The organism is Amycolatopsis orientalis, assembly GCF_000943515.2.
Lineage (GTDB): Bacteria > Actinomycetota > Actinomycetes > Mycobacteriales > Pseudonocardiaceae > Amycolatopsis > Amycolatopsis orientalis.
In genome coordinates this window covers 3,935,288-4,050,630 of sequence record NZ_CP016174.1, presented here as the reverse complement: position 1 = coordinate 4,050,630, position 115,343 = coordinate 3,935,288, and the positions used below count along the sequence as shown (strand labels likewise).

Here is a 115,343-nt window from a genome sequence, read left to right as displayed (position 1 = left end):
CAGCCCGTGCGCGGCCGCGGCCTTGTTCAGCTGGTCCTGGACGACACCGGGTTCGACGACAGCGGTGCGCGCGACGGGATCGAGGTCGACGATCCGGTTCATGTGCCGCGAAAGGTCGAGCACCAGACCGGGGCCGACGGTCTGCCCGGCGAGACTGGTGCCCGCCCCGCGCGGGACGACCGGAACGCCGAATTCCGCCGCGGTGGCGACGGCCGCGGCGACGTCGTCGTGATCGAGGGGGAACACGACGCCGCGCGGCATGATCGAATACATGCTGGCGTCACGGGAAAACAGGTGGCGCGTGTAGTCGTCGAAGGCGACTTCACCCTTGATCCGCGCGTGCAGCGCGTCTTCGAGCGGGCTGGTGCGGGTCGGTTCGGCGGTCATCGGCGGGCCTCAGTCGTTCTGCAGGTGCTCGAGCGCGTCCTGCAGACCGCGGGGATCGGCGGGGACGCCGGCGAGCGTGAGTCCCATTTGGACCCCGGCGAGGGTGCCGGCGAGGGTGAGGTCGTTGAAGGCGCCGAGATGCCCGATCCGGAAGATCTTCCCGGCGAGTTTGCCCAGGCCAGCGCCCAGGGACATGTCGAACCGGTCGAGGATGATCGCGCGGACCTTGTCGGCGTCGACGCCTTCGGGCACCAGGACCGCGGTCAGCGCACCGGAATGCTCACGCTCGTCCTGGCAGAGGACCTCCAGCCCCCAGCCGCGCACGGCGGCCCGCGTGGCGGCGGCGTGCCGGGCGTGGCGCGCGAAGACGTTCTCGAGGCCCTCTTCGTAGAGCAGGCGCAAGGCTTCCCGCAGGCCGTACATGAGGTTGGTGTTGGGCGTGTAAGGGAAGAAGCCGCGTTCGTTCGCGGCGAGCATCGGACCCCAGTCCCAGAAGATCTTCGGCAGGGCGGCGGTCTTGGCGGCGTCGAGGGCCTTGTCGCTGATCGCGTTGAAACTCATGCCCGGCGGGAGCATGAGGCCCTTCTGTGAGCCCGCGACGGTGACGTCGACGCCCCATTCGTCGTGCCGGTAGTCGATCGAACCCAGCGACGAGATGGTGTCGACGAGCAGCAGCGCGGGATGCCCGGCGACGTCGATCGCGGCGCGGATCTCCGGGATCCGGCTGGTGATCCCGGTGGAGGTCTCGTTGTGGACCACGCAAACGGCCTTGATCCGGTGCGCGGGGTCGGCGGTGAGTTTGTCGGCGACCACCTCGGGATTCGCGCCGTGCCGCCAATCCCCCGGAACGAAGTCGACCTGGAGCCCGAGACCCCGTGCCATCTCCTGCCACAGCGTGGCGAAGTGCCCGGTCTCGAAGGCCAGGACGGTGTCGCCGGGGCTGAGGGTGTTGGTGAGGGCCGCCTCCCACGCGCCGGTGCCGGTGGCGGGGTAGATGACCACTGGATTCGTGGTGCCGAAGACGGGTTTGATGTCGCGCAGCAGACGGCTGCTCAGCTCTTGGAACTCGGGGCCGCGGTGGTCGATGGTGGCCGCCGACATCGCCCGGAGCACCACGTCCGGGACGTTCGTCGGGCCCGGGATCTGCAGGAAGTGACGTCCGGCCGCGTATGTCATGTGCGCCTCCACGCTCGGCTCCGAGATGTTCCACAGAGCGAAACCTTGGTCTCGCTGCTTGAAAGGTATACCGTGTACCGAACCTCGTCGAGGGGGTATCCGGAACAAACTTCGACCCGACTCCCTGAATGTGTCAGCGCCGACCGCAGAGGATTCCGATGTCCATACAACTCGTCACAGTCGTGGCGCTCGCCCTCGTTTTCCTGATCGCGACCGTGCTTCCCGTCCACATGGGAGCACTGGCGTTCGTCGCCGCCTTCGTGATCGGCACGGCGTTCGCCGGGGAAAGCACCGACGACATCGTCTCGGGCTTCCCCGGCGATCTCTTCGTCATCCTGGTCGGGGTGACGTTGCTGTTCGCGATAGCCAAGGGCAACGGCACCGTCGACCGGCTCGTGCATCTGGTGGTGCGCGCCGTCGGCGGACGGATCGCCCTGATCCCGTGGGTGATGTTCGTGGTCACCGCGGCACTGACCGCGGTCGGCGCGGTGGTACCGGCGGCGGTGGCGATCATCGCCCCGATCGGGATGGGCTTCGCCCGCCGCTACCGGATCAACCCGATACTGATGGGCCTGCTGATCATCAACGGCGCCAGCGCGGGCGGCTTCTCCCCCATCAGCATCTTCGGCAGCATCGTCAACGGCGTCGTCGCCCGCGACAACCTGCCGAGCGATCCGGGACTGCTGTTCGCGTCTTCGTTCGTCTTCAACCTGCTGCTGTGTGTCGTGGTGTTCTTCCTCTTCGGCGGCCGTGAACTGATCCGCCGGTCTTCGACCACCACGTCCGAGGTCGTCGCCGTGACCGCCCAGCCCGCGACGGCGCTCGCGCTGAGCGGTTCGCCGGCCGGCGCGGCCAGGAGCGGCGGCACCGGACCCGAAGAGCCGGCGCCCGCGGCCTCCGGCGACGGAATCGAAGAACGGCTTCCGCTCAACCGCGACCACGTGTTCACCCTGATCGGGCTGGCCGCGCTCGCGATCGGCGCGCTGGTGTTCAAACTCGACGTCGGATTCACCGCGCTGACCGTGGCGACGGTGCTGTCGCTGGTCTCGCCGGGATCGGCGAAAGCGGCCGTCAGCGAGGTCGCGTGGCCGACGGTGCTGCTGATCTGCGGGATCGTCACCTTCGTGTCGCTGATGGAGCGGGTCGGCACGATCGACTGGCTGGGCAACCTGGTCACCCGCATCGGTTCACCCCTGCTGGCCGCGATCCTGATCTGCGCGATCGGCGCGGTGGTGTCGGCGTTCGCCTCGACGACGGGGATCCTCGGCGCGCTCATCCCGCTGGCGGTGCCGTTCCTGCTGGCGGGCGAGGTGGGCGCGGTCAGCATGATCATCGCGCTGGCGATCTCGTCGTCGGTCGTCGACTCGTCGCCGTTCTCGACCAGCGGCGCGCTGGTCGTCGCCAACGCGCCCGCCGGACAGAACGACCATGTGTTCCGGGGCTTGATGATCTGGGGCTTCAGCATGTGCGCGGTCGCACCCGTCACGACCTGGCTGCTGTTCATCCTGCCCGGCTGGGGCTGACCCCTCGGAACGCGCCCCTCAGCGCCGTGCCCGGCGTTCCTTCAGCCACCGCTCGGATTCGGGACTGCCGCCGTCGAGCCGATCGACCACCTCGTCGAGGAAACTGCCGTGACCGTGCTCTGCCAGCGCCTTCAGCACCGCCTCGGGATCGCCGCCCTCGATGATCGTGAGCAGTTCGCGGTGACGGTCGACGTTCTGCATCAACGACTCGCCGTCACGGCGGGCACTGCGATTGAGCGCCATGCACAGCTGCATCTGCAGGGAGAGGGCGCGATACGCCTCGGTGACGCGTTCATGACCGGCCAGCGCGACGATCGACTGGTGGAAGTCGTACTTCCGTTGCGTGAAAACACCTTCGTCCCCGTCGAGGGCCGCCTGCTCGAAGGCGGCCAACGCGTCCCGGCAGGCCTGCAACCGCTCGGGCGAGCGGACCGGAACCCCGATCCGGACGGCGAAGGCTTCGAGTTCTTCGCGCAAAGTGATGATCTCGTAGACGTCATGGCGGGTCAGCGGGCGCACGATGACCCCGCGTCGCGGATGGGGAACGACGAGCCCTTCGAAGGCCAGGACCTGCAACGCCTCGCGCAACGGCGGACGGGACACCCCGAGCCGCTCGGTGAGCTTGGCCTCGACCAGCCGCGTACCGGGCGGAAGCTCGCCGGAAAGGATCATCGCGCGCAGCGCCTGGGTGGCCAGATCGGCCATACTCGGCGGCGCGACGATCCGGCCGTCGGACTGCGTGATGGTCATCGAGACTCCCTCCCTTTCTGTATACGGTATATCAGCCTCTTCCCCTGTGTGAGCGGCGGGTGACTTTTCGCTCACCTGCCTTCGCCGATCTCCAGGCATCGTCGTCGATGTGGCTGGCGAGCCCATCGGGGGCGGGGGTTAGGCGTGTTACGCCGGGTTCTTCGAGGCGGGTCGAGGTACTGGGCGGGATGAACTCAGGTAGGCCGTCGACTGCCATGCGGACCTCCCGGTCGCGGGTGTGCAGGGGGTCGTCGTTGGACTGGGTGACGAGCCGTGTGAGCCTTGGGCATGGCGAGGTGCCCGTCGCCGGTGTGGCTGGCGCACATCTCGGGGGGTGCAGGGGTCAGGCGGCGGCGCGATGCAGGGTGTTGCGCCGGGTTCTTCGCAGCGGGTCGAGGCATTGGGGTGGGATGATCTCGGGGAGGCCGTCGACTGCCATGCGGACTTCCCGGTCGCGGTGGCGGGCGAGTCGCCTGAGCCTCGAGCATCTGCGGTGGGTCGTCTGTCTGTGGGCATGCCGAGAGGCCCGTCGCCGGTGTGGCTGGCGCGGGCTCCTCGGGTGATGCGGGGGTTAGGCGGCGCGGTGGAGGGTGTTGCGCCGGGTTCGTCGGAGCGGGTCCAGGTACTGGGGTGGAATGAACTCGGGTAGCCCGTCGGCTGCCATGCGGACTTGCCAGTCGCCGTGGTGGATCAGCCGGTGGTGGAAGCCGCACAGCAGGGTCAGGTTCCGCAGGTCGGTGGGTCCGCCGTCTGCCCAGTGCTCAATGTGGTGGGCGTGGCAGTTCTTCGGGGGCCGATGACAGCCCGGGAAGGCGCAACCCCGGTCCCGGATGTTCAACGCCCGTCGCTGGCCAGGCGTGACGAACCGTCTCAGACGCCCCACATCCAGCGGCTCACCAGCCGCGTTCAACACCACCGGCAGCATCAGGCAGTCGCAGGCCGCCATCCGGGCCTCGCGAGCGGTCATCGTCCCGACGTAGTCCACACACGCGGTGCCGAGGCCGGTCTTCAACTCGTCGAGCCCGATCGTGACATGCACCAGCGTCCGGTAACCGGAAGTGCCCGGCTGGTCCGGGCAGGCGATCGCGAGGTCGACCAGGTCGACCCAGGCGTCGCCGAGGCGTTCGGGTTTCGTCCGCAGATCGGCTTGGCCGAATTCGTCGACCGGGCGGGGTGCAGCGTAGGCCTCCAGGGCGGCGGCGGTGCGGGCACCGGCTTCGTCGTCGAGGAGGCCGTTCAGTTTCCAGAACCCGTCCTTGCGGCGCTCCAACGTCAACTCGCGACGCGGCTGCTTCGGCTCAGGCTCCTTCGGCTCGGCACCATCCGGATCCAGCCAGCCGAGGATGTTCTGTTCGGCTTTCGCCAGCTGCCGGGGACCGGCGTGGCGGGCCAGCTCGGCCAGGGTCTTCTCCGCGCTCTCCCGGTCCTCCACCGATGTATCCAGCGGCAGGCTCGCCAGGAAGTCCAGAATCTGCTGGATTCGTTCGTCCCCGACCGCCCCCTCCGCGGCCGCGGTCGCAGTAGCGGGCGCGGAGGGCGGAAGCTCGGTCCCATCCAAACCACGGGTCGGGTTCAATGCGATCGCCCGATTCACCACAGGTCGCGCTTCACCGAACGACAATCCCGCCACATCAGCGAACCACTTGGCCGTCGACCCATACCCGTACAAGTCTTTCGCGCCCCGAGACTCGATCTCCGCCAAATACTGTCCCAGTCCGGCGGTGGCGACCCTGATCACCTGCAGGAACTGTTGCACGCCATGGGCAAGCTCCAGCTTGCCGGCGCGCCACAACTCCTGCGGCAACTCGGGAAGGATCGTCTCGGACACCCCACGATAATACCAAAGAAATTCGAACACGTGTTCGTTTTAATACTAGTGGGTGAAGCGGAAGTCAACACACCGTTCGAGCCAGCCAAGAATTTGTTGAAGACTTCGGTGTTTTTGAAGTAGCCCAAGGTCTCACGAGACAGTCACTGAGTTCGTCAGCGACACTAGACCAGCCGACTACTTGCCAAAGCTCGCATTTAGTCGACCAAAAGCGATGACCACCCCTGCGCCGGCTACCTCGATCGCACGCCGTGACGTAAACCACTTGGACTTTCCGTCCAACGCTTATACAGTCGGTCTTGTGAGCAACGAGCATCCGTATCCCCCGGCCTTCCGCAGCGGCGATCTGGTCTCCGTGTCCGGACGGCTCGGGGTGACCGAGACGGGCGAACTGGCGCCGGGCGGTTTCGACGCCGAATGCCCGCGAGCCTTCGCCAACCTCGACGCCGCCCTGCGCTCGGTGGGCGCGAGCCGGGCCGATGTGGTGAAGGTCGTCGTCTACCTGACCGACATCACCGACCGGGACGGTCTCAACCGCGTCTACGAAGAGTTCTTCGCCGAGCCCCGGCCCGCGCGCACCTGTGTCGGAGTGGCGTCCCTGCCCTACGGCGGCGTCGTCGAGGTCGAAGCGCTGGCCCGAGTACGCGATGTCTGAGCAGGACGCGATCCTCGACGCGCTCGCCCCGGTCGCCGACGGAATCGCGGCGACGCTCGGCTCGTTCTGCGAGGTCGTCGTGCACGATTTCCGCCGTCCGGAGAAGTCGGTGGTGGCGATCGCCGGATCGGTCACCGATCGCAGTGTCGGCGGCTCGATGAGCAAGATCGGCATGGGCCTGCTCGCCCGCGGTGACGAGGCCGAGGACCAGCTGAACTACGTCACCCGGACAGCGTCCGGCAAGCTCGTGAAGTCCTCGACCATGCTGCTGCGCGACAGCGCCGGCTCGGTGTTCGGCGCGCTGTGCGTGAATCTCGACATCACCGCGCTGGGCCAGCTCAAGACCCTGGTCGGCGAACTCGCCGATGTCGGCACCACCACCGAAACACCGACCACCACCTTCGGCGACGACGTCGACGCGGTGGTGGACGCGATCGTGGACGAACACCAGCTCCGGCTGAACAAACCGTGGGCCGCGCTCAGCCGTGAAGAGCGGCTCGACCTGTTCCGCAGCCTGCACGCGCGCGGCGTCTTCGCCGTCCGGCGGGCGGTGCCTCAGGTGGCGGCGCGGATCGGGATCTCCCGCGCCTCCGCTTACAACTATCTGTCCGAAATCCGTGATCAAGGAGCATCATGACCGCCCCCGTGACCATCGACGACATCCGCGACGCCGCCGCCCGCCTGGCCGGTGTCGCCCACCGGACCCCGGTCGTGCGCTCCCGGACCCTCGACGACCTCGTCGGCGCCGAGGTCTTCATCAAGTGCGAGAACCTCCAGCGCGTCGGGGCCTTCAAGTTCCGCGGCGCGTACAACGCCGCCTCCCGGCTCTCGCCGGAACAGCTCGCCAAGGGCATCGCCGCCTATTCTTCGGGCAACCACGCCCAGGCCGTCGCGCTCGCGGCACGGGAACTCGGGAGCAGCGCGGTCATCCTGATCCCGGAGGACACCCCGCAGTCCAAAAAGGACGCCACGGCGGGTTACGGCGCCGAGATCGTCACCTACGACCGGTACACCGGCGACCGCGTCGCGATCGGCGAGGCGCTGGCGGCCGATCGCGGCCTGGCGCTCATCCCGCCGTACGAGCACCCGCACGTGATCGCCGGGCAGGGCACCGCGGCGCTGGAACTGCTGGAGGACACCGACTCCCTCGACACGCTGGTCGTCCCGGTCGGTGGCGGCGGCCTCATCGCGGGCAGTTCGACCGCCGCGAAGGCCCTGCGGCCCGGTATCCGTGTCGTCGGCGTCGAGCCCGCCGAGGGTGACGACACCAAGCGCTCGCTGGACGCGGACGAACGCGTCTCGATCCCGGTCCCCCGGACGATCGCCGACGGCCAGGCCGCTTCGATCCCCGGCGAGCTGACCTTCTCGATCAACCGGAAGCTGGTCGACGACATCGCGCTGGTCAGCGACGACCAGGTCCGGGACGCGATGCGGTTCGCGTTCGAACGTCTCAAGCTCGTCATCGAGCCCAGCGGGGCGACCGGGCTGGCCGCGCTGCTCAGCGGTCAGATGCCCGCCTCGGGGCGGATCGGCGTGATCATCAGTGGCGGGAACGTCAGCCCGGAACGCTTCGCCGAACTGATCGCCCACTGACCACGCGTTCAGTCCTCTGAATGCGGAACACGGCGCACCCACCACCCGCGTTTAGTCCTCTAGATGCCGAGAGCGCCGGCCAGCACCGGCCACGAGTTACGCAAAGCCCGCTGCCAGTAGGGCCAGCTGTGCGTGCCGGGGCCGTAGTAGTCGACGGTCGCCGGGATTCCCTTGAGCTTCAACCGATCCGTGAAGCTCACCGAGGTGCCCAGCGCCGAGGGTTCGAAGATGTCGGACTGACCGGGCGGATCGAGTGGCCCGGTCTGGCCGTTGCCGCAGGAGATGTAGAGCGCGGTGCCACGAAGGTCGTCGATGTGGTCGAAGGGGTTGTTCGCCGACCAGAGCGGCCGCATCCCCCAGCTGTCGCCCCAGAGTTCGAGGTAGTTGAAGATCCCCGCGCGAGCGAGGATGCCTTGGATGAACAGCGGGGTTCCCTGGTAAAGCGTGTTCGGGACACCGCTGTAGGAGGCGGCCGCGCCGAACATCCCCTTGTGCTTGTACGCGTAGGCGAGCGCGCCGTACCCGCCGATCGACAGTCCGGCGATCGCCCGGCGGGTGCCGGCGCGGTACCCGCGTTCGACGATCTGCCGCACCTCCAGGGTGTGGAAGGTGTCCCAGTCCGGAGTGCTCTTGAGACCGAAGTTCCACCACTTCGTGTACATCCCGGCGGGCCCGCCGGTCGGCATCACGACGAGCGCGTCCTTGTCCGCGGTGAACGCCTTGACGTCGGTGAACTGGTCCCACGAGCGGTAGTCGACCGGTTCGCAGCAGCCGTGCAGCAGGTACAGCGTGGGCCAGGTCCGCGCCGGTTGCGCGGCCCAGCCGGCGGGGACCAGCAAGCGGACCATGCCGGTGGTGCCGAGCGCGGGCGAGCTGATCTTGAGATCGACCGTCCGGGCGTCCAGCCAGGTCTCCTCGACCACCTTCGCGCCGTCGTCGGCGGTGACCGGCGTGGGCGCGGCGCTCGCCGGGATCGACGTGCCGAGCAAGGCGACCATGGACAACACCAGCAGGCCCCACCGCCGCGTTCGGTTCATCACTTCTCCTTGCTCACAAAGGGATGTTTCCGTGTTTCTTGGCCGGGAGGGTCTGCCGCTTGGTCCGCAGCGCGCGCAGTGCCCTCGCGACGTGCAGGCGGGTCTGCGACGGCACGATGACCTGGTCGACGTAACCGCGTTCAGCGGCGACGTAAGGATTCGAGTGCCGTTTCCGGTAGGCCTCGGTGAGCCTCGCCTGTTCGGCCGACCGCTGTTCCGGCGGCAGCGCGGCCAGTTCACGCCGGTGCAGCACCCGCACCGCTCCCTCGGCGCCCATCACCGCGATCTCCGCGGTCGGCCAGGCCAGGTTGACGTCCGCGCCGAGATGCTTCGACCCCATCACCGCGTAGCCGCCGCCGTAGGCCTTGCGGATCACCACGGTCACCTTCGGCACGGTCGCCTCGGCGTAGGCGTAGATCAGCTTGGCGCCGCGGCGGATGATCCCCAGCCGCTCCTGCTCCGCGCCGGGCAGGTAGCCGGGGACGTCGGCGAGGGTGAGCAGCGGGATGTTGAAGGCGTCGCAGAAGCGCACGAACCGCGCGGCCTTCTCGGAGGCGTCGATGTCGATGACACCGGCCTGATGCCACGGCTGGTTGGCCACGACGCCGACCGTGCGGCCCTGCACCCGGCCGAACGCGCAGATCATGTTGGCCGCGAATCCACTGTGGACCTCGGTGAACTCGCCGTCGTCGACGAGGCGGACGATCACCTCGGTCATGTCGTAGGCCTGGTTCAGCGCGTCGGGCACCAGCCGGTCGAGTTCGAGATCGGCGGCGGTCGGCTCGGCGCCGGTCTCGTCGGCGTACTCCGGGGCGGCGTCGAGATTGTTCGACGGCAGGTAGCCGAGCAGGGTCCGCACCCAGTCGATCGCGTCGTGTTCGTCGACGGCCCGGTGATGGGCGTTGCCGGACACGGCGCTGTGCATCGCGGCACCGCCGAGTTGCTGCGCGGTGACGCGCTCGCCGCTGACGGCGTGGACGACGTCCGGCCCGGTGACGAACATATGCGCGGTCTCGTCGACCATGACGGTGAAATCGGTGATCGCGGGCGAGTAGACCGCCCCACCGGCACAAGGACCCATGATGAGCGAGATCTGCGGGATGACACCGGACGCCAGCGCGTTACGCCTGCCGAGTTCGGCGTAGTACGCCAGTGAGACGACACCTTCCTGGATGCGGGCGCCGCCGGAGTCGTTGATCCCGACGACCGGGCAGCCCAGCGTCATGGCCAGGTCCATCACCTTGAGGACCTTCTCACCGAAGACCTCGCCCATGCTGCCGCCGAACACGGTGAAGTCCTGGGAGAACACGCAGATCTGCCTGCCGTCGACGGTGCCGTGGCCGGTCACCACGCCGTCGCCATAGGGCCGGTTCGCGTCCATCCCGAACTCGGCGCACCGGTGCCGGGCGAACTGGTCGAGTTCGACGAAGGAACCCTCGTCCAGCAACAGGTCGATCCGTTCGCGCGCGGTCAGCTTGCCCTTGGCGTGCTGCCGGTCGACGGCCCGCTTCTCCGCGATCCGGACGGCTTCGTCCTGGCGGGCGGCCAGGTCGGCGATCCGGAACGCCGTCGTCGGCGCGAACGGGACGTCGGTCATGGCCGCACCGTCTTCGACGCCGCGAGCCTGCTCGCGAGTGCCGCCGCGACCACCTCGACCTGCGGCGGGTCGATCATCGACAGGTGATCGCCCGGGATCCGGACGACGTGGAGGTCCGGGCAGTAGGCGTCCCAGCCGAGGGTTTCGTCGGTGCGCAGGTAACGCGGGTCGAGGGTGGTGGTCAGCGGATGGGGATCCTGGGCGCGCAGCAGCAGCACCGGACCGGCATACGGTTTCGGGACATAGCGTTCGGCGACCCGCGCGTCCACATAGGACTCGTACTGATGCCGCAGCACCCCTTGGCCCATCCCCGGCACTCGCGCGGCCAGTCTGCCGATCACCAGCCTGATTTGCTCCTCCTCCCCGAGGGGGAGAAGGTCCTCGCGCGGGATGTCCAGCGGGACGCCGTAGGTCCGTTCGACATGCTCGGCGAACCGGGCGAACCGGTCCAGCAGGATTTCGTGCACCGGTTTCCCGGCCGCGGGCAACGGCAGGATGCTGTCGATCAGGAACACGAGGTCGACGCGCTCCCCCGCCGCGGTCAGCCGCCGGGCCGTTTCATAGGCGAGGCAGCCGCCGAACGACCAGCCACCCAGCCGGTACGGGCCGTGTGGCTGGATCTCCCGGATCAGTTCGAGATAGCAGTCGGCCTTGCCCTCGACGGTGTCCTCTTCGTCGATCCGTTCGAGCCCGTACACGGATCCGCCGTCGGGCAGAAGGCGGACGAGTCCGTCGTAGACACTCGTCGGCCCGCCCGCCGGGTGGAAGAGGAACACCGGATCCGTGCCGCCTTCGCGCAACGGCCGGACCGGGCAGTCCCCGCGCCCTTCGATCGCGACCCGCAGCAGATCCGCCATCGCCGCGATCGTCGGCGTGGCGAAGAGCCGGTCGACGTCGGGGACGGCGCCGAGCTGACCGGCGAACGCCGCCCGCAACCGTTTTGCGCCTTCGGGATCTCCACCCGCGGCGAAGAAATCGTCATGGACGCCGGGTTCCGCGCCGCCCAGTTCCGCCCGCCACTGCCGGGCGACCCAGCGTTCGGCCGGATCACGCGGCCCGACCACGACGACCGATCCGGCGGAGCGCGGGCCTCCCCCGCCGAATCCGGCCTGTTCGGCGAGGTGGTCGGCGAGTTCGCCCAGGCTGGCGCCCCGCAACAGCAGCGGAATCGGCAGCGGCAGGCCGAAATCCCGTTCCACCACGCCCCGGGCGCGCATGGCGGTGAGTGAGTCCAGGCCCAGGCGGGTGAGCGGGACGTGCCTGTCGATCTCGTCCTCGGCGATCCCGAGCATCCCGGCGACGAGCCCGGAGAGGTAGTCGGCCAGCATCTCCCGCGCGGCTTCCGGCAGCGCGGCCCGCAATGCCTCCAGGCCGTCCCAAGTGGACGGTGCGGTATCCGGTTCTTCGCCCGGTACCAGGATTCCGAAGAACGGTCGTTCGACCAGCCGCGGGAACAGGGCCAGCACGGTCCCGGCGTCGACGCGGGCGATCCCGGTCGCCGCCCGGTCGCGGGTCAGCACGGCGTCCAGCGCCGCCAGCGCCTCCTCCGTGCCGAGCGGTTCGAGCACCGGATTGCGGCTGCCGACGGCCGCTCCCGCCTCACCCCAGGCTCCCCAGCCGACGGTCGCCGCCGTCAGCCCGGCGGCCCGGCGCCACGCGACGAGCGCGTCCACCCAGGCGTTCGCGGTGGCGTACGCGGTCTGCCCCGGCGAGCCGAACAACGCGGCAGCCGACGAGTACGCCAGCCACCAGTCGAGGTCGTGTCCGGCGGTCGCCTCGTGCAACCGCCACGCTCCCAGCGCTTTCGCCCGCCAGACGGCGTCGATCGCGCCGGTGCCGACGGTGACGGCGGCGCCGTCGGCCAGCACTCCGGCCGCGTGCAGGACACCGCGCAACGGCAGACCGCCTTCCGTGGCCGCCGCGACCAAGGCCTCGGCCGTCCCCGGCTCGGCGATGTCGCCGGTCACCACGCGGACGTCGGCACCCAGACGGCGCAGGGACGCCAGCGCGGATTCGGTCTCCGGGCCCGCGCCGCGGCGGCCGGACAGGATCAGCCGGGTCGCGCCGCGCGTCGCCAGCCAGTCCGCCGCGACCAGGCCGAGGCCGCCGAGCCCGCCCGTGATCACGTAAGCGCCTTCGCGGACAACGGTTTCACGGCCGGGTTCGCCGAGCTCCGGCCGGGCGAGCCGCCGCGTGTACCGGACGCCCTCGCGCCAGGCGATCTCGTCGTCCGGCGCGTCCGCGCGGATCTCCGCCACCAGCTTGCCGACCCACAGCCCGGCCGGATCCGGTTCGGCGTCGAAGTCGACCTGGCTCGCGCGCAGTTCGGGATGTTCGAAGGCGAGGACCCGGATCAGCCCGCGCAGGCAGGCCTGCCCGGGGTCACCGCGCTCGCCGGGTTCGACGACCGACGCGCCCGCGCTGACCAGCCACAACCGTGGGGCGGTCGCCTGCTCGGCCAGTTCGGCGATGACGGAGGAGAGCGCGGCGATCGTCCCTCCGGCCCGCATCGGATCGGGCTCGCCCGTCGCGGCGACGCACGCGAGCACACCCGTCACCTCACGGGACCGCAGGAGTTCCGCCAGTGCCGCGCGATCGCCGAGCCGGGCCGTCTCCAGCCCGTCCCCGGTCTCGGCGAGCCGCTCGCGTAACGACGTCAGCCACGGCAGGTCCCGGTGTTCGTCGTCGTACAACACGACCCAGCGATGCTCGCCCGGTTCGGTCGCGGGCAGGTCGGCCTGCCGCCAGACGGTCTCGAACAGCAGGTCCTCCAGCGGAACCGGCAGGGCCGACCGCTGGAACCGGCGGCAGTAGACGTCGCGGAACTCGACCAGGACGACGTCGTCGGCGTCCACGAGCTGGACCCCGCCGACCAGGCCGTCACCGGCCGGATCGAGCGAACCGAGCACCGCGTCGACGCGGACGCCGCGCCGTGGCTCACCGGCCACGACGACCTCGCCCACGGTGAGCGGCAAGAACACGCCGTCGGCCTCGCGCAGCGTGTCCCCGGCGGCCGCGGCCAGCGCGTGGAGGCAGGCGTCGGCGATCACCGGATGCAGGACGAACGCCGGATGGTCGGCGGGCAGGGTGATCGACGCCGAAGCGCGGCCCGGCGCGGCCAGGACGTCGCGCAGCCCGCGGAAGGCGGGACCGTAGCTCTGCCCCATCCCGGCGAGCACCTGGTAAAGGTCGACCGGCCGGGCATCCGCGCCGACCGCGCCGAACGGCACCACCGTGGTGTCGCCGTCGTGGACGCGGGCGGTGGCGTGCCGGATCCAGCCGCCGTGCGCGGACCGCGCGTAGACGTCCACTTCGGACGGTCCGGGGCCGGTGCCGAGACTGGTCGTCACCTCGGTGTGCGCGGCGAGCGGGAGCACCCGGTGCAGTTCGAGGCCACCGACGCGCAGTTGCCCGCCGGGCCGCAGGACCGCCTTCGCCGCGGCGAGCGCCAGTTCCAGGAAACCGGTGGCGGGGAACAGCGGGACACCCATCGCCGCGTGGTCGGCCAGCCACGGCAGCGCCGCGGTCCCGACGTCCGCGCGCCACAGATGGCCACCGCCGGTCGGCTGTTCGATGTGGACACCCAGCAGCGGATGCGCGCCGCCGGTTCCGGAGCGGGCGGCCGGACGCCGGGGCCAGAACCGCCGGTGCCGCCAGCGCGGGCCGGGCAGGGCGACCGGGACCGGCCGGGGACCGCGCGCGTCGAGCACGCCGGGCAGCCCGAGGGTGTGGAGGCGGGCGAGGGTGGTCAGGAACGCCGTCCGCTCGTCGGTCTTGCGGCTCGCCGACGGCAGCGCGAGTGCCCCGGTGCTCTGCTCGATCGCGGCCAGCGCGACCGGATGCGGGGAGATCTCGACGAACACGCCGTGGCCGTCGGCGGTCGCCGCCGCCAGCGCCTGGCTGAACCGCACCGGGCGGCGCAGATTCGCCGCCCAGTAGTCGACGTCGAAGCGCGGTGTCCACTGTGGATCATCGAGAACACTGCTGTAAAAAGGGATCTCGGCGGGTTTGGCCGAGAGGCCGGCGAGGTCCGCGCGAAACCGGCCGAGGACGGCGTCGACGGCTTCCGAATGCCCGGCGCCGCCGACCGGCAGTCTCTTGGCCAGCCTGCCGAGGCTCTCGACGTGCGAGACCAGTGCCTCCACCTGATCCGCGCCACCGCTGACGGTGCACTGGACCGGCGACGCGTAGACCGCGACGGTGATCCCGGGGAATTCCGCTTCCAGCTCGGCCAGTTCGGCGGGTGACAGTTCGACGACGGCCATCGCGCCGTCGCCCGCCGCGTCGACCTCGGCGAGCAGCCGCGCCCGCGTGGCCATCACGCGCAGGCCGTCCGCGACGTCCAGCGCCCCGGCGACGACGGCGGCCGCGACCTCACCCATCGAATGGCCGAGTACCGCCGCCGGGACGACACCGTGCGCCCGCCAGAGCCCGGCCAGGGCGAGGTGCGTGCCGAACAACGCCAGTTGCGTCGCGCCGAGGTCCGGCAGGTCGCGCTCACCCGAGAACATCTCGAGCAAGGAGAACCCGGCTTCGGCCTGGAACACCGGATCGAGCGCCTCGGCCTCCGCGCGGAACGCGGGTTCGGTGCGCAGCAGGAGACGGCCCATCCCGGGCCATTGGGAGCCGTAGCCGGAGAAGACGAACACGACACCGGGTGCCTGCGCGGCCTCGCCGGTGACGACGCCGACGCTCTCGCGTCCGGCGGCCAGTTCTCTCAGCGCGACGGCGACCCGTTCGCGCTCCTCGGCGACCACCGCGCCGCGGACCGGCAGGGGATCCCGGCCCCGCGCCAGGGTCGCGGCGACGACGTCCAGCGGAACCGCGCGCCGGGCGGGATCGTCGAGCCACTCCGCCAGATCGGCGGCCCGCGCCTGGAGCACCTCGCGCGACTTGGCCGACAGCGCGAAGACCCGCGGGCCTTCGGCTTCCTTCCCGCGGGCGGGGAACGACGCGGCAGGCCACTCTTCGAGGACGACATGGGCGTTGGTCCCGCCGAACCCGAAGGCGGAGACCCCGGCACGCGCGACACCGGAGTACCGCGGCCAGTCCGTCACCGCGTCGACCACGCGCAGGCCGAGACCGGCGAAGTCGATGTACGGGTTGGGCTCGCGATAGTGCGGGGTCGGCGGCAACCGCCGGTGCACCATCGCGAGGACGACCTTGATCAGCCCGGCGATCCCGGCCGCGCCTTCGAGATGCCCCAGATTGCCCTTCACCGAGCCGATCAGCAGCGGGCGGTCCGGTTCGCGGCCGACGCCCAGCACCTCGCCGAGCGCACCGGCCTCGATCGGATCCCCCAGCGCGGTGCCGGTCCCGTGCGCCTCGACGTAGTCCACAGAGGACGGTTCGACCCCCGCCGCGGCGTACGCGTCACGCAGCAGCGCGGCCTGCGCGGCCGGGCTGGGTGCCACGAGACCGTTGGACCGGCCGTCGGAGTTCACCGCGCTGCCGCGGATCACCGCGAGCACGCGGTCCCCCGCCCGGCGGGCGGCCTTCAGCGGTTTGAGCACGACCACGCCGCAGCCCTCGCCACGGGCGATACCGTCGGCGGCGGCGTCGAACGGCTTGCAGTGGCCGTCGGGGGCCAGCACCCCCGCACGCTGGAAGGTCGCGGTGACGGCGGGCGAAAGCATCAGGTTCACCCCGGCGGCCAGCGCCGTCCCGCATTCACCCCGCCGCAGGCTCTGCACCGCCTGATGCACCGCCACCAGCGACGACGAGCAGGCGGTGTCGAGGGTGAGGCTGGGCCCGCGCAGGTCGAACAGGTACGAGAGCCGGTTGGCGGCAATACTGGTCGCGGCACCGGTGGCGGACCACACGTCGACGGCGGTGGGGTCGGACATCGTCAAGTGGCCGTACTCGCCGGCCGAGAGGCCGACGAACACCCCGGTCCGGCTTCCCCGCAAGGTGGACGGCGGGATCCCGGCGTCTTCGAGCGCCGCCCAGGCGACTTCGAGCAGCATCCGCTGCTGGGGGTCCATCGTTTCGGCCTCGCCCGGGGTGATGCCGAAGAACTCGGCGTCGAAGCCGGCGATTTCGCCGAGGAACCCGCCTCGGCCGGGCAGCCCGTCGACGCCGCCGCCGAACGCCTCCCAGCGGTCTTCCGGGACGTCACGGATACCGTCGTGCCCGGCGTCCAGGAAGCGCCAGTACCGCTCCGCGGACTCGGCCCCTCCCGGCAGGCGGCAGCCGACGCCGACGATCGCGATCGGCTCCTCCTCGCGGCTTTCCGCCGTTACGACGGCTTCCGGCTCCACTGTGGACAGTTGGGCGACGAGGGCGTTGATCGTCGGGCTCTGCCAGACCAGGGTCGGTGCGAGCGGCCGGCCGAGGTACCGGCCCAGATCCGCGGCCAGCGCCATCGACTCCCGCGAGGAAAGCCCGTTCTCGTGTACCGGGCGGTCCGGATCGACCTGGTCCCCGGGCAGCCCGGTCCGTTCCGCCACCCGCGCGATCAGCCAGGCGCGGAGCTCCGCGGTCACCCGGGCCGCCGCGCGGTCAGCGATCCGTCCACATAGGACCTCCGGCAGAGGACCCGGCTGATCTTGCCGCTGGAGGTCCGCGGGACCTGGCCCGGGGCGAGGAAGACGACGTCGTGCAGGCGCAGGCCGTGTGCGGCCGAGACCGCTCTCCGGACCTCCGCGGTCGCCACGGCGACGTCGGCCTCGGTCCCCTTGGCCCGTTCCAGGACCACGACCGCCGCCTCGCCGTCCGCCCGCTCGATCGCGAAAGCGGCGGCGGAATGAGGCCGGACCGCGGGATGCGTCTCCACGGTCTGCTCGATGTCCTGCGGGTAGTGGTTGCGGCCGTCGACGATGACGAGGTCTTTCAGCCTGCCGGTCACGAACAGCTCGCCGTCGTAGCGCACGCCGAGGTCCCCGGTCGCCAGCCAGCCCGCGCCGGTGTCCGGGTCGACCGGCGAGAGACCGAAGACGCCGGCCGAGGCACCGGGCCGTCCCCAGTAGCCCACGCCGACGTTCGGCCCGCTCACCTGGATCTCGCCGACCTCGCCCGGCCCCGCGAGGGCCCCGGTGACCGGATCGGCGATACGGATCCGCTGACCGGCGGGAAAACCGCAGGAGACGAGCGTGGTCTGCGCGGCGCCGGGCCCGGCCGGTAGCGCGAACCCGGCGGCGAGCCGGTCGCGGTCGAAGGTCACCTGCCGCGGCGCCTTGCCCGCCTCGGTGACGGAGACGAGCACGGTGGCCTCGGCCAGTCCGTAGGAGGAGCGGTGCACCTCGGGCCGCAGCCCGCATTCGGCGAAGGTGTCGTGGAACTTCGCGATGGTCTCCGGCAGCACCGGCTCGCTCCCGTTGATCAGCGAGACGACGCGGCTCAGTTCCAGGTAGCTCTTTTCGGCCTCGGTCACACGGGAAGCGCTGTAGGCGTAAGCGAAATTGGGTGCCGCGCTGATCGCGCCGGGACTGGCCGTGAGTGCGCGCAACCAGCGCGACGGGCGTTCCAGGAAGGCGAGCGGGTCCATCAGCACCGAGGCCGCGCCGGCGGCCATCGGCGCGCCGATCCCCAGGATCAGGCCCATGTCGTGGAAGAGCGGCAGCCAGCTGACCGTGGACGTCGTCCCGGTTTCGATGCCGTAGCAGTCGCAGGCCTGGCGGGCGTTGGTGAGCGCGTTGCGGTGGGTCAGCATCACGCCCGCCGGGGTCCGGGTCGAACCGGAGGTGTACTGCAGGTACGCCAGTCCGTTCGGTTCCGGTCGCGGCCAGGAACGGTCACCGGCCGCGACCGGGGCAGGGGTGTCGACGGCGAGCACCGCGGGGCGCTCGATCTCCGCCGAGGCGAGGAACCCGGCGACGCCGTCGATCTCGGCCGCGGTCGTGAGCACGACCCGCGGCGCGCAGTCGGCGAGCACGGCGGCCAGCCTGCCCGCGTGCCCGGGGAGGTCCGGGGCGAACAGCGGGACGGCGACCAGCCCGGCCCGGATCGCGCCGAGGAAGGCGACGACGTAGTCGGCGGATTGCCGGGCCAGGATCGCGGCCCGCTCCCCCGGGGCGGCGAAATCGGCCAGCCGCGTGGCGAGGGTGCCGACCCGGTCGTCGAGTTCGCGCCACGACAGGGTGACCGCCCGGCCGTCCGCGCCGGCACGGTGGTCGAGGTAGGTCACGGCGACCTCGTCGCCGAGCCGCCGGGCCCAGTACCCGAGCAGGGTCGCGAACGACTCCCCGCCATCTGCGTCGTCCGGCCCATGGGCGGCGACGACCGTTTCCGAAATGGTTTCCATGGCCCCTCGTTTGACGACGTGAGCGGGAGCTGGTGAATGCGGAACGGCACCGTTGCCGAAAGCGGATTCCATTCCGGAGACCGTTCTTTATCTGCCGGAACTGTATGGATCGGCCGGGAAGAGTGTCAATGAAAGAAGTGCGAAACGCTGACGGCGATGGGGCCATGCTCACGGGGAAGCGAGAATGGGGTTGTCCCGCTTGTCACTTCCGGACGGACTTCGGCCCGCGGCCGGCGGTGGCCCCTTGGTCACCTCGTGAGTGGTAACGACGGTCAGAACCGTCATTACCACTCACGAGTCGCCGATTCAGAGCCAGCCCTGGCGGGACGCCTGCGCTCCCAGCTGGAATCGCGTCTGCGCGCCCAGCAGTTGCTGCAGACGGCTGATCCGCCGGAGCACCGTGCGTTCGCTGATGCCGAGTTCGCGGGCGATCGCCTCGTCGGTCAGTCCCCCGCTGAGCAAGGCGAGCAGCCGCCGGGTGGCCAGCGTCGGCTCTTGTGCCGCTTCCGCGTCGTCAGGTCCGCCCGCGCGGACCGGGACGGCCATCCGCCAGAACGAGCCGAACAACTCGATCAGCGCGCTCAGCAGCATCGACGGGTGGATCAGCAACGCCAGCACGTCCCCGGCGTCGGAGTTCGGGACGGCGATCAGCGCGCGAGCGCTGTCGGCGATGACGAGCTTCAAGGGCAACCCGGGGAACACCCTGGCCTGCTCCCCGAGGGCGATACTCGACTGCACCTGCGCGAATCCGTCGCCGTCCTGGAGCACGGACGAGTCGTAGACGACGCGGTAGCCGATACCCCGCGCCATCGAACCCGGCTGCGCCGTGCTCACCTCGGTTTTCGGGCTCATGTACGTTCCGGGGTCCAGCGCGACGATGTCCACCGTCGCCTGCGTCTGCATCGCTTCGAACGTGGCGATCACCTCGTCCCGGCTCCGCAGGACCTCGACGAAGTCCGCGTCCCGGCCGGTCCGCAGGGAGTAGGCGGCACCGAGCACTTCGGCCGCTTCCCGCGCCCGGACGGCGGCGGCCTCGTGCAAGGCGGCGAACGCCGACAGCGCCGCGCGAGGCGGGCACACCTCGACTCCGCCCGCGCCAGCCCGCACCAGGCCGAAGCGCTCCAGTTCGGCCAGCTCGGCACCGGGTGTGGTCGGGCGCCCGTCCAGCAGGGCCCGGTACAGCTGCTCGGCCTCCACCGACAGGCCCCGCGACTCGGCGAGCATGACGCTTCTCCTCCCCCACTCCGCACAGCCGCCTTGACATCGATGTCAGGCGCGGCGGTCGCGCTGTTTCCGCTCACTGTTCTTGAGGGGGAAGGCCCTGGATTCGTGCGGCTGAATCGGTAACGAAACGATCACAGATCCGGCACCCGGACGAGGTTCCCGCGGGAACCTCGTCCGGGAACCCGGGATCAGCTGTTGACGGGCATCCCCTTCTCGTCGGCCGCCGCGGTGGCGGTTCCTTCGAGGAGTTCGCGCACGATCTCGTTCGCCTTGCGCACCTCGGGGGTGATCATCTTGATCTTGATCTTGCCGTCGTGCCCGAGGTGACCGCCGACCTCGACCGTCTTGTCCTCACCGGGCAGCGGCAGCCCCTGGCAGCCGGTGAACTTCTTCTTCGGCGTGAGGCCGGTCTGGAAGTAGGCCACGATCGGGTCGTCGACGCAGTCGGTGTTGTACGGGAAGATCCCGTGGCTTCCTTCGTTGTCGACGCTGATCATCTTCGCGCCCGGCAGGCTGTTCGCGGTGGCGAGCGCGCCCTCGTACGGCGTGGCCGCGTCCAGTTCGGTCTGCGCGATCAGCAGCTTCGGGAAGGTCTTCGCGTCGGGGGCGGGTTTGGCGTTGGTGGTCGGCCAGAACGCGCACAGCGGCGCGCCCGAGAGAGCCATGATCGGCGCGATGAACGGCGCGTTCACGGTCAGGTCGGCCTGCCAGTAAGTCCAGTAGTGCAGGTTCTGGTTCCACTGGCCGTCCTGGCAACGGATCGCCTCGAACGCCGCGTCCCAGGTCTCGACCTCGGCCCCGCCCTGATAAGAAGCCTTGCGCTCGACCGAATCCTTCTTCGCGATGGCCTCCAGCGCGTTGCCCTTCGCCTTGACGAGGAACGCCTTGTTCGCGTCGGTCAGGCCCGGGGTGGTCAGCGCCTGCGCGACGACCTTCTCCAGCTTCTCCGCGTCGGTCCCGGTGGGCGCCGGTCCCTTGGCGAGCGCGGCCACCATCGACGCGGCCGACGGGTACTGCGTGGTGTCGTACATCGCCGGGATGATGAACCAGGCGGCGTAGAGCATGCCCGCGAATTCGCGGGTGCCGCCCGCCTTCTCCCAGTTGCGGCGGATCTCCAGCGGGTCGGTGCCCGTGTGGTACTTCGCGTCGTTGCGCGCCATGTAGGGCAGCAGGGCCTCCTGGAACTGGCGGTCCCGGCTGCGCGGCTGCAGATCCCAGGTCTTCTCCAGCGTCGTCCGGCTCGCGTCGGTCGAGGAGTCGAGCAGGAAGCGGTGCGCCTTGCCCGGGAACGTGGTGGCGTACCAGGTGCCCAGCCACGTGCCGTAGGAGTAACCGATGTAGCTGGTCTTCTTCTCCCCGAGGATGACCCGGATGAAGTCCATGTCGTACGCGGTCTGCTCGGTGGTGATGAACTTCGTCAGCGGGTTCTTCAAGCAGCCGTCGACCTTCGCGCGGTTGATCACGTTCTGATCCGTGCTGTCCGGGACGGTGTAGCTGCACGTCAGCGGCGTGCTCTGGCCGACGCCACGCGGGTCGAAGCCGACGAAGTCGTACTGTCCGGCCAGCACCGGGCTGCGCCTCGCCATCGCGGCACCCCACGGCAGTCCTTCACCGCCGGGGCCGCCCGGGTTGACCAGCGCGATGCCCTGCCTGCCGGTACCGGGATAGGCCGTCGCGGTCTTGGAGACGCGGATGCCGATCGTGTTGCCGTCCTGCGGGTCGTGCCAGTCGCGCGGGACCTGGATGGTCGCGCAGGCCAGGCCCTTGACCTTCTTAAGTTCGGCTTCCGTCGCGGGCGCGACCGAGGGGAACGAGCACTCACCCCACGCCACGGCCTGCGTGGTCAGCGCACCGGCGAGCGCCGCGGTGTCCGGGTCGGCCTTGGCGGCGGGTGCCGCACCCGCGGCCGGAGCCAGTACCAGGCCCGAGGCCAGGAAGGCGCCGGCGACCACGGCCACCGTGCCTCTCCGCGTCTTTCTCGTACTACTGATCACCATGATCCCTTTCGACAGGAGCCCCCGACGTCCGTACGAGAAGTAAAGACAGCTGATCAGCGTTCCTACACGGCCCGTCGATGGCGGATACCCGACATGGCGGGATCTCGACAACCACGGACGCGGCTACGGATGCAGACCGGGCCCGTGGTCGGGATCCGGCGACGGCGCGATCGGCGTCGGGCTGAGCGACGCTTCGTCCTCGCCCTCCTCCAAGAGGGTCGCCGCGGCACCGACCACGTTCAGATCCGGCTCACCGACGACGTCCTCGTCCTTGTCGGCGTAGTCCACGCGGGCGAGCACACTGCGCATCGCCTCGACACGCGCCCGTTTCTTGTCGTTGCTCTTGACCACCGTCCACGGCGCGATCTCCGTGTCGGTGGCGCGGAACATCTTCACCTTCGCCTCGGTGTAGGCATCCCAGCGGTCGAGCGACTTGACGTCGTTGGCGCTCAGCTTCCATTGGCGCACCGGGTCGACCTGCCGGATGAGGAACCGGGTCCGCTGCTCGGATTTCGACACGGAGAACCACAGTTTGACGAGGACGATCCCGTCGTCGACGAGCATCCGCTCGAACAGCGGCGCCTGCCGCATGAAGCGTTCGTACTGTTCGTCCGTGCAGTACCCCATCACCGGTTCGACGCCGGCGCGGTTGTACCAGGACCGGTCGAACAGCACGATCTCGCCCTCGGTGGGCAGATGGTTCACGTAACGCTGGAAATACCACTCGCCCCGCTCGCGTTCGGTGGGCTTGCCCAGCGCCACCACTCTCGCGCCACGCGGGTCGAGGTGTTCGGTGAACCGCTTGATGGTGCTGCCCTTGCCCGCCGCGTCCCGGCCTTCGAACAGGATGACCATGCGGCCACCGGTGTCCTTGATCCAGTACTGCAGTTTCAGCAGTTCGATCTGCAGCAACCGCTTCACCACGTCGTATTCGGCGCGGGGCATGCGCGTCGAGTACGGATAGTTCTCGCGCCAGGTGTCGATGGGGGAACCGTCCGGGCGGAGCAGGACCGGGTCGTCGGCGTCGTCGGCGTCGTCGTAGTCGACGACGAGACGCTGGTCCCGCAATTCGGGGAAGTGCGCGGCGAGATCAGCCGATGGATCGGGCACAGGCGCGGAATACCCGTGATGATCGTTCGGCAAACGCCGGTGCCGCCCTTCATCCACCGCGCAGATGATCACGCAGTGTCCGCGCCACGCGGGCCATCAGCACTTCGGCCTCGGGCTGGATCGCCGCGGACACGCGTGACTCGGTGAGCGCGGCGATCGCGAAGATCCCGCCGTCGGCGTGTTCGACGACACCGACCTCGTGACGCAGGTTCAGTACCGTACCGGTCTTCGACGACCATTTCGTGGCGTCGGAGACGAAGTCGGGGCTCAAGCGTTGACGCAACAGGTTGAGTCCCATCAGTTCGCGCACCCGCGCCGCCACGGATTCGTCCACTTTGGAGGGTGTCCACAGCGCTTCCAGCAGACCGGCGAACGCGCGGGCGGAACCGGAACTCGCGCGGGTGATGTCGAGCTGGGGGACGGGATGTCCTTGCCCGGCGGTACCCGCGTTGATCGCGAGCGCGTGCGCGAGGTGGACGTCCTGGGGGCCGAAGCGTTCTGCGGGCGTGTCGCTGAGGTCCGACACCGGATGCCGCGCGGAAATCCCCGGCACACCCCATTCCCGCGTCATCCTCGTGACTTCTGCGGGCGGTGTCAGCGAGAAGAGCGTGTCGGCCGCGGTCTCATCACTGATGGCCATGGCGAGGTAGAGCAGGTCGTCGATCGACACCCTGGCCGGATGCCGGAACCGGGTCAGCCCGGTCGGCCCCGGCGTGGTGGCCCGGCCGGGCTGGACCTCGATCGGCGCCGAACCGTCCAGTTCGCCCCGCCGGATCCGTTCCAAGGTCGCCGCGGCGAGCGGGATCTTCACCAAGGAGGCGCTCGGGAACTCGAGGTCGGGATCGATGCCGATCTCGTATCCGGTCCGCAGGTCCCGTACCAGGAACGAGCCCCGCAGGCCGCCGTCGGCCAGTTCCGCGCGCAACCGCGCGAGCAGCGACTCGGTGTTCATGTGGTCTCCTCCGCGCCGAGACACCGGGCGATGTCCGGCCACAAGCGTGCACGGAGCCGCTGCGCGTCCTCGCCGAGCCCCGCCGTGACCTCGTAGCCGCGGACGAGCCGGAGTTCGCCGATGGGCCGCCAGGCCAAACCGAGTTCGGTGGCCTGAGCCGTCGAACACAGCAGCAGATCGGCCGAACCGAACACGGCCGCAGCGGCCCCGGTGAGCGAGTCGGCGACGGCGACCTGCGCCGGCCGCAGGCCCACCGAATCGCGGACGCGGAACAGGCGGTCGCGGAGATGCGGGACGTCGTCCTCGGGCTGGATCCAGACCCGGCGAAGCGCACGGCCGGACCGGCCCACCCGCAACGTTTCCAGGTGCAGCGAACCCGTCCGCGACCCGCCTGTGCCGGCCAGGCCCAGTTCGACCTTCCAGGTGCCCTCTTCCCCGGGGACGGCCGTGAGAGCCGCGCGGACCTCCTGGGTCCGCACGAGTTCGGCTCGTTCCCGCGGCGGGGCCTGCCGGAACTCCAGGAAGACGTCCAGTGCCCGCGCCGCCGCGTCGAGTTCGGCGAGTTCGCGGATGGGGCAGATCTCCGGTATCGCGAGCCGCGTCGGCCGCAGTTTGGCGCGCTGCGCGTCGTGCTCCATGGCGTCGGCCAGGGTCACCAGGCGTTTCGCCGACGGCAGCATGTCCCGGCCGAAGGGGGTGAGCCGCGCGCGCCGGGTGGTGCGGTCGAACAGCCGCTCGCCGAAATGCCGTTCCAGCGCGGCGATCCGGCGGCTCGCCACCGGCTGGGGAATGCGGGCGAGCGCGGCTCCCGCGGTGAAGCTCCCGGCCTCACTCACGCTCACGAACGCCCGGCAGCCGCCGATCAGGTCCACGACCACATACTATGCCCGATTCGCATGGAATAGCTCATTCGTGTCTTGGACAGCATGATCGGCGCTCACCAGACTGCGGACATCGAACGATCTTGAAAGGAATCACCGTGTCCGTTTCTTCTCGCCGCCGGCCCAGCCGGGCGGCCCTGCTGGCGCTCTCGGTCGTGTCCCTCGCCGCGTGTTCCACGCCCGCCCCCGCGCAACCACCCGCCGCCTCCTCGGCCGCCGCCCCGGTCGTGACGGACGGCCGCGCCGGCTTCGAGCGGCTCGAACGCGCCTTCGGTGCCCGGCTCGGGGTGTACGCGGTGGACACCGCGACCGGCCGCGAGGTCGCCTACCGTGCCGACGAGCGGTTCGCCTACGCGTCAACGCACAAGGTGTTCACCGCGGGCGGTGTCCTGCAGCGGACCCCGGTCGCCGAACTGGACCGGACGGTGACCTACAGCCGGCAGGACGTGGTCGCGAACTCGCCGATCACGGAGAAGCACGTCGGGACCGGCATGCCGCTGCGCGCGGTCATGGACGCCACCCTTCGCTACAGCGACAACACCGGCGGCAATCTGCTCTTCCGCGAACTCGGCGGTCCCGCGGGCCTCACCGCGGTACTGCGCGGGATCGGCGACACCACGACCCACGTCGACCGGATCGAAACCGAACTCAACGACACCGCTCCGGGCGACATCCGGGACACCAGCACGCCTCGCGCCCTCGCCGTGAGCTTGCGGGCCTTCGCGCTCGGCGACGCGCTCCCCGAGGACAAGCGAAAGATCCTCGTCGACATCATGCGCGGCAACACCACCGGTGACGCGAACATCCGCGCGGGGGTCCCGGGCTGGGCCGTCGCCGACAAGACGGGGACGGCGAGCTACGGCACCCGCAACGACATCGCCGTCGTCTGGCCGCCGAACCGGGCGCCGATCGTCCTCTCCGTACTGACCGACCGGTCCACAAAGGACGCCCAAATCGACAACGCGCTGCTCGCGCAGGCCACCGTGGCCACCGTCGAACTGCTCCCCTGACCCCCGTGGTGGACCGGGCGGACAGGAGGGACCTGTCCGCCCGGCCGGTTCATCCGCCTCAGCGCCGGCAGGGGTTGCCCGCCGGATGCGCGGCGGTGCCGTGCACGTCGGCCTGGGACTCCGCGAGCACGATCTTCGCGAGCGCGGTGTCCAGGGCGACGGCCTGCTGCTTCACCACACCGTTCGCCACGGTCTGGCTGTTCAGCTTCAGCGAGCCGATGACCAGCGGGATGGTCAGCGGCGCCGAGCCCACCGTGACCGCCGAACCGTTGATCTTCAACGACGCGACATGCGAACTGCCAGCCAGTACCGGGGCGAGACCGCCCGGCGCGGGCTGACAGGTCGCCGTGGCCTGCGACTGGATCACGCCGAGTTCGATGGTCAGCCCGACCGTGCTGATCACCGTCTTGTCGATCCTGGCCGTGGCGAGCGCGCGATCGCCCGCTGCCGGGGCCGCCGACTGGTCGTCCGGCGTGAGATCGGTCGACGCGGTCAGCACCTGGGTGTCCACCTTGATCAGACCGGCGTTGAGCGTCGCGGCGGCGACGCTGTCGGCGTCGTCGGCACACGGCAGATTCGCCGGGTTGGCCCGCGCCGCGGTCACGCCGAGCACGTTCGCCGCGGTACCCGTGCAGGAGAAGACGCCGTCACGGTCGTCGTCGACGATCGTGCCGACCCCGACCGGATCGACGAGTCCGGCGCCCGACGGCGCCGAGAGGTTCACCGTGAACGTCTCGTTCGGTTCGTCGACGGTGTCCGGGTTGACCAGGACGGTCACCGGCTTCGCGGTCTCACCGGGCGCGAACGTCACGGTGCCACTCGCGGTCGCGTAGTCGGCGGGCGCGGTCGCGGTGCCGTTGGCGGTCGCGTAGTGCACGGTCACCGGATTCGGGCTGGGACCGCCGAGCAGTGACACCGTGAAGGTCGCCGGGACCGGCGCTCCGCCCGAACCTTCGTCGACCGTCACATCGTTGACGCTCAAGCCGAGCACGCGCACGGTCGTGGTCTCGAGGTAGCCGAGCGAAACGCCGTCGACCTGATAGTCGACCACGCAGTGATAGGTGCCGGGCGCGGCTCCGGCCGCCGCCGTGATCGTCTCGGTGAACGTGGCGACGTCGCCGCTGGTCACCTTGACGCTGCCCGGGTTGTTGGTGACCGTGATCTGCGGGTCGCAGCTGGTCACCTTCGGGGTCACCGTGACCTCGATGGATTTGATGCCGTCCAGGATGGCCTGGGAGACCTGACCAGCGGGGACGTTGTTCAGCAGCACCCCACCGGTGGCCGAGGTGATGGCGGTGGCCTGTCCGGTGGCGTCGAGAGCCCCGACGTTCACGGCGACGACGCGGATCTTCGCCGCCTGCAGCGCCGCGATGGTCTGGGCGAGGGTGTGCCCGCCGCTCGGATCGTGCGACGGCGCGTCGCCGAACCACGCGATGATGCGGGTGCCGTCCGGCCGGAAGGTGACCGCACCGGTGGCCAGCTGGTAGAGGGCGTTCAGGTTGGCTTCCGGCGTATCCCCGCCGCCGGAGGCCACCCACTGGTTGATCCCGGCCTGGACCGCGGTGGTGTCGCCGGTGATGCCCTGGTTGACCTTGAACGGCACCGAGTCGGTGAAGTCCTTGTACTCGGCGACCCCGAACTGCGCGGTCGGCTGCGCGGCCAGCACGTCACCGGTGATGGCACTGGCGTTGGACCGCACGTTGCCGATCGGCCCGCCCATGCTGCCGGTCGTGTCCGCGAGCAGGACGAGATCCGGGTCCGGCGGCACCGCCGAGGTCGTCACGTTCTTGGTCACGGTCGTGCTCTGCCCCGCGTCGAGGGTGAGATCGACCGTGGCCGGGTCGACACCCGGCGGCGCCGCGGTGGCGACCCCGGTGGACACGAGCATCGCCGTGACGGCGGTGAGGACGACTAGCAATGGTCTTCGCGACATGGACTTCCCTTTCGAGACCCGGCGACCGCCGGAATTCTTTGGGTTGCCTGAGGAAGACGGAAAATTTCGTCTTTCGTTAGCGCGAACACCGCGTGTCACCCGGGGAGCCCATGTCAAGGCTCTCAACGGGGTTGTTACCGCGAATCCGGGCTACCGGGACCATGTCCGCGGTGCGCCGTTCAGCCGAAAGACCTTCGACACTTCTCACCCTTCAGCGTGAGAAGTGTCGAAGGTTCCGGCGTTTTCCGTGATCACTTCTCCGAACGGAACCCGAATCCCGCCGATATCCGGCAGTGAATATTCACCGAATGGCGCAACGCAGGGCGCCGGCCGATACCGAGACGAGACACCGGGCTCCGCGGCGCTATCCGCTCAATAGGAGCACTGGATGACCGCGTCGTCCAGGCGGATGTACTTCGCCGGGCCACCGTTGTTCCCGTAGATCGGCTGGAGGTAGACGGTACCCACCCCGTTCAGGTTGAGATTGGGCAGGGTGATGAGCTGATACCCCGCCCAGTCGTCGATCCACTTCACCGTATGGGAGATCTTCCGCCAGCCGTTGGGGTCCCAGATCTCCAGGCCGATGTTCGCTCCGCCACCCACCGGGTCGGCGTAGATGGCGGCGGCGCAGTTCGACCGATCCGACGGGAAGCTGCTCAACGATTTGGGAGCCCGCATCGCCGACCAGCCGTTGTCCGCGAAGAGCCAGCCATTGTTGTTGCCGGTCCGCGCCACCCCCATCCCGATGTCGAACCAGGAATGCCCGTCACCACCCTGGATGTCACGTTCCCAGGTGCCGAAAGGGTTCGATTCGTACCCGTCGGACCATTGCACGATCCCGGCCTGCGCCGTGCCCGCGACGCCCAAGAGCGCCAGCGAAAGCACCGACAGGACAGCGAAAATCTTCTTGATCACGAGAGTCTCCCCGCTTCGCGCGAAATGAACCCCGTCAGAGGACCAGGAGCCGGCCCGCGGGCACAACGTACCTTCGCGCGCACAATCGACTGCCTCGACGTACCGGCCCATCATCCGTGAGCCGAACTCGGTGTGAACGCCGTCCTCCTTGGGTATCCCCGCTGGGAGACCGCTAAGGAGACCTGTGTGGGAACCAAGACCGCCTACGAATTCCTCAGCGGTGACACCCCTCCGCTGGGGAAGATCCGGGCCTGGCTGCGAGGCCAGCTCGGTGGTATCGGACGCAGTACCGTGTCGGACACCGAACTGCTGACCACGGAACTGGTCACCAACGCGCACGAACACGCCGACGGCGTGGCCGAGCTGCGGGTGTCCATCCCCGACGGCCGTGACGTGATCCGCGTCGAAGTCGACGACCTCCGCCCCCAGCTGAAGCCACAGCGCGTGCTGAAGCGGGATCCGGCGAGCCCGCACGGGCGAGGGCTGGCCTTGGTCGAAGCGATCAGCGCCCAGTGGGGCGTGGAGACCGGCGCCCGGGTCAAAACGGTGTGGGCGGAGATCCCCGTGCCCTGACACAGGGCTACTTCAAGTCGATGCGCCCGAGCGGGTCGGGACCGCTGGTCAGCTCGTCGCACGCCTGCCGCCACGCCGGATCCCCGGGGAAGAACTCGCTGCGCAGATAGGCCGAGGTGAGCCTCGCCACCGCGGCCACCCGTTCCGGGTTCTCGTCCGTCGTCTCGGCGACGTCGTAGCCGGAGATCCCGCCGAGCCCGTGCTCCGCGTCGAACAGGGTGAGCAGCGTCTTGCGCCCCGGCGCAAGGAAGTACGGATCGGCGTGCCACTCCGGACCGTTGACGGTCAGATGGGTGGAGGCGTCCTTGTCGCCGGCGACGACGAGCGCGGGGGTCGTCATCGCGGAGAAATCCGTGCCGAGGAAGAAGGCATAGTTCTCCGTCACGAACTCGGTGAGGGCGTCGCCGCCGCGGCCGGGCGCGGCGAGCAGCACCCCGGCCGAGATCCTGGGTTCGGCGAGGTCCACTTCCGCACCGCTGACCGGGTCGGTGTACCGCGCGCCCAGCAGCAGGCTCGCGGTGTGCCCGCCCATCGAGTGCCCGGCCACGGCGATCTTGCCCCGGTCCAGTCGGCCGCGAAGGTGCGGGACAGCGGTCTCGATCTCGTCGAGCCGGTCGAGGACGCGGACCATGTCCTCGGCGCGGGAGCGGTAGTACATGGGCGCTTCGGGGTCGCCTGGCTCCAGGTTCAGCGTCCTCGAACTGAGATGGGTGGGCTGGATGACGGCGAACCCTTGCGCCGCCCAGAAATTCACGAGCGGGGCGTAGCCGTTCAGCGAGGAGAGATGGTTCGAATAGCCCTGCCCGTGCGACAGCAGGACGACCGGCAGCTCGTCACCGGTCATCGGCACGGAGATCCGCAGCCGCAGGTCCACCGCCCGATCCGGGGTGGGCAGCACCACCGGGGCGATCGAGAGGACGGGGGTCGGAGTGGTCATGGTGAGTATTCCCTAGGGATGAGGGCGCCGCCTTAAGCGGAGCACTGTTCCGCAAACATACGGAGCAGTGTTCCGCTTTGTCAAACCCCTCCCCTGGCGACACCTTTCGCTTCCCTCGCGCCGAGACGACCACCGTGAATCGGGAGTACGGTCGTACACTCAAACGCAGGCAAGCCGCGTGGAGGTCGATCCTGATGGACGTGACAAAGGTTCTGAAGTCAGCACTCACCGGGACGACAACCGAGTCGAGGTCCGCGGTCCGCGAGTTGCGCCGGGAGACCGAGGACCTGGTGGCCCGCCGGGCGGGCAGGACCGCGAACCGGCTGACCGAACTGGGTGAGCAGCTCGCCGATCTGGTCCTGGTCTCCGGGAGCAGGCTCGCGGGCATCGCTGATCGGCACAGCAAGCCCGTGGGCGAGGGCGTGCGCCGCGAAGCCGGCCGGATCGGCGATTCGGTGGAGCGGCTGTCCGTCACCCTGTCGGACCGGGCCATCCTCATCGCCGAGGAACTGCTCGACCCCCAGCCGCGGGTCACGAAACGGCTGTCCGGGAAACGCCGACGGCGCTGAGCGCGCGAAGCGGCCATCTCGACGCTTGGCGCGTCTTTCTCCCGTCTTTAGTCGCTATCAACCGCCGTATCCTCCTGCCTAGCATGGGAAAACCGGCACCGGATCCGGCCAGGGCATTCCCCTGGCGATCTCGTTCCGGCCTTGACCGGCGACCCGCCGATCTTCCCTTTTCCTTGCAGTGGAAGGCACCCATGCGCATCCGAGGTCTCCTCACCGCACCGCCGTACGCGAACCGCACCCGGATCCGCGACACCTCGGGTGTCTAGCTCCGGCGCCCCTGACGGGCTCGGCGCGCAGCTGACCAGACTGGGCCTCGGCGAGACCGCCGCGCGGATCTACGGCCGGATGCTGGAAAGTGCGCCGGTGACCGCCGGGGAACTGGCGCGGCGGTACGGCGACACGGAGACCGTCCAAACAGCACTCAAGGAACTGGCCGACGCCGGGCTGGCGCTGCCGTCCGGAGTGGACGGTACCGAATTCCGCCCCGCGAACCCCGGTGAGGCGCTGGCCGCCCTGACCACGCGACGGCAGGCCGAACTGCACGACGCGCGGCTCGCGGTCCAGACCGCGTACCGCGCGTTCCGGCGCGCACACGCGGACCTGCCGCACGCGCAGGATCTGCTCGAAGTCGTCACCGGCGACGCCATCGTCCCCCGGCTCCGGCACCTCGCGACCATGGTGCGGCATCAGGTGCGCCGTCTCGATTCCCCGCCCTACTTCACCGGCGGCCACCGGAACCTCCTCGAAGAGGAGCAGCTGCGGCGCGGGATCATCCACCGTTGTGTCTACAGTGGAGCGTCGCTGGGCGACCCCGGCTACCTCGCCGAGAACATCCTGCCGTGCCTGCGGGCCGGCGAGAAGGCCCGGTTGCTGCCCGAACTCCCGGTGAAACTGACACTCTTCGACGACCGGGCGGCGACCATCGCGCTGACCATCCGGGAGACCGACCGCAACCGGTCCATCGTCATCGTGCGCCCGTGCAGCCTCTTCTCCGCGCTGGAAGGGCTGTTCGAAACCTCCTGGGCCGCGGCACTCCCGCTCGACCGGGAGGCACGGACGGCCGACCAGCCGATCCGGCCGATCGAACGCGAGCTGCTGCTCCTGCTGGCCGCCGGGCGCAAGGACGACGAGATCGCCGCCGGACTCGGTGTCAGCAGGCGGACCCTGTTCCGCTATCTCGAAACCCTGATGGACCGCGCCGGTGTCTCCAGCCGGTTCCAGCTGGGGGTTTTCGCCGCGCACAACGGCTGGCTCTGACCCCGCCGTCCCCGGTTGCGTTTGTGTGGCACATCACACTCTCGGTGCACCCGCTCACCGCGTGGCCGTCTTCCCTTATGAGAGCACTTTCGGTGAAAAGTTCACCGGAAGCGTGGAGGGAGAGCACCATGAACCACACCGGCATCATCCGCACCGTGACCATCACCGGCATCACCGCCGCACTCGGCCTCGCCACCGTCGTCCCGGCTTTGGCAGGCCCGCTGAGCACCCCGTCCCCCGGCCCGGTCACCACCGTCGCCGACCTCGATGGCGACGGCGAGATCGAGACCGTCACCGCCCAGCTCACCGGCGACAACGACCAGGTCATCTCCGCGACCGTGCACGGCACCTTCACCTCGATCCACGTCGGCGCCGACAGCGCCTTCCCGCTTGAGGCCCCGCGCGTCACCGACCTCAACGGCGACGGCCGCGCCGAGCTGATCGTCGCCCAGTCCATCGGCGCCAACACCACCTTCTTCAGCGCCCTGCACTACGACGGCCGCAACCTCGGCCAGATCGTCGACGACAACGACAAGCCGCTCTCGATCGCCGAAGGCGGCGGCGTCGCGGCGCATCTCGGCTACCAGTGCACCCCGCTCGAAGGCGGCGGGCGCACCTTCGAAACCGTGGCCGCCGAGGCCGACGACATCAGCGCCCCCGCCGACCGCATCACCTACAGCGGCAGCCGCACCGTCTACACCCTTCGCGACGGCGCCCTGACCACCCAGAACACCTTGCCGATCACCCGGCGCCCGGTGACCGACCCGGTCCTCGGCACCGACGCCGCCACCTGCGCCCAGACCGGAAGCTGATCCGGAAACAGGCCCGGCCGGAGCCCGGCCGGGCCTGTTCTCGCGGTCGCCCTCACCCGGATGGGGTCACCCAGGCAATCCGCCCCCGCTGCGGCGGAGCCGCGGAGAGCGGAAGGTGATCTTGAAAGGAGGGCGGCATCATGGGGAATCACCGACAGCACAACGGCACCGTGTCAGTCCGGATCGCCACCGTGGGGCTGCGGGTGTGCGCGGTCGTCGTGGCGGTCGCGGCTTGCGCCTGGCTCGCGCTGTGGCTCGCGTTCGCCCTCTGAACCCGGAAAGCCGCTAGGCCGTATGGGTGGCGATCCAGTCCGCGATGACGTCGGCGCGGGACGTCGTCTCGATCCCGGCGTGGGGGCATCCCGGTCCGGTCGCTTCGATCGAGACCAGGGCGCCGCTCTTGTCGTCCGGGACGAAATAGGGCGCGCCCGAGTCGTACGTGCACGCGCTCGTCGTGATCGCCGGGGCCGCGCCGCGGACGCCCACCGTCGTCGGCGCGACTGTCGCCACCTGGACGCTGCCCTGCTGCATCCGCCCGGCGGGCACGGGGTTCGTACTGGTCAGGCTGCCCCAGCCCGCCAGGGTCAGGTGCTGGCCGACCTTCGGGAGCACGCGGCTCACCGTCACCGGCGGCACCGTGGTCACCGGGGTGTCCAGCCGGAGGAGGGCGACGTCGTTTTCCTTCGCCTGCAGCACTTCGGTCGCCTTGCGGGCCACGCCTGATTCGATCGCCTCGTCGACGAGGCCCAGCGTCACCGTTGTCGGATACGGCATCTTGCCCGAGACCCGCTTGCGGTGCGCGTCGTGGAAGCAGTGTCCGGTGGTGACGACCCAGCCGGGCGCGACCAGCGCGCCGGTGCAGAAACTGCTGTAGGTGGAGCCGTCCGGGCGGGGGATCTTCGTCATCGCGAGCTTCGCGACGAACCCGAACCGCCCCGGTGGGACATCGGAACCGTGGGCGACGTCCGGCGCGGCGAACGCGGCCGGAGCGGTGATGATGGTCAGGACAGCAGCGGCCAGCAGGGCGCGCAGACGCAATTTCTTACCCTTCGTCGATGAGGTGATCCGAGGCTAGGACGCCCTTCCGACAAGGGGAATTCCCCGACCAGGTGTCACCCGATGGCACGCCGGGCGTCGACGGGTTCGCCGCGGCGGGCGAGCCAGCGACGGTAGGCGTGGCTGCTGTCGGTGTCGGACCGGTAGGCCGCCTCGGCCGCGGCGATCAAGGCGGCGCTGTTCTCACCGAAGGCGCCTTCGGTGTTCCAAGCGATCAGATACCGCATCCACAGCGGATCTCCGGTGAGGGAACGGATCGCGATCCCGGGCGTGCCGGGAAAGGTGACCTGGCACGGGGAGATCGCCCGGCCCGCCGCGATCAGGCGTTGCAGCGGACGGAGTTCCGTGCTCCGGTGCGCCACCCTCGGCCGGAAACCCGCGCGTGCACAGGCTTCCTCGAAACATTCCGGCCAGCCGGCGCCGTCGGACGGCCCGAGCACCCACCGTTCGGCCGCGAGATCGGCCAGGTCGATTTCGGTGCCGTGGGCGGCCGGATGATCCGCGGCGATCGCCACGAACACCGGTTGCGCGGCCAGCGGGCGCAGCGCCACCCCCGGCGCGGCGCGCAGGACGTGCCCGGGATAGTCGGCGACGACGGCGGCGTCGAGCTGACCACCCGCGACGAGATCCAGCAGCCGCGAGGGCGAGAACTCCGTCGTCACCGAAACCGCTTGCGCCCGGCCGGAATCCCCGAGCCGGTCCGCCAGCTCGACGACCATCGAACCGCCGATCCCGCCCAGCGCCACCGGACGTTCGTCCCCGTCTGCCAGCCAGCGCGCCGCGTCCCGGTGCATCGTGTCCGCCGCGGCGAGGACCGCCCGCGCGCGAGCGAGGACGCATTCGCCGAACGCCGTCGGGACGACCCCTTCCCGCCCGCGGACGAACAACGTTCCGCCGAACGCGCGCTCGATCCGTTGCACGGCGGCGGTCAGCGCAGGCTGGGTGCTGCCGATGCCGATCGCCGCGCGCGTGATGCTGCCCGCGTCGGCGACCGCGCACACCACCCGGAGATGACGTAACTCGACGTCCATCACGCGGACCTTATGGCCACTTGGGATGTGCCGGAAGCCGTCGAAAGTCGGGATCGTTTTTCGTACTCCTCCTTTCTCCCCTCCCCGCAAGGAGTACGCATGCGACGCGCAGGTCTCATGTTCGCGCTGACCACCACCCTCGTCGCCGGACTCGTCCCCGCGACGGCGTCGGCGGCCCCGATCCGCCGGTTCACGACGTCGATGGAGGCCTTCGAACCCGGGGGAACCATCACCCGGGTGGACGTCAGCCGCCCGTCTTCGGACAGAACCGCGTTACCGCAGCGGATCGCGAACGCCGTCGCGGTGACCCCGATCGAGACCAACGGCCCCAGCGAGACCACCTTCGATCTGGTCTTCGTCGGCGACGGCTACACCTCCTCGCAGCTGGGCACGTACTCGCAGCACGTCCGTTCCAGCGTCGCGGCGCTGTTCGCCATCGAGCCGTACAAGAGCTACCGCAAGCAGTTCAACCTCTGGCAGGTCGACGTCGTCTCCGCCCAGTCCGGTGTCACGAACGACCCGACCCAGGGCATCCGGCGCAACACCGCCCTCGGCGCGTACTTCTGGTGCGGCGGCATCGAACGGCTGTTGTGTGTCAACGAAACCAAGGCGAAGCAGTACGCCGCGGCCGCGCCGGACGTCGATCAGGTCATCGCACTGGCGAACACCACCAAGTACGGCGGCGCGGGCGGCGAGGTCGCGACCTCTTCGGGCGGCAACGCCCAGGCCAGCCAGATCGTCGCCCACGAACTCGGCCATTCCATCGGCGGACTCGCCGACGAATACGACTACGGCACCTGCGAAACCCGCGAACCCCGGGAGCCCAACGCGACCGCCCTCACGGCCTCGCAGATGAAGGACCGCCGGGCCAAGTGGTACGCCTGGCTCGGCAAGCCCTCCCCCGACGGCGGCACGGTCGGCGCCTTCGAAGGCTCCCGCTACTGCAAGACCGGGATGTACCGGCCCAGCGTGAACTCGCTCATGCGCACACTCGGGCAGCCCTTCAACCCGCCGAGCACCGAGGCGATGATCGCGGGCTTCCACCGCGAAGCCGCCGCCCGGCACTGATCCCGTTCATGGTTTCCGGACCGGGCCGCCGGCGTGGTCGGCGAGCCCGGTCGCCATGCCCCGCATGAAGCGGCGGAGGTACCACCGGAAGAACAACGCCTTGCCCCGGCCGACGCGATACGTTCCGTGCCACCGGATCTGTGTTCCGCCGCCGGAGGTCTCGCGGAGTTCGACGGCGGCCTGATAGTCGGTCATCACCGGCACGTCCACCCCCTCGTAGGCGAACCGGCGTTCGGGGTCGAGTGCGGTGATCCGCTCCTTGGTGACCGTCTTGCCGGTACGGAAGGCGCGGATCGCACCGACGTCGTCGCGGCCGTCGGCGGAGATCCCTTGTGACGCACCCATTTCCAGGGAGCCGACCGGCGACCAGTCCGGCCAGCTGCGGGCGTCCAGCAACAGTGCCCACACCGCGGCGGGCGGTGCCGTCGATTCGGCGGTGACGTCGTACGACTGCGTTCCAGAACTACTCACCCGGCCACCCTAGAAACGGGCGGAAGCGGTCACCAGACGTGAGATTGCGGGGTGATGGTCAGGAATTGCGGTAGTCCGAGGGGCGCGATCCGGTGTGCCGCAGGAAAGCGGCCGAGAGGGCCCCGGCAGTGGCGAACCCGCATCTCGGCGCGATCCGGGCGACCGGGAGGTCGGTGTCGCGCAACAGCCGTCGCGCCTCTTCGATCCGGAGCCGGGCGAGGAACCGGTGCGGTGTCTCGCCGGTCTTCTCCTTGAAGACGCGGATGAAGTGGTAGACGCTCAGGTGCACTTCCCCGGCGATTTCGGCCAGGCTGAGGGGATCGGCCAGCCGTTCGCGCATCATCGCCACGGCCGCGCGGACGCGCGCGTCCTCCCGCCCCGCGTCCGGCGGCGCCGGTTTCCGCCCGTGCCGGGTGAGCAGATGCACGGTGAGGAAGGCGGCCGCGGCTTCCGCGTACAAGTCGTCTTCCCCGCCCGCTTTCCCGAGCGCCCGGACGAGTTCGACGAGCAGCGGGTCTCCCCCGGCCAGGGAGAGCGCCATCGCCTCGTGATCCACCGCGCGGCCGCCCAGCCGGGCCGCGACCGACTCCACCGTGGGGCCGGGGATGTGCACCTGAAGGCTGCGCATCGACTCGTCCCCGCGGTAGCGGTGCACCACCGGCCTGCCGGGGACCGTCAGCGTGAGCCGTCCCGGGCCCCAGTGGTAGCGGTCCCACCGCCCTTCGCCCCGGCTCTCCATCACCGCCCGGCCCGAGAGCGCGAGGACGAGATGGAGGTCCGCGGTGGCGGGCAGCTCCATCTCGTCGGCGACGGGGACGTGGTCGAAGCGCTGGACCAGCAACGACTGCCAGCCGGAATCCTGCCAGCTGCAGAAGGTCCGGTGGACATAGCGGGACATGTCGAAACCCGTGTACGGCTGGAGGTCGAAACGTTCGGAGTCGAACACCACGACTCCGAGGCTAGCCGAGCAGTTCCTTCACCCGCGGGACGACCTGCTCGCCGTAAAGCCGGATCGACTCCATCCGCTGCTCGTGCGGAAGCGCGCCCGCGCCGTATTTGAGCTGGAACCGCGACAGGCCGAGGGTCCGCACCGCCCACGCGATCTTCTGAGCGACGGTTTCGACGGAACCGACGAACAACGCGCCGCGCGGCCCGGCCATGGCGTCGTAGTCGGCGCGGGACATCGGACCCCAGCCCCGCTCGGCGCCGATCTTGGCGAAGGCGGCCTGATGGTGCGGGAAGTGCTGGGCCACCGCGAGTTCGTCGGTCGCGGCGACATGTCCGGGACTGTGCATGGAGATCGGCAGCTCCGCGTGGCCCGCCTCCTTCAGGGCCCGCCGGTAGAGATCGGCCAGCGGGGTGAACCGCTCCGGCGATCCGCCGATCACCGCCATCACCAGGGGAAGGCCGTACGCGGCCGCGCGGACCACCGACTGCGGGGTACCGCCGACGCCGACCCAGGCGGGCAGACTGCCCGATTCGGTGACCGGGAAGGCCTGTGCGCCCTCCAGGGCGGGACGGACGGTCCCGGTCCAGTCGACCGGTTTCTCCTTCTGCAGGTGGGTGAACAGATCGAGTTTCTCGGCGAACAGCGCTTCGTAGTCATCGAGCGAATAGCCGAACAGCGGGAACGACTCGGTGAACGAGCCCCGGCCGAGCGTGACCTCGGCCCGTCCCCGGGAGACCGCGTCGAGCGTGGCGAACCGCTCGTACACCCGCACCGGGTCGTCCGAGCTGAGCACGGTCACCGCCGTACCCAGCCGGATCCGTTCGGTCCGGCCGGCGATCGCGGCCAGGACGACGTCCGGTGAGGAGACCGCCATCTCCGTGCGGTGATGCTCACCGACGCCGAAGTAGTCCACTCCGACCTGGTCAGCGAGCACGCCCTCGGCCACGACCTGCCGGATCGCCTCCGCCTGGCTCACCGGCTGGCCATCGGCGCCGTTCTCCACGTCGCCGAAGGTGTCCAGGCCGAACGACGGCTCCCGCCGGGTGCCCAAGATCTCGTACCCCATGGTCCAACTCCTCAAAGTAGTTGAACGCTCAAACGTGTACTCCGGTGATCCTATTCCGACGGCCGGGAGGGCTCACCCGCCGGCGATGTCCCGCGCCAGCTGCCGGGCCTCGGGCAGGGTGAACTTGCCGGTGATCTGCGTTTCCCGGCCGGTGATGGCGGACTGGATCATCGGCGCGGTGAGCACGCGGCTCTTGAGCACCATCGCGACCTGCTTGCCGATGTTCCGCGCGGTCCAGTCGCTCCACGTCCGCGCACCCGTGTCGGTGAAGCTGAGCCCGATGATCGCGCCCCCGGCTTGCTGATCGAACCGCGCGATCGCCTGGCTGATGTCGGCTCCGGTGAGGAACGCCGGGCCGAGCACGTATTTCGTGCCCTGGACCCGATCACAACCGACCAGCGGGAGCGCCGGATCGTCGCGGCCGTCCAAGGGGTCCGGCCCCGGCGAGCAGTCGAGCGCCGCCGCGGCGGCCTGCTGCTCGGCGGGATCCGTGCTCTGGCGGTTCGCCGCCGGGCCGGTCGGCGGCCCTGGCGGCAGCTCGGTCAGCACCGGCCGGAACCGCAGCCGGGAGCCGTCCTTGACCACGAAACTGTCGCCGTCCGGTTCGGCTTGACCGGAAACCCCGCCCTGGCAACCGGTGACACCGAGCAGGACGAGGGCCACCGCGACGCAAAGTTTTCGCACGGGGACATTCTGTCGGGTTCAGCGTCCGCGTGGCGGCCCGTCGGAAAATCACCCAGACCGATCTAGCCGCGTCATCTCATTGGGTGTTTGCTGACTTACAGAACGTCATCGCTCGACGCTTTGGGGGCCAGCGCATGTCCTTCCGATGGGTGATCCGACTCTTTCCGGTGATGCTGCTGGCGGCCACGGTGGCGATCGCCGTCCCCGCCCCGGCGAGCGCGGCTCCGGCTTCCCCGCCGGTGGCGAAGGTCTGGCCGACGCCTCAGCAGATGGCGCCTCGGCCAGGACAGGTGACCGTTCCGCGCACCGTCGTCGAGGTCGTCGGCCGGGGCACCGATCCGTTCGCGCTCGCCGTCGTGGACCAGGTCCTCCGAGCGGCCGGTGCGACCACCATCGTCAAGCTCACCGGCGACGATCAGGCCACCGTCGACCGGGATCGCGGCAACGGCGGGCTCGTGGTCTTCGTCGGCGGACCCGCCGAGAGCGGGGCGACCGCCCTCGCCCTCGCCGCCCTCCGCGTCAACGGCCCGGAAGGCCTGCCCGGCGGCGGATACGTGCTCGCCGCCGATCGCGGCGTGATCGCACTGTCCGGTGTGGACACCACGGGGACGTTCTATGCCGCGCATTCGCTCCGGCAGCTCTTCGTCTCCGGCAAGAGCCGCGCGTTCGCCATCCGGGACTGGCCGGCCGCAGCCCTGCGCGGGGTGATCGAAGGCTTCTACGGTGCGCCGTGGTCCCACGCCGACCGGTTGGCACAGCTGGACTTCTACGGCCGGACCAAGCAGAACATGTACGTCTACTCGCCCAAGGACGACCCGTTCCTGCGCGCCCGCTGGCGCGACCAGTATCCGCCGGAACAACTCGAGCTGCTCTCCCAGCTGGTCAGCCGCGCGACCGCGAACCACGTCGAATTCACTTATGCCCTCTCCCCCGGTCTTTCGGTGTGTTACTCCTCGGACGCCGACAAGACCGCGCTGGTCACGAAATTCCAGTCGCTGTGGGACATCGGGGTGCGATCGTTCGCGATCCCGCTCGACGACATCTCCTACACCCGCTGGAACTGCGACGCCGACGCCGCGAAATTCGGCAGCGGCGGCGCGGCCGCGGGTGCGGCGCAAGCCTTCCTCCTCAACCGGGTGCAGCAGGACTTCATCGCCGCCCATCCGGGGGCCGAGCGGCTGCAGACCGTCCCGACGGAGTACTACGACCTCGCCGACTCCCCCTACAAGACCGCGTTGCGCACCCAGCTCGACAAAGCGGTGATCGTGGAGTGGACCGGCGTCGGCGTGATCGCCGGGCGGATCACCGAAAAGGAAGCCCGGCAGGCCAAGGAGGTCTTCGGGCACGACATCCTGATCTGGGACAACTACCCGGTCAACGACTACATCACCGAGCGCCTGCTGCTCGGCCCGTACATCGGACGCGAACCCGGGGTCGCGAAATACCTGTCCGGGATCACCGCGAACCCCATGGTGCAGGCCGAAGCGTCCAAGATCGCCGAATTCACCTCGGGTGACTTCCTGTGGAACCCCGACCGCTACGACCCCGACGCCTCCTGGCTCGCCGCGATCGCCGACCTCGCCGGACCGGTGGCACCCGCGCTGAAGGTGTTCGCGGAGAACAACTATTCGAGTCTGCTCGTCCGACTCGAAACCGGGAAGCCGGATCTGGACTCACCGGTCCTGCGTCCGCTGCTCACCGCGTTCTGGTCCGCGCTGGAGAACGGAAATCCCCGGGACGCGGCGGCGAACCTGAGCCGCTATCTCACCGCGATGTCCACCGCTCCCGGCGAGCTGCGGCGCGGAATGGCCTCGAACCCGAAGTTCCTCGCCGAGACCGGGCCGTGGCTCGACCAGGTGGGACTCTACGGACAGGCGGGCGATCACGCGGTGAAGATGCTGCTGGCACAGTTCGACGGCGACGGCGCGAAGGCCTGGGCGGAGCGCGGGGAACTCGTCACCGCGCTGAAGAGGGCGCAGGCGATCCGCGTCGAAACCTCCAGGGGACCGCGTAACCCGAGCACCTGCACCGACGTCTGCGTGCCGTTCCTGAACAGCGCGCTGGCCACCGCCGACCGCTGGTTCGGCCTGCCCGGGATCCGGCCACAGCCGACGACGTCGCTGGGCACGTACACCGACCATCTGCCCGAGCGGATGGTCGACGGCGACCCCGCGACCTACTACTGGAGCGACCGCGCGCCGCGATCCGGCGACGCCGTCGGCATCGACCTCGGCACGGCTCAACCGGTGTCCCATGTGGACATCGCGATGGGCAAGCCGACCAGCCCCGACGACTTCGTCCACGACGGCGTCCTCGAGTATTCGGCCGACGGCGAGCACTGGACGGCGGTGAAGACGGTCACGGAACCCGTGATCTCCGCGGACTTCCCGGACGGCGCCAAGGCGCGGTACGTCCGTGTCCGGTCCACCGGGACCCAGATCTTCTGGCTGGTGGTCCGGGAATTCACCGTGTCCACACCGGACAGTCCTCGATACACGGTCACCGGGACCCCGGCGGGGCCGAACCTCGCCGCGGCCGCCGACAACAACGCCGACTCGATGTACGAGGCGGCTTCCCCGCCGGTGCCCGGCGACGCGCTCGTCGTCACGGCCACCACGCCGAAGCCGCTGGGCAAGGTCGTCGTCCTGGCCGCGGAAGCCGGCGCGGGCGCCGACGTCCAGATCGCGGACGCGGCAGGTGGCTGGCACACGATCGGCAGGATGGACGGCGGCTACACGGAATTGCCTGCCCAGGGTGCCGTGACCGATCGCGTCCGGCTCCTGTGGACACCGGGAGGTGTGGCGCCGAAGATCGCGGAGGTCATTCCGGCCTTCACGCGGTAGGGCCGGTCAGTTCACCGCGACGGTGATGGCGGCCGTGTGCACCCGCCCACCGTGCGAGAACTCCAGGAACAACCGGTACTCGCCGCGGTCCGAAAACACGGCGTGAAAGGTCAGCTCGCCGTTGACCAGGCGCGCGCCGAGTGGCTGCGCGGGATGCAGATGCGTGGCCGACAGCAGCATGGTGTGGAACCCGGTCAGGTGGCCGTTGGCCCCGAGATGCGGGTCGACCGCCGTGATCAGCGCGCCGTCGGGGCCGCGGAGGGCGAACCGGATGAGCTGCGCCCGCAAGGGCGAGATCCGTGCCGTCGCGTCCACCCGCGCCACCCGGTAGCCCGTGGCCGTCACGGTTTCCCCGGCGGGAGCGGGCACCGGCACGAAGGTCGTGTCACCGGGCACGGTGAACGGGACACCGAGCACCACCGGATGCCGGGGATCCTTGGTGTCGAGCGGGACGAACTCGGCGAACATCCGGTAGGCGCCGCCGTCGGTCAGCGCGAGACTGGTGTGCCAGGTGTCCCCGTCCAGTGCCGGATGCACATGCTGGAAGACGTTCATGTCGTCGCGCACGGCGAAGAAGTGCATCTGTTTCGTCTGGTTGTCCAGGAAGCGGGTGACCGGCCGCCCGTCGGGGCCGAGGATCCGGAACGCGACCGGCACCTCGGGCCCCCGGACGGCGGGTGTCGTGATCCGCTCGAACCGGTACCCGCTTTCCGCCTCGGACAGACCGTCGCTGTGCGCGGCGGGAGCCAGATCCGCCGTGACCACCGGCCGGTGTGCCGAATGGTCGGCACCCGGCGTCGGGCGGAGCGCCACGAACACCGCGGCCGCCCCGATCACGAGAGCCAGCGCGAGGAACAGCCAATCCGTGAACCGGGGTTTGCGCACGATCGCTCCAGCCCGCCCCGCCGGTTACCGCCCGGCGGTGGTGAAAGCGGGCTTCACCACGACCAGGCCCTGCTCGATCCCGTTGACGATGACGATCCCGCTGGAGAAGTAGGGATAGTTGCTCCACGCCCCGTTGAAGTTCGCCGCGTTGCCCGACGGGTAGATGTCGAAGTAGCCGACCTCGGACAACTGGGCCGACGCGACCCCGCTGACGTCCAGGATCCGCAGGCCCGCCTGGTAGTTCGCCTGGTAGGAGTAGCGGCCCTTGATGTACTGGTTGTGGTCGATCGCGGTGGCGGGCGAGTTGTAGACGCCGGTGTGCACGGGAGCGGAAAGCTTGGCCAGGTCCCAGACATAGGTCTTGGTGCGCTTGTCGGTGCCGCGCGACTCGTCCAGTTCGTCGTCCAGCAGGAAGTACCGCTGGTCGTCGGTCAGCCAGCCCTGGTGCGAGTATTGCGCGCCCGAGTAGCCCTTGCGCGAGATCTGGACCGGCCTGGCCTTGTCCGTGACGTCGACGATGGTCAACGTGTCCTCGTTGGCGTTGAAGCAGATTTCCTTGCCGCGGTAGGCCGCGTCCGGTCCCCGGTAGACGACGCACTGCGTGTCGTGGGTGTAGCCGTCCTGCGAGACGCATCCGGCCTGGACCGGGGCCTTCGGGTTCTGGATGTTGACGATATGCGGTCCGCCGCTGCAGGTGTTGGAGCCGATCGCGTAGGCGAAGCCGGTCTCCTCGTTGATCGCGATATTGTGCGAGGGGCCGAAACCCTTGTACAGCGCGTCGGCGGTGAAGGTCTGCGGTGTGGTGACCGTGCGCAGGCGGGTCAGGTCGAACACCTGCATACCGTGCCCGCTGATGAAGTCGGCCACGATGAAGGCGTGGTTCTTGTACACCTTCATGTCCCGCCACGAACTGCTGCCACCATTGGACGGCAGGTTGCCGAGGAACTTCGGCGAGGTCGGCGTGCTCAAATCGACGAACGCGGTACCGTTCGTCCGCCCGACGATGGCATATTCCTTACCGGACACCGGATCGGTCCAGCCCCAGATGTCGTTGCCGTTCCCGCCGCCGAGCCCGGACAACGGAAGCACACTGAGCAGATCCACGTTCTTGCACGGGTAAATGTCGGCCTTGCCGTTGACACACGGCACGCCCGCCGCGGTTCCGGTGACGGCATGCCGCTCGGCCGGAACGTGATCGGCCATGAAGGTCCGGGCCGCCGCCTGCCCCTCCGCCGTGTCGGGGTCGTGCGCGGACGCCGCCGTCATCGACAGCACCAGCGCGGAGGCCGTCAGCACGGCCAATCCCATCATGCGCACGATCTTCATCAGGCGCGCTCCTCACAGGAGGGTCCGGACCGCCGAGACGACCTGGAGCAGGGTTTCCGATCGGTCTTCGACGATAGGAGCGGCCGGCCTCGGCGTATCCCTCCGAAGGTCTGGCGCTTTTAACCGTTTTGCCGGAGCGAGACGACGCTTCGGCGCCTTGGGGTGACGAGTCGTGTGAGCCGCGAGCATCTGCGGTGGGTCGTCTGTCTGTGGGCATGCCGAGGGGCCCGTCGCCGGTGTGGCCGGCGCGGGCTCCTCGGGTGATGCAGGGGTTAAGCGGCGCGGTGCAGGATGTTGCGCCGCGTTCGTCGTAACGGGTCGAGATACTGGGGTGGAATGAACTCCGGGAGCCCATCTGCTGCCATCCGGACTTCCCAATCCCCGTGATGGATCAACCGGTGATGGAAACCGCACAGCAACGTGAGATTCCGCAGGTCAGTAGGTCCGCCGTCTGCCCAGTGATGAATGTGGTGGGCGTGACAGTTTTTCGGTCTGCGATGGCAGCCCGGGAACGCACAGCCCCCATCGCGGATGTTCAACGCCCGTCGCTGGCCAGGCGTGACAAACCGTCTCAGCCGCCCCAAATCCAGCGGCTCACCAGCAGCGTTCAACACCACCGGCAGCATCAGACAGTCGCAGGCCGCCATCCGGGCCTCGCGGGCCGTCATTGTTCCGACGTAGTCCACACACGCGGTGCCGAGGCCCGACTTGAGTTCGTCGAGGCCGATGGTGACGTGCACCAGCGTCCGGTAGCCGGAGGTCCCTGGTTGGTCGGGGCAGGCGATCGCCAGGTCGACCAGGTCCACCCACGCATCACCGAGACGTTCGGGTTTCGTCCGCAGATCGGTTTGCCCGAACTCGTCCACCGGTCGCGGTGACGCATACGCCTCCAAAGCGGCGGCGGTACGGGCACCGGCCTCGTCGTCGAGGAGCCCGTTCAGTTTCCAGAACCCGTCCTTGCGGCGCTCCAACGTCAACTCGCGACGCGGCTGCTTCGGCTCAGGCTCCTTCGGCTCGGCCCCGTCGGGGTCGAGCCAGCCGAGTATGTTCTGTTCGGCTTCGGCCAGCTGCCGGGGACCCGCGTGCCGGGCCAGCTCGGCCAGGGTCTTCTCCGCGCTCTCCCGGTCCTCTGCCGATGTATCGAGCGGCAAGCTGGCCAGGAAGTCCAGAATCTGCTGGATTCGCTCGTCCCCGACCACCCCCTCAGCAGCAGCGGCCGCGGTAGCAGGTGCCACAGCCGGAAGCTCGGTCCCATCCAAAGCCCGGCTCGGGTTCAGCGCGATCGCCCGATTCACCACAGGTCGCGCCTCACCGAACGACAACCCCGCTACATCGGCGAACCATTTGGCCGTCGATCCGTAGCCGTACAAGTCTTTTGCGCCTCGAGATTCGATCTCCGCCAAGTATTGCCCCAGTCCGACGGTGGCGACCCTGATCACCCGCAAGAACTGTTGCACGCCATGGGCAAGCTCCAGCTTGCCAGCGCGCCACAACTCCTGCGGCAACTCGGGAAGGATCGTCTCGGACACGCCTCCATAATACCGCAAACAGTCGAACACGTGTTCGCACCTTTAGAGAAAGCGGGGAAATGACACTAAGGGGTGACGCGAACCGCATAACCCCAAGCTCTCCAGACCGCCGCGAAGGACGCCTTCACGCGCACATCCGCTTAAGCAACGCCTGCCGAAACAACCGTCGAAAGCCGCGTAAGCGGGCTGCCGCGACACCAGCGACGGCTCACCCAGACCATCGCCCCCACCTCACGGACGGCGACAAGGCCGAAAACAGGTAGAACGACACCGCCGCCCGCCGTTACCCTGCTGCCCGACCAAGTCGTCCAGGCAAGGACGTGCCGTTGTACACCCTGTGAGACCTCCCGAGCGCTGAATCGTCGCGCGCCGCGCTTTCGCGTCGCGCTTCCTTTTGCTGTGGACTTCTCACTGGAACGGGTGTACTTCCATGCTCGAAAACTGGGTGGTCATGCCCACCCGCCTCCCGCTCGTCGTCCGCCGGTGCCACACCTGCGCGTCCGAGCGCTTCCGGCCGAACGGCAGATTCCGGGTCAACGCGAATCACAAGCTCCTCGACGCCTGGCTCCTCGTGCTCTGCACCGGGTGCGGGGAAACCGCGAAACTCGCGATCCTGGAGCGGGTGAACGTGCGTTCCATCCCGCCTGGGCTGCTGGACCGGTTGCAGGACAACGATGCCGGCCTGGCGGCCGAGCTACTCCAGGATCCGGTCGTGCGGCACCGGAATCACATCGCTCTCGACTGGGACGGTGCCTGGCGCCTCGACACCGGCGGATCGGATCACCCCGGCCGCGGGGCGCTCGACGTCTCGGTCCGCTTCGCGGCACGGATCCCCGTGCGGCCGGTACGGCTGATCGCCGAAGGCTGCGGTCTTTCGCGGGCCGAGGTCGAAAGACTCATCACGGACGGAAAGGTGGTGGCGGCTGTCCGGCTGAGCGGCAAACTCTCCGACGACTTCACCTTCACGCTCAAACGCGAGAACTAGCGGATACGGAGGCGCCGCATGAGCTTGAGCCCGGACAGCATCCCTTCGACGTACTTCTCGTAGGTCTGTCCGCCACGGGGGCCCATGACCTGTTTCTTGAGCACCGCCACGTTCTTGACGTCGGTGTACTTGAGCAGGCCCTGGTCCCCGTGGCGGGCGCCGACCCCCGAGTTCTTGACGCCGCCGGACGGGGTGCCCTTGGCGGCGTACGCGGTCGCCAGGATGTCGTTGATGTTGACGTTGCCGGACTCGATCCGCGAGGCCACGGCACGCGCGGCGGTGACGTCGCCGCCCCAGACCGAGGCGTTGAGGCCGTACTCGGTGTCGTTGGCGAACGCGACGGCCTCGTCGACCGTACGGTACTTGTGCAGTGCGACAACGGGTCCGAAGGTTTCGGTGACGCCGCAGAGCATGTCCTTCGTGACGCCTTCGAGGATCGTCGGTTCGAAGAACGCCGGGCCGAGGTCGGGCCGGGGCTTCCCTCCACAAAGGACGGTGGCACCCTTCGCGACGGCGTCGTCGACGTGTGCCTTGACACGGCTCAGGTGATCGGCGGACACGAGCGAGCCCATGTCGGGCCCGAAGTCGTAGGCGGCGCGGACGTCAAGCGCCTTGGTTTTGGCCACATACGCGTTCTTGAACTCGTCGTAGCGGGATTCCGGCAGGTAGATCCGTTCGATGTGCATGCAGATCTGCCCGGTGTTGCCGAAAGCACCGAAGATCGCGCCCTGCACGGTTTCGTCCAGATCGGCGTCGTTGAGGACGATCATCGGGTTCTTGCCGCCGAGTTCGAGGCAGCAGCCGATGAGGTTCCGGCCTGCCCGCTCGCCGATCACCCGGCCGGTGGCGGTGGATCCGGTGAACATCACGTAGTTCGCCTGGTCGATCAGCGTGGGCCCGACGTCCGGGCCTTCGCCGCACACCACCTGGAACAGGCCCTTCGGCAGGCCGGCTTCCTCCAGCATCTCGACCCCGTAGAGCGGGGAGAGCGCCGTCTTGTTGTCCGGCTTCAGCACGACCGCGTTCCCGGCCATCAACGCCGGCACGGCGTCGGAAATGCCGGTGGCGAACGGGAAGTTCCACGGCGCGATGATGCCGACGACGCCCTTGGGCTGCCGGACCTCGGTCGAGGTCGTCAGGAACGGGACCGGCCCGCCGCGTTTGACCGGAGCCAGCAGGTTGGCCGCCCGCGTGAGGTAGTGGCTCATCACCATCGCCGGGTCGCAGGTCTCCTCGATCGCCATCCGGCGGTTCTTGCCGCTCTCGACCTGGATGAGGTCGGTGACGATCCGCGCGCGGTCGACGAAGAGCGCGTGCGCCCGTTTGAACACCTCCAGCCGCCGCTTGAGCGGGGTGGCGGCCCAACGCTCCTGCGCGGCGCGCGCCACGGTGAAGGCCTGCTCGATGTCGGAGGGTGTCGACTGGGGCAGCTCGACGAGCACGTCGCCGGTGTAGACCTCGGTGAGCTTCCAGGTGGCGCCGGACGAGCCCGGCACTCTGGCGACGAGGCGCCGCAGGAACGCGTCGGTCACCGACGCCGGACGGGTGAGCGCGAGCGGAGTGACGGTCATGGCCCTCTTTCCGTCAGTTGTCCGAGAGGACGAGCTGCGCGCCCATCTCGCCGATCATGATGGCGGGCGCGTTGGTGTTGCCGCCGGTGATCGACGGCATGATCGAGGCGTCGCAGACCCGCAGGCCTTCGACCCCGCGGACCTTGAGGTCGGGGCCGACGACCGCGAGTTCGTCGACACCCATCCGGCAGGTGCCGACGCCGTGGTAGACCGAGGTCGCGCGGTTCAGGATCGCGTCGCGCAACTCCTGGCCCCGCAACGCCTTGCCCGGGTGGAGCTCTTCCTTGATCGAGCCGTCGAACGCCCGCGAGGCGAAGATCTCGCGGACCATTTCCGATCCCTCGCCGAGTACTTCGAGGTCGGCCGGATCGGACAGGTACTGGAAGTCGATGAGCGGCGCCGCCGTGGGATCGGCCGAGGCGAGGCGCAGCGTGCCGCGGCTCTTCGGGTAGATCAACGTGGTCAGCACGGTGAGCGCCGGCCGCTTGTCGACGTCGTGCCGGATCGGCGCGTCCTGGTTGGGCGTCACGTACGCCCACGGCAGGAGATGCAGCTGCAGATCGGGCACCGACGTGGCCTGGGAGGTCTTGAGGAAGGCGACCGCCTCGAAGACCGAGTTCGCCAGGAAGGTCGTGCCGGGCCGCATCAGCTCCCTGACGAGGCCGCGCGCGAAATACGGCGGCGTGCCCTTGTTCTTGCTGGACGACACGTGGAACGTCAGCGCGTGGAACATGTGGTCGTGCAGGTTGTCGCCGACCGGCAGATCCGCGAGCACGTCGATGCCGTGCTCCTTCAGATGCTCGGCGTGGCCGATACCGGAGAGCATCAGCAGCTGCGCGGATCCGACGAAGCCGGCCGAGAGGATGACCTCCTTGCCCGCGCGCAGCGTGCGGTGGCCCCCGTCGGCGTCGACGACCTCGACCCCGACGGCACGGCCGTTCTCGATCAGCACCTTCTTCGCCAGCACCCCGGACTGGACCTGCAGGGTGGCGGGCGCGAGATGGTGGATGTAGCCGCGCGAGGCGCTGTAGCGCAGGCCGTCGGCGGCGTTCTGCTGCATCCGGCTGACGCCCTCCTGCGACTCGGCGTTGTAGTCGTCGAGGATGTCGCAGCCGATCGCGTCCGCGGTCGCCTGGACGAATTGGAGGGTGCCTTCCTGCGGGATCTTGTTGCGGGTGACCCGGATCGGGCCGCCCGCGCCCCGGAACGCGTTCTCGCCGTCCTCGAAGTCCTCCATCCGCTTGTACGCGGCGTTGACGCTGTCGGCGTCCCAGCCCTTGTTGCCTTCGGCGGCCCAGGAGTCGAAGTTGGCGCGGTTGCCGCGGACATAGACCATGCCGTTGATGGAGCTGGAGCCGCCGACCACCTTGCCGCGCGGCACCGGCATCCGGCGATCGAGAACATGTTTCTGCGGCACCGAGTAGTAACCCCAGTCGAAGGGCTTCTTGAGCTGGGGCACCGCGTGCATCGGGCCGACCAGCCCCGGCTTCTTGACGAGCATCCGCTCGTCGCTCTTGCCCGCTTCGAGCACGATCACGCTGGCACCGGACTCCGCCAGCCTGCCCGCGATCGCGGCACCCGAGCTGCCCGATCCGACGACCACGTAATCGGCCTCGTCGCCGCGCGGCGCCCTGTTCGCCATTTCCGCTCCTCGGTCAGCCCACCGTGCAGAACTATAACCTGTTCTAGTTCTGTCACCGTATAGCGAGACCGTCCGGTTCCGCAATGGCGTGTCGGGGCCCAGGACGGGAACGGGGCGGCCCCTCCGGTGGGAGAGGCCGCCCCGAGCCGAACTTCACGGCCGTCAGCGCAGCGGTTCGAGCGCCTTCGCCAGCGGCTCCAGGACCGCGGGCGTGTGCGGCGGCGGCAGGTAGACGATCGCCAGGTCGAGACCCACCTCGCTGAGGGCTTCGGCGTCCGCGGCGACCTTGGCGTAGTCCCCGTCCGCGCCGAGGCGGACGTGCGCGGACAGCGTGATCTCGCTCGGGTCCCGGCCGATGTCGGCGCAGTGGCGGTGCAGCACGTCGCGCTTGTGCGCGAACTCCTCGGGTGTACCGCCCACGAAGTTCCAGTGCTGGGCGTACTTCGCGGTGGTGCGCAGCGTCCGCTTCTCGCCGCTGCCCCCGATGCAGATCGGCGGATGCGGCTTCTGCACGCCCTTCGGTTCACAGCGGGCGTCGGTCAGCTGGTAGTGCTCGCCCTGGAAGGTGGTGGTCTCCTGGGTCAGCAGGCCGACGAGAACCTCGCACGCTTCCTCGAACCGGTCGCTGCGTTCCTTGACCGAGCCGAGCCGCATGCCGTACGCGCCGGATTCCTCCTCGTTCCAGCCCGCGCCGATCCCGATCTCCAGCCTGCCCCCGGAGACGATGTCGAGGGTGGCGGCCATGTTCGCGAGGAGCGCGGGGTGACGGTAGTGGATCCCGCTGACCAGCGTGCCGACCCGAAGCCGCTTCGTGGCCTGCGCGAGGGCGGTGAGGGTCACCCACCCTTCCAGGCAAGGACCGGTCGAATCCGAGAAAATCGGATAGAAGTGATCGAAGGTCCAGGCGGATTCGAAGACGTCGATCTCGTCGGCGGCCTGCCAGACGGCGAGCATGTCCGACCAAACGGTGTCCTGGGGCGAAGTCTTGATGGCGAATCGCATGATCTTGATCGTAAACCTGGAGTTCCTCCAGTGGCCCACCCGGAATTCGCGCCGTCAGCAGCCCGCGATACCGCGGCGAAGGTAATCGTCAGCGTCCACACCGGACTCGACGAGCAAGGCGTGCGTGTGCTGCCCGAGCGCGGGAACATCGCCCATGCGTGCCTCGACGTCGGCGAAGGTCACCGGCGGCAGCAGGGCGTCGACCTGAGCGAATTCGGTGCCCACCTTGCGCCAGCGGTCGCGGGCCCGCAATTGAGGGTGCTCGACGACCTGGCCGACCTCCTTCAGCTGCGCGGCGGGGACGCCCGCGTCGGCGAGCCGGGCGTCGAGTTCGGCGTTGGTCCAGCGAACCGTCCGGGCGGCGACGGCGGCGTCGCATTCGGCGCGATGCGCGACCCTGGCGACATTGGTGACGAACCGCGGATCGTCGGCGAGTCCGGGCGCGTCGAGGACGTCGGTGACGAGCGTGCGCCAGCCGCTGTCGTTCTGGACGCCGATCAGCAGCTGGCCGTCGCGGGTGGGGAACGCGTCGTACGGGGCGATCGAGCTGTGGCTCAACCCCATCCTCGCGGGCTGGTTCCCGGCGTACATCTGGGTGTAGAGCGCGTACCCCATCCATTCGACGGTGGCTTCGAGCATGGAGACCTCGATGGTCGCCCCCTCGCCGGTACGCCAGCGCCGCAGCAACGCGGCCAGCACGGCTTGCGAGCAGTACATCCCGGAGGCGATGTCGGCCGTCGGGATCCCGGTCTTCACCGGGGTTTCCGGCGTGCCGGTGATCGCGATGAGCCCGGCTTCGGCCTGGATGAGCATGTCGTAGGCCTTGCGGTGCTCCATCGGCCCGCCGGCGCCGAAGCCGGAGAGGTTCACCACGACCAGCTCGGGCCGCCCGGCCCGCAGATCGCCGAAGCCGAGCCGGTCCGCCGCGCCGGGCGCGAGGTTCTGCAGGAACACGTCCGCCTTCGCCACCAGCCGCCGGACGACGTCGCGGCCCTCGGCGGTCTTGAGGTCGAGGGCGATCGACTCCTTTCCGCGGTTGAGCCAGACGAAATGCGCGCCGGTGCCGTGAACGGCATGGTCGTAACCGCGCGCGAAGTCGCCGCCTTCGACACGCTCGACCTTGATCACCCGGGCACCGAGATCCGCGAGAGCGCGCGTGGCCAGCGGCGCGGCGACCGCCTGCTCGACGGCGACGACGGTGACCCCGTCAAGCGGGCGGGTCATGCCTTCTTCTTCTCGGCGCGCACGAGCCCGCCGCCGATGATCAGGCGCTGGATCTCGCTGGTGCCCTCATAAAGCCGCATCAACCGGACGTCGCGGTAGATCCGCTCGACCGGGACCTCACGCAGATAGCCGCTGCCGCCGTGGACCTGCACGGCCAGATCCGCGGCCTTGCCTGCCATCTCGGTACAGAACAACTTCGCCGCCGACGGCGCGATCCGGCGATCCTCACCGGTCACATACAGCCGCGCGGCCTCGCGGGCGAGTGCGCGACCGGCCAGCACACCGGTCTGCTGATCGGCGATCATCGCCTGCACCAGCTGGAAATCGCCGATCGGGGTACCACCCTGGGTGGCGGTGGCCGCGTAGGAGACCGACTCGTCGAGCGCCCGCTGCGCGGTGCCGACGGCCAAGCCCGCCATATGGATCCGGCCGCGCGCCAGCGACGTCATCGCCGCCTTGTAACCGACCTCGCCATCCCCACCGACCAGCGCCTCCGGCCCCACACGGACCTGCGAGAACGTGACATCCGCCGTACGCGACCCCTCCTGCCCCATCTTCGCGTCCTTCGGGCCGACCTGAATCCCCGGCGCGTCAGCCGGCACGAGGAACACCGCGATCCCCGTCCCCGACTCCGACGCCGGCCGGGTCCGGGCGAACACCACGAACAAACCGGCCTCGGTGGCGTTGGTGATGAATTGCTTGCCGCCGTCGATGATCCAGCCGCCACCGTCCGCTTTCGCGGTGGTCCGCAGACCCGCCGGATTGGACCCGGCACCGGGCTCGGTGAGCGCGAAGGACGCCACGACGTCGCCAGAGGCGATCCCGGGCAGCCATCGGGCCCGCTGCTCCCCCGTGCCGAACCCGACCAGGACCTGCCCCGCGATGCCGTTGTTCGTGCCGAACATCGACCGCAGCGCCAAGGAGGTGTACCCCAGCACCATGGCCACCTCGACGTCCTGGACCAGATCCAGGCCGAGACCGCCCCACTCCTGCGGGATCGCGTAGCCGAACAGCCCCATCTCCGCGGCCTGCGCCCGCAGATCGGCCGGGATGGCGTCCGTGGTCATGATCTCGCGTTCGCGAGGCATCACACGGCTGCGCACGAAATCGTCGATCTGACCGAGCACGTCCGCGAACACGTCGTCGGGGACGTCGGGGTTGCCGGTGTACATGGTCCCACTATCGATCAACCATTAAGATCGGTCCAATACCCAATTGGTCGCTCTGCGATACCGTCAAGGTAATTATGCGCCGGTGAGGATGCTCAGCCGGTAGGCCGACAAGACCCGGTTGACCGGCAAGAAGTACGAGGTTCCGCCGGTGGCGCAGGTGCCGCTGCCGCCGACCAGGACGCCCTGCGCCTGCGTGCCGCTGACAAACGGACCACCCGCGTCACCGGGCTCCGCGCAGACGGACGTGCGGGTCAGCCCGGTCAGGGTCCCGCCCGGGAAGGTGACCGTCTGGTTCTTCGCCAGGATCACCCCGCACCGCCAGCCGGAGGTCAAGCCGTATTTGCACACCGATGCGCCTACCGCCGCCTCGGTCGCCCCGGTGATCGTCACGCGGCTGTCGACCGGCGGGATCGACCCGACCAGCCGCCACTCGGCCGTGTTGGTCACCCGGATGACGATCGCGCCGCTCGGCGGAAACTGGGCCGCCGCGACGACCCCGACAACGCGGCCCGCGCTGCTGACGGTTTCACCGGGCCTGCCGCAAGCGGCACTCGCGATCAGGTACCCGACGTTCCCCGCGACAGCGGCGAATCCGGCGGTACACCGGGACGCCGCGCCCACCTGCAGCACGCTCCCGCCGCCGAGCGGGGCGGGAGCGTCCGCTTGAGCGGCGGGCGGCATCGCGAGACAGAGGACCAGGACCAAACCGAGCAGACAGCGGAATCGGGCCAGACTCATGGGACCCTCCGACGGCCGGGGACGTACCTCGATCCTAACCAGCCACGGCACCGCCAATCGCGCGTTCAGCGCCAGCCGAGCTCCGGTGCCACGTGGGTCAAAATGCTCTCCAGCACGTGGGCGTTGTACTCGACGCCCAGCTGGTTCGGAACGGTCAGCAACAACGTGTCCGCCGCCTGGATCGCCTCGTCCGCCTTGAGTTCCCGCACCAGCTCGTCCGGCTCGGCGGCGTAGGACCGCCCGAAGATCGCCCTGGTCGTCTCGTCGATCATGCCGACCTGATCACGCGAGTTCCGATCGCGGCCGAAGTAAGCCCGGTCGAGGTCGTTGGTCAGCGCGAAGATACTGCGGCTGACCGACACCCGCGGCTCCCGCGCGTGGCCCGCCTCCTTCCACGCTTCGCGATAAGCCTCGATCTGCTTACGCTGCTGGACATGCAGCGGCTCGCCCGTCTCGTCGTCCTTGAGCGTCGAACTCTGCAGGTTCATACCCAGCTTCGCGGCCCACACCGCGGTGGCGTTCGAACTGGACCCCCACCAAATACGCTCGCGCAGCCCTTCGGAGTGCGGCTCCAGCCGCAGCAACCCCGGCGGATTGGGGAACATCGGCCGCGGGTTCGGCTTGGCGAAGCCCTCACCTTCGAGCACCTTGAGAAAGACCTCGGTACGCTGCCGGGCCATGTCCGCGGCGGTCTCCCCCTCCGCGGGCGCGTACCCGAAGTAGCGCCAGCCGTCGATCACCTGCTCCGGAGACCCCCGGCTGACCCCGAGCTGAAGCCTGCCGTTGGAGATGATGTCGGCGGCGCCGGCGTCCTCGGCCATGTACATCGGGTTCTCGTACCGCATGTCGATCACGCCGGTCCCGATCTCGATCTTCGAGGTCCGGGCCCCGATCGCGGCAAGCAACGGGAAGGGACTCCCCGCCTGCCGCGCGAAGTGGTGCACACGGAAGTACGCGCCGTCGACCCCGAGCTCCTCGGCCGCGACAGCCAGGTCGATCGACTGATGCAGGAAGTCGGCGGCCGACCGGGTCTCGGAGTGCGCGCTCGCCGACCAGTGGCCGAACGAGAGGAAACCAATCTTCTTCACAGCACGTGTAAGCGCCCGATGGCCGGGTTTGATTCCCCGCCTCTCCGTCCGCTTGGTCACTCTATGTGCCCACTGGTAACCCTATGCTTTTTCTGCTCTTGACCTGCGGACTTTCGACGCGCAGCACCCCGGGCGGGGGCTCCACGATGGCCGGAGGGTAACCAGACATCGTCTCAACGTGAGTCCTCGTGACTATAAGTACCCCCCTGATTCAGGCCTTCCAGGCGACGTATACTCTCTTCATCAGCAAGTCCGAGTGGCGGAATGGCAGACGCGCTAGCTTGAGGTGCTAGTGTCCTTAACGGACGTGGGGGTTCAAGTCCCCCCTCGGACACCGCTTTAGGTGAGATCTCACCACTTGCAAGAACCTTCACTCAACACTACCGAGTGAAGGTTTCTTCTTTTTTAGGCTAGAAGACGGTGTCGCAGGTGCGCACAGCTGTGGACACCGGATCGAACGTGCGATGGCGGTGTGTGAGTTCGAATCCCTGGCGCGGCTCAAACAAGTACCCCACGCCAAAAAGGCCTGTTGAGCTGCGGATCTCCGCGACGATCGTGATCGAGCGGCGCCGTCGCACGGCCAGGTGACGGACGTGGGTAACCCGAACGGGGCAACCTCGTCCGGTCTGTGGCGCGACCCAGCCTTAGCCGTGCAATGCGGCTGCACGGCCCTGGTCGCCCTCGGCGCCGCCTACGCCTCCTACCGTCACGGACGCGACTTCGCCCTACAGTTCGGCGCGGACCACACCACGGCGGCGATCTGGCCACTCATCGTCGACGGCCTCCTCATGATCGCCACCGTCGAACTCTGGAAACCCTCGGACGGCGAACGAACCGGAGGAACCTGGACAGCATGGCTCGCCTTGACTTTCGGCATCTCGCTGTCGCTCTGCGCCAACATCGGCGCAGCACCCGACCTCAGCATCCTCGGAGTCACCGTCGCCGCTTGCCCTCCCCTAGCACTTTTGCTGGCCGTCGAACTGCTCAACCGTGCTCTCAAACGACACCGGCCTGCAGTTACTAATCAACCAAGTGAACCAGCGACTACTGGACCCACCGACAGCGGCAACGCAAACCCGGCCAACTCCACAACCAGGCCGGAGTCCGCCATTGAGATGAACGCAGAAGAACGCATGTGGGCGCACTACCTCGCTGAACAGAACCAGGGGCGCACCCCGACGGGTGCTGACCTCGACCGAATCGCGGGTACTCACAACTACGGACGCCGCATCCTGAGGAAGTGGCAAAATAATGGAATACTCCAAAACACATCCACCCCTGGAGCACCTGAAGGAAAGCATCAGACTTCCTCAACCGCCATGTGACGACCAGGCAATATTGGTTCGCAGAAGTCTAGACCCATCCAGCCTGGATTCGGACACCACTTGAACTTGAACCAAGAACCCTCCGGTTAACTGGTTCGAGTTCATTTTAGCTGCCTCAGGCGATCTAGCTAGGATTTTTGCGATCGCTCATGCTCTCAGCCGAGGGTCAGTCGACCAGGTTCGACCGGCAGTTTCGCCCTTAAATCGTCTCTAGTTCCTGCCGCCGCCGGCTCGGATAAATCAGACACCTGATCAGGATCATGTTGCAGAAGACCACGCCCCGAGACTGAACAAAAGTCTCTAGCAGTATCTAGAAACAGCCAGGTCAATTAGTGTCGTCCCCACGCAAGCGGGGTTGGGCGCACGTGGGTCCTCAACGACCCCGTGCTCTCGATCATCGTCTTCGCGCGAGCGGGGTTTCGTATCACCCGGCTACGGTGATCTCCTACCAAACAGGAACGCACCAACACCAGCACAGCAGGACTTGAAGCAGAGCTCCATAAACGATCAGCGCCAGAACGAGGCAACGACCAAAGCAAAATTCTCCAGTATGATCTTCAAACGACCAGGTCAATCAGTGTCTTCCCCGCGCAGGCGGGGATGATCCCGCCAGCTCGCGCTGCCAACGCTCGCTGGCCTCGTCCTTCCCGCACAAGCGGGGCTGGTCCGTATTCCGGTGCACCACGGGGGTCCCAACCCCATTCGTCCCCGCGCAAGCGGGGCTGGTCCGTGGTTGATCGCCTTCCAGCCGATCCCGTGGAGAGTCGTCCCCGCGTGAGCGGGGTTGGTCCGACGTCGGCTACCCGGTCGACGGCAGGGTCGAGGTCGTCCCCGCGCAAGCGGGGTTGGTCCGATCAGCTTCACGTCGGCGTCCGGCGGGACAGCGTCGTCCCCGCGCATGCAGGGTTGGTCCGGTCCCAGCGCCGGAACTGTCCTTGCCCGGCGCGTCGTCCCTGCACATGCGGAGTTGGTCCGTTCGGCGCGACGCTCGAGGACCGGCTCAGGTTGTCGTCCCGCCCAAGCGGGGCTGCTCCCGCGAGCGGCCGCGGCGAGCGGGTCACTGTGTCTTCCCCGCGCAAGCGGGGCTGGTCCAAGCCGGATGATCGCGGGGATCAAGGCTACTCACTTCTCCCCCGGGCGAACGGGGCTGGCCCATACTGCATCTTGCCGGTTTCCCCGCGCAGGCGGGCTGGTCTCGGCGGCTGACGTCCGGCGCCATTCCGAACGGTCGTCCCCGCGCCGGCGGGGCTGATCCGTCGTGGATGGCAGTCTGGCCCACCGGCGGATCTTCGTCCCCGCGCAAGCAGGGTTGGTCCCTGCATCGGCCCGGCGGCCAGGCGAAGTTCGCGTCGTCCCCGCAAATGCGTGGTTGGTCCGACCGCCCTCGGTCGGTTCCGCCACAAGAAGCTGTCGTCCCCAAGTGAGGCGGGGCTGGTCCGACCTGCCCCTCAGTCGGGTTGTGGCCGGTCGTGGTCGTCCCGGCTCGATCGGGGCTGATCCGCGGATCCGGAAGCAGGTCCGAAAAGGACTGAAAAGCCCGCAGTTCTATCTTCAAAGGGCCAGGTAGTCAGTGTCGCCCCCGCGCGAGCGAGGTTGGTCCGTGAAGCCTCAGAAAAGGGTTGTCCCTCAGGGGCATCGTGCGAGAGCGGGGTCAGTCCCACTACGACCAACGTCCTCGGCTAACTCATGAAGCCGTTGTCGCCGACGAGGCTGTTCCGTGGCCATGCACCTCGGTAGGGTCGCGCGGTCAGTCGTCTGCATGTGAGCGGGGCTGAGACCATCCTCAAGCGCGTCTGGGACACGACCAGCGTGGTCGTGTCTCCTCGCAGGCGGGCGGGTTGGCTAAACGAGCCGCTGAGGGTGTCGCCGTCAATACGGAAGTCCCTTTACTCCTAAGTCCGGGCGGGTGCGAGGCTGAGGAGTCCGCATCCGTAGGCCTTGGCGCGCCCGATTCCGGTGACAAGTGCGTCGCTGAACGCGGCTGGGTCGGTGATGACGAGGTGGCCGTCGTACCGGACAGGTTCGACGGTGATCTTCCCGGTCTCTGCCTTCCGTCCGGCGATAGTCGCCATCGGTGTTGGGACATTTGCGAACGCTCATGTTCTCAGTCGGCGTCCGTCGACCTTGTTCGACCTGCAATTTCGCCCTTGAATCGCCCCCTAGTTCCCGCCAAACCAGCTAGCCCCAGGCAAGCCGGACCACCTGATCAAGCATTGTGATCCGACGCGACAGCAACCAAACTGAATGAAGTTCGCCAGTTTGATCCTCAAACAACCAGGTCAATTAGTATCGTCCCCGCGCATGCGGGGTTGGTCCCCGGACAGCCGGCCTGGCAGCCCCAACAGCCCGGTCGTCCCCGCACGAGCGGGGTTGGTCCTGGGGCAACGATCACCAGAACCACCCGCATCACAGCGTCCCCGCACAGGCGGGATTGGTCCGTGCATTTCGTCAGCGCGGCCGGAGTAGTCGCCGTCTTCCCCGCGCATGCGGGTTTGGTCCGAAGTCCGCGAGCGCCTGCAACCTGTCGCGCGTGTCGTCCCCGCGCGAGCGGGGTTGGTCCGCAGTACGGGTACAACGCCGCCGTTGAGACGGCGTCGTCCCGCGCGAGCGGGGTTGGTCCCGGCGGTACCGCATGTGCTGGCGACTCCGGTGGTCCTGTCCCCGCGCTGGCGGGGCTGGTCTCGTCGGCAAGCTCGTCGTCGGCGAGATCTCGGCGCCATCCCCGCGCAAGCGGGGATGGTCCGGCGGCTCGCATTTCGGCCAGGATCGCGACCAGATCGTCCCCACACGTGCGGGGTTGGTCCCTGGAGCTGTCCGCCGGGGCGACCCCAGTTTCGTCGTCCCCGTGTCAGCGGGGCTGGTCCGACTATGCCCTCACCGCACGCCGGGCACGTAGCTTCGTCCCCTTGCAGGCCGGGGTTGGTCCCTCGCCAGCGGCGACCCGGCGCTGGTAGATCCGTCGTCGCACGCGAGAGGGGCTAGTCCGATTCCTAAACACGAAGCAGCTCAGGCCGGGCGGTCTGGGCCTGTACTCCCCGCTCGGACTCGATCCAAGAACCCCTCCGGTTAACTGGTTCGAGTCCTATTCAGTCGACCCAGCCGGGACGTTTGCAATCGCTCATGCTCTCAGCCGAGGTCAATCGACTGCAATTTCGCCCTTAAATTGCCTCCAGTTCCTGCCGCCGTCGACTGGGGTAAGTCGGACTTACCTAATCAGGATCATGTGCAGGACGCAACGCCCGAGACTGAACATTATTCTCCAGTATGGTCTTCAAATAGCCAGGTCAATTAGTGTCGTCCCCGGTAAGTGGGGTTGGTCCCTTGTAGATGCCAACGGTTTTGAGGTCCGCAACGTCGTCCCCGCGCATGCGGGGTTGCTCCCTTGTCCATGGCCGCGGTGCCGTCTTCTCCGGCGTCGTCCCCGCGTGTGCGGGGTTGGTCCGCCTTCAGCACGTCAGTGTGAGCTGACGGGTTCGTCGTCCCCGCGCGAGCGGGGTTGGTCCCGCGATCCGCGCGCTGGTCACCTCCAACACCGGGTCGTCCCCGCGCAAGCGGGGCTGGTCCGGCGTCTGGGTTGTCGCGCAGGTACGCGGCGAAGTCGTCCCCGCGCAAGCAGGGCTTGTCCCGAGGTCAAAGCCCTCGCGACCGGAAACCCGCTGTCGTCCCCGCACAGGCGAGGCTGGTCCGTACGTCGAGTGGCTGTTCGACACCTGAACGTCGTCGTCCCCGCGCAGGCGGAGCTGGTCCGGCCTCCTGCACGCCGATCCCGGCCCATTCCAGGTCGTCCCCGCGCAGGCTGGGTTGGTCCCGGAAGAAGCCGACGCGACAGAGCAAGCGTGGCGTCGTCCCCGCGCGAGCGAGGTTGGTCCGTACTCGTCGATCTCGGTGTCCTCGGCGTTCTGGCCGTCCCCGCGCGAGCGGGGTTGGTCCGGTCTCGCTGTGGGTTTCGCCGTTGTCGCCGCGGTCGTCCCCAACGCGAGCGGGGTTGGCCCGGCCGCGCGGTCGCCGACAGACGGCTTCTCCGGGTCGTCCTCGCACAGGCGGGCTGGTCCATGCCGTGAGCTCCGCCCGGCGATCTCGCTTGTGTCGTCACCGCGCAGGCGGGGCTGGTCCGCGCTCGCCGCCCCGGGGCGCATCCGGGTGGACGTCGTCCCCGCGCAGGCTGGGTTGACCCGGCACCGCATCCGGGCGAGAAAAACAAGCCATCGCCGTCCCGCACGAGCGGGGCTAGTCCCAAGCAGGCCGCCGACGCGTACCGGTCCGCGAAAGTCCTCCCCGCGCGAGCGAGGCTGCTCTCCTGGTCAAGATGTACGCCCGTATGCTTCTAACATCGTCCCCGCACATACGGGACTGGTCCGGCTTACGCTAGCTCGAGCACGAACTCGCCATCTCGTCCCCGTGCGGGCGGGGCTTGTCCGCGGTCGTTGCCGATCCGCAGGATCAGCTCGCCGTCGTACCCACGCAAGCGTGGTTGGTCCGAAGCGGTTGTCGCACAGCCGGATACCGTTCGGGTCATCCCCTGCGCAGGCGGGATTGGTCCGTCTCACAACATCGATGACCGCGACAGCAGGCGCGACGTCCCAACGCGAGTGGGGTTGGCCCAGACGCGTGGACGATCGTGACCACCGCGCACTGCCGGTTACGCCGAAAGAGCTAGTTCACGGCTGCCTTCAGACCACGACGCGAAGGGGTGTCCTGCGCATGCAGGGTTGATCCGCTGAGGTGGTCATGGGAATCTCCCGCGAGTTCCCCGCGCCGAAGCATTCGGTCGAACGGGAGCACAAACCGTCGGCGACCGTTCAACTTTCACGCAAGCGGGGTTGGCCCTGCCCAACCGGTGTCCTTGATCGTCCATTTGTAGCTGTCCCCGCATAGGCGGGGTTGACCGCCTTACCAGGAAGCGGTCGAGGAGTCCTCGTCGAACCGCTTCCGCTCTAGCTCCGGGCGGGTGCGAGGCTGAGGAGTCCGCATCCGTAGGCCTTGGCGCGCCCGATTCCGGTGACAAGTGCGTCGCTGAACGCGGCTGGGTCGGTGATGACGAGGTGGCCGTCGTACCGGACAGGTTCGACGGTGATCTTCCCGGTCTCTGCCTTCCGTCCGGCGATAGTCGCCATCGGTGTTGTCGCGAGGTCGGGGTGGCCGTCGGCCGCGGCGGGGATGACGAAGCCGTGCTGCGCGCCTTTTCGGATGAGCCAGTTGAGCTGGTCGGCGGGTTGGCGCAGTGGGAAGCGTTTGCGGGTTTTCCCGTCGCATTTTGTGGGGTTGGCGACGAGCCGGAAGGCGAGTGTGCGGCCTGGTGTGAGGGCGTCGAGGACGGGTTTGAGCGGGCGTACCTCGGGTGGGGTGGTGAGGTGTCCGGCGGGGAGTTTGGTCCAGTCGGGTTCGGTGTGGCTTTGGACGTATTGGGTGAATCCGCCGTGGTTGCTGTCGAGTCGCCAGAGGACGCCGTGGCCTTGGCGTTTGTCGTTGGTGGAGGGGATGTCGGGGTAGACGGACATGAGGGTGCGGTGCATGTCGTGGACGTTGGCGTAGTCGCGGCGGAAGGTGCGGGAGCGGATGTCGACGGTCAGTTTGCTCAGGAACACGAGGGCACTCCTGTGGTGATCATGTCGGGGGTGAGTGGTGTGTCGCCGGTGACGACGGTGCGTGTGGCGAAGCGGCGGTCGTCGTGGGCGAAGGAGATCGGGAAGTCGTGCCGAAGTTCGGCGCCGGCGGCGTCTGCCGGGCCGTCGAGGATGGTCCGCAGGCCTACGTCGAAGTCCGGTTCGTGGACGCGTTCGGGGGGCTCGAGCCAGGGGTGAGTCCGGATCACGTGGTCGAGGGGCTCGTTGCGGAGGCAGCAGACGAGTGGTCGAGCCGGGACGAAGGCACGCCGGCCGAAGCACAACGGCCACTGCGGCGTGATGATGGCGTCCCGAAGCTGCGCGAGCCGAGTCTCGGGCCCCTCTAGAAGCACGAGGAAGAGTGCGTCAGCGAGGTAGTAGCGCTCGCTGACGACGGTGCGGTGCCCGGATCCGTGCGTGGTGGGGACGTTCTGCGCGGTCTGGTAGTCCCGTTCGAGAAGTCCTTCGCGGTCGACGCGGACACCGAGGCGCAGGGCGGCCAGTTCCGCGATCGTGTCCTCGTCGTCGCGTTCCACTCCTCTGGCGGCGGCCAGGAGCCCGACGACGCCGGATTTCGTGGGTTCGCGGGCGGTGTCGCGAATGATGCCCCGGGAACGGGTGCCCCAGGACTGCATGGGGGCGTCGAAGCACAACGCCAGGGTGGCGGTCATGCGGTCGCCGCACCGGCCGCAGTCAGGACACCGCTGGTGAACTGGTCAATGCTGGCGGCGGTGTCGATGTCGTCGGTGTGGGGGATGTCGCCGGTCACGGAGGCGGCGATGGCGGCGCGGATACCGCTGTCGCCGTAGAAACCGCGCAGCTGCTGGAAATGTGTGGTGAGCCGGGTGGTGGACCCGGCCATGAGGTCGGCGTCGGTGACGGGCTTGAGGAAGGCGTTGGCGAGGTTCCAGGCGCCGGTGTCCCGGACGACACCGAGGAGGGTGCTCGGCATAGTCCGTGCGGCCATCGAGTTCTGTTTACCGCTGGGGACGGCGTGGATGAACGCGCCCAGCCACGCGGCCGCGGCACGGTTAGCCAGCTGGTCGTCGCCGGCGAGGTTGACGCGGAGACGGTCGAGGTCGAGGTTGGCGTAGCGGTAGTAGCAAGCGGAGTTGAAGTCGACGGTACCGATCATGTCGGCACCGGATTCCGCTTCCGGCTTGAGGTCGTCGACCGCGGTGTAGAAGTCGAACTCCGTAGCCACCGAGTGAGTGGACAGGGCGTGCGCGACCTGGGACGCCGCGTCGACGTTGAAGTCCTTGTTGTCGGCGATCATCCGTCCGAACAACGCCACATCGGCGACCCGGGTGGCGTCGAGCATGCGCTTGGCCTCGGCTGCGGCTTCCTTGCTGGGCTTGGCCTTCGCCGGCTTCTTCCCGTTCTTCCCAGCGGATGCGGCCAGGAGCGTCTCCCAGTTCGCGTCGCAGTAGTCGGCGAGATGGGTGATCGCGGTCCGGCCGACGAACAGCAGGTACTCGGTCAGTCCCTTGGCCTGGTCCACGCCGAACCCGAGTTGCTCGAGCCCGGCGGTGGCGACGCCGGGCGCGGTCTCCGCGTCCCGGCCGCGTTCGACAAGGAGGTCGGCCGCGTCGTTGCGGAGACGTTTGGTGCGGACACCAGTCTCTGCTTCGTCGAGACCGTGCTCGGTGAACAGTTGACGCGCGGACCGCTTCAGGCACTGGCTGGAAATACGGCCACGGGTGCTTCCCCCGAAGGTCGCGGTCTTGGGCTGGCCGACGTCGTCGCGGTTGAGGTTGCTCACTGGGAAGGACTGCAGCAGGTGAAGCTCGATGATCACGAAGGTCTCCGAAAGGGTCAGGCCGATGCAGGCGAAGAGGTTGTTGTGTCGTCGGTCGAAGCGGTGGTGGCTGTGTAGTCGGGGCTGTGGAAGTCGCGGGCCCAGCGCAGCCGGATCCTGTGGGCCGAGTTGTCGCGGTAGCCCTCTCCCATCAGGACGACGAGGTCGTCGAGGAGCGAGGAGTAGTTGACGGGGATGTCGTCACTGGCCAGCAGCCGGACGATCTGGCGCAGATGATGCGGCAGGACGTCGCGTTCCCGGCCGAGCAGTTGCTCGAAGCGGCGGGCCGCGGCGTCACCGCGTTTCTCCCGCAGTGCCCGCATCGAGGAGCCCAGCGAGCGGTGACCGCGCCTCGCAGGCTGCGGATGGGTAGCGAACAGGCCCGCGACCAGAAGCCAGACTTCCTGCTCGGACTCGGGTGGATCATGTCGGAACACGATCTCGTAGGCGGCGGTCTGCTGCCGCGAGCCTGTCAGGCTGCGGCGCAGCCGGGCGAGCGCCTGGCGGCACTCGGATTGCCTTTTCGGGATGCCGGAACTGGCTCCGGCATGCAGTGAATAGAGGGCTTTGACGAAGGTGTCTCGTCGTTCAGCGACGGAGGTGGTCACTCGGTCTCATCTTTCGTGAAGTACTTGGCGGCTCGGGCGTCGAAGACGCGGGCGATCTTGGACAGCCGGTTCCGGAACACCGCGTGCTGCTTGCCGAGCATGCTGAGGTTGCGATCGGACGCCGCGACACCGGCTGTCCACGTCTCCGCCGCGTCCTCGGCGATCCGCAGAACCGCACGCCGCCAGGCGGTGACGGCCGTCCGTTCCGACGTGGCCCGCAGCCGGGCGGTGTTGACCGCACGCAGGAACCCCTCGAACGGCCGGGCCAGCGCCGGCCAGTAGGCAAGGTCGAGGGTGACGTCCGGCTCCGCCCGCATGGCCTTGTGATACTCACGCTGCATCCCGCGCAGCGCCGCTCCGGCTTCGTCGGCGAGTTCGATAGCGGTACCGATCAGCCCGGCCAGTGCATCGTCGGTCGCACGGATCAACGCGACCGGGGCGGGAACCTCCTCCTCGAGATACCCCTCCACAACGGACGCCTTCGAGTCGAGCTTCTGCCCGAACACACGCAACGTGTAGACGGTGTCGTCCGGGATGTGCCCGGCCTCGGTGAGAGCGGCGATCTGTTTCAGGGCACGCGGTCGCTGGCGTGTCCGCTCCTCCTCCCACGGATCGTGCAGCAGCAGTTCGACACTGTGCCTCCAGACCCCACGCACCGGATGGAGCCGGATCGGCAGCATCGGAGTACCCGGCTTGATCTTCCCGTTCGCCGCGCGGGGAGTACGGAACGCGCTCATGCTCTCCAGGTCGGGCAGGCTTCCCTTCAGGCGCACACCAGGAGTGAGGACCACCTTGGTGACGATCTGCTTGCCGCCCACGAATTCGGGCAGGAGCCTGATACGCCGGGACGGCCAGGTCAGCAGATCGGTCCACCCCAACGGATCACGACTGTCCGGCGTGGGGAGGGGAGCTCCGCGCTCCCACGCCGGCGCATCTTCCAGGGTGGTCATCCGCGGCTCCTCGGTCTGAGGATCGTAGGAGACCGCGTTCAGCAGGAGGGTCTCCTTTAGCTTCAGCCCCTCGACGAGAACGACTCCAAGGCTGCTGCACGGTGCACGTTCCGAAGACTTGTCCTTCTCGTACGGGGTCTTCATACCGCCCGGATCGAAAGCCTGAGCAGTCACCAGCCACCGCGCGGCCGCGGCCGGCAGCAACTCCACGCGATCCGACACGACAGTGTGGTCAAACAACGTCGCATTGTTGCCCACGGACTTGTGCGGGATCAGCTTCGCGACAGTACCGCCCTTACCCTCTGGAAGCGCCGAACATTGCAGGAAAGGCACCTCAGGATGGAACAGATCGAACTCATACGCCTCGAGGTGCCGATCAAGCCGGTCCATGTCGAACGCCTCGGCCGACCACAGCTTATCCCAGTCATGGTGGCGAGCCGGACCGTAAACCCTGTGCAACAGCGCCAAAACCAGCCTGTATAGCGCGGCGGTCATCGGCGGGGGCTCGCCCACGATCCTGCGGATCTCGTGTGCCTGTAGCAGTATATCGCGCAAGCTCACGTCCTCACGCGTGCCATCGAGGCGAACCACAGGGATCCAAGGTTCGACGCTCAGGTCGAATGGGGTCGTCATGTCTCCTCGATCGCGTAGACGCCGAACTGGTCGTGGTAAGCCAGCGTGTAGCCGCCGATCTCGCATTTGTTGTCGTTGAAGATCAGTGCGCGGTGCTGGTTGAGCCACGGATCAGCCGCGAACTCAGATGGCACTTCACATTCCAGTAGGGCGTGCACCACCTGTCGAGGCACGTTCTCCGGTGCGACCAGGACAGCAGCGGAATCCAACAGCTCCTCCGATCCATCACCCCACATCGGACTTGTCGCACCTGCTGAGTCGCGGCGGAACAGCACAACTCGGACCGACCGTTCGACGTCACCTTCGTCGTCTGTCATCGCCGTTTCCCCGACTGCTTTCGTGTCTGCTTGGTACTTTTCGGTCGTTCAGTGAGCTCGGCGAGATCCTCGACCTTGTGCGGCATGGGCAGATACAGCGTTCTGGCGGCCGCGTTGTCTCGGCTGCGCAGGGCGCGGAGATACTCCTCTTCCTTTCGCCACGCGTCGGCCCACCCTTGTGGGCACTCGATCTCGCCTCCGTAGACCTGATCGACGAGGTGTGACACCTCGGAGGGTGAGTCGATATGCGGCCGGTCACGAAGCAGAGCCCATGTGCGCATCAACAGGATCGGCGCGTACACGTTCCGCAGATAGGGCGGAAACCGCGGCCCCTCCGGCATGTCAGTGACCCCGGTGATGACCAGGCGGAGCCTTCCGCGCGACTGGTCGCGCCGATGCCGCTGGATCCGGCCGGCCCGCTGGATCAGCGCGTCGATCGGAGCAAGATCCGTGAGCATGATGTCGAAGTCGAGGTCCAGACTCTGCTCCAGAACCTGCGTACCGACCACGATCGCCCGCCGCGGCCGGACACCGTCGTCGCCGAAGCAGTTCCGCAGCCGCTGCTCTTCCTTACGGCGCTGTCCTGCAGGGAGCGTGCCGTTGATCGCGATGAGCAGTGGCCGCTCAGCTTCAGGAAGTTCACTGATCCGCGCGGCCAAGGCATCGTGGGTTTTGATCGCCCGCCGCACGAGATTGTGGATCACCGCGACACAACGGTCCTGGCTGGCCTGCTCGAGAAGCCAGTCCACGATCTCCTCGTCGCCGATATGGCTCAGGTGAATCCGGCGGTCCTTGTTCAGGTCGGAGACCTCCGCAGGATGCTCGGTAGCACAGGTTGCCGTGGCGACCGTGACGCGCGGGTAGGACACCGGCGAGGGCACCGCGGGAATCTGCTGCGGTGGGCATCCGCGGCGGCCGGCCTGCCAGGCGGCGATCAGCGCGTGCCTTCGCCCGGCCGGGAGCGTCGCCGACAGCAGGATGACAGGGGTGCCGAGCGCGCCCAGCCACATCAGCAGCCGCTCCAGCAACGTCGACATATAGACGTCATAAGCGTGCACCTCGTCGAACACGACCACCTTGTTCGACAACGCCGCAAGACGAACGAACACATGCCCAGAACGGATCGCGCCCTTCAACGCCTGATCGATCGTCCCGCAACCAAGCGGCGCCAACATGCTCCTCTTCCGCGTAAACCATGACTGCGCCGCAACATCGTCGTCGCCCTCATCCCGGCCGACGTCCGTCGGCTTCGCGCCGGCATGCACCAGATTGACCGGCGTCTCGTCGCCCAGCTCGTGCAGCATGGACTGGATCTCCAGCCGCATCTGATTGCTGGTCGCTTGAGTTGGCATCGCGACATAGAAGCCCGACACTCCCAGTTGACGCACCATAGACGTCGCAGCCTGCAGCGCCGCCTTCGACTTCCCCTCTCCTGTCGGCGCCTCGATCACCAGCAGAACCGGCTCTGCCAAATCCGAAGTCGCCAGCTCGACAACCTTCTGAACAGGCCGAGGGGCACGCCGGAACAACGTCTCGAAGTCCGCCTGAGCCGGTGGAGACCACGGCGACATCCCCAACCGCACGACCGCCTCGTCAGCCTTCGCGTCGCAAGACTTCGCATATGCGTCCAGGTCGACGCCAGGCTCCAAGGCCCGGAAGTTGCTGGTATCCGAGGCCACCCAGTCGCTCACGGTCGTCAGTGCCGCCAACCCGATCGCCGCAGGCAGCGACAGCCGCAGATCCCGCCATTCAACAAGATCGGGCTCCGGCACACCCCGGAGCCTGGCCACGTCAAGAACCAGCGCCGTACGCCAAGCCGCCCATCTCTCTCCGCCATGAGCGTTGCGCTCACTGCGCGCCTGGCGAATGGCTTCACCGGCAGGGAAATGACCGTGATGTCCGCCCAAGGCCTCCGAGACACGCAGCGCCGTGCCCTTGGCCGCGCCCCAAGACTCCAGCATGTCCCTGACGTGCAGTGCAGTCAGGATCCCGTGCGGCGCGTCCACCCTTCGCCCCATCCCAGCAGGCTTACGGACCATGTCGAGATCTTCGATCGCCAGTTCCCCGAAAAGCTTCACCGCAAGCTCGTAGACCAACGCCTGGAAGTCGGGCGCGTACTTCCCGATGTCATGCAGTCCGCAGAAAAGCGGCACCCAGGAACGCGACAGAGCAGGGTCGGGAAAAATCTCGGCGAGATGTGCTCGCACGACCCCGCCCAGCATGACGTCCACCAACCGCTGAGCAACCGCGACAGTATCCAACGAATGACAAATCAGCGGATGGCAACCAACACGCCCCGAAGACTTCCCCCATGGCACAACCGATCCAGGCAACGCCACGCCCAACTCCCCCACCTCGCACGCCAACTCTTACCTTGTTCCCCCGACGAGGCTGGCCACTTTAGCCACCCACGAACCGCCCGCGAATCCACCCCGCCCCCAAGAGAAATACGTACAAGACACGCTTGCGAGCTACGTTTTTAGCACGTTCGACCAAGTTTTTGCTTCAGATTAAGAAGAAGTCGATATGCCCGAAGATCCGTCAACTACCACTTGGACAATCTGAAGAAATTTCACATATATAGTTTGGGTTACCTGGCGCATTAGGGAGAGCAGTGGCCAAGTTTGGTAGTCCCTAACGCAAGAGTCGGGCAGTGACAGAATCACATGTCGTCCTGGCGGCGTCGCTGTAGAGCTCGTCCCCGCAAAGGCGGGGCTACCCCGGTCGACGTCACTCTGGACGAGGCGATCTACAAGTCGTCCCTGCGCAGGCAGGGCTGTACCCGGCCGGATGATCGCGGGGATCAAGGCCACTCGCTTCTCCCCGCACGAGCGGGGTGATCCCTGCCATCGTCGGATCTGGTCGGCGAAGGTGGTGTTCTCCCCGCTCAAGCGGGGCTGGTCCCCCGCCCGCCGTCCGGTCCACTCAGTACTGGAGGTCGTCCCTGCGCGAGCGGGGCTGGCCCCAACCTCGCGACCAAGAAACTCGGTGTATCGCAGTCCTCCCCGCGCAGGCGGGGCTGGTTCGGGCAAGACCACCGCCGTCTTCTTCGGCTGGATGTCGTCCCCCGCGCAAGCGGGGTTGATCCGAACGTTCCCGACTTCCTCTGAGTCTCGACGGTTTCGTCCCCGCCCACGCGGGGGTTGATCCTGGCTGCTCCGCGAGTCGTAATGGCCTGCTTGAGTCGTCCCTGCGCAGACGGAGTTGGTCCGCGATGCGGGCCGCCGCGCCCATGCCCCGTCCCCACGCAGGGGAGGTTGGTCTCGCGGTGGTCATGCCGCCATCCCTTCGAAGTCAGTTGCCCCGCGCAGGCGGATTGTTCCCCTCAACATCGCCAACTTCGGTACTCAGGTTCTGTCATCCCCGCGCAAGCAGGGTTGGTCCGCCGTAGTGTTCGATGAGGCGGCGGGCGAAGGTGTCGTCCCCTCGCAGGCGGGGCTGGTTCTGGTTTCCACGGTGGCGCATACGTTCTGCTCGAGTCTCCCCGCGCGAGCGAGGCTGGTCCGTACGGCGTCGGCCAGCCCAACGGCACAATCGGGTCGTCCCCGCATGAGCGGGGCTGATCCGAAGAAGTGGGTTCCGAAACCGAAACCGGCAGTCGTCCCCGCGCAGGCGGGACTGGTCCGGTCAGGGTGAACGTGCCACCCGTCGGGCTGCCGTCGTCCCCGCGCAGGCGGGGCTGGTCCGGTGACGAGGTACGGGCAGCAACCACGCGTCCTCTCAGCTCTCTGAGCTGTGACTTTCCGCCACACTGAAGATCAACCGGCTCTGCGGAGACCGCGGTGGAGCCACGTCATGAACCGCCTCCGCCGGGCTCTCCCTCTGGATCCAGTGCGGCTGCACGGCCCTGGTCACCCTCGGCGCCGCCTACGCCTCCTACATCCACGGACGCCAATTCGCCCTCCGCTTCGGCGCCGATACGACGACCGCCTCTATCTGGCCGCTCATCGTCGATGGCCTCCTCACGACCGCAACCGTCGAACTCTGGAAACCCAGTTGCGACGGCTCCAGCCGGTGGCCGGCCTGGGCAGCGTTCGTCTTCGGCATCGCGCTGTCTCTCTGCGCGAACATCGCCTCGGCACCCGTAACCAGCGCATTCGGAGTAGCCGTCGCCCGCCTGCCCGCCGCTCGCCCTGCTGCTGGCCGTCGAACTCCTCGACCGCCCTCAAACGCCACCGCACCGGACCCGCCGACCTCATTCACACGGAACCCGATCTCCTCACGCCAACCCTGGTCACCCCTCTGCCGACAACACCAGACCAGTCGGACCAGCTATCCAGGCCCACCGCCGAACAACTGATGTGGGCCCACTACCAGCACGAACACGCCCAAGGCCGAACACCATCCGGTGCCGAACTCGACCGCATCGCCGGAACCCACAACTACGGCCGCCGCATCCTCCGAAAATGGCGCAGCGAAGGCATCCTCCCGCACACAGCCCCCGAGCCGCATCGCCCACGCGAAACACCGTCGAGGCCTCAAACGACGGCACCGCCGAACCCACTTCCGCACACCGACACCGCAGAACGAGAACTCGCCGATTCAACGTCCTAAGGTTCGATCCGACCCCATGATCAGCGTGAGGACTACCAAACTGAACGAAAACCAGCAGTATGATCTTCAAAGGTCCAGGTCAATTAGTGTCGCCCCGCGCGAGCGGGGTTGGTCCCGACATCAACCTCACCAGCGTCCGCACGATCCCGTCGTCCCCGCGCGAGCGGGGTTGGTCCTTGGAAGGCGCAAGCGGCCAGACCGATTCCCTAAACACAAAAGAGCCAGGGCCGGGAGGAGCGGGCTTTGCGACCCCGCTCGGACTCGAACCAAGAACCCTCCGGTTAACTGGTTCGAGTCCTTTCGAGTTGTTCTCAGTCGATCTAGCTGGGATGTTGGTGATCACTCATCGCTCTCAGTCTGTGTCGGTCGGCCTCGTTCGACCTGCAATTTCGCCCTGAAATCGCCCTAGTTCCTGCCGGAGCAGCTAGCCGAGGCAAGCTGGACCACCTGATCAAGGATTGTGATCCGACGCGACGGCAACCAAACTAAATGAAAATCGCCAGTATGATCTTCAAACAACCAGGTCAAAGTAGTGTCGTCCCCGCGCAAGCGGGCCTGGCCCCGGCAACACGAGCTGCCCCGGGCCAAAGACGTGGTCGTCCCCGCGCAAGCGGGGTTGGTGCCAGGCCTGGATTTCGACGGAGGGCCCGGCCTCGGTCGTCCCCGCGCAGGCGGGGTTGGTCCCTCGTAGGAATGGGCCTGGAGGACGCTGGACGTGCCGTCCCCGCGCAGACCGGGGTCGACCCCGAGGTCAACTCGGACTTGGAGATCCGCCGATGTCGTCACCGCGCAGGCGGGGCTGGTCCGGTCGATGTTCAGCGCAAGAACGCGGTCCGCTAGTCGTCCCCGCGCGAGCGGGGCTGGTCCAGTCCGTGACGCGCTGGCAAGGCGGAAACCCGGGTCTTCCCCGCGCAGGCAGGGCTGGTCCTTTGACGGCCTTGAACAGCTGGTTTTCGCTCTTGCCTTCCCTGCGCAGGCGGGGCTGGTCCCGGCTCGTACTCGGCCCTGGTGGACAAGGTGCCGTCGTCCCCGCACGAGCGGGGCTGATCCCCAGTAGTCGTACTCTTGCGGGAGCTGTGCTGGGTGCTCCCCGCGCGAGCGGGGCTGGTCGCAGGTGCACCGTGTACGGGCCTGCGATCGACAGGTGCTTCCAGCGCGAGCGGGGCTGGTCCCAACTCGCTCCGCCGGAAGGAGCCATGACGAGTGTGCTCCCCACGCGAGCGGGGCTGGTCCCATCGTCAGGCCGGAGAAGTCGAGCCCGGCGAAGTGCTCCCCGCGCAGGCAGGGCTGGTCCGGAGAGCACCGTGACCACGACCGAAGCCGTGCTGTCTTCCCCGCGCAGGCGGGCTGGTCCCACCTCGACGTGCGCGCCTGGCTTGGCGCCGGTGTCTTCCCCGCGCAGGCGGGGCTGGTCCCGGCTACTGTGGCAACGCGTCATCGACATGGTCAAAACAGGACGCGCCATCATGGTCTACAACGCAGACAACGAACAAGGACTCGACTTCGACGGCATCAACCTCATGCTCCGACCAGCCCCACCGCAGACACCCAGCACCGACGCCCGCAAGACCGGCTGGAGCAACGCCAGCAAACGACGCAGGTACGAAACCGCTAGTGCAGCCTCAAAGTGAACAAGAAACACCATTACGGCACCTAAACCTGCAGGTCAGCAAGTGTGATCCCCGCGCGAGCGGGGCTGGTCCGGTGAGCGACCAGCCCCACAGCGGGATGCTCAGGTGCTCCTCGCGCGGGCGGGGCTGGTTCCCGGCAGCTTCGCGAACGCCTCGGTGATCGCGGCGTCTTCCCCGCGCAGGCGGGGCTGGTCCGGCTGTGCAGGAGGCAGCACCGGTGTCCATGTCCGTCTTCCCCGCCCAGGCGGGGGTAGTCCCGGCACCTGGGCGCTTTCGTGGCCGCGGCGCAGGTCGTCCCGCGCAGGCGGGGCTGGTCCTGGTGTATGTAATGGCCATGGACGCAGTCGTTGGTGGCTAAGTGAGTCGTGGGCCCGATCAGGTCATTTTGGTGTTAGTCGGTGAGTCGGATCGGCCCGGCCGGGAAGTGTCCTGCGAGGAGCTGGTTCAGCAGGGCTGGCAGGGTGGCGGGTAGCAGTTTATCGACGGTGAGATCGAGTTCAGCTGCGGTGAACCAGCGGCGTTCGATGAGTCCAGCGCGTTCGTTCGCGGTGGGTTTGACGGACACGGTGGGGCTGGTGTCTTGGATTTTGGCGAGGAAGACGTGGTCGAGGCGGTGATGCTGCTGGCCGCGGTAGGTGAAGCGGCTTTCGCGGGTCCAGAGTTTCCGGTCAAGGCCGGTGAGGACGATGCCGGATTCTTCGGCGACTTCGCGTTGGGCGGCGGCGGTGAGGGTTTCGTTGTTGTCGAGGCCGCCGCCGGGGAGTTCCCACCAGTGGTGGGCGGGGTCGTCGGGGTCGCGGGCGTGGATGAGCAGGACGCGGTCGTGTGCGTCGAGCAGCAGGACTCGGGCCCCAACTCGTGGTTCCGTTGTGGTGGTGGGCATTGCGCCGGTTTCCTCGGGCTCGGCAGGCGTGGTCGTGGCCTGGCACGAGATTCCGGGGTTAGAACAAGGTGGCTTCCCGCTCCGCGGCCGGGTCGGACGTTATCAGCGGTGCAGTCGGGGTCAGCGCCAGCCTGACGGCGAGTCCGGAATGATCGGTCAGCGCCGCCTGATCGAGAATCTGTTCGCGGGTTTGGTGCACGTATTCGCAGGAGGTCAGGTGCGTGGCGAGTGACGGTGAGCCGTGCGCGTGGTCGTAGCGGTAGCCGAGGTCAGGTCGCCGTGCCCAGCTGTGCTCGACGGCGTCCGGGTGCTGGTGGCGGAACAGGTCGACGAGGTCGTGCCGGTCGGTGAGTGAGCGGTAGAAGTCGGTTTCGAACGGTGCGAACTGGCCGCGGTGCGGCGGGATGTGTCCTGGTTCGAGGACGTTGAGATCGCCGAGGAAGAGCGCGGGTTCCGCGCCGGCAGTGGCATCGAGGGCTTTGTGGCAGGCGTCGATCCAGTCGCGTTTTCTGCGGGTTTTGCTCTCGGTCGCGTCGCGGGAGGGGACGTAGGCGCCGAGGACACGGATAGGGCCGTTGCCGGTGTCGATTCGGATTCCTGCCAGCCTGGCCGGTAGGTAGGTCATGGCGGCGCCGATGGGGTCGAGGGTCGCGGCGAGTTTGCTGAGCAGCATCACTCCCCGCTCTTTGTCAGGGTGGTGGGGATAGGTGACGCACCACCCCGCGTCCGCGAAGGACTGCGCGAGATGTTGTGTGCCGGGTCCGGCGCCGGTTTCGGTGAGAATGAAGACGTCCTCCGTGCGTTGGGCGAGCCAGGTCAGCTGCCGTCGGGCACGTTCGAGCGACGGGTGGCCGATGTTCATGGTGAGCAGGCTCAGCGGCATACCGGGCGCTCCTGGCGGATGTGGTGGACGAGGTCCATGATCTTGGCAGTTAGGGCGTCAGGTGTGTCGGCGGTGCAGTCCAAGGTGGTGATGTCCCAGCCTTGGGCGTGGAGAAACCGGCTAGCGTGCTGGTAGCCAGCGGTCTCGAGTCGACTGTTGTCGGTCGCGCGTTCGAAGCGGCTGTGCCCACCTCTGGCCCGCAGTCGCTGGTCGATCACGACAGGGTCACCGGTCAAGACCAGGGCGAGATCCGGTCGGTAAGCGCCCTGATTCAGGGCCCACACCGTGTCGGAGGGGATGCCGTCTAGTCCCTGCAGGACCAGGGACGACGGTAGATACCGGTCGCAGACGACAACGGCACCCGCATCGAGAGCGGGCAGGATCTCGGTGGCGAGCTGATGGTGCCGGTCGGCGGCGCAGAGGCAGGCCAGCGCCATGTCCTGGTAGGTGTCGGTGCCGTGTCGCGCGATCTCGCCGAGCGTCGAACGGGACGGCTGGCTCGTGGCGTGAACGCAATGTCCCGTGTCGGAGAGACGGGCGGCTACGAGAGCGGCGACGGTGGTCTTCCCGACGCCGCCGGGGCCGTCGAGCGTCACTAGCGTTCCCGGCTTGCGCTGCAGCTCCGCGATCATGCGACGTCCAGCGGCAGCAGGTGACGACCGTCGGCGACGGTCGGGCACTGCTCAGCGTCAACGTCGCCGATGCGGCCGCCAGCGGCGATCACCGCAGCCGGGCATCCCTTGCCGCACTGGGGTTCCAGCGCACATGTTCCGCAGGTGTCGTTCGCGCCGACCTGGAAACGCTGATGGAACGCGTAGTTGTCGAGACGCTCGGCGATGTCGCGGTCGGTGAAGATGTTGCCGACGATGAAATCCGTGTCCGGATGCCGGGAGATCGGCGTCCGCGCGGCGAACACGAGATAAGGGCAGACCGTGACCTCGCCTGGGGTGAATACGTAGATGATCGTCCCGGCCTCGCAACCCGAGAGCGGTTTCTGCTCGGCGTTGGGGAATCGGATATGGGCGATGTCGAGGTCCGGGCCGTCGAACGGTGCGGTCAGCTCGAAGATCTCCTGCATGTGCAGGGTGGTCTTCGCCAGCTTCGCTTGTGACTTCACGCCACGGCCCATGCTGCCGAGCGGGTTGAGCAGCACGTATTTCGTGCCGTGGTCGCGGGCGAATCGGCAGAGTTCCCGGTACTCCTCGTTGCGTGCCAGCGAGTTCGGGGTGCACAACAACCCTTGCAGAAGTCCAACCGAGGCCAGCTTCCGCACGGTGTCGACCGTGACGTCGAAGGAGTCGCGGTCCCCGCGGAACCTGCCGTGGGACTCGCGCGCGAAACCGTCCAAGCTGACGTTCACATGCACACCGCCGATCGCCGTCAGCTCGCTGAGCATGGAATCGTCCATTGACGTGGCGTTCGTGCAGATCCCGACATCCAGGCCCGCGTCCCGGAAGACACGGACGATTGCCAGGAAATCCGGATGGATCGTCGGCTCACCGCCCGTGAGCGTGACCCGCCGGACTCTCGCCTCGACCAGCCTGGGGACGACCTTGGCGACGACGTCGCACAGTGGCATCTGTTTGCCCTTCTTCGTGGCCGACACGAAGCAGTGCGCGCAGCGCAGATTGCAGTCCTCGTTGATCTGGACCAGCGCCTTCCGATACGGCGACTCGACCGTCGTGCGGAAGTAGCACGACAGTGCCCGCTCCTCCGTGACAATCGCGCGTGCGGTCATCAGCTCAGCCTCCCCGGCCTGACAGCGCCGCTCCGGGACGATCACGCGGCGTCATGAACCGAGTACAGCATCAAATACTCGTGCGAACAACAAATTCGCACTTAATACTCACAAGGAAATCTATTGCGGCGCCGCATTGAACTTTGTCGCAAGGACAGGAATGTTCTTCCTGCGGAAAATTCTGTGGCAGAGTGACAGCTAAATGCGGAAAGGACTCCGGTGACCGAACCTGACGCCGCCCAACTCGCCGCGCTGCTCAGCTGCCCAGCCGAGCTGCTGGACACCACCCTCGATCAGCTGCGGACCCTGGTCATCACGCACGCCACCGGCAGCGCACAGCACGCGGCCAGAGTCCTCGGTCGCTCCCAGGGCAGCGTCCAGAAGCAACTCGACAACCTCAACGACGCCGCCACGCGCCTCATGGCCGAAACACTGGTCACGAAACAAGGCCGCGGGAAACCGTTCCACTTCACCGGCGCCGGTGAAGAAGTCGTCCGGCTCGCCACCGCCACCCTGCAATCGTGGACCGACGGCATCCACCGAGCCCGGCGCCGAGCCGGCTCCACCATCACCATCGGCACCACCGAGTTCACCGTCGAGTTCCTCGGCCAAGTCTGGCCCGGCCTGCGCGAAGACTTCGAACGCCGCGGCGTCCAGCTCAAGATCGAGCACGTCCGCACCCGCGACCTCAAAACCAAACTCGCCGCAGAACAAGTCGACCTCGTCTGCGGTTCCTTCGCCGCAACCCGCGGCGCTCCCCCAGCCCTCGACTACGACTTCCTCGAATGGCACCGCGAACGCGTCGCCCTGCTCACCAACCTCACCACCCGCGAACTCAACGACCGCCCCGTCACCCACACCAAACTCGCCAAACTTCCCCTGCTCGTCCCCTCCGCAGGACTGCTCGCCGACTTCCTCAGCCGCTGGTACGGCCCCGACTACCGCGGCGTCCTCAACGTCGTCGCCGACGTCGACACCCTCAACTACGGCCTCAATCTGCTCAACACCCAGCTCATGTACGGATGCCTGCTCACCACCGATCGCGTCGCCGACGCCGCCTCCGAAGGCCGCCTCCCCGGCAACAACCTCCGCAAACTCGCCCTCACCGACGACTTTAACCCCCAACTCGACATCGTCACCGGCATCTTCGCCCGCCCCGGCGAACGCCAGCGCTACGCCGACGACCACCCGCTCAGCGCACTATGGAACGCCTTCGCAGCCGCATCCCCTACCCGACCGAACGGCCAACCGCAGCGAGGCAACCTGCATGAATGACCTTGTCGGCCCGTGCTCAATTGCCGCGCCAACCAGGTTGTCCGTACTCGGGATTGAGCTAGCCCACGCTTCGCCGGGCAATCAATTTTCACTACAATGATCTCCAAAGACCCAGGTCAACAAGTGTCGTCCCCGCGCGAGCGGGGTTGGTCCCATGGCGGACAGCAGGTCCGCCGCGGAGTCGGCGTCGTCCCCGCGCGAGCGGGGTTGGTCCGCCGTCGATCGCCGTCTGCTGGCGGCCCGTCGTGTCGTCCCCGCGCGAGCGGGGTTGGTCCGCCCTTGGCGCCCGCGGCACACTCGAGATCCTCGTCGTCCCCGCGCGAGCGGGGTTGGTCCTACTGTGCCCGCGGTGCCGGACCGAGATCGAGAGTCGTCCCCACCCAGGCGGGGTTGGCCCCACGGCCAGAGATGGCACAGTCTGGTGAGCACGGTCGTCCCCGCGCAGGCGGGACTGGTCCCACGATGATGTACCGGTCGACGGTGGCCACCGCGTCATCCCCGCGCAGCGGGGCTGGTCCCGGTCGTGTGCTCGTCGGCGATCTCCCTGTTGAGTCGTCCCCCGCGCAGACAGGGCTGGTTCGCGGGTTCACGCCCAGCAGGGCGTACCAACCGCCGTCGTCCCCGCACGAGCGGGGTTGGTTCCCAGTAGCCAGTCGTGCTGACCTTCAACCTCGACGTCGTCTCCGCACGAGCGAGGTGGCCCGGCAAACCAGCGGTCGAGTCGTCCCCGCGCAGGCGGGGCTGGTCCCGTGCCCCGCATCAGCCGGGCACTGCAAGCAACTCTCGGAACTCGATCTAATTTCCGCGCAAGGCCTGATCAGCTGGGACGATCTCGGATGGCGCCAATTGTCTTCCTGAGATGCCGCTCCAGTTGCCCTGCTCGAAACTCCACCAACTACCGGATCTATCGCTGATCGCGTCAGAACGAGGGCCCCGGCTCGATGTTCTCTGCAAGAGCGGCCAAAGCCTGATGCTCCGCGGCTGGCCGAAACGCCGTCCTCCGACGAACCGCTTCTTTGGCAGCCTTCGACGCCGAGTAGTCGTCGCTCAGCTGGCCGGGAGCCCTGAGTTCACTGATCCGCGTAACCCATTCGGCGAGGTCGTCGGCACCGTCTGGGACCGGCCCCAGAACCTGAAGTGCTTCCTCGGCTGAGCGGGGCGTCAAGGTCAGCGCGCCGACGGTGTCGAACCACAGGCCATACGCAAGCCCGAGACGGTAGTCCCGCGGCCAAGTGTTCAGGTCGTCGGAAGCCAGGCACGGCTCCAGGCCGTCGCGCCGGACCACAAATGTCCCCTGCATGACACGCTGCCCCACTGCGATGCCGATACTTCGCTGATGCCGCGGCTCACCTTCGGGAGGTTGGCAGCGAGCAGGCGCCGTTGGAGTGTGCCGGCGTAGAAGATTTGGGACGTCACCACGAGGTCGTTGATGAGCGGGGGCGGACGGCCCTCGGAGAAATAGCCGACCCGCCGCAATGCCCACCGTGCCCACCGTGCCCACAGCGGCCTGCCATCGAGCGCCAAGGCGACCATCTCGTCGCGAAGGTCAGGTGTTCGTGCTCGGCCGTGCCCGCCGCCGAACTCGTTCCTGACAGTGCTCAGGTTCTTGGCGATCTTGCTTGCCTGCGTAGCGAGCTGACCGAACGGAGACTGATTGGCCAGCTCATGTGTCCAATACGGCCGCTCGGACCTGCTTATCGCCCCACACAAGCGGAGGGATCGACTTGTGAAGCTACTCGCTCGCTACGTCCGTTCAGCGCTTCGAACGGCTATATCTGGTATCCCGTTCGGCTATCCGCTGCCCGCGGCACTTGGCCCGGCACCTGCTAGCTGGCTCTACTGGAACGGCGAACACGATATACCGCGCGAGTTGACGCGCCGGGGAGTTGGGAATCGGATGAAAATCATCGTCGACAGGGAAAAATGCACGGGGCTGGGCATCTGCGAGTCGCTCGCCCCCGAGGTGTTCGAGATCGACGACGACGGCGCCTTGGTGCTCAAGCAGGACGAGGTGTCCGACGCGGATCTCGACTAGGTGCAGGCGGCCGTCGACGGCTGCCCGACCGCTGCCCTCCGGGTGGAACGAGGCTGATCGATGCTCGACACCAGCCGACGGCTCGTCGTAGCGGGCGCTTCCCTGGCCGGGCTACGCGCGGCGGAGGCCGCCCGCCGGGCCGGGTTCCGCCGCCCGATCACGCTCCTCGGCGCCGAAAATCAGCTCCCGTACGACCGGCCGCCGCTGTCCAAGGCATACCTGGACGGTGCGCCGGACGGCGTGCCGGACCTCGCCTTCCGTACCCGGACTGCGCTCGTCGAGGAGCTGGGCATCGACCTGCGGCTCGGGTGTGCGGCGACGGCACTCGACGCCGACGAGCGCGTCGTGCACACCACGGGCGGCGACGTACCGTTCGACGCACTGGTCGTCGCGACCGGAGCGACGGCGCGCACGCTGGACGGGGCGTCCGGTTTGCCGGGCGTGCATACCCTGCGGACCGTCCACGACGACCGCGCGGTGCGGGCCGCGCTCGACGCCGGTGCGCGCACGGTAGTGGTCGGAGCCGGCTTCATCGGCTCGGAGGTAGCGTCCGCTACCCGCAAACGCGGGCTTCCGATAACCATTCTGGAGGCCGCCGAAGTGCCGCTGGAGCGCGCCGTCGGCGTCGAGATGGGCATCGCCTGCGCGGCCCTGCACGAACGCAACGGCACCGAACTGCGCTGCGGGGTCACCGTGGAATCCGTTCGGCACAACGGTTCCGAGCTGGTGGTCGACCTCGACGGCGGGGAGAGCCTGTCCGCCGACCTCGTGGTCGTCGGCATCGGCGCGACGCCGGCGACCGGATGGCTGGCCAACTCGGCACTGACCGACGAGAACGGCGTGGTCTGCGACGAGAACCTGTGGATCGGCGCCCCCGGGGTGTACGCGGCGGGAGACGTGGCCCGCTGGCACAACCCGCTCTTCGGCGAGCACATGCGCCTGGAGCACGGGCAGGAGGGGCAGGCGCTAGGCGTCTCAATAGCGTTATGGCCACACATCCGCTCCGGCGTCCGGGAGTTCAGAGCTCCGGCCACGTCGTCCATCAAGTGCAGTCGGGCGTAGATCTCCGCCGCATTGATCACCGTGGTCTTCGGCAGATGCAGGAACTCAGCAAGGGCCACCTCCCGGCCGCTTGCGCCGTGTTGATCACCTCGATCGCCGCTTGTGTCGGCGCAACCTCGACTCCGCGTCGGCCAACCGCTTCTCCACCAGCTCCCTGCCGATCGTAGGTGCCCCGCCCAGCGAAAGCACCAGCGCAGCGACAGTGTCATCCCGGTGCGCCAGGTCGAACACCTGACACAGCTACCCGTTCAGCGCCGGCATCACGACATCCTCACGCACGTTGACCGCCTTCGGATGACTCTCCAGCGCCGGAGATTCGGGCGCTCACATCCACGTCGTACAGCGGTAGTACACCGTCTTCAACGGTTTCTGCCTCGGGCCATGAATCTCCGCAGCCGGTGCGCGAACCAGCTGGGTTTTCCGGCGACGTCCACGAGTCCTTGGTTCGGGACGGCGAACAACTCGTCGGGAGGCAAGTCCGCCAGGTCGGTGTAGATCACGCGGACCCGGTCCGCTTGACCTATGGCATTGATCCAGGCGACCTGCATCTGCTCGTCTGGGTCCACGGCCAGTTCAAGCCATGCTCGGCCGCTGCCGTCGCGCAGCATCAGGTTCAGTCCGTCGACTTGTACCGTCCAGTCGGGGACAGCTTGCGGCTGTCTGTCGGCGTCAAGCCGATCGGGGAACCCCGCGTGCACCATCATCTCCAGTAATGGGTCCGTAACGACATCGCCGACGAACATCGACGCGCTCGCGGTCACGAAGACGAGCACGGGCTCGCCGCGGTTATTCACCGACCACCAGAGTGCGTTCGTTCCACCGTCGATCGATCGCACAACAGTGAAGCCGTCGGGAAGGTTCCCGATGCCCCAAAGTTGGTGCGCTCGGTTCGATGCCTCGATGGTTTCTTCCATGATTTCGCCGAACTTTTCCCAGGCTCGCAGCTGGTTCGAGTTCTCCGCCGCCGCGCGGATGTTTTCGAGAGCGAGGCGCAGCTCGTGAACGTCAAGGTCGGCGATCGGCGCGAGGACGGAGAACCGGGCTCGCTGATCGTCATTCAGCAAATCAGAGAATTCGTGACACCATTGAGTGATTCGTTGCATGGCGTTCGTCAACGACGCAGGGGCCTGGCGATGCGGACGCGCCAACAATGAACCCATCAGAGAAAGCCCGATGTCGAGTACCGCTTCGATTCCGTCGTGTACGAGTACTTCGGCAGCTACTGCCTCGTTGGCGACAACGAGCACTGTGTCCGTTGCTTTGGACCACTGATCGGTTTCCGCATAACGCCGAGCACGTTCGACGGCACCGGCGAACCCTTCGACTCGAAGCTGGACCGGAGAGCTCCCTGGCGCGGCGCTTCCCCCCTGCTCCAGCGCATCAACGATCCAGTCGTGCAGGTCGGAGCAGTCTTCTTGTGCGTACTTCGCTGCGTCTCTGAGAATGCGGAGCGCACCTGAAATCGGTGTGCTGGGCATGTCGAGGTCAGTGACGAGATGAGCTTGTCCGTAGCGCGCGGCCGCAACGAGAATAGGTCGGATTTGATCTGGGCGCTTCTGGCGGGCGACTGCCTGTGCGAGCGCGGCAAGTGTCTGGATCTGCGTGGCTGCCAGTGCTGGCTCGTTGCGATCGGCATCACTGCCCAGGCGTTCGCGGAGATTGAAGGCTACAGTCAGCCACTTCGACGCCAAATCGAACAGACCGGTCAGGGTCGCCAGTGTACCGAGATTGTGCATCAAGAACGTCGCAGTGAGCTGGATTGATTCTACGGCCTGTCGATTCAAGTCGTCGTCGCTGAGCTCTGCGGATAGTACTGACGTCAGGGTAGCATCGACGGTGGACAGCAACGCCGAGGCGTCGGAAAAAAGTGCTTGATCGACCAGTCCGGCGAGAACATCGGCGCAGGTACACACCCAGTTGTACACGTAACCGTGTTCGAGCCCGATCGCCAACCTGCGGAAGACGACTAGAACGCCCTCGTGCACGTAAAGCGCTTCATCAAAACCTTGGACGCTTTTGACACCGTAGCGAAGCCGTTTTTTGATCAGGGATACCATGACCAGTTCGTCAACAGCTGCCCGAGCATTGATCGACCTTGGGCCGTTGTCCGGCAATGACGACGCCCACTTCTCGACGAGCGCGATTGGAACGTGAGATCCTCCACTCATGGCGACAACGCCGAGCACGATAAGTCCTTGCTCGGAAAGACCGTTCAGGAGCTCGCGGACAACGCCCCCTGCACTTTTTGTATAGCTTCCCAGTGGCGTGTCTTGTTCCGTCAAGTCGAAGCGGTCCAGCCGTTCCAGAAAGTCTCGAAGATGCGCGAAGTCGCCACCGAGCGAGCGGACCCAAGCACAGGCCAAGTCGATCGCCAGCGGCCAGGAGCCCAGCTGAGTGGCGAACTCGACCGCGACCGGATCGACTGGGTTGGCCGGATCCGCCGGACTAGGTTGCGATAGCCGGTCTCGGATCAGGCCAGTCGCTTCCTCGGGAGTCATCGCCTTGACCGGCAGCAGTGGCGCGGGATCATACGGCCAGTCACCCCGGTTCGTCGTCACGATCACATGGCCGTATCCGGACGACGGAACCCATTTGCGTGTCGTTGGCCAGTCCACGGCCCCATCGAGAACCAACAGCCAGGGGACGGGCACGTCCGAAAGAAGGTCGCAGAAGGTCTGCGCCGGCGCGTCCCCCACATAGCCTTCTCCGCCCAGCCTGCTCAGGATCGCCGGTAGCTGTTCCATCAACACTTCGTTGGACGACGCGTCCATCCACAAGGTGAAGGCATAGTGCTCTCGGCGTGAGGCAGCCCATGCCGCGGCCGCTGCGGACTTTCCCGATCCTGGCGTGCCGGAGAGCACGGCGACCGGGGGTGTTCCGGACATCAGGCCGTCGCCGGGCAGTCTCTCGGAGAGGAAAGACGCGATTTCCTGTCGTGGGAGGTACCTGTCATCGGGCACGCCGAACGTCCGACCCCAGGTGCGCCCGCCGCCGACATCCGCGAGCACGGCGGCGGACTCGTCCAGAATGCTGGCGATCTGGTCACGATCGATGCCTTGGTACGCGGTCTGCGAGCCGCGATCGTGGACACGATCGACCAGTTGCGCGACCAGGATATGGTGCAGCCGCTGACCGATCCCGCCCTTGCCACGCACTCGTATCCGGGCAACGCGCTCAACAAGCCTGGAGGTCAGCGCGAGCAGCGTCTCCGTGCGTGCGTCGATGACCCGACGCCGCTCATCCGCTGCGATCGCGCTGTGAGCATCCAGCCGGGCGGCATGCTCGACCGCATCCGAAGTGAGCGTACGGTTTGTCACCAGCGTCAGTTCGCGCGCATCAGGGTGCTCGGCTTCCAGTGCGTCGAGGCAAGTGACGGCCGTGCGCAAGCCCATGGTGGTTGACGACGCGGGCATCGAAGCCTTGACCTGCAGAGCGCGAATCGGGCCCTGCTCCGCGGCCGTGCAGACGAGGATGTCCGCTGAATCCTGATCGACGCGGTCGACGTCAACGCGCCAGTCCGGTCGCGAGAACGATTCGTACATGTCCAGCAGCAACTCGACGGTGACCAGGTATTGATATCGAAATCCGAATGCTGCTGCGACGCCGCCCCCGATACCTGTCATGCGGCGAGCATATGTTGCTCGGGTCGTATGTTAAAGCCCGACATGCTGGCGAACGGCCGGGTGCCAATGCAGGCACGTCTTCGCGGTCGGAGTCAAGCCGGAAGTTGCCTTGCAACGGTGGCAGTCCCGGGCAACGCGGTGCCGATAGTCGAATTTGTGAAACTTGCACGTACCATCCGAGCCGAACTCCCTGCCATCCACGCCAGCCTCGACCACGGTCTGTGGAACGCGTTGATCGAATCGGCCAACGCCAAGATTCGCCTCTTGACTCGCCTGGCCTTCGGATTAAAACACCCGCCCCAAAACCCACTTGCACTCCTCGCCCTTGGCGACTATCGCCCCGCACTACCGATAGACCAACAGAGCCTTTTCGCTCTGCCAGACGCTCCCTCACAGACCGCGCGGGGCCAGTACGGGTGAGCTGGTGGTGCAGGGCGGCGCCGCCCAGGAAGGAGCCCGAACGCAGCTCCGCGACCGTGACTGCTTCCACCTAAGCCAGTTCGTCGGTGGCGCCCTGTCCTGTCGGGAAAAATGTTGTGGATATAGTCGGTGGAGTTTGTTGTTGGCGTCGGCGATTAATTGCCAGTCGACTTGGCGTTAATCTTGGTTGGCAGTTTGTTGCAAGGCGACGAGTTCGTTATTAAGGGTGTCGAGGTCGCCGATGCGCCAGTTCAGGCGTTGCCAGGTCAAACGGCGCAGTTCGATTTCGGCAATGTTGCGCGAGCCGGTGACCATTCCTGTCAACTGAAAGCTTGAATTCGATTAGCTCGTACGCAAATAATTTACTCGATCAACGCAGAGATATACCCATCCGGAGGGATCAAATCTCTCAAAGTCGAATGCTTTCTTACCAGAGCTTCAGTATTGCCAGATATTGTCAAAGCGATGACCGCCTTGATCGCAATGAGTAGCGGCATGACAGAGTTCTTGCAAGCAGTGTTTGAATCCGAGCTAACATCGCTTTTATTCAACCGGTTGACCCCATGGTAAACTGTAAGAATGTTGCCTCTTGCCAGAATTCCGGCACCCTGATTTATCTGCTCAAGGTCTGCTATTGGAAAAATACTTGGAGCTGCCTGCGTCAGATCTGGCAACTCGGCGGCGGATTCGATCAAAGCAGGAAGCCCTGGATCGACTATCCGACCGAAGTAACTGGAATAGATTATGTGATGGGGGCTCTGTCGGTGAACCACTTCATCAGAGCTTTGCGCTCGGCGTAACGTAGAAGAAGTTCTGACGACTTCCGCCTGGAAGCCCATCACTTCAAGCGTGCGAATCAGATCAACGGCTGCTGCATGATGACCGTCGGCGACGGGGTCAATTCCCACCCATGCTTGGGACACGGCCGCAGCCATTAGAGGTCGCCATTCTAAAGGCGCAAATGCTGTAGCTCCTAGAGCTTCCTCGGCGCTCAAAGTCCTTGCTTGTTTGGGTGCGCAGTAAGGTGCGGAAGACACGGCGGGAGGCGCCCATCTGGGCACCAACTCAACCCAACGATATAGTAAGGCATGAAGAACGTAGAAAGTAACCGACTGGAGCTTCGCCAACTCGTCCAGATCAAGTTGAGCAAGCGTCCGACGGAGGTAATCAAGGTTCCCCTCCAAGGCCGCGCGTACGCAACGGAGCAAGTCGATCACTACTTTGTCGTGTGCCTGTAGGAATCCGCCATGACGTTCGAAGAAGTCGGCTACCGTCAAGGCGCGTCCTAACAGGGCTGCGGCTGGACCGCCGGGGTTTGTTAAGTTTTGCAGCGTAGCGATCGCTACGTTTCGCGCGACGTTCGCGGCTTCGCCGGCCCGGATCGTTCCCGAGGCCGCCGCTTCGACGAATGGCTCCACGTCCCTCAGGGCAGCACCCCAGTTACTTGACCATACGTGACACTCAAGGCGAAGCCGGAACAGCTGTGCCTTTTCCAGCTGACGCAGCCCTGACACTTCGAGTAGCGCATCGATCCCCGCAAGTGCCTCGCGATAGTCACCTTCCTTGATCAGGGCGTTGATTTTTATGACCTCTCGGCCCAGATCGAGGCGTTCTGTCAAGGGCATCATTTCGCAGTATTGTTCCAACGCCAGTCTCAACTGCTCAATACGTGGCGTGGTGCCACCCCCATCATGGATCAGATTGATGACAGCGATCAGGGCGACACGAAGCGTATGGGCCGTTGCCTCCTGGTCGATTTCATAAGCAGCAGAGATTTGTTGGATCAAAATCTCAAGCACTTCGGCTATGTCGCCACTCACCTCGCGCGGCCGTTCCGCACTCTGATAGAGTACAGACGCGAGATTGGCTGCCGTCTGCAGCCGGAGCAGCGATTGGTCACCAGGGCAATGTGGGAGTATCTCCAGTTCGGCGCGGAGGTAATCTGCAGCTAGGTCGTGAGCGTCTGCAATTTCTAGCATTCGAGCTGTGTTACCAAGAAGCAGCGCGACGCAGTAGTCTTGCGAGTTGACATCCAGGGCGTGCTCAGCTGCGGCGACTGCATGCGCGATGAGTGAAGTCGCGACTGAGTAGTTCTCTTGGTCCATGTAGAATGAGAGCCAGTACTGGACATGGAAAGCTATCATCGAGAGTGCGACGTCAAGCTCGTCCGCATTTCGCAGATCCTCCAGAAGGATAACCTGGACGATCTCATTGACGGCAATCGTGAACGCAGTCGAGTCCAGTGAAACACTGTACTCCCGGCCCCCTAGTGGCATATCCGTGACAGCAAGAGACTGACGTCGCATCGCTCGAACCACTTCGCCCAATGGGGGTTCTTGACCGCCGTACACCCTAGGGCCGCGTTCGACGCCATCCTCGAGCAAAGAACGCGGTTCTAACAGACACGCACTCAAAAGTATGTGAAGTGGAATCCTGCGAGGAGCGAGCAAGCTGGCGAACCTCAGTGCCGCGACAGCTAAACGGTCGGCCTCCGTTGATCTATCAACCATTCGCTGCCAAGCGATCTGTATTGCCCGGACCAATGTGTGCGGGTAGCCATGCGGGACGCAGTCCTCGTCACCCAGCGAACGCATCAGCAGGCTCTCGTAAGCCGCTACGCCAGCCAGGCCGCCGAGGCAGTCATTGAGGTACGTTGCGGCCAGCTCAAGCGCCAACGGCCAACGCTGTAAGCGAACGGCGAGTCCACGCATTAAGTCGGTCTCTGCCGCGTTAGCCTTTCCGCTGTTCAGCAACCGCGCAGCGAGCAAGGTCACCGCTTGTTTCTCGGTCATAGCACCCACCACGACCGATGCGATGTTGGGCCCCGAGATGGCGGTAGGGTCGACGGTTGTTACCAGAACATGCCCCAAGCCGCTGGTCGGCAGCCAATCACGCACACCGCGCAGGCTGGAAGCATTGTCGAAAACCATCAGCCAAGGGTGGGCCGTTCGGGCGAGAGCCCCACGGACCACATCGCGGGCACTCTGCCCCGCTCCCGCCGCGTTCTCGGCAAGTAAGATTGCTGCTTGAACGAACGATGCCTCAATCTGCGCGCTGGTGGCAGCTTCAACCCAGATGATGCTGGTGTACGCATCAGCCCGATCTTCCACCCATGCTGTGGCTATTCCGGTCTTGCCAATACCGGACAGTCCGGTGAGCACGCAGACCGGTACCGAGTCGCCAGAAATTGGGGTACTCAAGGTTTGCCCGATCCGTTCCAGTACGTCCGGGCGAGCTATGTCCGTGGCACGGGGAGCGGGTGTCAGGGGTACAGCCCAGTCCCGATCGCGCATCAAGGTCCGCAACACTTGCGGGTCAATGCGGAGAGCAGCATCCAGCGCCGCCCTGTCGAGAATCGGGCAATCGGGACTCGCAGCCTTCGCTAGAACCTCGGCAACCAGGTAGCCAGTAAGAAGGCCTGCCGCGTCCCATCCGACATTGCGTGGATCAACCATCCTGCGCGCCGCGCGCACCTGCTCGCGCACTGCAGTGCGAAGTTCGTCGACCGATCGGTCGTCTATTACGAATTGGACGCGCGCTAGACGGCCGACCCACTCACTTCCCGCGGCGAGCACAGCCCGCTGAACCTCGGGTGAGCGGGAGACCACAGCCGCGATCCGTTCGCGAGCGCCGTCTTCATGCACGGCGTCGATGAGAGTCAGCAGCCCAGGGCTCGGCCGCCGATTCGTGATCAGTGCGTACCGGTCAGCCTCGTGGGTTAACAGCCGGAGCAGGACTCGAACAGCATCAGCTGCACTCATCGTGCTGCCTGGAGTGCCGCCCTTCACTTGCGCTGCCAGCTCGCAGCGATCACCTCGTAACAGTGCGAAGTCGACGATTTCCTGGTCGGCCTGCAGGTCGCTAGCCGGTGGCGCATCGACGACCACGCCGCTGAGCCAGTCATCGGCATCCAGCAGGCCTCGCAGGGCGAACGAAAGCGTGCTCAAGAACTGGTATTCGAACCCGAGTGCCGCCGCCTGTCCACCCACTGCACTCCCATCATCGCGCCGAAAGCCCTGATACGAGCCACATCGAATTCTAATGATTGGGACCGACAGTTTCTGGCAGCGAGGATCTACGGGCTCTTCGCGTGCCTGGTGGCACGTAGCCAAGTACCCGATCCGACGATTGCTACCAGCTAGTAGTAAACCGTCTCAAGTTGCTGACCTCCCCAACTGCTCACGCGAAGGGCCGCCGCCTGTCCGTCGAGCAGGCGACCGAGAACTGCTGAAACCTCAGCAGTAGCGCTGCTGACCTGCTCGCGGTGTCACGTGTCCTTGACGCAGACGGCTGTGAGACGAGCTAAGGCAACTGCAGGCGTGTGGTTAGTGCGCAAGACGCCCCTCGGACACACTTGCATGGTGGATCTCCCACAGCACAGAGTAATCGGCCCGCTTCGGCGGGGCTTTCTTGCGTTCCCGGCACGACCGGGTCGTCTAGACTGATCGTGGTCGTGCCCTCCCCGCGTGCGGTAGTCCGGGGAGGTGTGTCGTGCCCCGTCCGATCTCATCGGTGTCCCTGCCCGGCACAGCCCCCTCCTCCGGGCGCGCCAGGCCACCGCTGTCGGCCCCGGTTCCGCTGGAACTTCCCTCCCTGCGCCCGCTGGACACGACCGGTGGTCCGCGGTTGTCGATCGCGGTGCTCGACGCCGGTGGCCGCTTGCAGGACCGGGGCGCGCGGTCGCGGCCCTGGGCCCAGCAGGCAACAACCGCGGACGACCGGACAACCACGAGGGCCACCGACCCACCGTCTACATCCGCGAACAAGAGCCGGCCGTCGAGCAGACCGCCGAAGAACGCATGTGGGCCTTTCTATCTCACCGAGTACGCGCACGGCCGCACACCCACCGGCGCCGACCTCGACCAGATCGCCGGCACCCACAACTGCGGCCACCGCGTTCTCCGGAAATGGCGGAAACAAGGAACCTCCCCCACGCGGCGCCGCCACCACATGAAGCAAGCACTCCAGATGAAACACCGTCAACAGCCCAAGCGATGACATCTCAAAACCAGCACCACACGCAAGCGCTCCGGCGCGGGCTTTGCCCAGCACCCCAACGATTATCAGGCCGTAAAATCTCGGCCCCGAATTCACCGGCCGGGGGGATCCAGCAGCGGCTCACTCCTGACCCGGGCTCCTGGTACCGGCTCAGCTTCCAGCACAGCCCCGATGCTTGGCGTAACTTCGTCGGCCAGAACGTCGACTTCACCGTCGAATTCACCGACGACGACGGGACAACCCTGGTGTCAAACGAGATCAGGCCCCACGAGACGGACGGCAAGGCGCACTGGCGGAAGGTCATGCTCCGGCCCTTCCAGGCGCACACTGACACCCTTTTCCTCAAGTTCAAGGGAAACAACAGTTCCTCGTGCCAGGCCGCCATCACCAACGTGAAGGTGCTCGAGGTCTGGTAAGCAGGTCCGCCCGACCGGTCCCCATCGCGTGCCTCAGGCGCGCCAGCGCGGCGGTGAACCGTAGCGGCGGGCGGCGAGCCGGGTCAGCGTGCGGCGGCAGACCTTGCCAGTGCGACCGAGCGGAAGTGCGTCGAGGACAAGCAGGAACTCCGGCAGTTTGGGAGCCGCGACGCCGTTGCCGGTAAGGAAGGCCGTGAGCTCGGCCAGTGCCGGTGACCGTCCGTTCCGGAGGGTCACACAGGCGCAGAGGCGTTGCCCGAGTTCGGGATCCTGCACCGGGACACAACTGACTTCCTTCACCGCGGGATGGTGCCCGATCGCCCGCTCCACCTCGGCAGGGCTGATCGTGTAGCCACCGCGGATCACGACGCGTTTGCGTCTGCCGGTGACGTGCAACCGGCCCTGATCGTCGAATCTGCCATTGTCGCCCGTCCGTACCCAGCCACCGTCGATCCGGTATGCCGTGTCCAGCTCCGGTGCGCCGACGTAGCACAGCGGGGTCATCGGACCTCGCGCGCAGATTTCGCCGTTGATAACGCGAATCTCGCAGACGGCGGGATCCGGGACGCCGACACCGTTCTCCGGCGTCGTCGTATGGCAGTTGACGCCGTCGGATGAACCGTAGATGTCGATCATGTCGACACCGAACCGCTCACGACACGCGGCGAGCGTCGAAGGCGGCAGGGTGTCGCCGCTCGACACCATGGCCACGAGCGCGGAGGTGTCCACGTCCGCAGGGTGATCGGCCATCCGCCGCCACATGGTGGGGACGGCGAACACGTGAGTGGAGTGATGCTCGCCGATCAGCCGGAGCGCCGCACCCGGTTCGAACCGGCGTGTCAGGATCAGCGTGCCGCCGAAACAGCACAGTGTCACCGGCACGCCGAACGAACCGAAGCCCGACGTCGGCTGGACGAGGACCAGATCGCGCGGGACCGGAGTGCCGCCGTGGACGGAGCGGAGGTAGTTGGCCCGGCCGCCGGCGAAGGCGTTGTGCGAATAGGCGACCATCTTCGGTTCCGACTCCGAGCCGGACGACACCAGGATCCGCGCCGGAGCGTCCGGATGCGGACGGACGCGGTTCGCTCGACGCGGTCGCGGTGAACCCACCACTCGCCCATTCCCGACGACGAACCGCACACCCGCGCGTTCGAGAAGCCGGTCCGATCCCGGTGGCACGGGCAGGACCACGGCACCGACCGCGAGCACGGCCAGTTCGGCGATCACCGCGGCACGTCCGGTGGGCTCTCGCACCCCGACGATGTCCGTGGAGCCGCAGCCGGCGGCCTCCAGCCGCCCGGCCAGTTCCCGCGCCGCGGCGTCCAGTGCCGGGTAGGTCAGCGATCCCTCGTCGTCGATGACCGCTGTGCGCAGCGGATGCTCACGCACCCGGTCACGGAACAACGAGTACAGGTCCCTGTCCGGACAATGTCCACTTCGGACCCACTCGCGGCGCAGTCCGGCGGGCACGAGATCGGGCAGGACCACTCCGGTCACGGATACCCAGGTCATAGGGTGAACTCCCAGGGCGACGCGACGAGTACGCACTCCCTCGGGATGAGCGCGCGGGCGAAGCGGGGGTCCACGGCGAGCGCGGCGAGATCTTCGCAGACCGGCACGGTCAACGGCCGGTCACATCGCCGTCGAGCACCCGCGTTGAGCCGGCAGGCCGCGGACAGGAGCGACGAGTCGACCCGCGTGGCGCCGCGCGCCAGTGCCGTCACGATCCCGTGCGCGGAGACGATCCCGCCGAACACGTCGACGATCGTCATCAACGACGGCGGTACGCCCGCGTGGGCCTGTACGACGTAGTCCGTGCCCACCGGTGGTTTCGGTCCGAACTCGGTGCCCCAGCCCGACGCGGACGAGTACACGATCCCGGGCCGGACACGCGCCAGATCGTTCGGGCACAACGACCATTGTCCCGCCTTGCCCGGTGCCCAGTTGTGCAGGAACACGTCGGCCCCGGCGGCGAGTTCGAGCAGTTGCCGCCTGCCGCCTGGCGTGTTCAAGTCGGCTTCGACGACTTCCTTGCCTTCGTTGAGCGCGCGGAACCTGGCTGAAGTGTCACCGGCGACCGGAGGCACCCACCGCAGCGGGTCGCCGCCCGGCGGCTCGATCCGCCGCACCGTCGCGCCGAGAAGCCGCAACAGGTGCCCTGCCATGGGGCCCTGCACCCGGCGGCACGATTCGAGGACCACCAAGCCCGACAACGGAAGCAGCTCCACCGGCCGGACGGGCCGGTGCCCGCGCCCGTTCCCGCTCACGACGAAGGCGGGCGACCGGTCGAGCGCCCGATCCGAGACCCGCATCAGGGTCATGCCCGCGCTGTCGGCTGCCCGTTCTATCGCGGCGATCGGGAGCGAGGCGAGCAGTCCCGGCAACCGCGGCGGCAGCGGACAGGTCGCGGTCGCGAACCTGTGCGCGAACGGCCGCCAGCCAGTCGAAACCGCCTTCTCGTCGGCTCCGAGCCGGGTCCAGAACCGTTGCCAGACAACCGGATCGAGGGTCTCGATCTCGAAGGCCACACGGTCGGCCGAACGAAACGGCGGGCCGCCGGGGGCGAACGACTCCCGGTGTTCGTCCCCGGCCGTCGCCGCCGCCAAGTACTGGGAGATCGCCAGCAAAGCGGCCTGTGCCAGCGAGGTAGCCACCCCGCGCAGGGGAATCCCGCGCGCCCTGGCCAGTTTCAGCGCGACGGCGCCCATTTCGGCGAGTTCGACCGCGAGAAGGGACGCGTAGTCGAGTCCCAGCGGCGTCGGCCTCCCGAATCTCCGGCCGTGCACCTGCATGATCCCGCAGGCCGCCTGTACGTCGAGTTCGCCCGCCAGCGGCAGGTCGACCGGCCCCGCCACGGTCACGGCGTCCAACGCGGTGGTCATCCGGCGCTCCGTCCGTGCACGGAGTACACGACACACGACGACGCCCGGAACCGCGGATCCGCCATCACCGCGCGCACTTCGGCGAGTTCGTCGTCGGTCATCCCCGCGGCGAACAACCGGTCTCGCAGGTGGCGGGTGTGATGGATCAGCAACCGCACGCCGGGCGAGCCCGCCCGCCACGGGAACAGCGTGGGCACCGGGTCGACGTCGACCAGCCCTGCCGCGGCCATGGAGGCGGCGACGCGACGGCCCCAGGTACCGTCGCCGCCCGCGGCCTCGAACGTCTTCTCCTTGGCGGCCAGGAACGCCTCGTAGAGGTTCGCCGCCCGTGCGTCGGGTGCGAGCAGCACCGGACCGTAGGAGATGTCGAACTCGTCGATCTGCAACCAGCCGCCTGGTCTCAACGCCCGTGCCAGCTTGCGCAGCACCGCTTCGCGCTCAGGTAGATGCTGCAAAACCAGCCGGGCGTGGATGAGGTCGAATCCGCCGCGTGGCAACGGATCGTGGACGACGTCGTGCCGGAGCACGGTCAGCCCCGGCACGGGAGCGATGTGCTCGGGTTTGATGTCGGTCGCCAGCACCGACCCGGTGGGGGCCACCTTGCCGGCGAGCCAGTGCGCGACGCCGCTGCCGCCCGCGCCGACTTCGAGACAGGACCAACCGGGTCCGACGCCGGTCTGAACCAGTCGGGCGAGAGTGAACGGGTCGTACGCCTCGGAGAGGCATCGATGCTGCTCGGTGGCGTGGTCACTGTGGTTGTCGAAGACGTAGGCCGTGGTCACGTCCACCTTCCCGATCCGTTCGTCTCGCTCGTCCCGGTCAGCCGTGCCAGCAGGTCGAGGCGCCGGACCTTGCCGGTGCCGGTTCTCGGCACGTCGTCCCACGGAAGCACCACCGGCTCTCCCATCGGCGGAAGGCCGGACACCGCAGCCCGCCACTCCGCCGGATCCAGTCCGGTGTCGGTCACGATCACCGGAATCGGTTCCCGGCCCGCCGCGGACAGCACCACGCATTCGGAGATGGCCGGAAGGCTGTCCTCGATCAGGTCCTCCAGCGCGAGGCAGCTCGTCCCTGGAACGGTGTCGACCTCGCGATCCAGCAGGGTTACCGCACCGGTCCGGCTCACCACCCCCAGGTCGCCGGTGTTCCACCACGACCCGGACGCCTTGGCCGCCCACCGGTCCTGCTCCCCCACATAGCCCACGCACTGTGCGCGGGTCCGCGCCAGCACCAGCCCGGCCGTGCCGCGCGGCACCGGTTCGGCGGTCTCCGGATCGACGACCCGGAGCCTGGCGAGTCCCGGCAGCGGCCTGCCGAGATCCCGGGTCGTGCGCACGGAACGCCTGGTGAAGAAGCGGAACGAAAGCGGTCCCGTTTCGGACTGACCCCAGCCTTGCATCCACAGTGGACGCTTGCGCTCGCTGGCGTGCAACATCGTCCTGATCACCGGTGGGTGCACGGCGTCGTAGGTGCTGACGAACCGCCGGACCCGGCGGAATGGATTCGCGGGCGTGGCCGCGAGAGGACGCCAGCGGATGAACGTCGACGGGAGCGCTTCGAGGACAGTCGGCTGATGCCGCCCGAACACCTCGGCCGCCGCGGAGTGGTCACTCAGGATCACGAGCTCACTGGGCGCGAGGCACATCGCCGAAGCCGTCCAGCAGAACGTGCGGCCGTGCGAGTACGCGCTGGCGTTGCCGACCACGTCGTCACGCCGGACACCGATCACCGGCCAGCGCACCGATTCCGGCCGGGCCAGCCGATCGATGATCGTCCGCGTCGTGTGCACCACCAGCTTCGGGACGCCGGTCGTCCCCGACGTATGGCAGATGAGCAGCGGTTCGTCGGGATGCCTCCGGTGCGGCGTCGGCGGCCGGGCTGCGGCGAAATCCTCGACGCGCAAGACGCGGTTCGCTCGCAGGCCGGGGCGATCGGTGACCAGCGTCGCCGCGTCCAGGCGCTTCACCAGGATCTCCAGCGTCTCGTCCGGCAGGTGGCCGGACAGCTTCGCCGCGACCGCACCGACCCGCACCGCGGCGCACGCCAGCAGGTCGTAGTCCCAGTGGTTGCGTTTGACGATGGCGACGCGGTCACCCGGCCGGACACCGGCTTCGTACAGCCATCCCGCCGCGTCCCGCACCAGCTCGGCGAGTCGCGCGACCGGGTAGGTGACGCCGCCCGCGGGCGCGATGTCGAACGGCCGGTCGAGGCGTACGGTCGTCCGCGTCCGCGCACACTCGTCGAACAACGTTCCCATGTCGTGTGGTTTCATCGTGCCCTTTCCTCCACGGCGAGACGGGCGAGGCGCTTCGCGGCCGCCAGCCCCGATCGGACCGCTGCTTCGCTGCACGGACTGAGGTAGACCCAGTCGCCCGCGTAGTCGACGGGGCCGCCGAGACCTGCCTCGAAGGCAGCGCGCAAGGCGAGCGCGCGAGGCGTCACTTCGGGCGCCGCGTGCCGCACCCGCCGGACGATCGCGCGCCGCGTGGCCGACCGCAGGCCCGGCACGAGATGTTCGGTGGCGTCGGTCAAGCGTTCCGCCACGTCCTCGTCGGACGCGTCCAGCAGCTCCGGTACCACGGCCGGATGGGCCATGAGCGTGACCAAGCCGCGGCCCTCGGGCGCGCGGCCGGGGTGTTTGAGGTGGTCGAAGATGACCGTGGACACGGTGCCGTTCTCCGCGGTCGGCACGATCAGGGCGTAGTCCGGGCCGCCGAGAGGGCGGTCGAGAAGCAGGTGCGCCTTGACCACGGGCGTGAACGAGCACACGCTGAGGAACTCGGACCCGTGCCGCGGGTACAGCTCGGCCGCGACCGGAGCGGGGACCGCCAGTACGACCGCCTTGGCGCTGATTTCCCGGCTACCGCTGATGATTCGAGGCGTGGTCCCGTCGGCGACGACCCGATCGACCCGGAACCCGGTGCGGACGTCCACGTGCCCGGCGAGGGCGCGGGCGAAGGTGTCCATGCCGTCGCTGTACACCCGCCAGGTCCGCGGCGGGCCCACCGACGTGAGCAAGGCCAGTAGTGGCGCGGCCGCCGACCGCGCGGGATTCCAGCCGAAGAACCCCGAGACGACCGGCTGCAGCAGATAGTTCAGCAGATCCGGGTGGTACGGCGCGGCGAACTCCGTGACGGTGCGATCCCCCAGCCGCGAACTCTCCGGCCGTTCGGTGTCGAACCTCCCCCGGATCACCCGCGCGCCATCCAGCCGGGCCCGCGGCGACAACCCGGCTCCGGTGATCAGTCCTCGCGGTTGCGCGACGCCGGACCGGGCCCGGCCGCGCCACATCGCGATGCCACGGCCGATTCTGGGCGCCGAGGTCCGGTCGATGCCCAGCTCCGCCAGCAGCCGCCAGGTCGCCGGGTAGCCCCGTTCCGCCATCTGCTCGGCGCAGGTGTCGATCAGATAGCCGTCCTCGCGCACCGTCGTCATCCGGCCGCCGACCACGTCCGCCGCCTCGAACACCCGTACCTCGCGCCCCGACTTGCCCAGCTCGAACGCGGCGGTGAGCCCGGCGACGCCCGCGCCCACCACCGCCACGTCGACGTCGGTCATGTGATCACCACCAGGTTCACCACGACCAGCGACAGCACGGTGATCCGGTGGATGCGGATACCGAGCATCCGGGCCCGCATGATGTCGCCCAGCGCGAACCCGAGCCACACCTGGCGTATTCGCGCCACGATCGTGGGCAGCAGCGTGAGCGGGAACCACCACGGACCACCGAGGGTGGGCACGGCGAGGATCAGCGCGAACTCGGCCGCCGACACGGCGACCACGAAGAACATGTTGCCGCGCGGGGAGGTCAGCGCCGCGACCGTGGGCCTGCCGACCCGCCGGTCACCGTCGACGTCGTTGGTGTTGGAGTAGACGCCGAACAACAGCGGTCCCAGTCCGAAGAGCAGCGCCTCCGCGAGCGCGAGCCCGGTGAACTCGCCGGTCGCGAGGCCGTACGGCGCGAGCACCAGCGCCCAGCCGAGCGCCGCGATGAAGAACTCCTGGAAACCGTGATAACTGAGCTTCACACCCCAGGAGTACTGCAGCGAGAAGAAGTAGGTGCCCACAATCAGCACCACGGTCCACAAAGGACCATGCGGCGCGATCACGACGGCCCCGAACCAGAGCACCGCACCGATGACCCCGGTCACCCACGCGAACCGCAGCACCTGGTCCTCGTCGAGTGTTCCCGCCACCAACGGTTTGCGATACCGCTTGCGTTTGGGGTCGTCCGGCGAATAGTTCGTGATGTCGCTGCCGTCGCGGTACCCGGTCAGATCGTCCAGCGCGACCATCGCAGCGATCACGAACACCTCGCCGAGCAGGAACACGCCGATAGTGAGGAGGACACCGGGGTCGAACCTCGTCACCGGGGCTAGCAGCGTCCACACCACGATCACGCCGAGGTAGTAGTCGACGATGTCGAGTTTCGCGAGCCGGAAATACGCCTTGCCCCGGGTGACGGCCAGTGTCGTCATCGCGGATCGTCCAGTGCGATCAACGCCGCGAAGGACCGGTCTCCGCCATAACGCAGTTCGCGTCGTTCGACCAGCCGGGCACCGGGAAGCAGGACAAGGTATTCCTCCAGACTCCGCAGCCTCGAGAACCGTCCGACGGGAATGTCCGCTTCCTCGTACTCGATGAGAACGAGATGCCGCGCCGCCGCGGCGATCGCCCGGCACGCGTCGGCGACCTCGTCGTCGTCCAGCACGTGCATCAGGACCCATACGCAGACGGCGACGTCGAAACGCTTGTCCTTCCAGGGAAGCCGCTGGACGGTCGCGCCCCTGAAGTCCACATTGGACAAGTGAGCGCAGTTCTCCCTGGCGAGCGCGAGCATGCGCGGGGTCATGTCGATCGCCGTGAGCGTCCGCGCCCGCGCCGCGATCGACGGGGTGATCCTGCCCATCCCGCACCCGATCTCCAAAGCCGTGTCGACCGCGCCGACGGACCGCAGAAGGCCGGTGACGAGCCGAAGGGTGCGGGCGGTGGTCTCCGCCGCGAGTTCGGCGGGCTGGGAGGCGCGCATGACCCGCGCCAGCCCGGGTCGTTCGGCGCGTTTGCGCCATTCGTCGGCGACCTCGCTCGGTGCGGGCGTCCGGGTGATCTGCTGCATCACGACTCCTTCGCGAATTCGCACACCGCGTCCGCGATGCGTTCCACCTGCTGATCCGTCAAATGGGGGTAGATCGGGATGGCTAGCGACCGCCGCGCGGCGAGCTCCGCCGCCGGCCAGGTCTGACCAGGCCGGGCGTAGGGCGCGAAGGCGGGTTGCCGTGGCAGCGGGTTCCGGTAGTACACGTGCGAGCCGATTCCTCGCGCCGCCAAGAACTCATGGAGTTCGTCTCTGCGTTCACAGAGCAGGGAATAGACGTAGTAGCACCGTCCGTCGCTCGCCGAAGGCGGTGCGAGCACGCCGCAGCCCGCCAGTTCTCTGAAGCGTCCGGTGTAGTACTCCCCGATCCACGCCCGTCGTTCGAGCCGTCCCGGCAGGGTCGGGAACCGGTGCAGCTGGAACGCCGCCATGATCTCGTCGAACCGGCTGTTGTAGCCGATGCGGTGGTGGCGGAACCGGGTCGTCCCGTCTTGGCCGTGGTTGCGCAGCATCCGTACCGTCGAGCCGAGTTCGCGGTCGTCGGTGACGACCATGCCACCTTCACCCGGCATGCCGAACGTCTTGACCTGCACGAACGAGTACACCCCCGCGTCACCCCAGCGCCCGGCCGGGGTACCCGCCAGCACTCCCCCTTGCGCGACCGCCGAGTCCTCCAGGAGCCGTACGCCCGCGCCGTCGGCGACGCGGCGGAACGCGGGCATGTCCGCCATGACCGAGAACATGTGCGCCGGCATGAGTACCTTGGTGCGCGGGGTGATCAGGCGTGTGACCGCCTCGGGATCGGCGACCATGGTCCAGGGGTCGACATCGGCGAACACCGGTGTCGCGCCGACCAAGGCCGGTGCGGCCGCGAGCGGTGCGCAGCCGAAGGCGGGCACGATCACCTCGTCACCGGCGCCGACGTCCATCGCGCGCAACACCAGCATGAGCGCCGAGGTTCCGCTGCCGCAGGCGATGGCGTCGGCCGCGCCGATCGAGTCCCGGATCGCCGCCTCGAAAGCGGCCGTGCACTCGCCGAGGATGAACTTCTGCTCAGGCGCGGTACCGACGCGTTCGACGATGTCCAGCAGTGCCTCTCGGTCGCCGTCGAAGAGATCCACCGGAAAGAACGGAAGTGTCATATTCGCCGCCCATGATAGAAATGGCGAACAGCGGAAGACACCTGTTCGACGTCATCCGTGGACATATCCGGATACAGCGGCAGTGCGAGGGTATGACGGCAGGCCTGCTCGGCATTCGGGAAATCACCCTCGCGATATCCGCGGTCGGCGAAGCAAGGTTGCAGGTGCAGCGGCGTCGGGTAGTAGACCTCGGTCTGCACGCCTTTCGCCGAAAGATGGGCTGCCAGATCATCTCGCGAGTCGACTTCGATCACGTAGACGTAGAACACGCTGTCCGGTCGTATCGCCGGTGTCTTGCGCACACCCGCCACACCGTCGAGCGATTCCGTGTACCGGGCGGCCAGGCTCGCGCGGCGGGCGATGTCGCCGTCCAGCCTGGTGAGTTTCGCGAGGAGGACCGCGGCCTGGATGTCGTCCATCTTGCTGTTGAACCCGGGCAGCCCCGTCGTCGTGGAGATGGCGGGGAAGTCGCCTATCGTGGCGCCGAACCGGCCGTGGTGGCGAAGCGCGTCGACGGTCTCGGCGATTGCGGGATCGTCGGTGAGGACGGCACCCGCGTCGCCGATCGCGCCCAGCGTCTTCGTCGGGAAGAACGACAGCACGCCACCCGCCCCGAACAGCCCGGCGTGGGTGCCGTGTCGGCGCATGCCGATGGCCTCCGCGCTGTCCTCGACCACCGTGAGGCCGAGCCGCCGGGCCTCGCCGAGCACCCCGTCGATGTCCGCGAGCTGCGAGAACAGATGTGTCGGCATGACGAATCGAGCGCGTTCGCCGACAGCCCCGGCCAGCGTGGCGGGGTCGATCCCGTATCCGTCCGGTTCGATATCGGCGAAGACCGGCTGTCCGCCCGCGAGCACCACCGACGACGCCGACGCCACGAAGGAGAACGCGGGAACCACCACTTCCTCGCCGGGCCGCAGGCCGGCCGCCCGCAGGAGCAGGACCAACGCGTCCGTTCCGCTGTTCACCCCGACGACGAACCGCGCACCGGTGTACGCGGCGAGCGCGGCCTCGAGTTCGGCGACCTTGCGACCATGCGAATATTTGCCATTCTCCACCACGTCGAGAATGTGCTGCTCAGTTGTTGTCCACAGTTGCTCGAATGTGCGCGATTGGTTGTAGAAAGACACCGCCAGCGTACCCACCTCCGGGGGCATAGGAACCGTTCCCGAGCGTAGGACAGGTAAACCGTCTACTCGGCGGAGTCGCACTTCCTGGTCAACTCAAGGGGAAAGTATTGACAGTTGATCTTCCCGGATGCCAGTTTTGCGAGGGGATTTCGAATGCGAAACTCGAGGGGCAGGCTCACCAGTGCGTTCATTCGTCGTGGGACTCGGCAGGGCAGGCGCGGGACTGCATCTGCCGGTCCTGGCCAAACTCCGTGCCAGCACTCCGCAACTTTTCGGCGACGCGCCCGTCGTGGCGTGTGACCCACGCCAGAACGTCGCCGACCGGGCAGGTCTCGTGGTCGAGCCGACACTCGACTCCGCCGCCGACGGTCTCGACCCCGCCGAAACCGTCGTGCACGTCTGCACACCGCCGACCGAACGCCTCACGGTGCTCTCCGAACTCGCCAAGCTGGGCTTCCGCAAGATCATCGTGGAGAAGCCGCTCGCCGCCGACATCGACGATCTCGCCCGGATCATCCGCTTGCGCCGTAAGCACAAACTGCATATCGAAGTCGTCGAGCCGTGGCTCACCAGCACCCTCACGTGGCGGCTGGTCGAACTGATCCGCGGTGGCCGGTTCGGCGCTCCGAAGTCGATCGACATCGTGCAGAACAAACCACGATTCCGCCGTTCACTCATGGCACCCGGTCATCCGACGGCCTTCGACGTCGAATTGCCGCACGGTGTCGCGCTCGCTCTCCGGCTCGCGGGCGCCGCACGGGTCACCCACGCCTCCGGAAGCGATCTCGAAGTGGAAGGCAACCTCGGCCCGCGGATGGGCGGAGCCGTCGTCGGCCTCCGGCACAACACGGGTGTCCACACGGAAATCCGTTCGGATCTCACGTCCCCGGTGCGCGAGCGGCGGGTCACCGTCGAATTCGAGAAAGGCGGCGCGGTCGGGCACTTCGCGGTGAGCGGGGATGATCACCACTCCCAACTGACCCTGAGTTCGAACGGCCGATCCGACCATGACGTGCTTCGGGACGACGCGATGACCGAGTGGGTGTTCCAGGCCTACCAGAAGTTCCAGCTGGGCGAGGAGCAGACGCTGGGGTTCACCTTCGCAACCGAGGTGGTGCAGCTGCTCTCGGTGGCCAAGAACATCTGCGCGGAACCGGTCTCACGGCCCGAACCCCCAGTGGGGGCCACCCGTGCCGGGTGACCCGGTACTGGCCGGTATCACCGACGAGGCGGCGCCGGACATCGAAGGGCAGATCTCGGTACTCCGCGCACTGGGCTGGCAGGCGATCGAACTGCGCAACATCGATCAAGTCGCCCTCGCCGAACTCACCGATGAACGGTTCGAAGCCGTGGCGGCCGCCTTGTCCGACAACGGCCTCCGGGTCGTCTGCCTGGCATCCCGGATCGGGAACTGGGCGCGGCCGATCTCCACCGACTTCCGGCACGACCTCGCCGAACTCGATGTCCTCGCCAAGCGAGCACGGGCAATCGGCACCCGCCACCTGCGGATCATGTCGTATCCCAACGCCGGTCTCGGCGATTCCGACTGGCGCGCGCGGGTGATCGAGCGGGTCACCGTCCTCGCCGACCGCGCCGAGCGCCACGGCGTGACGCTGCTGCACGAGAATTGCTCGGGCTGGGCGGGCACGAACGCCGAACGGATGCTCGAACTGCTGGACGAGGTCGCGAGCCCGGCGCTGAAACTGCTGTTCGACACCGGGAACGGCGTCGCCCACGGTTACGACGGTTTCGACCTGCTGGCCGACATCGTCGACCACGTCGAACACGTGCACGTCAAGGACGCGGACGAACACGGCTTCACCATCCCGGGTGAGGGCTCCGCGCGGGTCGCGGACTGCGTCAAACTGCTGCGGGCCGCCGGATACAGCGGTGCGTGGTCCGTGGAACCCCATCTGGCGATGCGGCCGCACGAACCGGGTGAGCCGGCGCCGGACGCGGCGATGAAGTTCATCGCGGCGGGGCGGGCGATGGCCGGACTGCTCCGGTGATCCCGGCCGACCGCGACCTGCTGCTACGGCTGGTCGACCTGCCGACCGCGGGCCCGCTCGAAACGACCGGCGAAGTCCGGCTGTGGGACGCGATGCGCGTCTACGCCGACGCGGCGGCCGAGATCGGCTTCGCCACACTGCACCTCGCCGCCCCGGCCCCGTCGGTGCTCGACCGCCCAGGTGTCCCGGCCGCGGTCCGCGACACCGGGCCGGACTTCCTCGCCTGCCAGCCGAGCCTCGTACTCCGGATCGGACCCGCCGCTCCGGCCGTCATGTTCAACGTGCATCTCGACACGGTGGCGCCGTTCGAACCGGCGGGCTTCGACGGGACCAGGTTCACCGGCCGGGGCGCCATCGACGCCAAGGGGCCCGCGGTGGCGCTGCTGGCCGGTGTCCGCGCGGCGCTGGCGGCGGATCCGGCGGTCGGCAGGGACGCCGGAGTGCTCATCCAGGCGGTGTCCGGTGAGGAAGGCGGCGCGATGGGCACGTTCGGCACCCGCCCGCTCGTGGAGGCCGGATTCCACGGCGAGCTCAACGTCTTCTGCGAACCGACCGGACTGCGGTACCTGCCGCGATGCTCGGCATCGATGACCGCGTGTCTGCGGGTGGACGGCGACGACGCGATCGACGACGAGCCGCACCGCGGGCACAACGCGACGGTCCTGCTGGGCTTCCTCGCCCAGCACCTCGCCCACGATCTGACGCCGCACGGGCGGTTCTGCATGGCGGGCCTGCACACCGGACGCATGCACAACCGGGTGTACGGCCGTGGTGAGCTGCTGCTCAATTTGCCCTACGACAGCGAGGAATCGGCGTCGAAAATGGCCGCGGCCCTGGAGGACGGCCTGCGCTCCGGCCTCACCGAGTTCAGTGCCCGGTTCGGGGATTCGCCGCCCTTCCGCCGCACCGCGGCCGACGCGGCGGCGATCACCGGCGTGCACTGGCGGAAACGCGGCCTCCCCGCCCTGCCCGCACAGGAGATCCCGCTGCTGGACAGGCTCGTACCGCGGTGGCCGGACGACGAACCCGGCTTCACCTGTGACGCCATCTGGCTCGCCGGCGTCCCGGACACACGGACAGCAGTCCTCGGCCCCGGCTCCTTGGGCGCCAACAACGCTCACTCGAGCGGGGAGTACGCCGATGTCGCGGACCTCGACCGCTTCAGCGATCTCGTGCGGGAAATCGTCGTGGAGTTCAGCCGGAATGGAGCAGCATGACCGTACTGGTGCCCTACCAGGCCCTTCTGTCCATGGTCGCCAGGATCTTCGCCGACCGGGGTGTCCCCGAGGAGCGGGCGACGATCGCCGCCACGGCGCTGTGTCACGGCGACCTGACCGGAGTGAGCTCGCACGGCCTGATCAACCTGACCCGGCTGTACCTGCCGCTGCTCGACCGAGGACGCGCCGATCCGCGGGCGAACATGGTCGTGCAGACCGATCTCGGCGCTTGCGTCCTCGCCGACGCGCGCCGGACGCTCGGCTTGTGGTCGGCTTCGCAGGCCATGGAACTCGCGTGTGCCAGGGCCTCGCGACACGGCATCGGCCTGGTGTCGTGTCGCGGCGCCACCCACATCGGCTGCGCCGGCCACCATGCCGCACGGGCGGTCACCCACGGCATGATCGGCCTGCTCGCTTCGAACTGCGGCGGCCAACGCATCGCCCCGCCACCGGGCGGCGCGGCCGCGATGCTCGGAACGAATCCGCTCGCGCTGGCCTGTCCCGCCGGTGACGCGCATCCGTTCGTACTCGACATGAGCACCACCGTCGTGCCGACCGGCCGGGTGCGCGCCGCGGCACGGGAGCGCAGGCCGATCCCGCCGGGCTGGCTGGCCGCCGAAGACGGCTCACCGGTGACCGACGCCGCCGCGTTCGACCGGGGCGAGGCCCGCCTGCTCTGGCTGGGCGGCGACCCCGAAACGGGCGCCTACAAGGGTTTCGGCCTCGGCCTGCTGGTCGAGGTACTCGGTGCGCTGGTACCCGGCGCCGCGCTCGGCGCGTTGTCCGCCGACGGGGAAAACGACGACGACATCGGGGTCATGGCGCTGGCGATCGCACCGGAGCTGTTGCGCGCGGGATTCGCCGCCGACGCGGCCGCGCTCTTCGCCGCGGTGCGCGACTGGCCCGCACAGGATCCCGCCGCCCCGGTCGTCTACCCCGGCTGGTATGAGGGCGAGCGAGCCGCGCGGCGCCGTGCACGCGGGGTGCCGGTGCCGGAAGCGGTGTACGACGAACTGTCTTCGGCGTTGGAAAGGAAGGCCGGATGATCCGGGTCGGTGTCGTGGGCCTCGGTGTCATCTCGCGGTTTTATCTCGCCGCGGTGGAGCGGTCTCCCGACGTCGAGCTCGCCGCCGTCTGCGATCTCGACCCCGCCGCGTTGCGCGATTCCCCGGTGCCGGGGTTCGGCGATCACCGTGCGATGCTCTCCGCCGGAGGCCTCGACGCGGTGATCGTGACAGCGCCCAACGACGTCCACGCCACGGTGTGCCGGGACGTACTGGACGCGGGCCTGCCGGTGTGCGTCGAGAAGCCGCTCGCCACCAGGCTCGCGGACGGCGAGGATCTGGTGGCCAGGGCCGATGCACGAGATGTCGCTCTGTTCACCGCGTTTCATCGCCGGTACAACGGCAACGTGCGCGCGCTGCGCGAGAAGCTCGTCGGCGGGGCACCGATCGCCTCGCTGACCGTGCGGTATCTGGAGCGGATCGAAGAGCACGTCGGCCGTGACCGCTGGTACCTCGACGCGGCACGCTGCGGCGGCGGCTGTGTGGCGGACAACGGACCGAACGCGCTCGACCTCGTCGAACTGTTCCTGGGCACGGTGACGCTGCGCGACGTACGGATCCAGCGTGACGAGGACGGTGTCGACCGGCGGGCGACACTCGTGCTCGACGGTGCGGTCGTGGAACTCGACTGGTCATATCCCGGCGAGACCAAGGACATCGAGGTCCGGCTGACGGACGGGACCGTGTGGCGTGCCGACATGCTGGCGGGCTTCCCGAAGTTCAAGGAATCGCTCTGGCACGAGTACGCCGGATTGCTCCGTGAGTTCGCGGCCGCGGTGCGCGTAGGTGGATCGCGGCACGACAACGGCCTCGCCATTTTGTCCATAGTGGACGAATGCTATCGAAGGGAGCACGATGCGGGAGGACGGACCGAAACGGGAGATCACCGGCACCGTGGTGAAGGTGCTCGTACATCACCGTGACGACCGGGGAATGAGTCTCGAACCCTTCGCCAGCCGCTGCGTTCGCGTCGGCGAGGTACACGAGCTGGTCACGACGAACCACCAGGACACGGCTCCCGGAGCACGGATCGACCGCGTCGCCTTCCTCGGGTTCGCCGAAATCGACCGCGCCGGGGTGATCGACCGCGGCGACGAGGTCTGGCTCGGCGACGAGCTGGTCGGCACCGTGCTCGGCTTCGACGGCTGCCATTTTCCCAACCACTACAACATTCTCATTCACACCGCGCGCCCGGTTTCCGGCGAGGAGATCGGGTTGAAACCGGAGGGGGAGGTGCGATTCCGCGGCCGGTGGTGAGTAACCCGGAAGCGGGCCACTCACCACCGAAACGCCATGCCGTCGTTACTTGCCCAGCAGTGGTACGTCGATCTTGCCCATGTGGTAGTCGCGCACCGCTCGCACGAGTTCGTCGACGGTCAGCTTCCCGTTGCCATTGACGTCGATCGCGCGGAACGCGGACGCCGTGGCCGAGGATTCGACACCGATGGCGGCCAGCCACTTGCCGAACTCCTGCTGATTGACCTCGCCGTCGCCGTCGGTGTCGCACAGACCGACGATCGCCGCGATGGTGGGACGGACCACCCGGTCGAATCCCGAGTCACCTTCCTGGAAGATCTGCGCTTCGATCACTTCGGTGAACTGCCGCTCGTTCAGCGGCCCCTTCGGGCCCGTGCCCGCCTTGGTCGCCAGATACTCGTACATCGTCGCGAACGAGTCTCGCACCGCGCGTGCCTGAGGTGACGTCGGGTCCTCACCGAACGCCTCGATGATCCGAGAGGCCTCGGCTTCGAAATCGGACTTCTCGATCTTGCCGTTCCCATTGACGTCCCACTTCTGGAAACGCTTCTTGAGCCTGTCGTTCTTGACCGCTGCGGTCATTCGTGCACTCTCCTTTTCTGGGAAGCTCGGATCACTTCACGTACGCGTCCAGCCGTCTCTCAACCCGGCAGGACGTTCAAAGCCGGACGACCTCCTCTCCGGGAACCTGTCCCGTCACGTCGAACAGCAGCCTGGCCGTCGAGTTCAGCCGGCCGAGGTCGTAGGCGCGATGCGCCACCGCCAGCACGGTGACCTCCGCTGCACGCAGCGCCGCGTCGAGATCTTCCGCCGGTGGCCCCAGCTCGGGCACCGGGGCGGCCACCGGATCGTGGTAGGACAGCTCGGCGCCGAGTGCGCGCAACCGGACGGCGATCCGGATGGCGGCGGACTCACGCGTATCCGGAACGTCGGGCTTGTACGCGACACCCAGCAGCAAGACTTTCGCGCCCCGCAGGGGTTTGCCGTGTTCTGCCAGCAACCGCGTCACCCGTTCGACGACATGTTCCGGCATCCGGTCGTCCACCAGCCGCGCCGCGTGCACGACGCCGAGCAGCGTGCCCTCCCGCTCGGCCTTGTCCAGCAGGTATTTGGGGTCGATCGGGATGCAATGCCCGCCGACGCCGAGGCCAGGTACGAAAGGCATGAAACCGAACGGCTTGGTCGCCGCGCAGTGCAGCACGTCCCACACATCGACGCCGATCTGGTCGCAGAAGATCGCGATCTCATTGACCAGGGCGATGTTCACGTAGCGGTAGGTGTTCTCCAGCAGCTTGGCCATCTCCGCTTCCCGCGTACCGCGCGCCACTACCAGCGTGTCGACGAACCGTCCGTAGAACGCCGCACAATGCTTGGCGCACAACGGGGTATGCCCGCTGATCACCTTCGGCGTGTTACGCACACCGAACCGGGAGTTTCCCGGATCGACCCGCTCGGGTGAATACGCGAGGAAGAAGTCCTCCCCGGCGCTCAGGCCGTGTTTTTCCAGGATCGGCAGGACGATCTCCTCGGTGGTGCCGGGAAAGCTCGTCGACTCGAGCACCACCAGCGTGCCGGGCCGCAACTGCTCGGCGACCGTCGTCGCCGCGGATCGCACGGCTTCGAGATCGGGTCCGCCATGGGAGTTCAAGCCGGTGGGCACACAGACCACGATCGTGTCCGCGTCACCGAGGACCGCCGGGTCGGTCGTCACCGTGAAGCCGTTCGCCCGCATGGCCCGCAACCGGGCCGCGGACACATCGGGCACATGCGATCGGCCTGCGGCCACCCCTTCCGCCGTCCGCGGTGAGGTGTCGTATCCGAGAACCGACAACCCTGCCGCACTGGCGGCCGCGGCCAGCGGCAGCCCGACGTAACCCACTCCTACAACGACAAGATCGACAGACACTTGAGCCTTTCTCGGTCACGTTGTCACTCGAAACGATCACCGGCTGATCGAGAACGATCCGCTTCCCGGTGTGACGTGCGAGCCGTATCCAGGACTGACCGTCAAGCCAGGGGTCAGGCAAAGCGGATCTCCGTGGATGACCAGGTCGGAGGAGCTGAGATTGGCGAGAACATGAGCGCTCAACGGAAGTTTGTTGCAGCCTTCGGGATTCCTATAGGTTTCCAAACGCTCGAACTCGGTCGAGAACACCACCACGTTGCCCGCCGCGGCCATGGCCGACGGACTCGACACGATCAGCAGGGCCGCGGCGACAACCGCGCTCAGCGCTGCGCTGACTAAACGGTTCATCGAATGCCTCCTCATTCAAGATCACGACTTCTCTCCGCACGCTAACAGTCACAGTGAGTCAAAACTTTGCGGCGGCGAGACTTCACGCGCGCAGGTTGCCTTCGGCCAGCCAGGGTCATCCGGATGGCGGCTTCAGGCCGTCTCAGCGTGATCTTCGAGAGCGGCCCGTTCACATGAACGAGTGGCGCCGACGATGGCGCACAGGAATTCAGGGGCATACAGCAGCGCGTGCCCACGGCGCGGTGGATTTCTTGAGCGGCAAGAGTTTCGATGTCGAACACGGGCAAAGCAGGCTTCGCACCTTTTCCGTATCGCACTCTTGCGAATACCGGCCGATACCGCCGTCTCCACGTTCTTTCCCTTTACCGAGACAGCAGGAGGGCTGATGGTCTTCCCCCGGCGACCCGGATTCCGCCGGCGTGGGTCACGAGTCCGTAAACGGCAGGAACGTCGACAGGCCTGTTCGCTCCGCCAGTCGGAGGAGCGTCGACGACGGCACTATCTGGAGTTGAAGACCTAGAGTGATGGCGCGACCGCGGAGGCCGATCAGGGTCGACAAACCAGTGGAATCGCAGAATACGACTCTCCGAAGGTCGATCAGCAAACTCGGCGGGGATGGTTCGACGGCTTGGTCGAACGCCGCCTGCAGATGCTCGGAAGTGACCTGGTCGATTTCTCCGCTGGCAGTGACGACGGCCGGTGCGCGATCGGGCCTGGCGGTGGTCACCGAGAACGGAGCTTCTCTTCCAGGGCCGCTCCCGGTCGTCATTGCCACCCCTTGTCATCGGCGCGCTGCGGTTCCCAGGATCGCCACGTGTGCGACGTCGGCTCGGCAAAGCGGTACAGGACAGCGATGGCGACCCGCTGCGCTCCGGTGAAGTGAACTGTCGTGACGGTCAGTGACCTTGGCAGATTAAGCCGGTGACCGACACCGCCGCCTCCGACGGAGATGCTTCGCATTCAGCGCTGAACCGGATCATCGCCGGGCATCCGCACGCCATCGGCAGTTTCCGGTTCCACTTCGCCGACCAGTCCTGGGAATGGTCCGACGACGTCGCCCGGCTTCACGGCTACGCGCCGGGTACCGTCCAGCCCACGACCGAGCTACTGCTGTCACACAAACATCCCGAGGACCGCGACACGGTAGCCGGAACGCTGGCCGCGAGCACCTGGGTGTGCCGGGTGGTGTGCTGATCGTGGACGACACCGGGTTCCTGAAGAAGGGCACCAAATCCGCCGGTGTGCAGCGGCAACACTCGGGAACCGCCGGCCGGATCGAGAACTGCCAGATCGGGACTTTCCTGGCGTATGCCTCGGATCGCGGGCATGCGCTGATCGATCGGGAACTGTATCTGCCGGAGCCGTGGATCGCCGACCGGGACCGCGCCCGTGCGGCCGGGATCCCGGACGAGATCGAGTTCGAGACCAAACCACGTCACGCGATGGCGATGCTGGCACGGGCGTTCGAGGCGGGTGTGCCGTTCGCGTGGATCACCGCCGATGAGGCGTATGGGCAGGTGAAGTATCTGCGGGCATGGCTGGAAGAATGCGGCGCCGCGCATGTGCTGGCCACCAAGGTCAACGACACCCTGATCACCATCGACGGCGGCGAGCACCGGGCGGATGAGCTGATCACCGCCCTGCCGCAGCGCTCGTGGCGGCGGCTGTCGGTCGGTGCCGGGGCGCACGGCCCCCGCGAATACGACTGGGCCAGGACACCGATCCGCATCGCCTGGCAGCCAGGACACGGGCACTGGCTGCTCGCCCGGCGTTCGATCAGCGATCCGACCGAGATCGCCTACTACGTCTGCTACGGGCCCCGCCGCTCGACGCTGCTGGACCCGGCCTGGATCGCCGGATCCCGCTGGCGGATCGAGGAATGCTTCCAGCAAGCCAAAAACGAAGCCGGGCTCGACCACTACCAGGTCCGATCCTGGCGAGCGTGGTATGCCCACATGACCCTGTCCATGCTCGCGCACGCGTGGCTCGCCGTCACCAGATCCCTTGCCATAAAAGGGGAATCGGTGTCGAGGAACCAGACATGATCGGATTCACGCTACCGGAGATCCGGCGCCTGCTCACCAAACTCCTCCTGCGTGTCGCCGACACCGCCGACCACATATGGTCCTGGTCACGATTCCGCCGCCGACGACAACACCAAGCCCGCCTCAGCCACTACAAACGGCGAGGCTACCCACTCACCTGAGTGCCGTTGCAGTACTAGACGGCCTGCCGACGATCGGCGGCAGAGTTCCCTCCCAAGCCGCCAGGGCCAGTGTGACTGGTCTGGCGACCCACGGCTACGACATGACGCCTACCCCCTGCATGGATGGGGGTGAGTTTGCCGCCTCACTGCGAAATACGGGTGGCCAGGGTTAATCCGGACGACCGTTGCAACGATGATGGAGAGCACAGAACATCGAGCTCCCAGTTCGAGTTCGCGAGGGGACCGCATCCCCACCGGTACCGGCAGCCGTCCCAGCGCGATAGACCCGGTCCACATATGGAGAATCGGATGGACGCTGCTCGACGCCACCATCGAGATCAAGACTCACGGTCAAGGGCCGGTTGCTTCTGGACGCAAAGCAGCGTCACGCTCCACCTGCCTGTGCGCGAGTTCGGTCGTCGCCTCGTCGATCTTCCGTTCGAGGCGCGAATCGTTCTCGAGCAAGGCGAGCACCTCGTCGTCGTCCAGTTCCAGGAGCCTTTTCGTGACGTGCACCGCGAGGATGGGCTGGTGTTTCTGCACCAGAGGCAGCAGCGCCAGGCCCAGCCGCGCTTTTCGCTGTTCCGGGGTCAGCTCGGCGAGTGCCGCCGCGGACACGTTTTCCCTGTCGTCAGGCATGCGGGCGATCACCAGTCCAGGTCGGGGTTTTCGCTGACCGAGTTCAGCGCGGTCACCGTCGCGTGGCCTTCACTCAGCAGACGCGCGTCGCTGCCCTGCGACAACTCGCCCTCGACCGTGATGGCGGCGACGGTGAACGCGCCGTCCTCGCCGTTCTGGACGTGACTGCGCACCGCACCGAATTCGGCCAGTCCGGTGCGTGTCGGCGGCCTCGCCTCGGCACGGTCGGGGACGTTGAGGTTCAGGACCGTGCCCGCGGGCAGTTCCGTGAGCCTGTCGAACAGGGTCGCGGCGACGGCGACGGCGGTGTCCCAGTGGGGGCGCGGCCCAGGTTCCAATCCCACGTCGAGGGACACCGCCAGAGCCCTGGCGCCGTTGATCGAGGCGGTCAGCGCCGCGCCGACCGTGCCGGAGTGCAGGATCGCGCGTCCGACGTTCGCCCCGTGGTTCACCCCGGACAGCACGATCTCCGGTGCCTCGCCGAACGTTCCCTGCGCCGCGGCCAAGGCGATCAGCCCGGGATGCGCGGCGACGGCGAAGGCCGGGACATCGGGGAGGCCGGACAGTTCCCGCCGTTCGACCGTGACCCGCCCCTCTTCCCCGGCGCCGGTCAGGCCCGCGCTGGTTCCGCTGGCCTCCGCCGCGGGCGCGGCGACCACCACGGTCCAGCCGTGGTCCACGGCTCCCCGGGCCAGCGCCGCCAGCCCCGGGGAATCGATACCGTCGTCGTTGGTGATCAGGGCACGCATCAGGAGGCCTCCCAGGGTTTCAGCCGTACTCGTCCGGTGAGTTCCCGCACGGCGCCGTCGCTACCCGAACCGAGACCGTGTCGTGTCACATTGATCGCGCCTGCCGCGGCCCCGAGCTTCACCGCGTCCCCCAGCGACCGGCCCTGCGCGAGGCCGACCGCGAGCCCGGCGGTCATCGAGTCCCCGCCGCCGCGGGTGTCGACCGGGGTCAGATCGGGCGACTCCACCAGGACCAGGCGCCCTTCGAGATAAGCGAGCGTCTCTTCGGCCGCGCGGGACACCACGACCGCGCGGGCGCCGCCCGACGCCAGCTCACGACAACCGTCCGCGAGATCGGGCAGCGAATCCGACTTGGCCAGGCCATCCTCGACCATTTCCTCGTGACTGATCTTGATCACCGCCGGATCGCCCGCGAGCGCCTTGGCTAGCCGTTCGCCGGACAGGTCCACCACGACCGGCGTGCCCTGCGTGCCCAGGTCCCTGACGAGCCGCTCGTACACCGAATGCGGCACCGGCACGTCGTCCTCGTCCGGCCCGCTGAGGACGGCGACGTCCGCGCGCAGCCCCTGGACGAGGGTCAACTCGTACAGATCGTCGAGTTCGTGCCGGGTCAACGCGTCCGCGGGCATCCGCACCATCTCGTCACGACGGCCGTCACGCCGATCGTGGACGTAGGCGCCGTTGCGTGCCGCGACTTCCCGGACCTCGGCATCGACACCGATCAAGTGTTTGAGCACCTGTCCGGTCTCCCCGCCGAGCGCGCAGCACAACACCGCCCGCGCGCCGAGCGCCTCGATCATCCGCGACTGCCATACCCCCTGCCCGCCCGCGTGCACGTGGACGTCGGGCGCCCCGTCCAACTCTTCCACCGTCACCGTCAGCTGCGGAGACGGCGCGAACACCGCTACTCGACCCTCAGTCATACCGGGATTTACCCGTTTTGCCGGATTTCACTCTTCATCGTCAGGTGCGTCCCGCCCCGAGAAGCGCTCGAATGCCGCGGAAATTACCCGCAGAGCGGCCGCGGACACTGTGCTTGGCTCATCCGGTGCTGAAGAAACTGTTCGCCGCCATGGCCATCACCGTCCTGTCGATCACCGTCACCGCACCCGCGCAGGCCGTGCCCGCGTACTACCAGCAGACCGTCACCGGGTCCACCCTCGCCGAGTGCAACGCGGCAGGCTCCCAGCTCGCCCAGCAGAAACGCGCCCAGGGCTACCTCGTCACCTGGACCGGCTGCGGCCACCAGGGCTTCGGCTACGTCGGCTTGGTCAGCTGGTCGGACTGAGTCCGAGGGCTGATGGCACCCAGTCAGCCGTAGCGCTCCGTCGCACCTGACTTGGTGCCGATTCGGCACAGAAAATCCTCGACGTTCACTCTGTCGATGACCTGACCCACGGCGCGCCCGCTCTCCCCACTACAGCGAAGATCGGACGGATCTCCGATCAATCGATCCCCGCCCAATACCTGGCCATACCGGCACACCCCCGAGCAGCCGCACGTGGACGCAGCGACAAGCAGCGCGGAAGTCCCGGCAACGGTGTGGCGTTCAGCGAACGCCGACTTGCCAGGTGTGAATGTGCCGCCACGAGGGCGGCCAGCATGCGACGCGCGATGCGGTCGCCGGAGCACGCCGAGCACCAGCCCCAAGAGCACGTTCGGGTGATGCTCGGACCTGGCAGGACACCCATTCCGCCTCTTCCCAGGCCATCCGACTTCCAGCAATAGCAGCCACATCATTGCGTCGGCGCCCACTGAGCACTCGTACAAGGCCGCGGAACAGGCTGCACGGGCCCGTGGCGACGCCGACCAGGCCGCCGGCTAGACGGCGTTCCCCTTGGGTGTGATCTGGTAGACCGGATCGTTCGGCAACTCTACGACGTGCGCGTCGCTAACGGGACCGACCAGCTCTGTGACCTCGCCGCAGAGCTGGTGCGACAAGACCTGGACGCCGTAACGCACGGCCAGATTCTGCAGATCGGCGCTAACCGGGATGCGGATGTCCTACTGAGATGGATGGCTCAGACCACTCGCCTGCCTTTGGGGCTACGACTCGCTGACGATGCATCGCGACAACGCGCCGACGGTGGCCAGCGGGCAATCTTCAGATGAGTCGGTCGATCTTTGGCTGGCGCGCGAACGTTTTCAGGCCTACCTTTTGTACATCGCAACACTGTTACGCTCGTTCCACGAGCGAGTACCAGAAACGATCGACCAACTGTCCGTTGTGGAGGATACGGCTGAGAATCCGGTGCAGCTCCTTGCGGATGCGCGCGCCAAAGTTTCGACTGACTCAGCCTTGGCAGCTGCTGCCGTCGACGCTTACAGTGCCGCCGTGTCGAGCGCAGGTGTCGAGGGTTGAGGGCTAGATCTCACGTGGGTCGGCAAATGGCAACATCCGCTCATGCCGCGAAGAGCGCGGGTAACGGACGAGAGTCCTTGGGGCGCGAGGTATTCGGTATTGCCGATGAGTAGGCGGGCCAGCGCCGCCTAGCTAGGTGTTCGTCGCCGGGACGACATACTTGGCGAAGAGGTCGATGCTGGAGCGGTCGTACGCGGCTTCGGGGAAGTTGAAGATCGCGTAGGTCATGCCGAGCGTTTCCAGCTTGGCCAGTCGCTCGGCGACCTGCTCGGGTGTACCGATGCCCACCCCGGCGGTGAAGATCGAGTACGCGCGCTCGGACGCTTCCGGGGACGCGTGCCTCGCGTAGTGGTCCTTGAGCCAGGCCAGCTTGTCCTGGACCTCTTTCTCGGTCTCGGCGATGACGCCGTTGTGGTTGGCCGAGCGTACGATCGCGCCGAAGTCTGTGCCGACGTCCTTGCAGTGCCCGGCCAGGATCTCCGACTTTCGGGTGAATGTCTCGATGTCGGCGGCGAAGTTGGTGTACTTCGCGAATCGCGCGGCGATCCGCAGGGTCTTCTTCTCGCCGCCACCGGCGATCCACAAGGGGATCCCGCCGTCCTGCAGCGGTAGCGGGCGCAGGATCGCGCCGTCGGTGCGGTAGTGGTCGCCTTCTATGGTGGACCTTCCGGTGGTCCACAGGTCCCGCATGATTCGGACGCCTTCGTCGAGCCGGGCGAGCCGCTCGCCGGCGCTCGGGAAGCCGTAGCCGTAAGCCCGCCACTCGTGCTCGTACCAGCCGGCGCCGATACCCATCTCGACGCGCCCGCCAGAGATGATGTCGGTGGTCGCGGCGACCTTCGCCAGGTAGGCCGGGTTGCGGTAACCGATGCAGGTGCACATCTGTCCGAGCCGGATGGTCTCGGTGGCCGCAGCGAAGGCCGACATCAGTGACCACGCCTCGTGGGTGGCCTCCTCGGTCGGTTCCGGCACTGTGTGGAAGTGGTCGTAGACCCAGATCGATTCGAAGGGCCCGGCCTCCGCGTGTTTCGCGATGCCGAGCATGGTTTTCCAGTGGTCCACAGGTTCGATGCCGGTCAGGTCCAGCCGCCAGCCCTGCGGGACGAAGAGTCCGAAACGCATGATCCTCACCGTAGCCTGCAGACTCCGCTATGCGACGCGTTCTCCGGGGTTTCCAGCCGGACGAACTCCAGCACCCGGTCCTCCGGTGACAGCTCCAGCACGCCCAGTTCCCGGACCACCCGGGCCAGGGCGCGGCGAGGTCGGTTTCCGCGTCCGCCCGCCAGCCCCCAGCGCC

Annotated in this window: 94 protein-coding genes, 1 tRNA gene and 2 pseudogenes (2 of these 97 running past the window's edge); 31 read left to right on the top strand and 66 right to left on the bottom strand. The window is 67.6% G+C overall.

The features are described from left to right. Positions 1-387, bottom strand: partial view of an FAD-binding and (Fe-S)-binding domain-containing protein gene (locus SD37_RS17680; protein WP_044852945.1) — the 5' end (the start) only. 2,544 nt of this gene lie to the left of the window's left edge; 387 of the gene's 2,931 nt are visible here — the first part of the coding sequence; the start codon lies at positions 385-387; the stop codon falls past the left edge of the window. Between the two features lie 9 nt (positions 388-396). Continuing rightward, the gene (locus tag SD37_RS17675) at positions 397-1,563 is read right to left on the bottom strand and encodes a pyridoxal-phosphate-dependent aminotransferase family protein (RefSeq protein WP_044852944.1); all 1,167 of its coding nucleotides are present in this window, start codon (positions 1,561-1,563) and stop codon (positions 397-399) included. Between the two features lie 158 nt (positions 1,564-1,721). On the opposite strand from SD37_RS17675, the gene SD37_RS17670 reads away from it, so the two are divergent. Continuing rightward, positions 1,722-3,086 (top strand): SLC13 family permease, encoded by a 1,365-nt coding sequence (locus SD37_RS17670; protein WP_044852943.1) that lies wholly within the window; start codon positions 1,722-1,724, stop codon positions 3,084-3,086. An 18-nt stretch (positions 3,087-3,104) separates the two neighbouring features. On the opposite strand, the gene SD37_RS17665 is transcribed toward SD37_RS17670, so the two are convergent. Together SD37_RS17665 and SD37_RS17660 are read right to left on the bottom strand one after the other, a co-directional pair. Continuing rightward, a complete protein-coding gene (locus SD37_RS17665) occupies positions 3,105-3,836 on the bottom strand; it encodes a GntR family transcriptional regulator (RefSeq protein WP_044852942.1) in 732 nt (243 codons plus the stop codon). Between the two features lie 571 nt (positions 3,837-4,407). Further along, the gene (locus SD37_RS17660) at positions 4,408-5,664 is read right to left on the bottom strand and encodes an HNH endonuclease signature motif containing protein (protein WP_065912866.1); all 1,257 of its coding nucleotides are present in this window, start codon (positions 5,662-5,664) and stop codon (positions 4,408-4,410) included. Between the two features lie 301 nt (positions 5,665-5,965). Here SD37_RS17660 and SD37_RS17655 point away from each other — a divergent pair, with 301 nt between their 5' ends. From SD37_RS17655 to SD37_RS17645, 3 genes are read left to right on the top strand one after another with little or no spacing between them, the layout of a single operon-like run. Further along, entirely contained in the window at positions 5,966-6,319 is a 354-nt protein-coding gene (locus SD37_RS17655) for a RidA family protein (protein ID WP_044852940.1), read from the top strand. Next, positions 6,312-6,956 carry a helix-turn-helix transcriptional regulator gene (locus tag SD37_RS17650; protein WP_044852939.1) on the top strand — a complete coding sequence of 215 codons (645 nt, stop codon included), beginning with the start codon at positions 6,312-6,314 and terminating at the stop codon, positions 6,954-6,956. The genes SD37_RS17655 and SD37_RS17650 overlap by 8 nt, the downstream gene beginning before the upstream one ends. Further along, positions 6,953-7,912, top strand: coding sequence for a pyridoxal-phosphate dependent enzyme (locus tag SD37_RS17645; RefSeq protein ID WP_044852938.1), 960 nt, complete (start codon positions 6,953-6,955; stop codon positions 7,910-7,912). The genes SD37_RS17650 and SD37_RS17645 overlap by 4 nt, the downstream gene beginning before the upstream one ends. Before the next feature lie 59 nt (positions 7,913-7,971). Here SD37_RS17645 and SD37_RS17640 read toward each other — a convergent pair whose 3' ends face one another. The 9 genes from SD37_RS17640 to SD37_RS17600 form a co-directional block, all read right to left on the bottom strand. Continuing rightward, complete coding sequence (locus tag SD37_RS17640) at positions 7,972-8,949, bottom strand: alpha/beta hydrolase (protein ID WP_044852937.1); 978 nt, start codon at positions 8,947-8,949, stop codon at positions 7,972-7,974. A 13-nt stretch (positions 8,950-8,962) separates the two neighbouring features. Continuing rightward, complete coding sequence (locus SD37_RS17635; RefSeq protein WP_044852936.1) at positions 8,963-10,546, bottom strand: acyl-CoA carboxylase subunit beta; 1,584 nt, start codon at positions 10,544-10,546, stop codon at positions 8,963-8,965. Continuing rightward, positions 10,543-17,031 (bottom strand): type I polyketide synthase, encoded by a 6,489-nt coding sequence (locus tag SD37_RS17630; RefSeq protein WP_065912865.1) that lies wholly within the window; start codon positions 17,029-17,031, stop codon positions 10,543-10,545. Before SD37_RS17630 ends, SD37_RS17635 begins: the two co-directional genes overlap by 4 nt. Then, positions 17,028-18,788: a fatty acyl-AMP ligase gene (locus SD37_RS17625; protein ID WP_044852934.1), complete on the bottom strand. Its 1,761-nt coding sequence runs from the start codon at positions 18,786-18,788 to the stop codon at positions 17,028-17,030. Before SD37_RS17625 ends, SD37_RS17630 begins: the two co-directional genes overlap by 4 nt. 306 nt (positions 18,789-19,094) lie before the next feature. Further along, positions 19,095-20,012, bottom strand: coding sequence for a helix-turn-helix transcriptional regulator (locus tag SD37_RS17620; RefSeq protein ID WP_037314591.1), 918 nt, complete (start codon positions 20,010-20,012; stop codon positions 19,095-19,097). Positions 20,013-20,200: 188 nt separating this feature from the next. Further along, positions 20,201-21,970, bottom strand: coding sequence for an alpha/beta hydrolase (locus SD37_RS17615; RefSeq protein ID WP_044852933.1), 1,770 nt, complete (start codon positions 21,968-21,970; stop codon positions 20,201-20,203). Positions 21,971-22,132: 162 nt separating this feature from the next. Next, complete coding sequence (gene ppk2, locus SD37_RS17610; protein WP_044853429.1) at positions 22,133-23,119, bottom strand: polyphosphate kinase 2; 987 nt, start codon at positions 23,117-23,119, stop codon at positions 22,133-22,135. 49 nt (positions 23,120-23,168) lie between these two features. Continuing rightward, positions 23,169-24,071 carry a serine hydrolase gene (locus tag SD37_RS17605; RefSeq protein ID WP_044852932.1) on the bottom strand — a complete coding sequence of 301 codons (903 nt, stop codon included), beginning with the start codon at positions 24,069-24,071 and terminating at the stop codon, positions 23,169-23,171. Continuing rightward, on the bottom strand, positions 24,068-24,949 hold the full coding sequence (locus SD37_RS17600; protein WP_044852931.1) for a LysR family transcriptional regulator: 882 nt from the start codon (positions 24,947-24,949) through the stop codon (positions 24,068-24,070). Before SD37_RS17600 ends, SD37_RS17605 begins: the two co-directional genes overlap by 4 nt. Before the next feature lie 101 nt (positions 24,950-25,050). Between SD37_RS17600 and bla the strand changes: the two genes are divergently transcribed. Next, positions 25,051-25,962: a class A beta-lactamase gene (gene bla / locus SD37_RS17595; RefSeq protein ID WP_044853428.1), complete on the top strand. Its 912-nt coding sequence runs from the start codon at positions 25,051-25,053 to the stop codon at positions 25,960-25,962. A 58-nt stretch (positions 25,963-26,020) separates the two neighbouring features. On the opposite strand, the gene SD37_RS17590 is transcribed toward bla, so the two are convergent. Both SD37_RS17590 and SD37_RS17585 read right to left on the bottom strand, forming a co-directional pair. Next, on the bottom strand, positions 26,021-27,895 hold the full coding sequence (locus SD37_RS17590; RefSeq protein WP_044852930.1) for a Calx-beta domain-containing protein: 1,875 nt from the start codon (positions 27,893-27,895) through the stop codon (positions 26,021-26,023). Positions 27,896-28,267: 372 nt separating this feature from the next. Then, positions 28,268-28,810: a hypothetical protein gene (locus SD37_RS17585; protein ID WP_044852929.1), complete on the bottom strand. Its 543-nt coding sequence runs from the start codon at positions 28,808-28,810 to the stop codon at positions 28,268-28,270. Positions 28,811-28,996: 186 nt separating this feature from the next. Here SD37_RS17585 and SD37_RS17580 point away from each other — a divergent pair, with 186 nt between their 5' ends. Next, positions 28,997-29,383 (top strand): ATP-binding protein, encoded by a 387-nt coding sequence (locus SD37_RS17580; RefSeq protein ID WP_044852928.1) that lies wholly within the window; start codon positions 28,997-28,999, stop codon positions 29,381-29,383. 7 nt (positions 29,384-29,390) lie between these two features. Here SD37_RS17580 and SD37_RS17575 read toward each other — a convergent pair whose 3' ends face one another. Then, a complete protein-coding gene (locus SD37_RS17575; RefSeq protein WP_044852927.1) occupies positions 29,391-30,320 on the bottom strand; it encodes an alpha/beta hydrolase family protein in 930 nt (309 codons plus the stop codon). Between the two features lie 194 nt (positions 30,321-30,514). Between SD37_RS17575 and SD37_RS17570 the strand changes: the two genes are divergently transcribed. From SD37_RS17570 to SD37_RS44120, 4 genes are all read left to right on the top strand, one after another. Next, entirely contained in the window at positions 30,515-30,889 is a 375-nt protein-coding gene (locus SD37_RS17570) for a hypothetical protein (RefSeq protein ID WP_044852926.1), read from the top strand. Positions 30,890-31,147: 258 nt separating this feature from the next. After that, a complete protein-coding gene (locus SD37_RS17565) occupies positions 31,148-32,146 on the top strand; it encodes a LuxR C-terminal-related transcriptional regulator (RefSeq protein ID WP_044852925.1) in 999 nt (332 codons plus the stop codon). A gap of 128 nt (positions 32,147-32,274) precedes the next feature. Continuing rightward, entirely contained in the window at positions 32,275-32,958 is a 684-nt protein-coding gene (locus tag SD37_RS17560; RefSeq protein ID WP_044852924.1) for a hypothetical protein, read from the top strand. 140 nt (positions 32,959-33,098) lie between these two features. Then, positions 33,099-33,230: a hypothetical protein gene (locus SD37_RS44120; protein WP_256376585.1), complete on the top strand. Its 132-nt coding sequence runs from the start codon at positions 33,099-33,101 to the stop codon at positions 33,228-33,230. A gap of 13 nt (positions 33,231-33,243) precedes the next feature. On the opposite strand, the gene SD37_RS17555 is transcribed toward SD37_RS44120, so the two are convergent. Beyond that, the gene (locus SD37_RS17555) at positions 33,244-33,996 is read right to left on the bottom strand and encodes a trypsin-like serine protease (protein ID WP_044852923.1); all 753 of its coding nucleotides are present in this window, start codon (positions 33,994-33,996) and stop codon (positions 33,244-33,246) included. A 74-nt stretch (positions 33,997-34,070) separates the two neighbouring features. Then, positions 34,071-35,045: a LysR family transcriptional regulator gene (locus SD37_RS17550; protein WP_044852922.1), complete on the bottom strand. Its 975-nt coding sequence runs from the start codon at positions 35,043-35,045 to the stop codon at positions 34,071-34,073. A gap of 99 nt (positions 35,046-35,144) precedes the next feature. Between SD37_RS17550 and SD37_RS17545 the strand changes: the two genes are divergently transcribed. Next, a complete protein-coding gene (locus SD37_RS17545; protein WP_044852921.1) occupies positions 35,145-36,113 on the top strand; it encodes a M64 family metallopeptidase in 969 nt (322 codons plus the stop codon). A gap of 6 nt (positions 36,114-36,119) precedes the next feature. Here SD37_RS17545 and SD37_RS17540 read toward each other — a convergent pair whose 3' ends face one another. The 4 genes from SD37_RS17540 to SD37_RS17525 all read right to left on the bottom strand — a co-directional run bounded on the left by SD37_RS17540 (position 36,120) and on the right by SD37_RS17525 (position 39,283). Next, positions 36,120-36,584, bottom strand: coding sequence for an SRPBCC family protein (locus SD37_RS17540; protein WP_044852920.1), 465 nt, complete (start codon positions 36,582-36,584; stop codon positions 36,120-36,122). A gap of 58 nt (positions 36,585-36,642) precedes the next feature. After that, the gene (locus tag SD37_RS17535) at positions 36,643-37,533 is read right to left on the bottom strand and encodes an AraC family transcriptional regulator (protein WP_044852919.1); all 891 of its coding nucleotides are present in this window, start codon (positions 37,531-37,533) and stop codon (positions 36,643-36,645) included. A 10-nt stretch (positions 37,534-37,543) separates the two neighbouring features. Beyond that, positions 37,544-38,599 (bottom strand): LLM class flavin-dependent oxidoreductase, encoded by a 1,056-nt coding sequence (locus tag SD37_RS17530; RefSeq protein WP_044852918.1) that lies wholly within the window; start codon positions 38,597-38,599, stop codon positions 37,544-37,546. Positions 38,600-38,671: 72 nt separating this feature from the next. Then, the gene (locus SD37_RS17525) at positions 38,672-39,283 is read right to left on the bottom strand and encodes a SecDF P1 head subdomain-containing protein (protein ID WP_044852917.1); all 612 of its coding nucleotides are present in this window, start codon (positions 39,281-39,283) and stop codon (positions 38,672-38,674) included. Between the two features lie 149 nt (positions 39,284-39,432). Here SD37_RS17525 and SD37_RS17520 point away from each other — a divergent pair, with 149 nt between their 5' ends. Next, positions 39,433-42,126, top strand: a complete 2,694-nt coding sequence (locus tag SD37_RS17520) for a beta-N-acetylglucosaminidase domain-containing protein (RefSeq protein WP_236725399.1) — start codon at positions 39,433-39,435, stop codon at positions 42,124-42,126. Positions 42,127-42,132: 6 nt separating this feature from the next. Here the strand turns inward: SD37_RS17520 and SD37_RS17515 are convergent, their stop codons facing one another. From SD37_RS17515 to SD37_RS17505, 3 genes are all read right to left on the bottom strand, one after another. Beyond that, complete coding sequence (locus SD37_RS17515; protein ID WP_044852916.1) at positions 42,133-43,011, bottom strand: hypothetical protein; 879 nt, start codon at positions 43,009-43,011, stop codon at positions 42,133-42,135. A 24-nt stretch (positions 43,012-43,035) separates the two neighbouring features. Beyond that, complete coding sequence (locus tag SD37_RS17510; RefSeq protein WP_044852915.1) at positions 43,036-44,337, bottom strand: choice-of-anchor B family protein; 1,302 nt, start codon at positions 44,335-44,337, stop codon at positions 43,036-43,038. A gap of 272 nt (positions 44,338-44,609) precedes the next feature. Continuing rightward, positions 44,610-45,866, bottom strand: coding sequence for an HNH endonuclease signature motif containing protein (locus SD37_RS17505; protein ID WP_044852914.1), 1,257 nt, complete (start codon positions 45,864-45,866; stop codon positions 44,610-44,612). A 430-nt stretch (positions 45,867-46,296) separates the two neighbouring features. On the opposite strand from SD37_RS17505, the gene SD37_RS17500 reads away from it, so the two are divergent. Next, positions 46,297-46,851, top strand: a complete 555-nt coding sequence (locus SD37_RS17500) for a DUF1062 domain-containing protein (RefSeq protein ID WP_044852913.1) — start codon at positions 46,297-46,299, stop codon at positions 46,849-46,851. Here the strand turns inward: SD37_RS17500 and SD37_RS17495 are convergent. The 7 genes from SD37_RS17495 to SD37_RS17465 form a co-directional block, all read right to left on the bottom strand. After that, entirely contained in the window at positions 46,848-48,422 is a 1,575-nt protein-coding gene (locus SD37_RS17495) for a succinic semialdehyde dehydrogenase (RefSeq protein WP_044852912.1), read from the bottom strand. The genes SD37_RS17500 and SD37_RS17495 overlap by 4 nt on opposite strands. A gap of 13 nt (positions 48,423-48,435) precedes the next feature. Beyond that, positions 48,436-50,064: a GMC family oxidoreductase gene (locus tag SD37_RS17490; protein ID WP_044852911.1), complete on the bottom strand. Its 1,629-nt coding sequence runs from the start codon at positions 50,062-50,064 to the stop codon at positions 48,436-48,438. A 162-nt stretch (positions 50,065-50,226) separates the two neighbouring features. Further along, positions 50,227-51,066 (bottom strand): LLM class F420-dependent oxidoreductase, encoded by an 840-nt coding sequence (locus SD37_RS17485; RefSeq protein ID WP_044852910.1) that lies wholly within the window; start codon positions 51,064-51,066, stop codon positions 50,227-50,229. 54 nt (positions 51,067-51,120) lie between these two features. Beyond that, positions 51,121-52,290 (bottom strand): CaiB/BaiF CoA transferase family protein, encoded by a 1,170-nt coding sequence (locus SD37_RS17480; RefSeq protein ID WP_044852909.1) that lies wholly within the window; start codon positions 52,288-52,290, stop codon positions 51,121-51,123. Then, positions 52,287-53,462, bottom strand: a complete 1,176-nt coding sequence (locus SD37_RS17475) for an acyl-CoA dehydrogenase family protein (RefSeq protein WP_044852908.1) — start codon at positions 53,460-53,462, stop codon at positions 52,287-52,289. Before SD37_RS17475 ends, SD37_RS17480 begins: the two co-directional genes overlap by 4 nt. Before the next feature lie 72 nt (positions 53,463-53,534). Next, on the bottom strand, positions 53,535-54,200 hold the full coding sequence (locus SD37_RS17470; RefSeq protein WP_044852907.1) for a S1 family peptidase: 666 nt from the start codon (positions 54,198-54,200) through the stop codon (positions 53,535-53,537). A gap of 65 nt (positions 54,201-54,265) precedes the next feature. After that, a complete protein-coding gene (locus tag SD37_RS17465) occupies positions 54,266-55,288 on the bottom strand; it encodes an LLM class flavin-dependent oxidoreductase (protein WP_044852906.1) in 1,023 nt (340 codons plus the stop codon). A gap of 250 nt (positions 55,289-55,538) precedes the next feature. Here SD37_RS17465 and SD37_RS17460 point away from each other — a divergent pair. Then, positions 55,539-55,622, top strand: a tRNA-Leu gene (locus SD37_RS17460). A gap of 259 nt (positions 55,623-55,881) precedes the next feature. Beyond that, complete coding sequence (locus SD37_RS42040) at positions 55,882-56,613, top strand: DUF2637 domain-containing protein (RefSeq protein ID WP_236725398.1); 732 nt, start codon at positions 55,882-55,884, stop codon at positions 56,611-56,613. 1,892 nt (positions 56,614-58,505) lie between these two features. On the opposite strand, the gene cas6e (SD37_RS17450) is transcribed toward SD37_RS42040, so the two are convergent. From cas6e (SD37_RS17450) to cas3, 8 genes are all read right to left on the bottom strand, one after another. After that, positions 58,506-58,685 (bottom strand): type I-E CRISPR-associated protein Cas6/Cse3/CasE, encoded by a 180-nt coding sequence (cas6e, locus tag SD37_RS17450; protein WP_044852904.1) that lies wholly within the window; start codon positions 58,683-58,685, stop codon positions 58,506-58,508. A gap of 2,862 nt (positions 58,686-61,547) precedes the next feature. Next, positions 61,548-62,198, bottom strand: coding sequence for a type I-E CRISPR-associated protein Cas6/Cse3/CasE (gene cas6e, locus SD37_RS17445; protein ID WP_044852903.1), 651 nt, complete (start codon positions 62,196-62,198; stop codon positions 61,548-61,550). Next, entirely contained in the window at positions 62,189-62,887 is a 699-nt protein-coding gene (cas5e, locus tag SD37_RS17440) for a type I-E CRISPR-associated protein Cas5/CasD (RefSeq protein WP_044852902.1), read from the bottom strand. Before cas5e ends, cas6e (SD37_RS17445) begins: the two co-directional genes overlap by 10 nt. Beyond that, positions 62,884-64,014: a type I-E CRISPR-associated protein Cas7/Cse4/CasC gene (gene cas7e, locus SD37_RS17435; protein ID WP_044852901.1), complete on the bottom strand. Its 1,131-nt coding sequence runs from the start codon at positions 64,012-64,014 to the stop codon at positions 62,884-62,886. Before cas7e ends, cas5e begins: the two co-directional genes overlap by 4 nt. Positions 64,015-64,031: 17 nt before the next feature. Continuing rightward, on the bottom strand, positions 64,032-64,622 hold the full coding sequence (gene casB, locus SD37_RS17430) for a type I-E CRISPR-associated protein Cse2/CasB (RefSeq protein ID WP_044852900.1): 591 nt from the start codon (positions 64,620-64,622) through the stop codon (positions 64,032-64,034). Then, positions 64,619-66,205 carry a type I-E CRISPR-associated protein Cse1/CasA gene (casA, locus tag SD37_RS17425; protein ID WP_065912864.1) on the bottom strand — a complete coding sequence of 529 codons (1,587 nt, stop codon included), beginning with the start codon at positions 66,203-66,205 and terminating at the stop codon, positions 64,619-64,621. The genes casB and casA overlap by 4 nt, the downstream gene beginning before the upstream one ends. Beyond that, positions 66,202-66,522 (bottom strand): hypothetical protein, encoded by a 321-nt coding sequence (locus tag SD37_RS17420; protein ID WP_044852898.1) that lies wholly within the window; start codon positions 66,520-66,522, stop codon positions 66,202-66,204. The genes casA and SD37_RS17420 overlap by 4 nt, the downstream gene beginning before the upstream one ends. After that, positions 66,519-68,840: a CRISPR-associated helicase Cas3' gene (gene cas3 / locus SD37_RS17415; protein WP_236725465.1), complete on the bottom strand. Its 2,322-nt coding sequence runs from the start codon at positions 68,838-68,840 to the stop codon at positions 66,519-66,521. The genes SD37_RS17420 and cas3 overlap by 4 nt, the downstream gene beginning before the upstream one ends. A gap of 1,508 nt (positions 68,841-70,348) precedes the next feature. On the opposite strand from cas3, the pseudogene SD37_RS42035 reads away from it, so the two are divergent. Further along, positions 70,349-71,076, top strand: a pseudogene (locus tag SD37_RS42035) (DUF2637 domain-containing protein). Between the two features lie 2,022 nt (positions 71,077-73,098). Here the strand turns inward: SD37_RS42035 and SD37_RS17405 are convergent. From SD37_RS17405 to SD37_RS42025, 4 genes are read right to left on the bottom strand one after another with little or no spacing between them, the layout of a single operon-like run. Beyond that, on the bottom strand, positions 73,099-73,590 hold the full coding sequence (locus SD37_RS17405; protein ID WP_044852895.1) for an NUDIX domain-containing protein: 492 nt from the start codon (positions 73,588-73,590) through the stop codon (positions 73,099-73,101). Between the two features lie 58 nt (positions 73,591-73,648). Continuing rightward, a complete protein-coding gene (locus SD37_RS17400) occupies positions 73,649-74,473 on the bottom strand; it encodes an endonuclease/exonuclease/phosphatase family protein (protein WP_044852894.1) in 825 nt (274 codons plus the stop codon). After that, positions 74,464-75,105 carry a dTMP kinase gene (gene tmk / locus SD37_RS17395; RefSeq protein ID WP_044852893.1) on the bottom strand — a complete coding sequence of 214 codons (642 nt, stop codon included), beginning with the start codon at positions 75,103-75,105 and terminating at the stop codon, positions 74,464-74,466. Before tmk ends, SD37_RS17400 begins: the two co-directional genes overlap by 10 nt. After that, entirely contained in the window at positions 75,102-76,211 is a 1,110-nt protein-coding gene (locus SD37_RS42025) for a radical SAM protein (protein ID WP_044852892.1), read from the bottom strand. The genes tmk and SD37_RS42025 overlap by 4 nt, the downstream gene beginning before the upstream one ends. A 219-nt stretch (positions 76,212-76,430) precedes the next feature. Between SD37_RS42025 and SD37_RS17385 the strand changes: the two genes are divergently transcribed. Continuing rightward, positions 76,431-77,486 (top strand): LysR family transcriptional regulator, encoded by a 1,056-nt coding sequence (locus SD37_RS17385; protein WP_044852891.1) that lies wholly within the window; start codon positions 76,431-76,433, stop codon positions 77,484-77,486. A 919-nt stretch (positions 77,487-78,405) separates the two neighbouring features. On the opposite strand, the gene SD37_RS17380 is transcribed toward SD37_RS17385, so the two are convergent. Beyond that, positions 78,406-78,801, bottom strand: coding sequence for a hypothetical protein (locus SD37_RS17380; protein ID WP_044852890.1), 396 nt, complete (start codon positions 78,799-78,801; stop codon positions 78,406-78,408). A 582-nt stretch (positions 78,802-79,383) separates the two neighbouring features. Here SD37_RS17380 and SD37_RS42020 point away from each other — a divergent pair. Continuing rightward, entirely contained in the window at positions 79,384-79,521 is a 138-nt protein-coding gene (locus tag SD37_RS42020; RefSeq protein WP_083254997.1) for a ferredoxin, read from the top strand. A 60-nt stretch (positions 79,522-79,581) separates the two neighbouring features. Next, complete coding sequence (locus SD37_RS17375; RefSeq protein WP_052675037.1) at positions 79,582-80,583, top strand: NAD(P)/FAD-dependent oxidoreductase; 1,002 nt, start codon at positions 79,582-79,584, stop codon at positions 80,581-80,583. Positions 80,584-80,942: 359 nt separating this feature from the next. On the opposite strand, the gene SD37_RS17370 is transcribed toward SD37_RS17375, so the two are convergent. Beyond that, positions 80,943-84,206 (bottom strand): hypothetical protein, encoded by a 3,264-nt coding sequence (locus SD37_RS17370; RefSeq protein ID WP_044852889.1) that lies wholly within the window; start codon positions 84,204-84,206, stop codon positions 80,943-80,945. Between the two features lie 27 nt (positions 84,207-84,233). Between SD37_RS17370 and SD37_RS44300 the strand changes: the two genes are divergently transcribed. Continuing rightward, positions 84,234-84,626, top strand: a complete 393-nt coding sequence (locus SD37_RS44300; RefSeq protein WP_145926657.1) for a transposase — start codon at positions 84,234-84,236, stop codon at positions 84,624-84,626. A 177-nt stretch (positions 84,627-84,803) separates the two neighbouring features. Here SD37_RS44300 and SD37_RS43180 read toward each other — a convergent pair whose 3' ends face one another. Both SD37_RS43180 and SD37_RS42690 read right to left on the bottom strand, forming a co-directional pair. After that, entirely contained in the window at positions 84,804-84,941 is a 138-nt protein-coding gene (locus SD37_RS43180) for a hypothetical protein (RefSeq protein ID WP_167369649.1), read from the bottom strand. Between the two features lie 47 nt (positions 84,942-84,988). After that, a complete protein-coding gene (locus SD37_RS42690; RefSeq protein ID WP_145926656.1) occupies positions 84,989-88,615 on the bottom strand; it encodes a hypothetical protein in 3,627 nt (1,208 codons plus the stop codon). Positions 88,616-89,620: 1,005 nt separating this feature from the next. On the opposite strand from SD37_RS42690, the gene SD37_RS42685 reads away from it, so the two are divergent. Further along, positions 89,621-90,040, top strand: a complete 420-nt coding sequence (locus SD37_RS42685) for a hypothetical protein (RefSeq protein WP_145926655.1) — start codon at positions 89,621-89,623, stop codon at positions 90,038-90,040. Between the two features lie 33 nt (positions 90,041-90,073). Here the strand turns inward: SD37_RS42685 and SD37_RS17360 are convergent, their stop codons facing one another. Genes SD37_RS17360 through SD37_RS17320 form a run of 9 tightly spaced genes read right to left on the bottom strand, consistent with a single transcriptional unit; the run spans position 90,074 to position 100,217 of the window. Further along, a complete protein-coding gene (locus SD37_RS17360) occupies positions 90,074-91,552 on the bottom strand; it encodes a class I adenylate-forming enzyme family protein (RefSeq protein ID WP_065912863.1) in 1,479 nt (492 codons plus the stop codon). Then, on the bottom strand, positions 91,549-92,922 hold the full coding sequence (locus SD37_RS17355; protein ID WP_044852886.1) for a CoA transferase: 1,374 nt from the start codon (positions 92,920-92,922) through the stop codon (positions 91,549-91,551). Before SD37_RS17355 ends, SD37_RS17360 begins: the two co-directional genes overlap by 4 nt. Next, positions 92,919-93,710, bottom strand: coding sequence for a class I SAM-dependent methyltransferase (locus SD37_RS17350; RefSeq protein ID WP_083254996.1), 792 nt, complete (start codon positions 93,708-93,710; stop codon positions 92,919-92,921). The genes SD37_RS17355 and SD37_RS17350 overlap by 4 nt, the downstream gene beginning before the upstream one ends. Further along, complete coding sequence (locus SD37_RS17345; protein WP_174567839.1) at positions 93,701-95,194, bottom strand: class I adenylate-forming enzyme family protein; 1,494 nt, start codon at positions 95,192-95,194, stop codon at positions 93,701-93,703. The genes SD37_RS17350 and SD37_RS17345 overlap by 10 nt, the downstream gene beginning before the upstream one ends. Further along, positions 95,191-96,480 carry a protoporphyrinogen/coproporphyrinogen oxidase gene (locus SD37_RS17340; RefSeq protein WP_044852884.1) on the bottom strand — a complete coding sequence of 430 codons (1,290 nt, stop codon included), beginning with the start codon at positions 96,478-96,480 and terminating at the stop codon, positions 95,191-95,193. The genes SD37_RS17345 and SD37_RS17340 overlap by 4 nt, the downstream gene beginning before the upstream one ends. Further along, a complete protein-coding gene (locus SD37_RS17335) occupies positions 96,477-97,400 on the bottom strand; it encodes a UbiA family prenyltransferase (protein WP_044852883.1) in 924 nt (307 codons plus the stop codon). Before SD37_RS17335 ends, SD37_RS17340 begins: the two co-directional genes overlap by 4 nt. Then, positions 97,397-98,038, bottom strand: a complete 642-nt coding sequence (locus SD37_RS17330) for a class I SAM-dependent methyltransferase (RefSeq protein WP_044852882.1) — start codon at positions 98,036-98,038, stop codon at positions 97,397-97,399. Before SD37_RS17330 ends, SD37_RS17335 begins: the two co-directional genes overlap by 4 nt. Next, the gene (locus tag SD37_RS17325; protein WP_044852881.1) at positions 98,038-99,159 is read right to left on the bottom strand and encodes a DegT/DnrJ/EryC1/StrS family aminotransferase; all 1,122 of its coding nucleotides are present in this window, start codon (positions 99,157-99,159) and stop codon (positions 98,038-98,040) included. The genes SD37_RS17330 and SD37_RS17325 overlap by 1 nt, the downstream gene beginning before the upstream one ends. Beyond that, positions 99,156-100,217: a DegT/DnrJ/EryC1/StrS family aminotransferase gene (locus SD37_RS17320; protein WP_418189814.1), complete on the bottom strand. Its 1,062-nt coding sequence runs from the start codon at positions 100,215-100,217 to the stop codon at positions 99,156-99,158. The genes SD37_RS17325 and SD37_RS17320 overlap by 4 nt, the downstream gene beginning before the upstream one ends. A 253-nt stretch (positions 100,218-100,470) precedes the next feature. On the opposite strand from SD37_RS17320, the gene SD37_RS17315 reads away from it, so the two are divergent. Genes SD37_RS17315 through SD37_RS17290 form a run of 6 tightly spaced genes read left to right on the top strand, consistent with a single transcriptional unit; the run spans position 100,471 to position 105,836 of the window. Beyond that, on the top strand, positions 100,471-101,490 hold the full coding sequence (locus SD37_RS17315; RefSeq protein ID WP_052675036.1) for a Gfo/Idh/MocA family oxidoreductase: 1,020 nt from the start codon (positions 100,471-100,473) through the stop codon (positions 101,488-101,490). Further along, positions 101,480-102,298: a sugar phosphate isomerase/epimerase family protein gene (locus SD37_RS17310; RefSeq protein WP_044852878.1), complete on the top strand. Its 819-nt coding sequence runs from the start codon at positions 101,480-101,482 to the stop codon at positions 102,296-102,298. Before SD37_RS17315 ends, SD37_RS17310 begins: the two co-directional genes overlap by 11 nt. After that, positions 102,295-103,515 carry a M20/M25/M40 family metallo-hydrolase gene (locus SD37_RS17305; RefSeq protein ID WP_044852877.1) on the top strand — a complete coding sequence of 407 codons (1,221 nt, stop codon included), beginning with the start codon at positions 102,295-102,297 and terminating at the stop codon, positions 103,513-103,515. Before SD37_RS17310 ends, SD37_RS17305 begins: the two co-directional genes overlap by 4 nt. After that, on the top strand, positions 103,512-104,561 hold the full coding sequence (locus SD37_RS17300) for an Ldh family oxidoreductase (protein WP_044852876.1): 1,050 nt from the start codon (positions 103,512-103,514) through the stop codon (positions 104,559-104,561). The genes SD37_RS17305 and SD37_RS17300 overlap by 4 nt, the downstream gene beginning before the upstream one ends. Further along, on the top strand, positions 104,558-105,502 hold the full coding sequence (locus tag SD37_RS17295) for a Gfo/Idh/MocA family protein (RefSeq protein WP_044852875.1): 945 nt from the start codon (positions 104,558-104,560) through the stop codon (positions 105,500-105,502). The genes SD37_RS17300 and SD37_RS17295 overlap by 4 nt, the downstream gene beginning before the upstream one ends. Further along, the gene (locus SD37_RS17290) at positions 105,435-105,836 is read left to right on the top strand and encodes a DUF6917 domain-containing protein (RefSeq protein ID WP_044852874.1); all 402 of its coding nucleotides are present in this window, start codon (positions 105,435-105,437) and stop codon (positions 105,834-105,836) included. Before SD37_RS17295 ends, SD37_RS17290 begins: the two co-directional genes overlap by 68 nt. 45 nt (positions 105,837-105,881) lie before the next feature. Here the strand turns inward: SD37_RS17290 and SD37_RS17285 are convergent, their stop codons facing one another. From SD37_RS17285 to SD37_RS17270, 4 genes are all read right to left on the bottom strand, one after another. Next, positions 105,882-106,418 (bottom strand): EF-hand domain-containing protein, encoded by a 537-nt coding sequence (locus SD37_RS17285; protein ID WP_044852873.1) that lies wholly within the window; start codon positions 106,416-106,418, stop codon positions 105,882-105,884. Between the two features lie 76 nt (positions 106,419-106,494). After that, positions 106,495-107,742 carry a nucleotide sugar dehydrogenase gene (locus SD37_RS17280; protein WP_044852872.1) on the bottom strand — a complete coding sequence of 416 codons (1,248 nt, stop codon included), beginning with the start codon at positions 107,740-107,742 and terminating at the stop codon, positions 106,495-106,497. Positions 107,743-107,778: 36 nt separating this feature from the next. Beyond that, positions 107,779-108,090 (bottom strand): hypothetical protein, encoded by a 312-nt coding sequence (locus tag SD37_RS17275; RefSeq protein WP_044852871.1) that lies wholly within the window; start codon positions 108,088-108,090, stop codon positions 107,779-107,781. Positions 108,091-108,514: 424 nt separating this feature from the next. Then, positions 108,515-108,817 (bottom strand): STAS domain-containing protein, encoded by a 303-nt coding sequence (locus SD37_RS17270; RefSeq protein WP_236725397.1) that lies wholly within the window; start codon positions 108,815-108,817, stop codon positions 108,515-108,517. A gap of 194 nt (positions 108,818-109,011) precedes the next feature. Between SD37_RS17270 and SD37_RS43485 the strand changes: the two genes are divergently transcribed. Next, complete coding sequence (locus SD37_RS43485; protein WP_201788937.1) at positions 109,012-109,284, top strand: PAS domain-containing protein; 273 nt, start codon at positions 109,012-109,014, stop codon at positions 109,282-109,284. Further along, positions 109,254-110,135 (top strand): annotated as a pseudogene (locus SD37_RS17265) (IS701 family transposase); the annotation flags it as partial. The gene SD37_RS43485 and the pseudogene SD37_RS17265, both read left to right, overlap by 31 nt. Before the next feature lie 512 nt (positions 110,136-110,647). On the opposite strand, the gene SD37_RS17260 reads toward SD37_RS17265, so the two are convergent. The 3 genes from SD37_RS17260 to SD37_RS17250 are packed head-to-tail and all read right to left on the bottom strand — an operon-like array spanning position 110,648 to position 112,607. Beyond that, complete coding sequence (locus SD37_RS17260) at positions 110,648-110,947, bottom strand: hypothetical protein (RefSeq protein WP_044852869.1); 300 nt, start codon at positions 110,945-110,947, stop codon at positions 110,648-110,650. Continuing rightward, positions 110,944-111,684 carry a 5'/3'-nucleotidase SurE gene (gene surE / locus SD37_RS17255; protein ID WP_044852868.1) on the bottom strand — a complete coding sequence of 247 codons (741 nt, stop codon included), beginning with the start codon at positions 111,682-111,684 and terminating at the stop codon, positions 110,944-110,946. Before surE ends, SD37_RS17260 begins: the two co-directional genes overlap by 4 nt. Continuing rightward, entirely contained in the window at positions 111,684-112,607 is a 924-nt protein-coding gene (locus SD37_RS17250; protein ID WP_044852867.1) for a 1-phosphofructokinase family hexose kinase, read from the bottom strand. The genes surE and SD37_RS17250 overlap by 1 nt, the downstream gene beginning before the upstream one ends. A gap of 125 nt (positions 112,608-112,732) precedes the next feature. Between SD37_RS17250 and SD37_RS17245 the strand changes: the two genes are divergently transcribed. Then, complete coding sequence (locus SD37_RS17245) at positions 112,733-112,972, top strand: hypothetical protein (RefSeq protein WP_145926653.1); 240 nt, start codon at positions 112,733-112,735, stop codon at positions 112,970-112,972. Positions 112,973-113,746: 774 nt separating this feature from the next. Next, the gene (locus SD37_RS42675) at positions 113,747-114,046 is read left to right on the top strand and encodes a hypothetical protein (protein ID WP_145926652.1); all 300 of its coding nucleotides are present in this window, start codon (positions 113,747-113,749) and stop codon (positions 114,044-114,046) included. A gap of 132 nt (positions 114,047-114,178) precedes the next feature. Here SD37_RS42675 and SD37_RS17240 read toward each other — a convergent pair whose 3' ends face one another. Further along, positions 114,179-115,168, bottom strand: a complete 990-nt coding sequence (locus tag SD37_RS17240) for an LLM class F420-dependent oxidoreductase (protein ID WP_044853423.1) — start codon at positions 115,166-115,168, stop codon at positions 114,179-114,181. 5 nt (positions 115,169-115,173) lie between these two features. Further along, a protein-coding gene (locus tag SD37_RS43770; RefSeq protein ID WP_044852865.1) for a hypothetical protein crosses the window boundary here: on the bottom strand, positions 115,174-115,343 show its 3' portion. 49 nt of this gene lie beyond the right edge of the window; only the last 170 of its 219 coding nucleotides appear in the window; its start codon lies beyond the right edge, outside the window — the gene reads right to left on this strand; it ends in the stop codon at positions 115,174-115,176.

Bases quoted from the DNA above. Each gene is read 5' to 3' on its own strand.
- SD37_RS17370 (WP_044852889.1), bottom strand. From the start codon at position 84,206: ATGACAGGTATCGGGGGCGGCGTCGCAGCAGCATTCGGATTTCGATAT.
- SD37_RS42685 (WP_145926655.1), top strand. From the start codon at position 89,621: ATGACATCTCAAAACCAGCACCACACGCAAGCGCTCCGGCGCGGGCTT.
- SD37_RS17340 (WP_044852884.1), bottom strand. From the start codon at position 96,480: ATGACCGACGTCGACGTGGCGGTGGTGGGCGCGGGCGTCGCCGGGCTC.
- SD37_RS17605 (WP_044852932.1), bottom strand. From the start codon at position 24,071: ATGAACACCGAGTCGCTGCTCGCGCGGTTGCGCGCGGAACTGGCCGAC.
- SD37_RS17405 (WP_044852895.1), bottom strand. From the start codon at position 73,590: ATGCCCACCACCACAACGGAACCACGAGTTGGGGCCCGAGTCCTGCTG.
- SD37_RS17330 (WP_044852882.1), bottom strand. From the start codon at position 98,038: ATGCAGCAGATCACCCGGACGCCCGCACCGAGCGAGGTCGCCGACGAA.
- SD37_RS17620 (WP_037314591.1), bottom strand. From the start codon at position 20,012: ATGCTCGCCGAGTCGCGGGGCCTGTCGGTGGAGGCCGAGCAGCTGTAC.
- casA (WP_065912864.1), bottom strand. From the start codon at position 66,205: ATGACGACCCCATTCGACCTGAGCGTCGAACCTTGGATCCCTGTGGTT.
- SD37_RS17470 (WP_044852907.1), bottom strand. From the start codon at position 54,200: ATGAGTCTGGCCCGATTCCGCTGTCTGCTCGGTTTGGTCCTGGTCCTC.
- SD37_RS17530 (WP_044852918.1), bottom strand. From the start codon at position 38,599: ATGGGGTACGAGATCTTGGGCACCCGGCGGGAGCCGTCGTTCGGCCTG.
- SD37_RS17295 (WP_044852875.1), top strand. From the start codon at position 104,558: ATGATCCGGGTCGGTGTCGTGGGCCTCGGTGTCATCTCGCGGTTTTAT.
- SD37_RS17355 (WP_044852886.1), bottom strand. From the start codon at position 92,922: ATGACCACCGCGTTGGACGCCGTGACCGTGGCGGGGCCGGTCGACCTG.
- SD37_RS42025 (WP_044852892.1), bottom strand. From the start codon at position 76,211: ATGACCGCACGCGCGATTGTCACGGAGGAGCGGGCACTGTCGTGCTAC.
- SD37_RS17400 (WP_044852894.1), bottom strand. From the start codon at position 74,473: ATGCCGCTGAGCCTGCTCACCATGAACATCGGCCACCCGTCGCTCGAA.
- SD37_RS17485 (WP_044852910.1), bottom strand. From the start codon at position 51,066: ATGCGATTCGCCATCAAGACTTCGCCCCAGGACACCGTTTGGTCGGAC.
- SD37_RS17345 (WP_174567839.1), bottom strand. From the start codon at position 95,194: ATGAAACCACACGACATGGGAACGTTGTTCGACGAGTGTGCGCGGACG.
- tmk (WP_044852893.1), bottom strand. From the start codon at position 75,105: ATGATCGCGGAGCTGCAGCGCAAGCCGGGAACGCTAGTGACGCTCGAC.
- SD37_RS17240 (WP_044853423.1), bottom strand. From the start codon at position 115,168: ATGCGTTTCGGACTCTTCGTCCCGCAGGGCTGGCGGCTGGACCTGACC.
- SD37_RS17475 (WP_044852908.1), bottom strand. From the start codon at position 53,462: ATGTACACCGGCAACCCCGACGTCCCCGACGACGTGTTCGCGGACGTG.
- SD37_RS17640 (WP_044852937.1), bottom strand. From the start codon at position 8,949: ATGAACCGAACGCGGCGGTGGGGCCTGCTGGTGTTGTCCATGGTCGCC.
- surE (WP_044852868.1), bottom strand. From the start codon at position 111,684: ATGCGTGCCCTGATCACCAACGACGACGGTATCGATTCCCCGGGGCTG.
- SD37_RS44120 (WP_256376585.1), top strand. From the start codon at position 33,099: ATGGGGAATCACCGACAGCACAACGGCACCGTGTCAGTCCGGATCGCC.
- SD37_RS17570 (WP_044852926.1), top strand. From the start codon at position 30,515: ATGGACGTGACAAAGGTTCTGAAGTCAGCACTCACCGGGACGACAACC.
- SD37_RS17375 (WP_052675037.1), top strand. From the start codon at position 79,582: ATGCTCGACACCAGCCGACGGCTCGTCGTAGCGGGCGCTTCCCTGGCC.
- SD37_RS17510 (WP_044852915.1), bottom strand. From the start codon at position 44,337: ATGAAGATCGTGCGCATGATGGGATTGGCCGTGCTGACGGCCTCCGCG.
- SD37_RS42675 (WP_145926652.1), top strand. From the start codon at position 113,747: ATGCATCGCGACAACGCGCCGACGGTGGCCAGCGGGCAATCTTCAGAT.
- SD37_RS17675 (WP_044852944.1), bottom strand. From the start codon at position 1,563: ATGACATACGCGGCCGGACGTCACTTCCTGCAGATCCCGGGCCCGACG.
- cas5e (WP_044852902.1), bottom strand. From the start codon at position 62,887: ATGACCGCCACCCTGGCGTTGTGCTTCGACGCCCCCATGCAGTCCTGG.
- SD37_RS17550 (WP_044852922.1), bottom strand. From the start codon at position 35,045: ATGGACGTCGAGTTACGTCATCTCCGGGTGGTGTGCGCGGTCGCCGAC.
- SD37_RS17495 (WP_044852912.1), bottom strand. From the start codon at position 48,422: ATGACCGTCACTCCGCTCGCGCTCACCCGTCCGGCGTCGGTGACCGAC.
- SD37_RS17420 (WP_044852898.1), bottom strand. From the start codon at position 66,522: ATGACAGACGACGAAGGTGACGTCGAACGGTCGGTCCGAGTTGTGCTG.
- SD37_RS44300 (WP_145926657.1), top strand. From the start codon at position 84,234: ATGTTAAAGCCCGACATGCTGGCGAACGGCCGGGTGCCAATGCAGGCA.
- SD37_RS17325 (WP_044852881.1), bottom strand. From the start codon at position 99,159: ATGACACTTCCGTTCTTTCCGGTGGATCTCTTCGACGGCGACCGAGAG.
- SD37_RS17335 (WP_044852883.1), bottom strand. From the start codon at position 97,400: ATGACGACACTGGCCGTCACCCGGGGCAAGGCGTATTTCCGGCTCGCG.
- SD37_RS17665 (WP_044852942.1), bottom strand. From the start codon at position 3,836: ATGACCATCACGCAGTCCGACGGCCGGATCGTCGCGCCGCCGAGTATG.
- SD37_RS43180 (WP_167369649.1), bottom strand. From the start codon at position 84,941: ATGGTCACCGGCTCGCGCAACATTGCCGAAATCGAACTGCGCCGTTTG.
- SD37_RS17250 (WP_044852867.1), bottom strand. From the start codon at position 112,607: ATGACTGAGGGTCGAGTAGCGGTGTTCGCGCCGTCTCCGCAGCTGACG.
- SD37_RS17300 (WP_044852876.1), top strand. From the start codon at position 103,512: ATGACCGTACTGGTGCCCTACCAGGCCCTTCTGTCCATGGTCGCCAGG.
- SD37_RS17275 (WP_044852871.1), bottom strand. From the start codon at position 108,090: ATGAACCGTTTAGTCAGCGCAGCGCTGAGCGCGGTTGTCGCCGCGGCC.
- SD37_RS17590 (WP_044852930.1), bottom strand. From the start codon at position 27,895: ATGTCGCGAAGACCATTGCTAGTCGTCCTCACCGCCGTCACGGCGATG.
- SD37_RS42020 (WP_083254997.1), top strand. From the start codon at position 79,384: ATGAAAATCATCGTCGACAGGGAAAAATGCACGGGGCTGGGCATCTGC.
- SD37_RS17635 (WP_044852936.1), bottom strand. From the start codon at position 10,546: ATGACCGACGTCCCGTTCGCGCCGACGACGGCGTTCCGGATCGCCGAC.
- SD37_RS17560 (WP_044852924.1), top strand. From the start codon at position 32,275: ATGAACCACACCGGCATCATCCGCACCGTGACCATCACCGGCATCACC.
- SD37_RS17360 (WP_065912863.1), bottom strand. From the start codon at position 91,552: ATGACCTGGGTATCCGTGACCGGAGTGGTCCTGCCCGATCTCGTGCCC.
- SD37_RS17575 (WP_044852927.1), bottom strand. From the start codon at position 30,320: ATGACCACTCCGACCCCCGTCCTCTCGATCGCCCCGGTGGTGCTGCCC.
- cas6e (WP_044852904.1), bottom strand. From the start codon at position 58,685: ATGGCGACTATCGCCGGACGGAAGGCAGAGACCGGGAAGATCACCGTC.
- SD37_RS17290 (WP_044852874.1), top strand. From the start codon at position 105,435: ATGCGGGAGGACGGACCGAAACGGGAGATCACCGGCACCGTGGTGAAG.
- SD37_RS17650 (WP_044852939.1), top strand. From the start codon at position 6,312: ATGTCTGAGCAGGACGCGATCCTCGACGCGCTCGCCCCGGTCGCCGAC.
- SD37_RS17625 (WP_044852934.1), bottom strand. From the start codon at position 18,788: ATGGAAACCATTTCGGAAACGGTCGTCGCCGCCCATGGGCCGGACGAC.
- SD37_RS17545 (WP_044852921.1), top strand. From the start codon at position 35,145: ATGCGACGCGCAGGTCTCATGTTCGCGCTGACCACCACCCTCGTCGCC.
- SD37_RS17490 (WP_044852911.1), bottom strand. From the start codon at position 50,064: ATGGCGAACAGGGCGCCGCGCGGCGACGAGGCCGATTACGTGGTCGTC.
- SD37_RS17500 (WP_044852913.1), top strand. From the start codon at position 46,297: ATGCTCGAAAACTGGGTGGTCATGCCCACCCGCCTCCCGCTCGTCGTC.
- SD37_RS17670 (WP_044852943.1), top strand. From the start codon at position 1,722: ATGTCCATACAACTCGTCACAGTCGTGGCGCTCGCCCTCGTTTTCCTG.
- SD37_RS17645 (WP_044852938.1), top strand. From the start codon at position 6,953: ATGACCGCCCCCGTGACCATCGACGACATCCGCGACGCCGCCGCCCGC.
- SD37_RS17285 (WP_044852873.1), bottom strand. From the start codon at position 106,418: ATGACCGCAGCGGTCAAGAACGACAGGCTCAAGAAGCGTTTCCAGAAG.
- SD37_RS17480 (WP_044852909.1), bottom strand. From the start codon at position 52,290: ATGACCCGCCCGCTTGACGGGGTCACCGTCGTCGCCGTCGAGCAGGCG.